The following is a 102,333-nucleotide window of genomic DNA, read 5'->3' as shown; positions in this document are numbered from 1 at the left end:
GGGCCGCCGGGCGGGTGCCCGCGCCGGAGCCGGCCGCGCGGCCCGGGCAGGCGGCGGCGGGGGCGGCGGTGCGGCACTGGGCCGGTTGGCCCACGAGTCGAACAGGACGATCAGGCCGGCGAACACCGCGCAGCCCAGCCCCAGCAGCACGTTGACCAGCGAGCCGATGATCCCGGCGACGAGCAGGATCGGCAGCACCGCCATCAGACAGTACGGGTCGATCCGGCCGAACTTCGGGCGGGAGCCTTCCTCACGGGGGCTCACCGCGCGACCTCCGCTTTCCCTCGCGCCATGTTCGCAGTATGCAACTCCCCGCCCGCCGGGGCCACCATCAGGGGGCGGGAATCCGGACAAAGGGGGCGACGGGTGTGGGAACGCGCTGGTCGGGGCGGTGGTGATTGATCGGATTGAGGGGGTCGGTGTGGGGTGGGGTCGCCGGGCGGTCGCGGCCACTCAGGACATCGCCGCCACTCGCCAAGCCGCCGCCGCGAGGCCGCTCCGGCACGACAGCTGCCGCAGGAAGCCCCAGCCCACAGCCGCCCGAGCGACCGGAGACCATCCGCCGCGCCACACAGGCCGGGCCGCTGGCGGCGCGCCCCCGCTCCACCACGACCGCAGCCCACGGCCGCTCGAGCGACCGGAGACCGCCCGCCGCGCCACACAGCTCACCACGGGCAGCGAGCAAACCAGCCAGGCCGAGCCACCAACAGCGCGACCCGCTCCACCACGACCTCACCGCAGGAAGCCCGCAGCCGCCGCGCCACCACGACCGCCCACTCACGACAGCTGCCGCGGGAAGCCCGCAGCCCACGGCCGCCGCGATACACCAGGCGCCGCCACCCACCACTCAGGACACCGCGGCGCGCAGCGCCGTCTCCACGTCCGCCCCGCTCAACCGCCTCGGCCCCACGTAATACACCACCGCGCCCGCCGTGAGCTCCGCGTCCCACGCCGGGTTCACCTCCAGCCCCGCACCCGTCCGGACCGCCAGCACCGTCGCGCCGAACGCCCGGCCGAGCGCGAGCCGGCAGCGCTCCGCCGGCAGCCGGCCCAGTGACTCCGGCAACGTCACCGAATACGTGTCCGCTCCCCCGGCCGTCATCAGCTCCGCGTACACCTCCGCGATCCCCGGTGACGTCAGCTCCTCCGTCACCATCCGCGGTGTGTGCCACTGGACGCAGCGGATGCGCGGGTCGACGTACCGCACCAGCTCGGCCCGGTCGAGGTCGCGCAGGGTCACCACCACGTGCGCCGCCGGGTTCGCGTGGTCCACCGTGACCGCCACCGCCAGTGCCTCGTTGTCGTCGGCCATGTCGACCAGGACCGCCGCCGCGCGGTCGACCGCCGCCCGCGAAAGGACTTCGGCCGCGGTCGGCTCGCCGCGGACGAAGTCCACCGGCTGCGTCGGCATCGGGTGGGCCGGGATCTCGGCGCACAGCACCAGCCCCGTCACGCCGTCGGCCAGCAGCTGGGCCACGATCCGCTCCGTCCGCCCGGCCGCGTACCCGATCAGCACCGTGTGCCCGCTCGCGCGCACCGCCTCCGTCCCCTGCATCCGCCGTCCCTTCGCCTGTTCCAGCTTCGACGCGAGCTTGGTGAAGACCGTCGTGAGCGTGGCGATCCCGCCGACGATCACGTACGCGCCCACGAAGTGCCCGGCGACCGTCTCGGGCGAATAGTCGCCGTACCCGACCGTGGTCGCGGTGACGACGAAGTACCACCAGTAGTTGCCGGGGCGGACCAGCTCGCTGCCCGCCGGCTCGGCCAGCGCCATCAGCGGCCAGCTCGTCAGGAACACCACGGCCACGACGGCGACCGGCAGGAGCCAGCCCCGGTTCAGCACCCAGCGCGCGAACAGCCGCGAGAGGAAGAACGTCACCGGTCCTCCTCACCGAGCGCGACCACGAGGTCCCGACACCTGATCACACGCTGCTACCAGGCACAACGATCTTTACCGGACCGTGACGGCGGACAGAAACGGACAGGATCACGCCGTTTCCGGGGAAACACCGGCGTTCCGTGGTGCACTGTCCGCGGTCCCTCCGCGCCGAAAGGGGTTACGCGCATGAGGAAACGGGTCAGTTCGGCACTGCTCGCCGTCGCGATCGCCGGGGGCGTCGTCACCGGCACGGCCGCCGCCGCACCCCCGACACCGGACCTCGAGTTCGCGAACCCGGCCAGTCAGGCGCTGTTCGGCAGCGCCTACGCCGCCGCGCTCGACAACCTGGTGCGCACCAACACGATCGGCTACGACGCGAAGTACGACAAGAGCGGCCTGCTCGACCCGGCCGTCGGCATCGTGCGCGCGGGCGGCGGCTACAACCAGCCGTGGACGCGCGACGCGTCGATCAACAGCTGGAACGCGACGAGCCTGCTTTCCCCGGCACTGGCGGAAAACACGCTGTGGGCGGTGGTCGACAAGGACGCCGCCGGCGCGCTGCGCGTGCAGCAGGACGACCAGCAGTGGGACCAGGTGATCTGGGTGACCGCCGCGTGGCACCACTACCTCGTCACCGGCGACGACACCTTCCTCGGCAACGCCTACGCCACCACCGCGGACACCCTGGCGATCCGCGAAGCCTCCCGCAACACCACTTACGGCCTGTTCACCGGCCCGTCGTTCTTCAACGACGGGATCGCCGGCTACCCCGCGCCGCCGGCCGACGCCACCGAGTCGGTCAGCACCGGGAGCGCGCCGTGGCCGGGCGTCGCGAGCGGGATGTACCTGAGCACCAACGAGGTCTACTACAGCGCGTACGTCAACGCCGCGAACATGGCCGAGAAGCTCCGGCGTCCGGGCCGCGAGATCGCCGGCTACCGCGCCGAGGCCGCCGCGCTCAAGGCGTCGATCAACCGGCATTTCTGGAACCCGGCGACCGGGCTCTACGACTACCAGCTCCTCGCCGACGGCAGCACCGGCGCCTACCAGGAAGGCACCGGGCTGGCGTTCGCGGTGCTGTTCGGCATCGCGAACCCCGCGCAGACGCGGTCGATCCTCGCCCGCACACGGGAAATGCCGTGGGGCATCCCCGACACCTACCCGAACTGGGACCGCTACTCCGACGCGCAGCCGGGGCGGCACAACGCGATCGTCTGGCCACTGGTCCAGGGGCTGTGGGCGAAAGCTCTGGCCGGGCAAGGACACCAGAGCGCTTTCGCCTCGGAGGTCGCGCGCCTGGCCAAGCTGGCGGGCGGCAACAGCGGGTTCTGGGAGATCTACAACGGCACCACCGGCGTCGTCGACGGCGGCTACCAGCGCCTCGGCGACACCGTGAAGTTCCACTGGGGCTCCGAACCCGACCAGACCTGGTCCGCGACCGCGTTCCTCGACATGGTCCACACCGGGCTGTTCGGGCTGACGTTCACCGACCGCGGGCTGACGTTCGCCCCCGACCTCCCCGCGGGCTGGGGTGACGTCACGCTGCGGAACCTGCGCTACCGCACCGCGAACCTGACGATCGCGCTGCACGGCGCCGGCACGAGGATCTCCTCGTTCACCGTCGACGGCAGGCCCGCGCCCGGCAACGCCGTCCCGGCCACGCTCAGCGGCGACCACACGATCGCGATCACCCTCACCGGCGCGGCCGCCGGCGACCGCGACGGCGACCGGGTGCCCGACGCGACGGACCGCTGCGCCGACACCGCCGGCCCGGTGGCCGGCTGCCCCGACCCCGCGCACCTCGAAGCGGAAGACGCCCACAACACCGGCGGCGTCAAGACGAACGTCAACCACACCGGTTACTCCGGCCGCGCGTTCCTCGACGGGCTCTGGGCGGAAGGCGCCGCGTCGGCGTTCACGCTGCACCGCACCGCCGACCAGCCGGGCACCGCCGCGATCACGCTGCGCTACGCGAACGCCAACGGCGACACCCGCACGATGACGCTGTCGGTCGACGGCCGGGCCGTCCGTCAGGTGAGCTTCCCGAAGGTCTCCGACAGCTGGGACGACTGGGGCACGGTGACCGTGGAGGGCGTGCCGCTGACCGGCCGGGACCCGGTCGTCACGCTGTCCTACGGCGCCGGCGACACCGGCCGGGTCAACCTCGACTGGCTGGCCGCCCGGACCAGTGGATGACGTCCGGCGGCTCGAAGTGCGCCCGTAGGTGCCGGTCTTCCGTGTTCCCGTGCAGCGGGAACCGGAAGACCGACCCGTCGGGCCAGGTCAGGGTGCGCCCGCGGGGGCCGAACTCCGGCGCGTCCGGCTTGCGGGCCTCCCAGACGAGCTTCGGCTCGGGCGCGTCGGCGGGGTCGAGGTAGGTCGACCCGGTGTCGACCAGCGCGACGCCGCCCGGTGCGCACACCAGCCACGGCGCCTTGGTCCGCCGGAGCTCGTCGAGCAGGCCGAGTGCCTGCGCGCCGGCGGGGCCGGTGACGCGGACTTCGCGCCCGAAGGGGTGCGCGAGCGCGCCGTGCGCCAGGGAGAAGACGACCACGGCCGCGCCGCCGATCCCGCGCAGGACGTTCCAGAAGAACCGCCGGACGAGCCGCTTTCCGGCGACAGTGCCGTCGAGGCGGCGGCCGGGCACGGCGAAGCCCACGTCGGTGTCGCCGAGCCGGAGCACGAGGACCGGCTCCTGCCAGTGGTCCCGCATCAGCGCTTCGACGCGCTCGCGGAAGCCGGGCCGGACCAGCGTCCGATCCCGCTCGGCATCGAGGCGCGCTTCGTGCGCGAACATCTTCTCGACGGCTCGCCGCCGTGTCTCGTCCCGCCCCATGAAGCCATCTTCGAGGACAGCGGCCGCGGCGGTGTCACCCGGTCCGGTGAACCCGCGGCCGGGCCGTCATTTCCGGCCCGGCGTCCCCTCTTCTCAGGTGTCGCGGTGGCCGGGCGGCACGCCCCCCGACCGGCCGGCCACCGCGAACCGACTCCCCCTCCAGCCGGCGGCGCGCGGTTAACCGTGCCCTGGCCGGGTATCTGGAGTTCATGACGGAGAACCTGAACGCCGACGTCCGGCAGTTCACCGCCGAGCTCGTCGCCGCCGCGATGGCCGGTGCCTGCGACGACGTCGCCGACGCGCTGATCATCCTCGGGCGGGCTCCGTCATCGCGGGTGCCCGCCGTGCTCGTCGGCGAGCTGGTCGGCCGGTGCGCGGCCGCGGTGCGCGCCCGCCACCCCGGCGACGCCGACGCGATCTTCACCGTCGCCGTCGAGGACGACCGGGAACAGCCGGTCGAGGTCGAATGCCTGCCGCCCGCGCTGCTGGCCGCCCTTCGCGCGCTCCTCGCCGATCTGGGCGGGGACGAGGAGAGCCGCGAGATCCAGGTCGAGCTGGCCACCCGCGGCGACGTCGAGGAGGTCGTCGGTGTGGCGACCCACCTGCTCGTCTGGCTCGTCGAGCTGTCGGCCACCACCACGGGCACCCTGCCGCCGCTGAGCTGTTTCCCGCGCTGAGGCCCATCCGGCCGCCCGTCCGCTCCGAACCCCTTCACGTCCCCGCCCCGCGAGAGGAGCCCCGATGGCCAGCACGATCGAGGTCACCGGCCCCACCGCGGGCACGGTGACGGTCCGGGCCCAGGGCGCACCCCCGGCGGAGACGCTGGCCGCGGCCCTGGCGGCGGCCGCGCGCGGGACGGCGCTGCTCCTGGTCGACCTCACCCGGGTCGACCACTTCACGACCGAAGCGGTCGAAGTGCTGCTGCCGCACGTGAACGCGCCCGGCTATCGGGTGCGGGTGTTCGCCTCGGCGGCGGTGCGGGGCAAGCTCGCCCGGCTCGGCCTGACCGACGTCGTCACGCCGAAGGCGCGGTCGCTTACCGAACCCGCCTGACCACGCCGCGCACTCACTCGCCCGGCAGCGCCGCGATCTCCTCCGCGATCAGCAGTTCAGGGTCGAACTTCATGCCCGCGAAGTGGCCGGCCAGCTCGAGCGAGAGCACACCGTGCAACCGGGTCCAGAACGACAACGCCCGATGTAGTGCTGCCCCCGGCGCCGCGTGGTCACCGGCCCAGTCGCGGTGGCTCTCGAGGTGTGTGTCGAACGCCGAGACCGTCGATGGCGTGCCGCAGGCGTCGATCAGCACCGTCATCACCTCGAACGAGATCGCCGTGGTGTCGTCCGGCGCGTGGTAGCCGGGGACCGGCGTGCCGTAGATGAGGAAGTACCGCTGCGGGTCCTCGCGGGCCCAGTCGCGGATCACGTGCGCCAGCCCCGCGAGGTCCGCGCCGCCGGCCCGCGCCGCCGCGACCACGTCGGCGATGCTGCGGTACGCGTCGCGGATCAGGGCGGTGATCAGCTCGTCGCGGCTGCCGAAGTAGCGGTACAGGGCCGGCCCGCTCATGCCCAGCCGCTTGGCGATCGCGTTGAGCGACAGCGCGGGCACGCCGGCTTCGGCGATCTGCGCCCAGGCGTGCTCCTTGATCTCGGTGCGCACCTGCGCCCGGTACCGCTCGCGTGAGCTGGCCCCGCCGGGGTCCGTCATCGGCTGCTCCTCTCGGTGGAGTTAGAGGCTATCACTTTTCTTATTGACGTTAAGCAGCCTCCTGTTATAGCTTCTAACCATCGCAAGAAGCGCTAACCGAAGGAGAACCCATGCTCCGCCACGCCGTCCTCCCGCTGGCCGCCGCCGCACTCTTCGCCGCCGCTCCGGCCCAGGCCACCGCGGCCCCGGCGCCCGCGCTGACCTGCCAGGGCCAGGGCATCGACCCCGCCGCGAAGCTGCACTACCGCACCGAGACGCTCGTCCGGGCACCGCTGAACGCCGTCTGGAAGACGCAGACGGACGTCGAGCGCTGGCCGTCCTGGCAGTCCGCCGTCTCGACCGCGAAGCGGCTCGAACCGGGCCCGCTGCGCCCGGGTTCGCGGTTCCGCTGGACGACACCGATCCCGGCGACGCCCGCCACCCCCGCCACCACGCTGGTCATCACGTCGACCGTCCGGCAGCTGCAGCGCGCGCACTGCGTCCGCTGGGAAGGCCCGGCGATCGGCGAGGGCCTGCGCATCGACCGCGGGGTGCACGTCTGGACGTTCACCCCGGTCCGGGGCGGCGTGCTCGTCCGCACCGAGGAGAGCTGGACCGGCGACCAGGTCGAGGCCGACCCGGCCACCGCCATCAAGTACCTCGCGCCCGGCCTCGACCGCTGGCTGGCCGATCTCAAGCAGACCGCCGAAGCCGACCACTGCTGACCACCCGAGGAGACAACGCCATGACTGCCACCGTTTCGCGCCCCGTCCGCACCTCTCGCGCCGTCCTCGTGGCGGCCTGGGCCTTCCCGGTCCTGATCTTCGGCCAGTTCGCCCTGCTCGCCGGCATCCCGGTCGCGGTCGTGCTGGCCGGCACCCTGCGCGACCGCCGCCTGCACCCCGCCCGCTGGTGGACCGGCCTCCTGACCGCGGCCTACGTCGTCCCGCTGGTGGCGTGGCTACTCGGGCCGGGCACCGCGCCGAGCCTGTCCAAGTCGATGAGCCCGCTGGTCACGGTGCTCGTCGGGGTGGCGGGGGTCGCGGCCGCCGTGGGACACCACGTCCTGCGCCGACGCTCGGCTTGACCCTCCAGCCGCTGGAGCCCTTACCGTCGCCGGCATGACGATCACGGTCCTCGACACCCTCCCGGCGATGCGCGAGATCCTGCGCGCGCCCGCCGCCGACCGGCCGGAGCTGCTGCGCGCGATGCTGCGGCCCGCCGCCGGGATGTACCGGTACTTCCCCGGCGAGCCGGATCTCGTGGCCCTGCACCGGATGGGCTCGGGCTTTCCCCTCGACCGCGACGGCGAGCGGTGCCTCGAAGCGCTCGACGCCTTGGCCGAAGCCGGGGCGTGGGCCCGGATCGGGCGGGCACTCGAAGACGCCGTCGCCGTGCAGGTCGCGGCGACCCCCGGCATCACGGTGCCGGACCTGACGGTGCTGCTCGTCCTCGGCGACCCCGGGGACGAGCACTTCATGGGCCCTTCACTGGGCCTGACGGCGAACGGCAGCGTGTCCGGCCACCTGTTCCTGAACCTGTGGCCGTTCCCGGAAAACCTCGCCCGGCTCGAGGCCACCGCGGTCCACGAGCTGAACCACAACCTCCGCTACAGCCCCGGCGGGGTGGTGTGGGATCCGGCGACGGTCACCGTCGGCGAGCAGGTGGTGTCCGAGGGCCTCGCGGACGCGTTCGCGAGGCAGCTCTACGGCGACGAACTCGGCTACGCGAGGATCGGCGTGGCGCACCTGGCCGACGACGCGGTGTTCGCGAAGGTCGTCACCGGACTCGGTGTCACGGGCATGCGGAACTTCACCGCCTGGGTGCACGGCGACGCGTCGGCGATCCGCTTCGGCGCGGAGCCCGTCGGGCTGCCGTCCGGCGCGGGGTACGCGGCGGGCAACCGGCTCGTCGACGCCTACCTGGCCGCCACCGGCCGGACCGCGGCCGAGGCACTGCTCGCCGACAGCCGCGAAGTCATCGACACCGCGCTCGCGCGGTGACGGCGGCTGCCCGCCCGGGCAGCCGCCGTCCACACCGGCTACTTGGTGAAGGTCAGGCAGTTCGCCGCGTGCGAGCCGTCGCCCGGTCCGATGCGGACACTCGAGGCCGTGCACTCCAGCGACGAGTTGTGCCGGCAGTCGGTGCGCGAGCAGGCGCCGACCTGGGCCACGACGCGGTCCAGGCCGCCCTTCGTGTTCAGCGGGACGAACGTGCCGCAGTCGGCCGTGCCGTTGTCGCCGTTGACGGTGATGGCGAACGCGTGGCAGCCGTCGTGGTTGTAGGAGCACCCGCTGACCGTGCACTCGTGCACGGCGGGCATCTCGGTCGTGGTCATGCGCGACTCCTGTTCCGTGGTGGGAAAACAGTCCGGTCCGCTCGACGCTCCCACCCGGGCTCCCGGCCCGCAATTCGCCGGAACGCGGCCGGGTGATTCCCGCCGCCCGGCCGGGTGAGAAACCGCGGCACCGGGTTTTGTCGGTGGCCACCGCTAATGTCTGCCGCATGACCACCACGGGGGACGCCGGATACGGCGACATCGCCAGAGCCATGGCCGAAGCACTGCGCGCGGGCGCGGGCGCCGGCTGGACCACCGCCACGCTGCAGCTGCAGCACACCGGCGGCAGCGTTTCGTGCACCGCCTGGAGCGACGTGACCCAGCACGTGCGCGTCGAGTACACGTCGATCGCGGGCGAGCTGTTCGAACGATCCCCCGCGACGCTCGAAGTCCGGCTCGACACCGCAGGCCGGTACGTCTTCACCGCACGGCCCGACATCGCGGCCATGTCACCCGGCCGGTTGATCTTCGACGGAGACTTCCGTTACCCGGGTCATCCCCGGCCCGGTCTTCCCCGGCCCGCGGCGGCCGAGCCGACCGGCGCGCCGACCGACCCGGCGGTGCTCGCCGAGGTCACCCGGCTGGCCGGCGAGTTCGCCGAGCGGTACGCCGCGATCAAGGGCGGTCCGCCGCCGTGGCCCGGCGCGTGCACGGAGGCGGACCTGGCCGCGGCCGAGGCCCGGATCGGCGCGCGGCTGCCCGAAGACCTGCGCGCGCTCTACCTGGTGGCCGACGGCGACCCGAGCGAAAGCGGCCTGCTCGGTCCCTACTCGCACGACCCGCTGGTCCGGCTCGTCGAGAACTACCTCGAGGGCGATCCCGGTTCCTACGGCTGGGAAGACGAGCTGGACGACGACGGCGTCGTGTTCGAGCCGGTGCCGTTCGGCCGGGTGAAACGCCTGTCCCGCAACGACTGGTGGGTCACCTTCGGCAGCGACCGCGCGATGAACTACCTCCTGACCGACCTCGACCCGGCCGAGGGCGGTTCGGCCGGGCAGGTCCTGGAGTACGGCCGGGACATCTACGGCCCGCTGCACTACGTGGCCACCTCGATCACCGGCATGCTCACAGAGGTCGTCGAGGCGTTGCGCGCCGGCAAGTACGAGGATCCGGGCGGGCCGTACCTGGTCGCGGAGACCGGCCTGCGCGACGACCCGGCCCGGTCCTACAACGAGGTGATCTCGCGGGCGGCCGGCCTCGACCTGGCCGGGGTGGTGGCCGGGACGCCCGAGCCGGAGCTGGTCCAGGAGCTGTACCTCAACGACGCCGCGGAGGTGGATCTCGCGGTCTTCGCGCCGCTGCCCACCCTGCGGGCGCTGGGCGTCAACCGCGCGGCCGCGGTGACCCCGTCGATCGGCGGGCTCGAGCGGCTGGAGGCCCTGCAGGTCGAAGCCCCGCGGGTCGAGCTCGCGGCGCTGGCCGGGCACCCCGGACTGTGGTCGCTCACGCTGAACCGGGTCTCCGAGCCACTCGACATCGACGTGCTGCGCACGCTGCCGAACCTGACCCGGCTGGACCTGTCGAGGTCGGCGGTGGCGGACCTGCGCCCGGTGTGCGACCTGCCGGAACTGCGGGTGCTGACGCTGGACGTGGACCAGCTGCGCGCCCTGATCGAATGCGGGCGTCCACTGCCGCGGCTGGCGGCGCTGTTCGTCACCGGGCGCACGACGTTGGCGGAGATGGCGGCGGTCCGGAGCGTCTTCGCCGCCGGCGCTCCGGAGGCCGTCGTCACCGAGATTTCGGGCGTTCTGCCGTGATGGTCGCGGTTCTTGTCGGTGCCGCCGGGTAAGTTCTCGTCCGTGGACACAGGGGAACGCATCCAGGAACTCGCCGACCGCATCACGGTGCTGCGCGATGCCTACTACCGCGGCTCGCCGGTGGTGGCCGACGCGGAGTACGACGCGGTCGAGGACGAGCTGCGGGGCCTGATCGAGGCGAACCCGGAGCTCGCCCCCGACCCGAACCCCCTGGAGCAGGTCGGCGCGCCCGCGGTGCTGCACGCGCCCGTGCGGCACTCGCGGCCGATGCTGTCGCTGGAGAAGGCGACCAAGCCCGAGCAGGTCGCGGCGTTCTTCGACCGCTTCCCCGGCCAGCCGGTGGTGGTCATGCCGAAGCTCGACGGTCTGTCGCTGGCCGTGGTCTACGAAAACGGCCGGCTGGCGCGGGCGGTCACCCGCGGCGATGGCACGACGGGCGACGACGTCACGCCGCTGGTGCGCGCGCTGACCGACGGCATCCCGGACCGGGTCGAAGCGCCGGGCCGCGTCGAGGTCCGCGGTGAGGCGGTCATGCTGCGCTCCACCTTCGCCGCGTACAACACCGCGCACCCGGACAAGCCGCTGATCAACCCGCGCAACGCGGCGGCGGGCACGCTGCGGGCCAAGGACCCGGCCGTCGTCGCCGAGCGGCGGCTGCGGTTCTTCGCCTTCGACCTGCACACCGACCCCGACAGCGCGGAGACCGACCTCGACAGCGCGTTGCGGGGGCTCGGGTTCACCGCCGCGGACATGCGCCACTGCACCGACGCGGAGTCGGCGCAGGCGGTGATCGGCGAGATCGAGCGGCAGCGCAACGACCTCGACTACGACCTCGACGGCGCGGTGCTGCGGCTGGCGGACCGGGATGCCTACGCCGCGGCCGGCACCCGGTCGAGCTCGCCCCGCGGCGCGCTCGCCTTCAAGTTCGCCGCAGAGGAGAAGACCACCGTGCTGGCCGACGTGGTCTGGGACGTCGGCAAGACCGGCAAGATCGCGCCGGTCGCCTGGCTGGAGCCGGTGTTCGTGGGCGGGACCACGGTCACCCGCGCCACGCTGGCCAACCAGGAGGTGATCCGCGCCCGCGGGATCCGCATCGGCGACACCGTGCTGGTGCGCCGCGCGGGCGACGTGATCCCGTTCGTCGCGGGCGTGCTCGACGAGTCGAAGCGCACCGGCGCCGAGCAGGAGATCGTGCCGCCGACGGTGTGCCCGTCGTGCGGGCACCCGCTGACCGAGCAGGGCAACAGCCGGGAACTGTTCTGCACCAACGTGTCCTGCCCGGCCCAGACGGTCCGGAGGCTGATCCACTGGGCGTCGCGCGCGGCGGCGGACATCGACGCGATCGGCGGGGTGTGGATCGAGCGGCTGGCCGAGACCGGGCTCCTGGAGCACCCGTCGGACTTCTACGGGCTCACCAAGGAGCGGCTGCTCGAGTTCGACCGCATCGGCGAGGTCTCGGCGACCCGGATGATCGAGTCGATCGACGCGAGCCGGGCGGTCGGCCTGCGCCGGGCGCTGATCGGGCTCGCGATCCCGATGGCTTCCGAGGGCACCGCCGCCCGGCTGTGCCGGGCCGGCTTCGGCTCCCTGGAAGACGTGGCCGCCGCGGGCGAAGAAGGGCTCGTCGCGGTCGAGGACATCGGGCCGAAGGTCGCGGCGTCGCTGATCGAGCACCTCACCCGGCTGAAGCCGGAGCTCGAGCGGCTGCGGGAGCGCGGCGTGTCCCTCGACGTGCGCGAGGAGGACCTGCCGCCGGTGGTCGCGGCGGGCGCGCCCCTGGCGGGCAAGACCGTGGTGGTCACCGGCGCGATCAACGACCCGCGCTCGGGTGAGAAGGTCCCCCGCCCGACGTTCCAGCGCCTGTGCGAAAAAGCCGGCGCGACCACGGCATCCTCGGTCTCGGCGAACACCGACATGCTGATCACGGGCGCGGAGGTCGGCGCGGCCAAGCTGACCAAGGCGGAGAAGTTCGACGTCGAGGTCGTCGACCAGGGCGAGATCTGGACGCTGCTGATCGGCGCCGGAATCGTCTAGCCACTAGTCGCTCGCGACCGCCGAGGCGGGCGTGAGATGCTGCGACCGCGCACGGCAGGTCTTAGGCGAGAGGCGGAGCGGGTGACCACCTGGACCGATGTGATCAACTTTGTCCGGACGCGGTACGAGGTGCTGGAGGAGTCCGACGGCTGGCTCCGGTTCCGGCTCAGCGGACCGCGTGAACGGACCCAGCAGGTGGCGGTGCACCACCTGCCCGAGCACGACGGCGGGGCGTGGATCGAGATCTCGTCCCCGGTCGGCCGGGCCGACGAGATCGACCTCCGGCACCTGCTGGAGCTGGCCGGGCAGTCGGCCGTCGGGGGCGCGGGGGTGGTCGACGGCGTCGCGCTGCTCAAGCACACCGTGCCGCTGGAGGACCTCAGCATCGAGCACGAGTTCGAACGCCCGCTGCGGTCGGTCGTGGCCCGTGCGGACGCGCTCGAAGAAGCGCTCACCAAGTCGGACGAGTTCTGACTCCACCGATCCGGCGAAAGCCCCGGCCCCACGGCCGGGGCTTTCTCTTTTCTCCCTTGCGCGCGGACTACACGTGCGTATAGTCGGCTACACAAGCGTGTAGCCGGAGGACTGATGAGTTCCGACGACCTGACCGCCCGGGCCCGGATCCGGGACGCGGCCCTGCGGCAGTTCGGCGAGCACGGGTTCGAGGGCGCGACGATCCGCGGCATCGCCCAGGCCGCGGGTGTCTCGTCCGGGTTGCTGCGCCACCACTTCGGGTCCAAACAGGACCTGCGAGACGTGTGCGACGCGCACCTCGTCGACCTCCTCCGCCGGCTCGACGAGCAAGCGCTCACCGGGCACGGGAACCCCGTCGCGGCCGCGCGGATCGCGGTCGGGCCGTACCGCGCCTACCTCGCGCGGGCCCTCGTCGAGGGCGGCGCCGCGGCGCTGTTCGACGAAATGGTCGAGCTCGGGGCGCGGTGGCACGCCGCCGCCGACCGTGACCGGCCCGATCCGCCGAGCGTCGCGCCCGAGGTCCGCGCCGCGGTCAGCACCGCCATGGCGCTGTCGATCACGGTGCTGCACGAGCACCTCTCCCGCGCGCTGGGTGTCGAGGTGTTCAGCCCCGAAGGCGACGGGCTGCTGGCCCGCGCCCTGATCGACCTGTACGCGCATCCGGTGCTCAGTGCCGAAGACGCCAGGAAGGCACTCGAAGAGATCGAGCGCCACGAGAACCCGTGATCCGCCGGAGGAGACTGCCATGCCGCACGCGACCAGCCCCCGCATCCCGCCGCTCCCGATCGACGAGCTCGAGCCGGACCAGCGCAAGCTCGCGAAGCTGGGCGCCGACACCGTGATCCAGGTGCTCGCGCGCAACCCCGAGCTGATGAAGGCGTCCTCGGACCTCGGCGCCTACCTGCTGAGCCAGAGCCGGCTGCTGCCACGCCTGCGTGAGCTGGCCATCCTGCGGGTCGCGCTGCGGTGCGACGCGCCGTACGAGTGGGCCAACCACGTGCCGGCCGCGCTGGGCGCGGGCGTCACCGAAGCCGAGATCAACGCGCTCACCGATCCCGAGGCGTCCTGGGCGCCCGAAGACGACGCCGTGTTGCAAGCCGTCGACGAGCTGTGTGCCGCGGCCTTCGTCTCCGACGAGACGTGGGCGCGGCTCGCCGCGACCCGCGACCACGCCGAGGTCATCGAGGTGCTCTACCTCGTCGGCTACTACCGGATGATGGCGGGCTTCCTCAACTCCGCCGGGGTGGCGGTGAAACCCGGCCAGCCGGTGCTCGGCGAGCGCGTCGAGCCTCGGCCGGCCGGGGAAGCCACGCCGGTCACCCGGCCGAGCAGCGGCCGGACCGGGGCCGACGGCCGGTGGGACATCACCTTCACCCACCCCGCGGGCAGCAAGCCCCTGGTCCTCGACCTCCAGACCGCCGGCGCCGCGGTGCGCGGGTCCATCACCGACGGCCGGCTCGGTGTCACGGTCCCGATCGTGTCCGGCACCGTCGAGGGCGGCCACCTCGAGTTCACCGCGGAGCTGACCGAACCGGCGCGCTTCGACATCGGCGTGACGGGCACGATCGACGGCGACGTGTTCACCGGGTCGGTGACCATTTCCGGCGGCGGGACGTTCCCGTTCTCGGGCACCCGGGCCGGCTGAAGCCGGCTTCCGTCAGGGTGCGCTCCGGAACCCGCCCGGCGCGACGCCGAACTGGCGTTTGAACGCGTGGGAGAACGCGAACGGTGAGCCGTAACCGACCTTCGCCGCGATCGAGGGCAGCGGGAGGTCGGTGTCCTGCAGCAGCCGCGCCGCCGTCGTCAGCCGCCACCAGGTGAGGTAGGCCATCGGCGGCTGCCCGGTCAGCGCCGTGAACCGGCGGGCGAGGGTCGCGCGGGACAGCCCGACCCGCGCGGCCAGGTCCTCGATCCGCCACGGCGCTTCGGGATTCGCGTGCAACGCTTCGAGCGCGGCGGCGACTTCGGTGTCCCGCAACGCTCGCGGCCAGCCCGCGCCGGGGTTTCCGGCCAGCCACGCGCGGATCAGGTAGACCAGGAGCAGGTCCAGCAAGCCGGTGAGGACCGTGGCCGAGCCCGGCCGCGGCTCGGTCACCTCGCCGCCGAGCAGGTCGATGGCCGCACGCAGCTCCGGGTGCCGGCCGACCTGGGCGGGCAGGTGCACGACGTCGGGCAGGCTCGCGAGCACGGGGTGGCGCCGCGCGTGGGCCAGCCGGTACTTGCCGCAGAGGAACTCGGTCCGGCCGGCCGGGTCGGCGACCGCCGTCTCGAACGGCACCGCGCCGGCCGCGTCCGGGGTCGCGGACAGCGTGTGCGCCCGGCCGTGCGGGACGAGGACGACGTCACCGGCGCCGAGCGGCACCGGCGGGCCGCCGTCCGGGATCAGCCAGCCGCTGCCGCGCAGCAGCACGTGGAAGCCGGCGCCCTCGTACGGCGCGAAGCGGTAGCACCAGTCGTCCCCGGCCCGGAGGCGGTTCGACGTCGGCCGCCCGACCCGCACCGCGGCGATCGCGTCGCTGAGGAGATCCACGCGGTCAGCGTACTGTGAGACGTTCGCGTATCAGAATGAGGATCTCAGGCATGGGAACGCTCATGGTGGCGACCTAGCGTGGAGTCATGCACATCGGTGAGGTCGAAGTCGTCAAGGTCGTCGAGTGGCAGGGTGAGATCGCGCCGGCGAGCACCATCGTCCCGGGCAGCCCGCCCGAGCTGTGGGCGGGCCTGACCTCCGACCACTGGAACCCGGCCACCGGCGGCTACCGCGGCGCGGTCCAGACGTGGGTGCTGCGCAGCGAGGGCCGGGTCGTCCTGGTCGACACCGGCGTCGGCAACGACCGGCGCCGGCCGCAGATCCCGCTGTTCGACCACCTCGCGACGCCGTTCCTCGACCGGCTCGCCGCGGCCGGCGTCCGGCCCGAGGACGTCGACGTCGTGGTCAACACGCACATCCACTACGACCACGTCGGCTGGAACACCGAGCTGCGCGACGGCGAGTGGGTGCCGGCGTTCCCGAACGCCACCTACCTGATCCCCCGCGCCGACCAGGTGTACTTCGACCCGCGCAACGCGCACCGCCGGGCCGCGCCGCGCGATGAGCGGGAGCGGCTGCGCCGCGAAGGCAGCCTGCTCGTCTACGCCGACAGCATCGCCCCGGTGCTCGGCCGCGCGCGACTGTGGGAAGGCCGCCACCGCGTCGACCGCAACCTGACGCTCGAGGCCGCGCCGGGCCACACACCCGGCTCGTCCGTGCTGCGCCTCGCGTCCGGCTCGGACCGCGCGGTGTTCGTCGGCGACCTGCTGCACAGCCCGGTGCAGATCCTGGCGCCGGAGCACAGCAGCTGCTTCTGCGAAGATCCGCGTCAGGCGGCGGCGACCCGGCGGAGCGTCCTCGAGCGCGCGGCCGACGAGCGGGAGCTGGTGGTGCCGGCGCACTTCGCGGGTCAGGCGGCGGCCGAGGTCGAGCGCGACGGCAGCCGCTTCGCGATCCGCGGCTGGGCGGGGTGAACCCTTTCGCGGGGCCGGCGCCTCTTATGGGGGTGAACACGTCGAACAGGAGGAACGCGTGACCGGCTGGGTCAGTGAGCGGCTCGTCGAAGCGGCGCAGGGTGGTGATCTCGCGTCGATCACCGCGGTGGTGCACGGGGCCCATCCCCACGTGCGGCGCTTCGCCGATCACCTCTGCGCGTCCCCGCAGGACGCGGAGGACGCCGCGCAGGAGGCGCTGATCGTCCTGTACCGCAAGATCGGCTCGCTGCGCGCGACGGCGGCGCTGGCTTCGTGGATGTTCCGGATCGTCCGCAACGAGTGCCTGCGCCGGGCGAGGCGCCGGTTCGCCGAGGACACCGACGCTCCGGCGGGCCTCGCGGAGTCGGCCGAGGACGAGGTCCTCAAGCGGCTGGAAGCGGAACGCGTCGCCGAGGCGATCGGCTCGCTGCCGGACGTCCAGCGGCGAGTGCTGATCCTGCGGGACGTGCTCGGCCACCCCGGGCGGGCGGTCGCCGAGGAGCTCGGGCTGAGCACCGCGGCGATGAAGTCCCAGCTGCACCGCGCCCGTGCGGCGCTGCGGCTCCGCCTGCCCTGACCCCCCTTCGCCGAAAGGAAACCCCATGCTCGAACCCGGCTCCCCCGCGCCCGAACTCGTTCTGGAAGACCTGCTTCTGGAAGACACCGACGGCCGGCCCGTCCACCTCGCCGGCCGCGCGGCGCTGGTCTACTTCATGCGGTCGGCGACGTGCCCGGTCTGCACCCGGCACGTCCGCGACCTCGCCGCCGACGCGGACACGTTCGCCGCCGCCGGTGTCCGCGTCTTCATCGCCGTGCCCGAGGACCGGGAGACGGCGGCCGCGTGGCGGGCGAAGCGGCGGATCCCGTTCCCGGTCCTGGTCGGCCGCCGCGGGACACCCCACGAGCTGGTCGGCCTGAGCCGGGCGGTCTTCGGGGCACTGCAGCGCTCGGGCAGCGTCCTGCTCGACGTCGACGGCATCGTGCGGCACGCCCACAGCGCGGTCATGCCCACCGGCAGCTACGACAAGAAGGGCGTCGCCGCGGCTGTCGCGGCGCTGCGCGCACCCACCTGACCGGACTCAGCGCAGCGGCTCGACCGCCTCCCGACAGAAGGGCACCCCCCGCCGCTGTCGCAGCGCCCACCTGACCGGACCCGAACCCCGGCACCCACCTGACCGGACTCAGCGCAGCGGCTCGAGCGCCTCCCGACAGAAGGGCACCCCCGCCGCTGTCGCAGCGCCCACCTGACCGGACCCGAACCCCGGCACCCACCTGACCGGACTCAGCGCAGCGGCTCGAGCGCCTTGGCCAACGGCTCCAGCACCGCCGGCGTGTGCGGCGGCGGCAGGTACACGATCGCGAGGTCGAGACCGACTTCGCCGAGTGCCTCCGCTTCCGCCGCGACCTTCGCGTAGTCGTGGTCCGGGCCGAGGCGGACGTGCGAGGACAGCGTGATCTCGGCCGGGTCGCGGCCGATGTCCGCGCAGTGCGCGTGCAGCACGTCGCGCTTGTGCGCGAACTCCTCCGGTGTGCCGCCGACGAAGTTCCAGTGCTGGGCGTACTTCGCGGTCGTGCGCAGGGTGCGCTTCTCGCCGCTGCCGCCGATGCAGATCGGCGGGTGCGGTGTCTGCACCGCCTTCGGCTCGCAGCGGGCGTCGGTCAGCCGGTAGTGCTCGCCCTGGAACGTCGTGGTCTCCTGGGTCAGCAGCCCGACGAGCACCTCGCAGGCTTCCTCGAACCGGTCGCTGCGCTCCTTGACCGAGCCGAGGCGCATGCCGTACGCGCCGGACTCCTCTTCGTTCCAGCCGGCGCCGATGCCGATCTCCAGGCGGCCGCCGGAGACGATGTCCAGCGTCGCGGCCATGTTCGCGAGCAGCGCCGGGTGGCGGTAGTGGATGCCGCTGACCAGCGTGCCCACCCGCAGCCGCTTCGTGGCCTGGGCGAGGGCGGTGAGCGTGACCCAGCCTTCCAGGCACGGCCCGCTCGAATCGGAGAAGATCGGGTAGAAGTGGTCGAAGGTCCAGCCGGATTCGAACAGCTCGATCTCGTCGGCGGCCTGCCACACGGCGAGCATGTCGCTCCAGGCGGTGTCCTGGGGCGAGGTCTTGATGGCGAATCGCATGATCTTCATCGTATCCCTGGAGTCCCTCCAGGACCGGGCTGCGGGCGTGGTGGTCACATCACCGTCCGTGTTCATCGACGCCCTTCCAGGTAATCACTCGTCCGTGGCTCTTCGCGGGGAAAACCGCCACGAATGCCGCAACGGGAGCTACTCAACGTCGAGTTCCGCGTGGAGATCCCCGGCTTGCGTGACCGCTTCGAGTTGTCCTTCCCGACGGAGATCACTTTTGGCTAGGCGCCGGAACCGTTGCCGTGCCACGGAATCCTTGCGCGCCGTAGCGCTTTTGATAGCGTGGCCGAGCTTTCCCCCGCCGCCGGGTCACGTCCCGGCTCGGCATCCCCCTGCGTTTTCCTCGTGCATTCCGGCGAAAGGAATTCTTCATGCGCACCACCATGCTCCGAACCGGGAGCCTGGCCGGCGTGACCGTCGCCGTACTCGCCGCCACCGCTGGGATAGCGGCCGCGGACGACAGCGTCACCGGGTCCGCCTTCGGCGCGTCCGCCACGGTTTCCCTGCTGCCCGGCGTGCTCACCGACAGCAAGGGCATCACCGTCGAAACCGGGCAGCTGGCGAAGTCCGCGAGTGCCGGCCCGAAGTCGGCCAGCATCGCCGACGTCCCGCTGAAGGGCCTGGTCACCGCGAAGGCGATCGCCAGCTCGGTCGTGGACGGCGCCGGTTCCGTGGCCGCCAAGGCGAGTGTCGCCGAAGCGACGTTGCCGCTGCTGGCCCCCGTGGCCGGCCGCGTGCCGTCGATCCGGCTGATCAGCGCCCGCTGCGCGTCGGCCGACGGGCACGTCACCGGCAGCAGCGACCTCGCGAACGTCAACCTCGGCAAGCTCGGCACGCTCCCCGCCGCCACCTCGCCGAACCAGAAGCTCGGCATCCCCGGCGTCGCCGAGATCACCGTCAACGAGCAGCTCCAGCGCTACGACGGCAGCCTGGAAGTCACCGCGCTGCACATCAAGCTCCTCGGCGGCAAGACCACCGGCGCGCTCGGCAGCGGCGACGTCAAGCTCGCTTCGGTGACCTGCGGCCCGTCGAAGGAACGCGCACCCGAGGCGCCGCCGAAGCCGGAGGGCCCCGGCCAGGTGGTCGTCGTCCCGGCCGGCGCCCCGCAGACCGGCGACGGCAGCCTCGCCACCGAGGGCTGAGCCCGATGCGTCGCGGTTTCCTCCTCCTCATCGCCGCCGTCGCGCTGCTCCTCACCGGGTGCGGCGCGACGGCGACCCCGCCGGCCGCCGCCCCGGCGGCGACCCCGTCCGCGGTCGGCCTGAAACGGTCCCTGCCGACCGCGCTCGACGTCCCGGCCATCGACGCGAAGTCGACGCTGGTGCCCCTCGGCCTCAACCCCGACCGCACGGTCGAGGTGCCGCCGGTCGACCAGCCGCTGCAGGCCGGCTGGTACGAATACGGCCCGACACCCGGTGAGGTCGGCCCGGCGGTGATCCTCGGCCACATCGACGGCGACCACCGGAAAGGCATCTTCTGGCGGCTGCACGAGCTGAAGCCGGGCGACCCGGTGCACGTCACCCGCGCGGACGGCGGCAACCTGACGTTCGAGGTGTCGAAGGTCGACCAGATCGCGAAGAAGGAGTTCCCGACGGAAGCCGTGTACGGCAACACTTCCGACGCGGAACTGCGGCTGATCACCTGCGGTGGCAAGTACGACGCCGCCGAGCGCAACTACCTCGACAACGTCATCGTCTACGCCAAGCTCAAGAAGTGAGGTCTCCTTCCGCTTCGTTGCGCTTCGCGTAGAACGCCACCTTTTCCTCGTCCACGGTCACGCCCAGCCCCGGTCCGGCCGGCACCTTCAGCCGGCCGCCGGTGAGCTGGAGCGGCTCGACGATGTCGTCGTCGTGCAGGTAGTACATGCTGTCGATGGCCCGGGAAAGCACCGGGGTGCTCGCGACGACGGCCAGGTGCGCGGCCGTCGCGATGCCCAGCTCGCCGCCACTGTGGAGGTTCATCCCGAGCCCGAACGTCTCGCAGTGCGCGGCGAGCGCCTTGGTCGCCGCGATGCCGCCCCACTTGTAGACGTCACCGTGGATGACGTCGACCGCGCCGAGCCGCACGGCCGGCGCGAACTCCTCGAACCGGACCACGCACATGTTGGTGCACAACGGGATCCGCACCTTCGCGCGAACCTGCGCCATGCCCTCGATGCCGACGCACGGGTCCTCCAGGTACTCGAGGTCCAGCTCTTCGAGGGCGAGCCCGGCGCGGATCGAGTCGGGCACGGACCAGGCCGCGTTCGGATCCACGCGCAGCTCGACGTCCGGCAGGGCCCGCCGCAGCTCGCGCATGATCGCGACGTCGCCGCGGACGTCCTTGGTGCCCTTGAGCTTCACCGCGGTGAAGCCCCCCTCGGCGACGACTTTCGCGGCGTACTCCCCCAGGCCCTGCGCCAGTTCCCGGCCGGCCGCGCCCGGGGCGTCGGCGCGGGTGATCAGCGCGGTGATCGGGACCTCGTCGCGGACCGGGCCGCCGAGCAGGTCGGTCACGGACTGGCCGGTGCTCTTGCCGATCAGGTCCCAGCAGGCGACGTCGAGGGCGGCGAGGGCGGCGTACCCGAGGTAGCCGTGGAAGAACGGCACCATGTGGTGGCGCCGGTGGAACGCCTCCAGTGCGAACGGGCTGGTGCCGACCAGCTCCGCGCCGAGCTTGCGCACCAGCGCGGCGACCGGGCGGCCCCACATGGTTTCGCCCCAGCCTTCGACGCCGGTGTCGGTGCGCAGGCGCACGACGGTGCGGGTCTCGCCCGTCTTCGTCTCGAACGAGCTGGTGAACGGGTTGGTCAACGGCAGGTTCACGACCCGCACGTCGACGTCGGTGATCTTCATGCCTCCCCTTCGGCGTGGGTTGCGCGGGTGGCCGCGTCGAACGCGCGAATCGCGTCCGCCAGCGCGGTCACCCGGTCTTCGAGCAGGTCCGCGCCGCCCTCGGCGGTCGCGGCGGTGGCGTCGTCGGTGCTGCCGCCCACCCGGGCCCACTCGCCGTGGCGTTCCACGGTCAGACCGGGGTAGGGCGGTTCGGCGAACAGCGGCGGCGGTGTGACCTCGGCGCGCTTCTCGCGGGCGCGGACGAGATCTTGATGAGCGGCGAGCATCAACGACGTTTCGTAGTGGCCGGCGTGGCCGGGAGTGCCACCGTCACCGAGCGAGAAGTAGGAGCAGGCGGCGAGCGCGACGTCGGCGCGCAGGGCGTACTCCTTGACCGCGAGCCGCATGATCTCGTCGTTGCCGCCGTGGCCGTTGACGACGAGGACCCGGCGGAAGCCGCTGGTGGCGAGCGAGTCGAGGACGTCGGCGAGCACGCTTTGCAGGGTCGAAGCCCGCAGCGAGACCGCGGCGGCGAACAGGTGGTGCGGGCTGTGCCCGAACGGCAGCGCGGGCAGCCGGATGGTGGCGGGGGTGCCGTGGAGCCGGTCGAGCGCCCGGTCGGTGACGGCTTCGGCGAGCATCGTGTCGGTGCCCATGGGCAGGTGGCCGGCGTGCTGCTCCTGCGAGCCGATCGGCAACACCGCGATCGCCCGCTGGGCCGCGTCGCGCACCTCGCGCCAGGTCATCCGGGTCAGTAGCGGCATGTGGTCTCCCCTCCGAAGGCGGCCCATGGCATCGTGGCCGCATGAGTACCGGCGAACGTCCGGCCTTGCGGCTGGTGCCGGCGCCGGTCGCGGCCGACGCGGGGCCGGTGCCGGGCGCCGTCGAGTTGCTGCCCGGGCGTGTCCGGGCCGCGCTGCTCGATCTCTCCGGTGCCGTTCTCTGGAGAGCCGAGGCCACCTACCCGTCCGGCACCACCGACCAGGCGGCGATCGACGCCGCGCTGGAACAGGTCACCCGTTTCCCCACCCCGCCCACCGCTGTCGGTGTGGCCGCGGCGGGCCTGGTCGACGCGGAAGCCGGGGTGATCATCGAAGTCAACGAGGTGCCCGCGCTGCACGGCTACCCCGTCGCCGATGTGCTGGCCAAGCTGGTGCACGCCCCGGTGCACGTCGAACACCGGGCGCGGCTGCAGGTGCTCGGCGACCGGTGGTTCGGCGAAGGCCGCGGCCGCACGACGTTCGCCTCGGTCTCGACCGGGGAGGTCCTCGGCGTCGGCCTCCTGTACGACGGCGAGGTGCTCGCCCCACCGGGTGGGCGCAGCGGCGCGCACATGACCGTCGCCGCCAGCGGGCTGCCGTGCACCTGTGGGGCCCGCGGCTGCTGGAAGACCGTCGCGACCACGCCGTGGCTGCGCGCCGAAGCCGAGCGACGCGGCCTCGAAGCACGCGCGGTGCGGGACCTCGCGGGCGACCCGCTGCTCGACGAGTACGCCGCCAACATCGCCCTCGGCCTGGTCAACATCCAGCAGCTGTTCGCCCCCGGCCTGTTCGTGCTGCACGGCGAAGCCGCCGAGGGCGGCGAGCGGTTCCGAGCGCGGATCGAGCAGCGGCTGCGCGAGGATTCGTCGTGGGCGCGCAGCGCCGAGCCGCCGCGGGTCGTGGTCCACCCCGGCCCGGCCGACGACGTCGCCCTGCTCGGCGGCGCCGGTCTCGTGCTGTCGCGCCGCTGACCCGCTCACGTCGTCACCGCGTGCCGCCGGGCCAGCCGCGGGTCCGGGTTCGGCACCGCGTCGAGCAGGCTCCGCGTGTACTCGTGCGCCGGCGCCGAAAACAGCTGCCGCGACGACGCCAGCTCGACGATCTTCCCGGCCCGCAGCACCGCGACGCGGTCCGAAATCCGTTGCACCACAGCCAGGTTGTGCGACACGAAGACGTAGGTCAGCGCCAGCCGGTCCTGCAGGTCGGCCAGCAGGTCCAGCACCTGCGCCTGCACCGAGACGTCGAGGGCGCTCGTCGGCTCGTCCAGCACCACCAGCCGCGGTTCCAGGGCCAGTGCCCGCGCGATGGAGATGCGCTGGCGCTGCCCGCCGGAGAACTCGTGCGGGTAGCGGTCCTGCGCCTGCGACGGCAGGCCGACCGCGTGCAGCAAGCCCGCGACGCGGTCGCGCACCTTCGCCCGGCCGCGCCGGCCCCGCAACGCCGGATCGTGGGTCACCAGCGGTTCGGCGACGATCTCGGTCACCCGCAGCCGCGGGTTCATGCTCGAGTACGGGTCCTGCAGCACCACCTGCATCTCGCGCCGGACCTTGCGCAGCCGCGCCGCCCCCAGCGAGAACAGGTCGTCGCCGTCGAAGCGGACCGTGCCCGCCGTGGGGTCCTCCAGCCGCAGCAGCAGCCGGGTCAGGGTGGTCTTGCCGCTGCCGGACTCGCCGACCACGGCCAGGGTCTCCCCCGCCACGACGTCGAGGTCGACCCCGTCCACCGCGGCGAGCGCGCCGTAGTCCTTGCGCAGCCCGCGGATCTCGGCCAGGTTCGTCATGCCCGCTCCAGCTTCGGTGTCGCACGCAGCAGTTCGCGCGTGTAGTCCTCCCGCGGTTCTTCGAACAGCGGCACGACGTCGCCGGTCTCGACCACCCGGCCCGACTTGAGCACCACGACCCGGTCGGCCACTTCCGCGACGACGCCGAGGTCGTGCGTGATGAGCAGGATCGCCATCCCGTGCCGGCGCTGCAGGTCCACCAGCAGCTCGAGGATCCGGGCCTGCACGGTGACGTCGAGTGCCGTCGTCGGCTCGTCCGCGATCAGCACCCGCGGCCGGCCGACCAGGGCCATCGCGATCATCACGCGCTGGCGCAGCCCGCCCGAAAGCTGGTGCGGGTACTGCGAAGCCCGTCGTTCCGGGTCGGGGATCCCGGCTTCCCGCAGCGCTTCCACGGCGGCTTTCGCCGCGGCGGCCCGGGACGCCCCCTGGTGCTTCCGGACGACCTCGGCCACCTGCACGCCGACCCGGCGCACCGGGTTGAGGCTGGTCATCGGGTCCTGGAAGACCATGGCGACGTCGTTTCCGCGGATGCGCCGCAGGTCCTTTTCGGACAGTTTCAGCACGTCCCGGCCGTCGAGCAGGATCTCCCCGCCCGCGTACACGCACGGTGGTTCGGGGTTGAGCCGCAGCACCGAGAGCGCGGTGGCGGTCTTGCCGCTGCCCGACTCCCCCACCAGCGCCAGGGTTTCCCCCTCGGCCACGGACAGGCTCACCCCGTCGGCCGCGGTCACCGTGCCGGTGTCCACGCGGAACTCGACGTGCAGGTCGTTGATCTCCAGCAGGCTCATGAGCGGTACGCCTTCGGGTCCGCGACGTCGCGTAGGACGTCACCGGTGATGTTGACGGCGAGCGCGGTGAGCATCAGCGCGACGCCGGGGAACACGGCCACCCACCAGGACGTGCCGAGGTAGAGCTGGCCGTCGGCGAGCATCCCGCCCCAGGTGACCGTCCGCTTGGGCACGCCGAGGCCGAGGTAGCTCAGCGACGACTCGGCCACGATCGCCGCGGCGACGTGCAGCGTGCCGATGGTCGCCAGCGGCGCCAGGACGTTCGGCAGCAAGTGGCGGCGCATGATGGTCAGGTCCGTGACGCCGATGGCGCGGGCCTCGGTGACGAACTCCCTGGTGCGCAGGGACAACACCTCGGCCCGGATCACTCGCGCGTAGGACACCCAGCCGGTGAAGCCGAGCACCAGCACGACGTACCACAGGCCGGAGCCGAGGAAGCCGACGATGGCCAGCGCCAGCAGGATCGACGGGAACGCCAGCTGGATGTCGGCGATCCGCATCAGGATCCGGTCGAACCAGCCGCCGAGGAACCCGGCGACCAGGCCGACCGCGGCGCCGACGACCCCCGCCAGCAGCGCGGCGCACGCGCCGACGAGCAGCGACACCCGGGCGCCGTAGCAGAGCCGGGACAGGATGTCGCGGCCGAGCTGGTCGGTGCCGAGCAGGTGCGAGGCGTCACCGCCGGTGGTCCACGCGGGTGGGTGCAGCCGCACGAGGAGGTCCTGCGCACCCGGGTCGTACGGCGCGATCAGCGGCGCGAAGAGGGCGACGAGCACCATCAGCGCGAGCACGGTCACGGCGATCAGGCCGAGCTTGGTCCGCAGCACGGCGCGGACGACGTTGGGGCGCGCCACCCGGGCGGCCGGAACAGCGATGGCGGTCACGCGGTCACCCGCACCCTCGGGTCGAGAATCGTGTAGGACAGGTCCACCAGCAGGTTCACCACGACGAACGTGGCCGCGAAGAACAACACCGCGGCCTGCACGAGCGGGAAGTCGCGGTTCTGGATCGCCTCGACGGTCAGCCGGCCGAGACCGGGCCACGAGAACACCTGCTCGGTGAGGATCGCGCCGCCGAGCAGGCTGCCGACCTCGAGGCCGACGACGGTGACCACGGGCAGCGCGGCGTTGCGCAGGCCGTGGCCCAGCACGACCCCGGCCGTGCCGAGGCCCTTCGCCCGCGCGGTGCGGATGTAGTCGGAGCCGAGGACGTCGACCAGCGAAGTCCGCAGCAGCCGGGCGATCACCGCGACCGAGTACACCGCCAGCGTCACCGCGGGCAGCACGAGGTGGGCGAAGCCGCCGTACCCGGACGCGGGCAGCACCTGCAGCTGCACCCCGAAGATCAGGATCAGCAGGATGCCCACCCAGAACGCCGGCGTGGACTGTCCGATGAGGACGCCCGTCATCACGCCGGTGTCGCCCGCCCGGCCGCGGCGCAGCGCGGCGAAGGTGCCGGCCGGAACCGCGAGCACGAGCGCGATGAGCAGGGCCGCGCCGGCCAGCTCCAGCGTCGCCGGGATGCGGGAGAACAGGACGTCGGCGACCGGCTGGTCGTAGACGAGGGACGTGCCCAGGTGCAGCCGCGGCAGGCCGCCGAGGTAGTCGAGGTACTGGGTGAGCAGCGGCCGGTCCAGCCCGAGACTCGCGCGCAGCGTGGCTTCCTGCTGGGCGGTGGCGTCGGGCGGCAGGATGAGCTTGACCGGGTCGCCGGAGAGGCGGACGAGGAAGAACGCGGCCGTGGCGACGAAGAACAGCACCACGACGGCGGTCAGCACCTTCGTCCCGGCCACGCGCAGCGCCCCGGACCGCGCGGCGGCCGGCCGGGTCACGGCGACGGTGGGCGCGGTCACGGGGTCACCGTCGCCTTCGCCATGCCGAGCACGCCGACGACGCCGGGTGTCCACTGTGGACGCGTGTTGACCGCGTAGACGTTGTCGATCTGGTAGAGGAACACGAACGGCGCCTCCTGTTTCAGGAGCTGCTGGAGCCCGGTGAACGCACGCTGCCGGTCGGCGGGGGCGAGGGACTGCTCTTCGGCGTCCACCAGCCGGTCGGCGTCGGCGTTGTGCCAGCGGCTTTGGCGCCGGTCGTGGCGGACGTTGGACTGCACGAGGCTTTCCGCGTCGAGCGTCCAGCCGGTGCTGGCCGCGAGGTAGATCGGGCCGAGCGCGCTGCGGTTGCTGGAGGTGAGCCGGCTGGTGTAGGTGCCCGGGTCGACCAGGTTCACGCGGGCGCGGACCCCGGCGCGGGCGAGCAGGCCTGACACGGCTTCGGCGAGGTTCGAGTCGTCGGTCCGCGCGGTGAGCGAGGTGTCGAACCCGTCCGGGAAGCCGGCTTCGGCGAGCAGCCGCTTCGCCAGCCCGACGTCGCGGGCGAACGGCGTGATCGACGGGTCGAACCCGAAGGACTCGCGCGGGAACATCGTCGGGACTTCGCGGGCCTTGCCGTCGAGCACGGCCTTGATCAGCAGCGGGACGTCGACGGCGTGGTTGAGGGCCCGGCGCACCCGCACGTCACGCAGCGGCCCGTCGGTGGTGTCGAGGGAAAGGTAGGAGGTGCGGATGCCCGGGTAGTTGCGGATCGAGACGCCCGGATAGCCCTTCAGCTGGAGCGCGGCGTCGGGGGTGAGCCCGGCGACGATGTCGACCTCGTCGCTCTGCAGGGAGGCCAGCGCCGAGGACGGGTCGGCCATCGGGAGGAACACCAGCTCGTCGTAGGCCGGTTTGCCGCCCCAGTACGCGGGGTTCGCGCGCAGCCGCAGCTGGTGGTCGCGCTGGAACTCGCCGAAGGTGAACGGTCCGGTGCCGACGGGGTGCTTCGCGAACCCGGCCGAGCCGACTTCCTTGAGGTACTTCGGCGGCACGGCGACGCCGCCGAAGAGCGACACCTTGGCCGGGATGATCGGGTCGGGGGCGCTGCAGCGCAGGTCCACGGTGGCCGCGTCGACCACGACGGCCTGCTTGACATAGCGCAGCTCGACGATCGGCGACTTGGTCGCGGGGTCCAGGAGCCGGTTGATGCTGAACGCGACCGCGTTGGCGTCGCACGGCTCGCCGTTGTGGAACTTGACGCCGGGGCGCAGCTTGAACCGCCAGGTCAGCGGGTCGGGCGAGGTCCACGACAGGGCGAGGCCCGGCGCGAGCCGGTTGTCCGGACCGCGCGTGGTGAGCGTGTCGAACACGTTGGTCAGCACGTTCATCGAGGTCAGGTCGCCCTGCTTCTGCGGGTCGAGCGTCTTGGGGTCCGACGCCTGCGCGACGCGGAGCACGGTGCCGGTGGCGCCGGCGGCGCTGCCGCACGCGGACAGCAGACCGGGCAGGGCCAGCGCGGGGAGCGCGAGCCCACCGAGCCGTAGGGCGTCGCGGCGCGACAGTGGGGACACGGCGCCTCCTTTCCGTCTTGCGGAAGAACGTTCCGTCACACGGAACGTGATTGCGCTAAGCTAGGCGTCGTGAACAAGGCTGTCAACGCTTCACCCGCCACCCGGGGCGCGGTCGAGAAGACGCTCGAAGTCCTCGCGACGCTCGCCGGCCCCGGCGGCCCGCACCGGCTGGCCGACCTCGCCCAGGCCTGTGACCTGCCGAAACCGTCCGTGCACCGGATGCTGCAGTCGTTCACCGACGCCGGGTACGCGCTCGGCGCCGGCAACGGCCGCTACACCGCCGGGCCGCGGTTGCTCGGGCTCTCCGCGGCGGCGCTGGCGGGCTTGAAGCCGGCGCGGCCGGTGCTGGCGGATCTGCAGCGGCGGAGCGGGCACACGGTCCACTACGCGGTGCGCCACGGCGACCGGGCGGTGTACGTCGAGAAGCTGGAGCCCGAGCAGGCCTACCGGCTCAACACCCGGCCCGGCGGCGAGGTGCCGCTGTACTGCACCGCCGTCGGCCGCGCGATCCTGTCCCGGCTCCCGGAGTCCGAAGTGGACGCGGTGCTGGCCGCGCCGCTGGCCGCGCGCACGGCCAAGGCGCTGACCGACCCCGCGGCGATCCGGCGTGAGCTGGCCACTGTGGACAGTGCGGGGTACGTCGTGGACGACGAGCAGTTCGAGGCACACGTCCGCTGCCTTGGCGCCCCGGTGCTCGACGCCGCCGGCGCGGTGGTGGGCGCGGTGAGCGTGTCGGGGCTGACGTTCACGCTCCAGCCGTCGAGCTTCGAGACACTGGGGCCGCTCGTCGCCGAGGCGGCGAACCGGCTCTCGGCGGTGCTGGCCGAGACCACGCTGCGAGCCGTCGATGCTCGCTGAACTCCTCGCCCGGGCTCGCGACGCCCGGGTGTTCTCCGCGGCCGCGTGGTCGGTGGGCACCGCTGACGGCGTTCTCGACCGCGGCATGCTCGGCACCCGCTGGTGGGACGGCCCGGCCGCGGTCGAGACCAGCCGCTGGGACCTGGCGTCGGTGACCAAGCCGATCGTCGCCCTGGTGATCGCGGCACTGGCCGAGCGCGGCGCGCTGTCGCTGGACGACCCGCTCGCCCGCCACCTGCCGTCCTATGCGGACACCGACAAGGCGTCGATCACCGTGCGGCAACTGCTGACCCACACTTCAGGCCTGCCGGGCGGCACGCCGTTGTGGCGCACGCACGGCACGCGCGAGTCGCTGCTCGAAGCGATCCGGACGACGCCGCTGCCGCCCGGCCGCCGGGTGGAGTACTCGTCGCAGGGGTTCATCCTGCTGGGGCTCATCGCCTCGACGCACGCCCCGCTGGACGAGCTGGTCGCGGAGTACGTGACCACGCCGGCGGGCATGACCGCGACCGCGTTCGGACCGGTGCCGGACGCGGTGGCGACCGAGGACTGCGGGTGGCGCGGCCGGGTCGTGACCGGGCAGGTGCACGACGAGAACGCCGTGGTGCTGGGCGGCGTTTGCGGCCACGCCGGGTTGTTCGCGCCGCTGGCCGACCTGGAACGGCTGGGCCAGGTGCTCGCGGGCGGCGCCGCTCCGCTGCTGAAGCCGGCCACGCATGCCGAGATGATCGCCGGCCACACTGTCGGCTTGCGGCGGGGACTGGGGTGGCAGGGCCTGGACGTGCCGGGGTCGCCGGTGGGCGTCTCGCTCGCACCGGATGCCTACGGGCACACGGGGTTCACCGGGACGAGCCTGTGGGTGGAACCTTCGCGCGGGCGCTACTACGTGCTGCTGACCAACCGCGTGCACCCGTCCCGGGCGTCGGACGCGATCGCTTCGGTGCGCCGCGAGTTCCACGACGCCGCGGTCCGGATCTAGATCGAAACGACCGTGCGGGAGGTCAACCGGCCCTTCTCCGGGTCCCGCGTGACCTCGCCCGCCGCCACCGCCGCGGTCAACGCGCCCACGGTGTCCTCCGCGCGGTAGATCGTCTCCAGCAAGGTGAACCGCTGCAGTTCGGCCACGGTGGACCGGCCGCGCCGCGCCACCTCCGTCAACAGCGCCCGCCGCAGCGGAAGCAGTTGCGGGGTCAGCGAAATGTCGACCAGCGTGCCCTCCGGGTCGCGGGGGTCGCGGTAGCGGATGCCCGCGAACTCGTCCACCGCCCACAGCTCGTTCTTGAACGTCGCGAGGTGGCGGCTGTCCGCCGTCGCGAACGCCAGGACGTGGGTGCCACCGTCCTCGGCCACCAGGTCCACCGCCACCACGCAGCCCAGACCGGCCGCCCGCAGCCGCTCCCGGTGCTCGCCCGGCTCGGGACTGGTCAGCACGACCTCGTGCGCCTTGCCCCGCGCCAACGACGCCGGCCACGAGCCGACCCCCGACAGGTGGGCCAGCATCGGCCCGCTCACCTCGACGTCCTCGAGCGCGTCGACCGTCCGCACGCCCAGACCGGCCGGAACCGGCCGCGGCGCGGCGCGGCCGACGACCACGACGTCGAGGTGGTGGTCTTCGAGCCGGTCGGCGAACTCGCCGAACACCCGGAAGGCGTCGGCGGCGAAGTCACCGCATTCGACGTACGTGCCGCCGCGCTGGGACCGCAGCACCGTCGCGGTCCACGCGTCGAGGTACCGGACCAGCACGTCCCGTTCGACCGAACCGTGCGGGTCTCGGCGCGGGGCGCGCTCGGCCACCTTCCGGTTCTACCGCACGGGGCCGTGCCACACCAGACGGTGCGTCAGGCCGACGCCACCCGGACGTGCGCGCGTTCCCCTTGACGGCCGATCAAGCTCAGGAACTCGACCGGACCCGCGCCGGTCGCGCCGAACCAGTGCGGCGTGCGGGTGTCGAACTCGGCGACTTCACCGGCCTTCAGCAGGAGGTCGTGCTCGCCGAGGACGAGGCGGAGCGTGCCGTTGAGCACGTAGACCCAGTCGTGCCCCTCGTGCGTGCGCGGGTTCGGCTGGTCGTCCCCGGCGGGCAGCACGAACTTGTACGCCTGGATCCCACCCGGGCGCCGGGTCAGCGGCAGGACCGTCGCCCCGTTTTCGCCGGCGATCGGGCGCAGGTGGACGCGCGGGTCGCCGGTGGCGGGCGCGTCGACGAGCTCGTCGAGCGTGACCCCGTACGCCCGCGCGAGCGGCAGCAGCTGCTCGAGCGTCGGCCGGCGCAGGCCCGCCTCCAGCCGCGACAGGGTGCTCGCCGAGATGCCCGTCTGCTCGGCCAGCGCGGTGAGCGTGGTCTCCCGCTGCTGGCGAAGGCGCTTCAGCCGCGGCCCGACGGCGTCGAGCGCGCGATCGATCGTCTCGTCCATGCCCCTACTTTGCCATTCGGCAAATTTCTTTGCCAATCTGCCTGGTCGCGGCGCACGGTGGTGCCCATGACGCACGATTTCGACCAGCCCTACTGGGAACAGCACTGGCGGCAGGCCCCGCGGCACGCCGCCGGCGCGCCCAACCCCCACCTCGTCCGCGAGACCGCCGACCTGCCGCCCGGCACGGCACTGGACGCCGGCTGCGGCCGCGGCGCCGAGGCCCGCTGGCTCGCCACCCGCGGCTGGGCCGTCACCGCGGTGGACATCGCGGCCGAGGCCCTCGACGACGCGCCGGGCGTGCGGTGGGTCCGGGCGGACCTGACCACCTGGACGCCCGGGACCGCGTTCGAGCTCGTCACCACGCACTACGCGCACCCTTCGATGCCGCAGCTGGCGTTCTACGACCGCGTCGCGGGCTGGGTCGCCCCCGGCGGCACGCTGCTGATCGTCGGGCACGGCGGGCAGCACGCCCACGCGCCGGTGACGCCGGAGGCCGTCACCGCGCGGCTCGACCCGTCGGCTTGGACGGTCGTCACGGCCGCCGAGCACGTCCGCGAGGTGCCCGGCCGGAGCGTCCCCCTGCACGACGTCGTCGTGCGGGCCCGGCGGCGCGGCGGGATTGATCGACCGGAGCGCTGAATCCCAGCGAAAAAGCGCGTTGGACCGTGGCCCGGCCGCGGCCGATACTCGTTTCATGCAAAGCGAAACGCCGGACCTGGTCCGGTTGCTGCGGCACTTCGCGGCCCGCGTCCTGGCGCTGGCCGGGTTCTCGGCGCTGGTCGGGTTCACGACCGTCGCGCTGGCGCTCGCCGTGGCCGGGTTCGCGATGCTGTTCTTCCGGGTGCGGGAGTCCTCAGGCGAGTAAGTGCGCCAGCAGCTCCCGCGCGGCCGGGTTCGCCGGCACCGCTCCGCGGCCGACGAGGTGAATCGCCCGGTTCAACCCCGGCCGCTCGACCCGCGCCCACGGCAACCCCGCGTGCTCCGCCACCGGCCGCGGGACGATCGAAATCCCCAGCCCCGCCGCCACCAGCTCCACCAGCAGCGGCATGTGCGTCGCCTCGCAGACGCGGTTCTGCCGCACCCCCGCCTCCGCGAAACGAGCGGCGACCATCGCCTGGATCCCGCTGCCGCTGAACTCGACGAACGGCTCGTCGTCGAGCTCGGCCAGGCGGATCCGGCGGCGGTGGGCCAGCCGGTGCCCCGGGTGGCCCAGCAGGACCAGGTCCTGGCCCCACTTCGCGAAGCTGACCAGCTCGCCGGGCAGCGGGTCCGCGCCCGCGACGAACGACAAGTCCAGTGCGCCGTCGCCGACTCCGGCCAGCAGGTCGGGCACCGTGCTCTCGCGCACGTGGATCCGGACGCCCGGGTACCGCACGCGAAACTCCCGGAGCTTGGCCGGCAGGTCCACGACGGTCAGCGTCTGGATGGTCCCGATCGACACGCGCCCGCGCGTCAACCCGGCCACGGCGGCGACCTCGCCGCGCGCCGCCACGACGTCGGCGACGATCCGGTGGGCCAGCGGCAGGAGTGCCCGGCCCGCTTCGGTGAGCGCGACGCGCCGGGTGGTCCGGTCGAACAGCGGCGTGCCGAGCTCGCGTTCGAGCTTGCGGACCGACGCGCTCAGCGCCGACTGCACGACGTGCACGTCGTGGGCGGCCGCGGTGAAACTCCCGGTCCGCACCACCGCGAGGAAGTGCTCGACCTGCCTCAGCTCCATCGGCCGACCTTAGCGACCTCCACAGTGATCGACCGGTCAACCAGCGCCCACCAGATCCAACGGTCGGCTCGCGTACCCGGACAGTCGGCTCGCGTACCCGGAGGGTCGGCTCGGCAACCGACCCTCCAGGTACGCGAACCGACCCTTCCAGTACGCGAGCCGACTCTTCCAGTACGCGAGCCGACCTGTCTTGTCCCCCGTGCGAGCTACTCGTGATGTCCACTCCGTGGTGACGACTGCCCACCGCCCGGCTCCCTAACCTTCGGGCCAGCCGCGGCGACCGGAGCCGCGGAACTCTTCCGGAGGATTGGTCATGCGCCTGGTCTTGCAGCTCGCGGTCGTCGCGGTGGTCGCCCTCCTCGGCAGCCTCCTCGTCGGCGCCGTGCAGTGGAACGCGCCGCTCACCCTCGTGCTGGGCGGTGCGACGGCGGTGCTGGCGGTACTCGCGTACCGCTGGATCGTGCGGCGGACCGAGCAGCGGGCACCGGCCGAGCTGGCCCGGAGCGGCGCGGTTCCCGCCGTCGGGCGGGGGTTGCTGATCGGGCTCGGGATGTTCGCCGGCGTGATCGCGGTCATCGCGCTCTCCGGCGGGTACCGGGTGGCCGGCTGGGGCTCGTTCCCGGGCGCGGTGGCGCTGTTCGGCTTCACGGCCGCCGCCGCGGTGACCGAGGAGCTGCTCTTCCGCGGGATCCTGTTCCGGTTCGTCGAACGGTGGATCGGCACGTGGGCGGCACTGGCCCTGACCGGTGTGCTGTTCGGGCTTTCGCACCTGTTCAACGCGCACGCCACGCTGTGGGGCGCGATCGCCATCGCGGTCGAGGCCGGCGGCATGCTCGCGGCCGCGTACGCCGCCACCCGCACGCTCTGGCTGCCGATCGGCCTGCACTTCGCCTGGAACTTCGCCGAGGGCGGGATCTTCGGCACCGACGTCTCCGGCACGACCGCCCCGGACGGGCTGCTGCGCGGCGAGCTGTCCGGCTCGAGCGCGCTCACCGGCGGGGAGTTCGGGCCGGAGGGAAGCGTGTGGTCGGTGCTGGCCGGGGTGGTGCTCACCGGCGTGTTCCTGGGGCTGGCCCACCGCCGTGGGAACCTGGTCCCGCGCCGGCGGCGCGCCGAGACCGCTACTGTCGCCCCGTGATCGAACGCGCGCGGCCGCGCCGCGGGAACCGGGCATGACGACCCGCGTCCTCGTCTGCGACGACCAGGCGCTCATCCGCACCGGCTTCGCCACGATCATCGACGCGCAGCCCGACCTCGAGGTCGTCGGCGAGTGCGGGGACGGCCGGACCGCTGTCGACCTCGCCGGGGACCTCCGGCCGGACGTCGTCGTGATGGACGTCCGGATGCCGGTCCTCGACGGCATCGCCGCGACCCGGCAGCTCGCCGGCGCCGGGGTCGCCCGGCCGGTCAAGGTGCTCGTCGTGACGACGTTCAACCTCGACGAGTACGTCTACGAAGCACTGCGGGCGGGCGCCAGCGGGTTCCTGCTCAAGGACGCGCCCGCCGCCCAGCTGCTGCACGGCATCCGGACCGTCGCCGCCGGCGCCGCGCTGCTGGCTCCCGAGGTGACGCGGCAGCTCGTCGGGCGGTACGCCGCGCGGATCCGGCCCGCCGAAGACACCCCGCCGGGCGCGCCGCTGACCCCGCGCGAGCTGGACGTCCTGCGCCTCGTCGCCGACGGCCGGTCCAACCGCGAGATCGCCGCCGCGCTGGTGATCAGCCAGGAAACCGTGAAGACCCACGTCTCCCGCATCCTCACCAAGCTCGACCTGCGCGACCGCGTGCAGGCGGTCGTCTACGCTTACCGCCGCGGTCTGGTCACCTGAGGGGGGTAGCGCTGGCGCTACCCCGGATCGGGTGGCCAGCACTGCTGATCTTCGTGCCCGTTTCGGCCAGCATTTCCGGTGTCGGAACGGAAGAAGGAGAGTGCGATGACATCCACGATGCGCAAGGGTGCGGTGGTCCTGACCGTGGCCGGGCTGCTGGGTGCGGCCGGCGCCACCGCCGCGGTCGCGGGCCAGGACCGGCGGTCGCCCACTCAGGACAGCCTGAACTCCCTGGTGCGCAAGGAGAAGTTCCCAGCCGCGCTCGCGTCGGTGACCAAGAACGGCCGGACGACGTCGCTGGTCGCCGGCTCGGCGCGGCTGGGGCGGCCGGTCCCGGTGCCGGTCGACGGCCGGGTGCGGGCGGGCAGCAACACCAAGACGTTCACCGCGGTCGTCGTCCTGCAGCTGGTGGCCGAGGGCAAGGTGGAGCTGGACGCGCCGATCGAGAAGTACCTGCCCGGCCTGGTCCGCGGCGAGGGCATCGACGGCCGGAACATCACCGTCCGGCAGCTGCTGCAGCACACCAGCGGGCTGCCGAACTACACCGCCTACCTCGGCGTCGAGGACTTCACCAAGGTGCAGCACAAGTTCTTCCAGGCGCACGACCTGCTCGCCGCGGCGCTCGCGCACCCGGCGGACTTCGCGCCCGGGACGAAGTGGGAGTACAGCAACACCAACTACCTCCTGGCCGGCCTGCTGATCGAGCGGGTCACCGAACGCCCGGTGCAGGAGCAGATCACCGAACGCGTCATCCGGAAGGCCGGCCTGCGCGACACCTACTGGCCGCAGGTGGGTGACCAGACCATCCAGGGCCCGCACCCGCACGGGTACGCCCAAGCCCACTCCACCGGCGGGGAAGTCGTCGACGCGACGGAGATGGATCCCTCGTGGGGCGGCGCGGCCGGCCAGCTGATCTCGACGCCGAGCGACCTCGCCGCGGTCGACCGCGCGCTGCTCGACGGCAAGCTCGTGCCGCCCGCGCAGCTGGCCGAAATGCGCAAGACCGTCGAGGCCCCGCTGTTCCCGGGCTGGCAGTACGGCCTCGGCCTGTTCCGCGTGCCGCTCAGCTGCGGTGGTGTCTACTGGGGACACGGCGGCGACATCGACGGCTACGAAACGCGGGGTGGCGCCACCGAAGACGGCCGCTCGGTCGGGCTGGCCGTGACCGCGCTGCCGGGGACCTTCGGTGACGCCGAGCCGGCCGCCGTCGCCGTGCTGTCCGCTGTGGACACCGCGTTCTGCAAGTAGTCCTCAGCGGCCGGTCGCACCGTCGATCAGCTCGCGCAGGATGTCCGCGTGCCCGGCGTGCCGGCCGGTCTCCTCGATCATGTGCACCAGTGCCCAGCGCATCGACGGCGGCGTGCGGCCGGGCCGGGCCACCGGCTCGGTCAGGTCGGCGCACGCCTCGATGACCACGTTCGCCTCCTCGACGGCGGCCCGGTAGCCGGCGAGCAGCGACGCGGCAGTCTCGTCCGGACGCGGGCGGAACGTGGCGGGCCAGCCGGCCGGCTGCTCGCCGAGGAAGGTGAACCGCTCGACGTGGATCAGGTGCCGGACCAGGCCCAGCAGCGAGGTGCCCGACGGCACCCCCGCGGTCCGCACCTGCGGTTCGGGGACACCCTCGGCCTTGGCGGCGACGGCCGCGCGCAGCTGGTCGAGGAACGCCAAGAGGGTCTCCTTCTCCCCCGGCCCGGTCCGCGGCGGCGGGGTGTCTCGCCGGCGGGGGCTCATCGGACGCGGCCGATCAGCAGCAGGTGGTCGACGACCTCGGCGGTCTGCCCACCGGGCCCGGTGGCTTGGCGGGTAAGCGCTTCCGCTCGCTCGATCGTCCATTCCGGACCGAGTTCGAGGGAATCGGCCACCTCCGAGGGCGCCGGGAAGCGGGCGTCCTGGTCCCACGACCACGGCGCGACGGACCCGTGGTCGACGACCAGGAGCCGGCCGCCGGGCGACAGCGCTTCCGCGGCTCGCCGCAGGACGCGCTCGCGGGGCAGCTCGAAGGAAGTGTGCAGGTAGTGGGCCGAAACGAGGTCGAAGCGGCCCGCGGGGAACGTGGCGCCCAGGTCGTGCCGCTCGGCGGTGACGGGCAGGCCGAGCGCGTCGGCACGCGCCTGGAGGCGGGTGATCGCGACGCCGGAGATGTCGGCCGCGGTCACCCGCCAGCCGCGGCGGGCCAGCCACAGGGTGTCGCCGCCGGGCCCGCAGCCCAGGTCGAGTGCCACGCCGGGCGCCCAGCCCGCGGCCACTTCGGTGAGCCGGAGGTTGGCGCGGGGTTCGCCGCGCGGGGCCTGGTAGTGGGAGTCCCAGAACCGCGTGGCGGCGTCGGTGATCGTCATGGGCCCACCCTGCCCAGTGCCGGGCCGAACTGGCACGCGTTCTTGCGGTTTCGGCAAGATGGGCGGGTGAGCGAAGACTTCGAAGACGTCCTGCACGCCGTCGGCCCCCGGCTGCGGGCGCTGCGCCGGCACCGCGGGCTGACCCTCGCCGAGCTGGCCGGCACCACCGGGGTCTCGGAGAGCACGCTCTCGCGGCTGGAGAGCGGGCAGCGGCGGGCCAGCCTGGAGCTGCTGCTCCCGCTGGCCCGCGCCTACGACGTCCCGCTCGACGACCTCGTCGGCGCACCCCGCACCGGCGATCCCCGCATCCACCTCAGCCCGATCCACCGGCACGGCATGACGTTCGTGCCGCTGTCCCGGCGGACCGGGAGCATGCAGGCGTACAAGATGCTCATCCCGAGCACCGACCGGCCGCTCGAGCCGGACCACCAGACCCACGACGGCCACGAATGGCTCTACGTCCTCACCGGACGGCTGCGGCTGGTCCTCGGTGACCACGACCTGGTGCTGCCGGCCGGCGAGGCCGCGGAGTTCGACACCGCCCTCCCGCACTGGCTCGGCAGCGCCGACGGGAAGGCGGTCGAGCTCCTCATCCTCTTCGGCCGGCACGGCGAGCGCGCCCACCTGCGCGCCCGCGCCCGGTCGAGCCGACTCAGGTGACGGTGAAGCTCGCGGTCAGGGTGGCGGCCGAGCTGGTGCCGACGTAGACCTCGATCTTCCCCGGCTCGACGCGGAACTTGGCGCCGTTGTCGTAGAAGCCGACGTCGTCCGGGGTGAGGGTGAACGTCACCGGCTTCGACTCGCCCGCGGCCAGGCCGACGCGCTGGAAGCCGCGCAGCCGCCGGACCGGCTGCACGATGCTCGCGACCGGGTCGCGCAGGTACAGCTGGACGACCTCGTCGCCGGCGCGGCCGCCGGTGTTGCTCACCTGCACGCTCACCTGGATCCGGCCGCCACGCGCGGACATCCGCGTGCCGGACAGGCGCAGGCCGTCGACGCGGAAGCTCGTGTAGGACAGGCCGTGACCGAACTCGTACAGCGGACCGGTCTCCAGGTCGAGGTACTTCGACGTGTACTTGTTGTCCGGATCGGCCGGGCGGCCGGTGTTCTCGTGGTTGTAGTAGATCGGGATCTGGCCCACCGCGCGCGGGAAGCTGACCGGCAGCTTGCCGCCCGGGTTGACCACGCCGAACAGGACGTCGGCGACCGCGTGCCCGCCCTGCACGCCGGGGGCCCACGCCTCGAGGATCGCCGGGGCGTTGTCGTGCAGGTACGGGATGGTCAGCGGCCGGCCGTTGACGAGGACGACCACGAACGGCTTGCCGGTGTCCTTGATCGCGGCGACGAGCTGCTGCTGCACGCCGGGCAGGTCGATGTTCGACCGCGCGGCCGCTTCCCCGCTCATCGCGGCGGTTTCGCCGACCACGACGACGGTGACGTCGGCCGCCCGGGCGGCCTGCTGCGCGGCGGCGAACCCGCTGGTGTCGGTCCCGTCGACGGAGCAGCCCGCGGTGTAGGTGACCTGGGCGCCAGGGGCGGCGGCCTTGATGCCGTCGACCACGGTCACCGGCGGCGTCGTGCCCGCGCCGGCGCCCAGGCCCGCCCAGGTGCCGTTGAGGTCGTAGGTCGCGTTGCCGAGCGGTCCGACGACGGCGACCGAGCCGACCGCCTTGGCCAGCGGCAGCACCGGCCCTTCGTTCTTGAGCAGCACCATGCACCGCCCGGCGGCCTGGCGCGACGCGGCGAGCGCGGCCGGAGAAGGCGCTTTCACCTCACCGGCCTCGTCGACGTACGGGTGCTCGAACAGGCCGAGCTTGACCTTGACCAGCAGGATCCGGCGGACGGCGTCGTCGATCTGGTCGCGGGTGATCCGGCGCTGGTTCAGCAGCTGCTCGCCGTACTCGACGTAGTTGGTGCTGACCATTTCCATGTCGACGCCGGCCGGCAACGCGGCCGCGGCGGCGTCCGCGCCGTCGCCGGCGAGACCGTGGTTGATCAGCTCTTCGACGCCGGTGTAGTCGCTGACGACGAACCCGCGGAAGCCGTACGCGCCTTTGAGGACGTCGTGCAGGACGTAGCCGTTGCCGTGCGCGGGCACACCGCTGATGGTGTTGAAGCTGGCCATCACGGTCGCGACGCCGGCTTCGACGCTCGCCTTGAACGGCGGCAGGTAGTGGTTGTGCAGGCGCTGCAACGAAACGTCGACGGTGTTGTAGTCACGGCCGCCTTCCGCGCCGCCGTAGGCCACGAAGTGCTTGGCGCAGGCGGCGAGCCGGTCCGGCGAGGCGATGTTGTCCCCTTGGTAACCGCGGACCTTCGCAACGGCCATCCGGGACGTCAGGTACGGGTCTTCGCCGTTGCCCTCGGCGATGCGGCCCCAGCGTGGTTCGTGGGTGACGTCCATCATCGGGGCGTAGGTCCAGTGGATGCCGCTGCGGCGGGCTTCCTTCGCGGACACGGTCGCGTCGGCGGCCGGCACGCCCGGGTCGAAGCTGGCGCCCTGGGCCAACGGGATCGGGAAGTTCGTGGTGTAGCCGTGGATGACGTCCAGGCCGAAGACCAGCGGGATGCGCAGCCGGGTCTTCTCGACGGCGATCTTCTGCAGAGCGTTGAGTTTCGCCGCACCGACCACGGAGAACACGCCGCCGAGCTGACCGGTCGCGAGGGCGGTCCGCGCGAGGTCCTCGGTGCCGACCAGCTGCAGCTGACCGAGCTTTTCGGCGAGGGTCATCTTCCTGAGGAGGTCTTCGACCCGCGGGTTGCGTTCGACCTGGGCGGCGGGGTCGGCCGCGGCGGGTGAGGCGAGCAGGGTGGCCGCTCCCCCGGCGGCGAGGAAGCCGCCGACGCCGGTGAGCAGGCTGCGGCGGTTCACCCCGTCGGCGGTGGCTTGTCCGGTTTCTTGACCTTCGGGCTGTTCCATGACGGCGACCCTTTCGCGAGAAAACTCGACCAGCCAGGATAAGCACGGACCGATCTCCCGCGTCGGTACTTTTACCCACGCCCGGGCAGGACGGCTGAAGACCCCTCGACTCGGCTTCAGCCGTCCCCGCCCGGGATTTCGTCAGCCGATGTGCGAGCTGATGGTCGAGTAGTCGTTGCCGACGTTGGTGTAGACACCGGGGAAGTCCTTGCGGGCGCAGCCCTGACCCCACGAGACGATGCCGGCGAGCTTGCCGTCGACGTAGGCCGGGCCACCGGAGTCGCCCTGGCAGGAGTCCTTGCCGCCTTCGGGCACGCCGGCGCAGAACATCGAGGCCTTGTCGTAGTTCGAGCCGGCCGCGGTGTACTTCTCCGCGCAGGAGGCGTTGTCCACCACCGGCACCGAGACCTTGAGCAGCGTGTCGGAGACGTCGCCGCCTTCGGACGTCGCGCCCCACCCGACCACGGTGACGTCCGCGCCGGTCTTGTACGCCGCGTCGTCGGCCGACTGCACCAGCGTCGCCGGGGTGTAGGACAGGTCCTTGTCCAGCGTCAGGACGGAGTTGTCGTGCTGCATCCCGTCCATGGTGAACTCGGGGTTCTGCCACACGTCGCTGACGCCGGCCTTCTCGCCGGAGGTGTCGCTGAACTTGGTCTGGCCTCCGATGATCTCCATCTGCGAGGCTTCGACGCCGTCGGTGCAGTGCGCGGCGGTCAGCACCTTGTTCTTCGCGACCAGGGTGCCCGCGCAGTGCTGAGCGCCGTTGACGTTGAAGATGACGGTGGCCGGGAAGTCGTCGATGGTGGTCGGGGTGCCGCCGACGATCCGCGGATCACCGGCCGACGCACCGGGTGCGGCGGTGACGGCGAGAGCGCCGGCCGCGGCGACCGCGGCGAGGACCGCGGCTGCCCGCCGGACCGTGGAACGTCCGTCTACCTGCATGAACATCTCCCTTCGGGGACCTGGAAGGTGGTGATCACGAGCAGACCAGACGGGCTCGGGTGCTGGTTAGCTACGAAAGTCGCTTTCTGACGACTTGTGGTCGATAGTTGGTTTTTGTCCGACGGATCGATCCTTGACAACTCACCAACGCCGTCTTAACGTTCCCTCACGCCGCCGGGTTGTCCAGACCATTTATTCACCGCCATGAACGAATGGTTCAGCGTTCCATCGTGAGAGGACACCTCGATGCGCGTGCGAGCCCTGCTCGTCCTCCTGGCGGTTCCGGCCCTGGCGGCCGCGGTCGCCGCCCCCGCCCAAGCCGCCGATCCGGGCGTCGCCCCGGGCGGAAACTTCGACCTGGGGATCTGGCAGCTGCAGGAGCCGGTCGGCTCCCCCGGCTCCCCGACCACGATCTCGTCGTCCCGCTTGAAGGGCGCGAACGGCTTCCAGGACAGCTACTTCTACACCGACAAGCGCGACGGCGCGATGACGTTCTGGGCGCCGGAAAAGGGGGTCACCACCCCGAACTCGAACTACGCCCGTTCGGAACTGCGCGAGATGAACCGCGACGGCTCCGCGGCGAACTGGTCCCTGAGCGGTTCGCACAAGCTGAACGCGACACTGCGGGTGGTGTCGGTGACGAAGAACGTGTGCGTCGGCCAGGTCCACCTGGGCAGCGGCGGATCGTCGACGAAACCGTTGCTGGAGCTGTACTACCACTCCAACGGCGACATCGTCCTGGGCACCGAGAACTCCCCCGACGGCGGCCAGACTCCGCACACGGTGGGCCACGTCTCGATCGGCAAGACGTGGACGTACACGATCGGCATTTCTGGTGGGAACACGATCGATCTGACGGTCAACGGGAGCACCACGCACTACGGGATTCCGTCGTCGTTCAAGCAGTACAAGCAGTACTTCAAGGCCGGGTCGTACAACCAGTCGTCGTCGAGCAGCACGACGAACGGGGCGCGGGTGGCGTTCTACGGGTTGACGGTTTCGCACGGCTGAGGTTCGGGGTGCCTGGCCGCGGTTCGGTACCGCGGCCAGGCCGCTGAAACATGCGCGGGCGGCGGAACGACTCTTCTGCGGTGGACCATCGACCACCGAGGAGCGAGCCGTGACCGATCAGGAGAAACCCGAGCCCGATCCCGATGAAGACGACCAAGCGGCCGGCGACGGGTTTCCCATGCTCACCTTCGCACTCACGGCGCCGTCGCGCCCGGAGGCCGCGGAGGTGCCGAGCGAGTGGCTCGCGGAATGGGCGGCGGAGACCGAAGCCGCCACGCTCCGGATCGACGACCATCCCGGCGGTGTGATCTGGGAACGCATCGATCTGCCCGCGACCCTGGCCAAGCACGGCATGCTCGGCGACGAGCCGCTGATCAAGATCGTCATCACGAACTGTCGCGCTGTCCAGGTGGGCGACCACAACGAGCAGCACATTCACCTCAGACTCGACATCCGCAAGGTCAAGCTGGTCCTCGACCAAGGTCTGCTGAAACTGCTGTCAGGATCAGGGCGCGAGCCGAGCCGGAGCCCCGGATTCACCGGCGGGAAACTCGCCGATCGCAGTCCTCGAACCGCCACGGAGTCCTACGAACGGCCAACCGCCGATGGTCGCGCCTACGTGGTGGTCAGGAGATCGCAGGGCGTGCAGATCGGTGATCATTCCACGCAACGCGCGCAGTTCGACTACACGCTGATGGGCCCCAAGCTCTACTTGGGTGGAGACATCGCGCGAACACTGCTCGAGTTGCATCGCGAAGGAACTGCTGCCGATGTGCGGCGATTTCTCGCCGACCAGGTCAGACTGGCGTCGTTCAGCTTCGAACGCGGGCCGACGATGGTGGCCTTGGACCGCACCCAGAGAATCCACCGTCGACACGGCGTATCGGCAGGACGACACAACAAGCAGATCCACACCACCAGCCTCGATGTGAACTCACCCAGCACCGGACAAGTCATTTCCCAGCTGAATTCACAGGAACGGCCACGCGGTATCGCCGGCCCCGGCCTCTAGCGCGGCCGCAGCGCGTCCATGACCAGATCCAGCAGCCGGCCGATCCGCTCAGGGTCGCTGCCGGACGGCGTCGCCAGGGAAACTCCCAGCAGCATCGTCGTCACGTCGTCCGGGTCAGCGTCGCCGCGCAACGTTCCCGACCGGGCCCCCGCCGCCAAGATCGCGCCGATCGCCCCCGTGATGCGCTCGCGCGTGACCGGCGTCGCGATCCGCCCGGATGCCAGGCTCGCCCGCAACGCATCCGCCATCCCGCGCTTCGTCGCCACGAAAGCCGCATAGCGATCCATCCACGCGCGCAGCGCCGCCTCCGGTGGCAGCTCCGCCAGCAACGCCGGCGCGCTCGCCGTGACGTCGTCCAGCTCCGCCGCGTACACCGCCTCCACCAGGGACTCGCGCGTCGGGAAGTGGCGGTACAGCGTGCCGATGCCGACACCGGCCTCGCGGGCGATCGCCTCCAGAGCCACCGGGGCGTCGGCAGCGTTGGCGAAGGCCGCGCGGGCCACCGTCACCAGCTTCTCGCGGTTGCGGCGCGCGTCGGAGCGCACGGGACGAGCAGGCAAAGCGGAGGCTCCTCCGGTTATGCTACGGTCGATCGTAGCGGAGGGACCTCCGCTACGACCCATCATGACATGGAAGCGGGTTCACCATGACCACCGCCGGAAAGCTCGCCGGCCGCACCGTCTCCCGCGTCGGGTACGGGGCGATGCAGCTCGAACGCCTCCGCGACGACCGCGACGCCGCCGTCGCCCTGCTGCGCCGGGCCTTCGACCTCGGGGTCGACCACGTCGACACCGCGCAGTTCTACGGCAACGGCTTCGTCAACGGCGTCATCCGCGACGCCCTCCGCCCCGGCGACGACGTCCTGGTCGTCAGCAAGGTCGGCGCCGACCCCGACCCCGAAGGCCCGATCCCCCTCCGCCTGGCGCAGCGACCCGAGGAACTCCGGGCGAGCGTCGAAGACAACCTGCGGGAGCTCGGGCTCGACCGGATCCCGCTGGTGAACCTGCGCCGTGCCGACCGGCGGCCGGGTGTGCTGGCCGAGGGTGACCAGCTGGTCGGCCTCGACGACCAGCTCGCCGTCATGACCGCCCTGCGTGACGAGGGCAAGATCGGCGCCATCGGGCTCAGCAGCGTCACCCTCGACACCCTGCGGAAAGCGCTTCCCGCCGGGATCGCCTGCGTGCAGAACGCCTACAGCCTCGTCGGCCGCGACGACGAGGACATGCTCGCGCTCTGCGTTGCCGAGGACATCGCCTGGGTGCCGTTCTTCCCGCTCGGCGGCGCCTTCCCCGGCCTGCCGAAGGTGACCGACGAGCCGGCCGTGCACGCCGCCGCGGAGGCCCTCGGCCGCACGCCGTCGCAGGTCGGCCTGGCCTGGCTGCTGCACCACGCGCCGAACGTCCACCTCATCCCCGGCACCGCGAACCTCGACCACCTCGAGGCGAACATCGCCGCGGGCGCCATCGCCTTCGACGAACCCACGCTCGCCACCCTCGACGCGGTCCCGTCGCGACCGATGGACACCTCTCTCGGGGGCTGAGGATCAGAGCACCGCGAGCCGGTCGAGCAGCCGCTCGGCCTGCCGGATCTCCGCGCTGAGCGGGTGGTCCTCCGGAATGTGCGGAAGCCCGCCGTCGGCCAGGCGGAACGCCTCCCGCAGCGGCGTGTCCGGCAGCGGCGCGCCGGACAGCTCGCACGCCAGCACGGTCCGATACGCCGCGGTGCCGGCCACCGTGCAGCGGACGGCGTGCGTGGAGAAACCGATGGACACCTCCCTCGGGGGCTGAGAATCAGAGCACCGCGAGCCGGTCGAGCAGCCGCTCGGCCTGCCGGATCTCCGCGCTGAGCGGGTGATCCTCCGGAATGTGCGGAAGCCCGCCGTCGGCCAGGCGGAACGCCTCCCGCAGCGGCGTGTCCGGCAGCGGCGCGCCGGACAGCCGCAGCGCGCGGACCGCGCCGAGCAGCTCACACGCCAGCACGGTCCGATACGCCGCAGTGCCGACGACCGTGCTGCGGACGGCGTGCGTGGAGAAGCTCGCGTGGTCCTCCAGCCCGCGTGAGATCACCGCCGTGCCGAGGGTGACCGGTGAGGCCGCGTGGCGCAGCGTGCCCAGCGCGTCGTGCGCGACGTACTCGAGGATCATGATCCCCGAGCTGCCCGCCGGCCCCTCGGCGAGGAACGGCGGCAGCCCGCTCAGGTCCGGCTCCACGAGGTCGCCGAGGCGCGCGGTGGACAGCTCCGCGACGTGGTGCAGCGCCGCGCGGAGCTGGTCGAACGCCAGCGCGACGTGGGCGGTCGAGAACTGGCCGTGGTGGTAGGCCTGCTCGGTCTCGACGTCGATCAGCGGGTTCTCGGCCGCCGCGTTGATGTCGATCGCGAGCACGCGCTCGACGGCCGCCGCGGCGTCCAGCGCCGGGCCCTGCACCTGCGGGAACGCCCGCAGCCCGAACGGATCTTGCAGCCGGCGACCCTCGGGCAGGTCGTCGGCCATGGTCAGCAGGCGGCGCAGTTCGGCCGCGCACCGGACGGCGCCGGGGTGCGGGCGCGCCGCGTGCACCCGCTCGGAATACGCCTCGGCCGAGCCGCCGAGCGCGCAGAACGTCAACGCCGTGACGACGTGGCTCGCGGCCAGCAGGCGGCTCAGGTCGTGCCAGGCCAGCACCGCTTCGCCGAGCGTCGCAGCGTTGCTGGAGATGAACGCGAGCGCGTCACCCGGGCTGATCGCCACCGGGTCGAGGTCGCCCGCCGCCCACGGCAGCTCCCCCGCCAGCGTCAGCGCGATCTCCGCGAGCTGGGCGAGGTCGCCGGTGCCGATCGCGCCGCGTGAGTGGACGTGCGGCAGCGCGCCGACGCGCAACGCCGTCTGCAGCACTTCGAGCAGCCGCGGGTGGACGCCGCTGCCGCCGGCCGCGAGCTGGTTGAGCCGGATCGCCATCACCGCGCGCACCGCGTCGTCGGGCAGCGGGTCGCCGGTGCCGCCCGCGTGGCTGCGCAGCAGGCGCAGGCCGTGGTGGTCGGCCGACTCCGGGTCGACGACCGTGTGCCGGTTGGCCCCGACCCCCGTGGTGCGCCCGTAGACCGCGCGCTTGGCGCCCAGCTCCACGGCCAGCTGGTAACCCGCCTCCGCCCGCTTCACCGCGTCGGCGGCGAGCTCGGTCGACGCGCTGCGCCGGGCCACGCGCACCACGTCGGCGCACCGGAGCCCGGCCCCGCTGATCTCGATGCGGTTGGTGTCGGTCATCGCCACCTCTCTTGACAAGTTTTCATTCATTCTTAAGGTGACATGAAACTACTCATTCACACAAGGACGGAGACAGGGTTGTCCCGGTCGCTGCACGAGCTGCTCACCGCCCACCGGCTGACCCCGGCGCAGCGGCGCATCGCCAGCTACCTCGCCGACCACGCGGCCGAGGCGGTGGCGCTCACCAGCGCCGAGCTGGCCGAGTACGCGCAGGTCAGTCAGCCGTCGGTAACCCGGTTCGTCGCCCTGCTCGGGTTCGACGGGTACGCCGGGTTCCGCCGCTACCTGCGTGAAGCGGCGGCCGAACCGGAGCCGGAGTGCGGCGGCAACAAGTTCCAGGACGCGATCGACGCCGACCTGCGCAACCTCGCCGCGTTGCGGACCCAGCTGGCCGACGACACACGGCTGCGCGCGATCGCCGCCGGGCTGATGGCGTCCGCTCCGCTCGTCGTGACCGGCTACCGCGTCTCCTCGGCCCAGGCGGCGGCGTTCGCCTACCTGGCCACGAAGATCCACCCGGACGTCCGGCTGCTGACCGACTCCGGCAGCGTCTTCGGCGACTCCCTGCGCCACGCCCACCGGTGCGGCGCGCGGACGCTGGTCCTGGTCGCGCTCCCCCGCTACCCGCGGGAAAGCCTGGCCGCGCTCGAAGACGCCCGCGCGCTGGGCCTGCGCACGCTCCTGATCACGGACCGGCCCGTCTCGGCGTTGACCCCCCACGCCGACGACGTGCTGAGCGCGGGCGTCGCGTCGGAGTTCGTGTTCGACTCCCACGCCGCGGTCGTCTCGCTGACCGTGGCGCTGGTCGAGGCGATGGCCGACGCGGCCGGCGCCACGGCCCGGCAACGACTGGAAGGCTTCGAAGACTATGCCGCAGAGCAAGACCTCTTCCTCCCCGAGTGAGGGCGCGGAGGTCACGGCTTTTGACGACGTCCCCCTCAACCGGTTCCACGTCCGCATCACGGCGCTGACGTTCTGCGCCAACTACTCCGACGGCTACGAGCTGGGCATCATCAGCATCGCCCTGCCGGTGATCGCCTCGTCGCTCGGCTTCGGCGCGGTGTGGGAGGGGCTGCTCGGCGCGTCCGCGCTGATCGGGATCTTCCTCGGCAGCGTGCTCGTCGGCTGGGCGGCGGACAAGATCGGCCGCCAGCGGCTGTACACTTTGGACTTCCTGCTGATCGCCGTGGCGTCGGCCGCGGAGTTCTTCGTGCAGGACCCGGTGCAGTTGTTCGTCCTGCGCTTGCTGATCGGGATCGGCATCGGCGCGGATTACGCACTGGGCCCGACACTGGTCGCGGAGTTCGTTCCCCGCAAGTACCGCGGCGGGCTGCTCGCGTCCCTCACTGTCTTGTGGACGGTCGGTTACGTCGCCGCGTTCTTCCTCGGGAACTACCTGGTGTCCCTCGGCGAGGATTCGTGGCGCTGGCTGCTCGCGACGAGCTGCGTCCCGGCGATCGCCGTGGTGCTGCTGCGGATCGGCGTGCCGGAGTCGCCGCGGTGGCTGCTCACCCAGGGCCGGCTCGACCAGGCCCGCGCGGTCGTGCGGCGGCTGCGCGGGGACGAAGCGGCGTTCGACCAGCTGGTCGCCACCCACCGCCCGGAGCGGCGGGCGAAGTACCGCGAGCTGTTCGGCAAGAAGTACCGCCGGGCCACCGCGTTCGGCGCGATCTTCTACAACGCGCAGGTCATCCCGTACTTCGCGATCTACACGTTCCTGCCGCTGGTGCTGCTCAAGATCGGCATCGGCGAGGAGGACACGACCAGCGACGGCCTGCTCAACCTGTTCCTGCTGCTGGGCAGCCTCGGCGGCCTGTGGCTGGTGGCGAAGATGACCCGCCGCGGCCTGACGATCTGGTCGTTCGTGGTGCTGATCGTGTCGATGGCGCCGATGGCGGTCTGGCCGGACGCCCCGACCGCGTTGCTGTTCCCGCTGTTCCTGGTCTTCACGTTCACGATGTCGGCGGCGGTGAACCTCGACCAGGTGTACCCGCCGGAGCTGTTCCCGACGGACCTGCGCAGCTCCGGCGTGGGCCTGCTGAACGGCCTGAGCCGGGTCGGCTCGGCCATCGGCACGTTCCTGCTTCCCTTGGCGCTGGACGGAATCGGCTTCTCCCCGACGATGCTGATCCTGACGCTGGTGCTGGTCGTCGGGCTCGTGGTGTCGGTGCTGTGGGCGCCGGAGACGAAGAACGCGATGCTGGACTGAACCCTCGGTGCAAGTTGTCGTGAGTGTTTAGGGCGGTTAGAACCGCCCTAAACACTCACGACAAGCCGCGGTAGACCGGTCAGCCGCCGAGGATGGCGATGATCTGGTTGAGCAGGTTCACCAGCGCCTGCAGGTCCGTCAGCGGGCCCGGGTCGAGCAGGCCGGCGATGGCGCACAGGAGGTTGCCCAGCAGGTTGCCGGGGCCCGCGTCGGCGGTGATGTTCAGGTGCACCCGGTCCAGGTGCACGACCAGGCCGAGCAGGTCCAGGTCGAGCGGCCCGAGCACCAGGTCGAGGATCTGGCACGACGCCGCCGCGACGCCGACCGGCACGCTGACCGCACGCGACTGGGTGCCGACCTGCTGACCGGCGGAGTCCGTCAGCGTCACGTCAGCGACGCCGTTCGCCACGAGGTTCTGGCCGTCGGCGACGAAGCCGGTCGGAGTGAAGGTGCCGGCCGCGGTGCCGGTGCCGCCCGAGGCGTCGGTGAAGGTGCCGGTGATCGGCGCGGTGAGCGCCGGGACGGCGGGTGCGGGCGCTGCGGACGCGGTGCCCGTGCCGGTGAACATCGCCACCAGCGCGGCGACGACGACGGCGATCACCGCGGTTTTCGCGAATCTCATGATGTGCTCCTCCCGATGGGGAATTCGACATCCCAGGGATCCACCAAAAGGGCTCGGAGAAACATCTGATTCGCGAAAACCGCGGTGAGCAATCTCAACTGATCGACATCGCCGATCGCCGTAACCGATCACGTGGTGTCTCGTTTGCACAGTCCGGCCGAACGCGTCGATTTCCCTTACTGTAGCACGTTTGCCGAGCTTGACGAGGTCCACATCGGACTATTGTGACAGGACGGCCGGAATCTTCCCAACGATTCGGTTGAACCGAACGCACGATTCCAGTGATCCGAATGTCGGCACCCGGTGATCACCAGCCGACGGCGACCAGCAGCCACTGCGGATCACCGTGCGAGACGAACGAGGACTGGCCGGCGACGTCGTCGTACGGGAAGCCGTACGCCAGGTGGTTGATCCCGTGGTCGTGCCAGAACTTCGCGTAGTAGTTCGCGGGCGCCGCCTGGTAGTACCGGGCCGGATCCTGCCACTGCGACTGCGGCAGGTGCGCGGTGTGCCGGTTCAGCGCCGCGCACATGTCCGGGTTGCCGGCCAGCGAGCCGGCGCACCCGGTGATGTTCGACGTCGGCTCGTTGACACCCACCGACTGCGCGTACGCGGTGAAGTAGTTCGCGTACTTGCCGCCGGTGCGGAAGTCCGGCGCGCTGCCCGGCGCCGGGATGCGGTACGGCGCGTTCACCGTCGCCAGGCCCTTGAACTCCGTCGGCACCTCGGCCTGGAACTTCGCGAACGTCGCCGCGCGATCTTCTTGGAAGGTCCCGTAGTCGTCGCCGACCTGGACGTCGTAGCCGTCGTGGGCGTGCAGCCGCATGGCCAGCTTCAGCGCGAACGCGTCCACCCGGGTGGTGTTGCCGTTGAACACGTCCGGCCCGACGGTGAACTCGATGAAGTCGGCGTACTGGCCGTTCGGCGTGCCGAGGTAGAAGTACATCCGCCCGGCGGAGTTGGCGGGCATGTCGATGTAGGGCTGCTCGGCGATCGAGTGGGTCTGGCCGCCGAAGTTCCAGAACACCTGACTGTCCGGGTACTTGCCGTTGGTGCGGTTGAGCACCTTCACCGTGAGCACGTTCCGCGCGGCCGGGATGCCGCCGGTGTCACCCCAGAACGACTCGGGTGGCACGCCGGAGCCGGGCTGCGTCGTGCCGCCGCCGGTGCCGTAGACCTGGAACTCCCACAGCGAGACGCCGTAGGGCGTGGCGCGGGCCGTCGTGTACAGCCGCACGTACCGCCCGGCGCCGGTGACGGCCAGCGTTTGCGTGCCGCCGGTTCCGGTGGTCGTCTGGTACACAGTGGACCAGCTGGATCCGTTGTCGGACATCTGGATCTGGAAGGCGGTGGCGTAGGCGGCCTCCCAGTTCAGCACGACCCGGCTGACGGTCGCGGCGCCGCCGAGATCTACGCGGATCCACTGTGGATCGCTGAACTGCGACGACCAGCGGGTGCCGGCGCTGCCGTCCACCGCGGCGGAAGCGGGGGTGCCGGCGTTCTCCACCGAGGACGCGGTCGCGGCTTTCCCTTGGGAGATCAGGGTGTCCGCCGCTTGCGCGGCCGGCACGGCGAAGCCGAGCGTGGCGACCACGAGGGCGGCGGTCAGGGTGAGCAGTCGGGGGACACGGCGTTTCGAGGGCATGGTTCCTCCCTGGCCGGGGAAGTGGGGCGGACCCGCCGCCGGTCAGGGGACGGCGTCGTCCGGCTCGTCCCGAAGACCGCCGGGCAGGAGCTTCCGGGCCGGCCGGGACGATCGGTGAAAAGGTTCATACCACCGGGCCCGGCCTGTCAAGCCTTGACAGATCCGCGGCCGGGGGCGATATTCGGAACCGGTTTCACCCGCACCTCTGCGTGGCGCCGCCACCCGCCCAGGGGCTCACTCGCCAGGAGTCAGCCATGCCCAGCGGCGCCGCCTATTCTGTCCACAAAGGACTCAGGCTCGGACGGTCAGGCCGTGCACCGACGAGCCCGGGTGCGTCGCCATGTCCTGCCGCAGCACCGAGATGCCGTTCGGCCAGGCCACCGTCAGCGGGATGGTCTGCCCCGGCGGCGTCGTGACCAGCTGCGTCGGCACCCACTTCCCGGATCCGGCACTGCCCTCCGACCCCTCGGTCCAGGGCAGGACGACCAGGTGCGCGGTCGACGACGCGCCCGGCGCGGCCAGCGTGTCCTTGTCCCCGTCGTCGACCCGCGGCAGCGAGTACACCGGGCCGTTGGGGTCGGCGGGGCCGTGCAGGTCCACCCCGGGGACGCCGACGAGCCGGCACGCCCTGGCGCCGGTGTTGGTGAACACCAGCGGGATCTCGAACTGGCCGTAGGAGTTCTCGGCCGCCGCGCCGAGCTTGACGGCGAGCTCGTTCGCCGTGCAGCGGCGTGGCGCACCGTTGTCCGGCTCCGCGGTCGTCGGCGCCGGGACCGTCGTGGCCTGCGGGACCTTCGACGACGGTGGCATGCTCGTCGCGGTCGGCGCCGCGGAGGTCACGACGCCGTTGATCTCCGGCGGCCGGCTCTGCCGCGCTTGCGGCTGCTCGTTCTCGCACGCCGTCACGGCCAGCACGGCCGCGCCGGTCAGCACGCCCGCCAGCGCGGTCCGCGCCTTCGCTCCGCCCACGATTGCCCCTCCCCTGGTTGATCACCCTCACCCAGTGGATGCCTCTCGGCAGGCTGACGTTGAACGCGTGTGACCCATGTCACGCTGCCGCGTAGCCCGCGTCCAGCTCCGCGTGCAGGCGTTCGCGGTCGATCGCCTTCTCCCACTTGCCCACGACCAGCGTCGCGACGCAGTTGCCGGCGATGTTGGTGAACACGAACGCCGCCGAGAGCACGCTGTGCACCCCCAGCACCAGCGCGATGCTGCTGACCGGGATCGTGTGGGTCGCGCTCAGGGTGAGCGCCAGCACCGCGATGGCCGAGCCGGACACCCCGGCGCCGCCCTTCGAGGTCAGCAGCAGCACCAGCAGCAGGCCCAGCTGCGCCTGCCAGCTCAGGTCGGTGCCGGTGGCCTGCGCCAGGAACACGCTGACCGCGGCGAAGTACAGGCAGGTGCCGTCGTGGTTGAAGCTGTAGGCGGTCGGCAGCACCAGCCCGACGACGGGCTCGTCCACGCCGAGCTTCTTCAGCTTCGCGGTCAGCTGCGGGAAGACGCTTTCCGACGAGCTGGTGCCCAGCACGAGGACCAGTTCGGCGCGGAAGTACCGCAACACCTTCAGCAGGCTGAAGCCGCCGTAGCGCGAGACCGGCCACAGCACCAGCACGAAGAACAGCACGCAGATCAGGTAGAACACGCCGATCAGCCGGCCGAGCGGCAGCAACGTGCCGAGGCCGTACTTCGACACGGTGTAGGCGATCGCGCCGAACGCGGCGATCGGCGCGATCCGCATGACCTTGCGGATGATCCAGAACAGCGCCTGCTGGACGTTGCCGACGAAGTCCAGCACCGGCTGCGCCTTCTCGCCGATCGACGCCAGGCCGCACGCGAACAGCACGGAGAACACCAGGACCTGCAGGATCTGCCCCTGGGCGAAGGCCTGCACCGCCGACGTCGGGACCAGGCTGACGAGGAAGTCGTCGAACCCCTCCGACTTCGCGGGCGCGGTGGCCGAGGCGCTCGCGTGCAGTGACGACGGGTCGATGTGCATGCCGGCGCCGGGCTTGAGCACGTTGACCACGACCAGGCCGATCACCAGGGCGATGGTGGTGATCACCTCGAAGTACACCAGCGCCCGCACCGCGATCCGGCCGACCTTGCCGAGGTCGCGCACGCTGGTGATGCCGTGGGTGACGGTGCAGAAGATGATCAGGCCGACCACCATCTGGATGAGGTGGATGAAGATGTCGCCGAGGAAGTCGACGTGGTGGCCGATCGAGGGCGCGAAGGCGCCGACGAGCACGCCCGCGGCGACGCCGACGAGGACCTGGAACGCGAGGTCGCGGTAGAAGGGCTTGCGGACGCGGGCGGGCGTGGTCGCGGTTTCAGTCATCGTCGCGCCCCAGCACTTCCCGGGCGGGCGCGAACACTTCGTCGACGTCGAGTGCGCGCGGCAGCAGACCTTGCGCCAGGCAGGTGGCGATGATGACCTCCAGGGGGCGACGCAGGCGCTCGAAGCCGAACATCGTCGGGCTCGGCGTGCCGGCGGGCCGGACGACCGCGGCGTCCGCCCGGCGCAGCAGCGCGTACGCCTCGCGAACGGCGGCGGGGTCGCGCCGCACGGCCGAGCGCCCGGCGACGACCATGTGGTTGACCGGCATGAACCCGGTGGTGCGCCACCATTCCGCGTCGCGGGCGGCGGCGTCGGGGATGACCGGGACGAACTCGTCGCCCTCGGGCAGGTCGTTGCCGAAGATCGCGGCGTCGATCCGGCCGTCGCGCAGGAGGTCCGGCAGGCTCGCCTCGCCGATGCCGTGCTCGACGAACGCCGGGTCCTCGTACTCGCGCACGTGCGCGCCGTCGCGGATGATCCAGCGGACGTCGCCCGGCGCCAGGCCGTAGTCCTCGGCGAGGTGGGCACGGACCCACATGCCGGTCGTCTGGGTGAAAGCCCGCACGCCGACCCGCCGGCCGGCCAGCTCGTCCGGCTTGACGGGCCGCGAAGCGGGGGCGATCAGGCAGCCGCGCTGGAACCGCGACGCGACGACGACCGGGAGAAGCACGACGGGCCGGTCGTGGGCGATCGCCTGCAGGGCGGTGACGACGGCCAGCTCGGAAAGGTCGTAGGCCTCGTCGCGCACCATCGGCGCGAACGCCTTGTGCACCGGTTCGACGGCCTCGAAGTCGAGCCGCACCGACGGGCTGACGACGTCGCCGTTCTTCAGCGGGGTCGTGTGCGGGTAGTCGGCGAGGACGGTGCGCAGCTCAGCCACGGCGCCCACCCGCGATCGCGACGGCCGGGTAGAACTTCGCCGCCGTGCCACCGAAGAGCAACTCCTGGTCCACTTCGGACAGACTGGCCACCTGCGCGCGGGCTTCGGCGAGGATGCTCGCCGGCGTCCCGTCCGCGGCGGGGAAGTTGGAGCCCCAGGCGAGCCGGTCGGCACCGTACGCGCGCACCAACGCGGCCAGGAACGCGGCGGGCGTCGACGCCCCCTTCGCCGAGGCGGCCAGCGCGCGGTGCGTCAGCTTGAGGTGCACGCCGGGGAACTCGGCGAGGTCGAACAGTTCTTTCGCTTGGCGGTAGGGCGGTCCGTCGGCCAGGTCGGGGCGGGCGCAGTGGTCGAGCAGCACGCGCACGCCCGGGAAGTGCCGCAGCAGGTTCCGCAGCGCGGGCAGCCCCTGGATCGTCATCTGCAGGCACACCGGGATGTCGTGCTCCTCGGCGTAGGCCCAGGCAGGATGGGAGTCCTCGTGGCCGAGCCAGCTCGCCTGGCCGGGCATGGTGGTGCCGGTGGTGAACAGGCGGAAGCCGGACAGCCCCTGGTCCAGCCAGTACCGGATCCGCTCGACGGCGTCGGGTGCGAGCGCATCGACCGAGAAGACACCGGCGAACCGGCCGGGGTGCGCGCGGACGGCTTCGACGACGTACCGGTTGTCGTGTCCGTACACAGTGGACGCCTGCACGACGACGGCCTTGGCGATGCCGGCGTCGTCGAGGGCCCGCACCAGACCGTCGATGTCGACCGGGTGCGCGCGCGACCAGTCGGACTGTCGCCCGCCGATCGGATCGACCGGGTAGCGAGTGGTGTCCGGGGAGATGACGTGGGTGTGCGTGTCGATGAGGTCCATGCACTCTCCTGTGCTCTGCGCAGCGGCGGGACGCGCCGCCGTCCGGACCCTACACATTGTTGACAATTTTGTTCAAGATAGTCGACACAATTTGCGCGCAGAGATATCGGACAGATCGGGAAAAGGGTCCGAAGTCAGGCCGGCGAGCTGACCCGGAGGACGTTGCCGTCCGGGTCCAGAAGGCGCATTTCGTACATTCCCCACGCCCGCACGAACGGCGGCTCGGCGATGTCGGCGCCGTTCGCGGTCCACGCCCGGAAGAGCTCGTCGACCTGACCGGCGGTGCGGACGTCGAAGTGCAGGCGTGTGGTGTGGGCGCCGGGGACCTGGGTCAGCATGAGCTGGACGGGACCGTGGGCGACCAGCGCCGTGCCCGGCTCGGTGGGCTCGGCTTCGGAAAGGAAGCGGGCTCGCGGGTCGGACCAGCGCCAGCCGATCCGGAAGCCGAGCGAGCCGGCGTAGAAGGCCAGGGCGGCGGCGAGATCGTCGACCAGGAGGTTGGGGCGGCAGGCGAAGATCGCCGTCGGCTCGGGGTGGCGCCGTTCGTCGGCGAGGAGGCCGAAGAGGGCGTCGTCGGTCCACTCGCCCTTGAGCCAGGTGTGGCGGCGGCGGTGGCCTTCCCAGCGGAAGCCGAGCCGTTCCAGGAGGTGGGCGGAAGCGGCGTTTCGGGTGTCGCACTCGGCCGAGACGCGCTGGAGGCCGGTGGCGAACAGCCGGTCGAGCACGGCTTGGACGGCTTCGGTCGCGTAGCCCTGGCCCTGGTGTTCCCGGGCAAGGGTGAAGCCGACGTCCGCTTGCATCCGGTTGTCGTCGAGGCGGACGCCGACGTCGCCGATCAGGATGTGGTCGGCTCGTAGTTCCACGGCGTACTGGAACCAGCCGGGTTCGCTTTCGTGCGCGGCGGCGAAGTCTGCGACGAGCTGTTCGGCGTTCTCGACCGGCGTGTCCCAGGACTGGTAGCGCGCGACCTCGGGATCCGAGCGGTAGGCGGCGAAGGCGGGCACGTCGGCGGCGGTGAACCGGCGCACCAGCAACCGCTCGGTCGACAGCGGCAGATCGCCCATGCGGACAGGTTACGACCTGCGGATCCTGATCGGTCCTCGCCACTCGCCGTCCGGATCCAGGACGTTGCCGCGCTGGGTCAGCTGGACCCGGCCGTCGCGAGCCAGCTCCCGCGCCGCCTCTCGCGCCTCGGCCATCAGCGGCCGCCAATCGTCGGCCACCGCGCGGGCCGCGTCCGAGGGGCAGGTGCTGCTCCGCGCTCCCCGCGCGTAGGCCAGCGCGAGGATCGCGGCCCGCAGCCGTTCGGCAGTGGACCCGGCGGCAAGAGCCCTCCGGGCGTCGGCGGCGCCCGGACCGTCGCCGTCGCGGATCCGCTCCAGTTCGGTCATCCCGTGAGCACCCGCTCGATCCGCGCCACCGACGGCGTCTCCTCCTCGAACAGGCACTGCAGCTGGTAGCCGTCGGCCACCGCGGCCAGGTGGGCGGCCTGCGCCGGCGGGAGGATCTCGGCGAGCCAGTCGCGCAGCTGGGCGTTCGACGCGCGGCTGACCTCGCGGAACTTCGGGTCCCGCATGCCCAGCATGTACAGCTCGTAGGCGACGATGCTCGTCGTCCGCTGGTCGGTCAGCTGGTGGTGGATCAGCTCCGCCAGCCGGCGCACGACGTTGTCCGGGCGGGTGCCGGCGAGCCGCTCGCCGAGGGTCCCCGTCCGCAGGTGCAGCACGCGGGCGCTGGCTTCCAGCAACAGCCCCGGCACGGACTCGAAGTAGTACGCGACCGACCCGACCGGCACCCCGGCCTCGGCCGCCACGGAACGGGCCGTGACGCTCGCGATCCCGCTCCGCTGCACCAGCTCGATCGCGGCCCGCAGGATGCGCTCCCGCCGCTCGGGGTCATTCGGCGTGTTCTTCGGCCGCACCGGGTTCCTCCCGCTTCCTCGCGTTGATCAGCATGACACCGACCACCACGAGCGCGACGCCGACCCACGCCGCCGGGGACAGCCGGTCGGCGAAGAGCACCGCCGCCAGCAACGCGACCCCGGCGGTTCCGGCACCGGTCCAGATCACGTAGGCCACGCTCACCGGCACCACCTTCAGCGCGAAGGCCAGCGCGACGGTCGTCGCGGCGTAACCGGCGACCGAAACCACCGACGGCGCCAGGACCGTGAACCCGTGCGACGCCTTCAACGCCAGCGTCGCCACCATTTCGAGGACCACCGTGGCGGCCAGGCACAGCCATCCGCGCAGCGGGCTCATCCCGCGATCCCCAGGATCGTCACGCCGGCCAGGGTCACGGCCATGCCGGCGAGCTGCACCGGCGTGGTGCGCACCGCGAAGAAGATCCGGTCGACGATCACCAGCACCACCGCCGCGGTGCCGGTCCACACCGCGTAGACGAGCCCGACCGGCAGCCGCTGGACCAGCCAGGACAGCAACAGGGTGGCCATCGCGAATGACACGACGGCGGCCAGCGCGCTCGCCCACCGCGTGAACCCGTGCGACGCGCGGGTGAAGAGCGTTCCCGACAGCCCCGAGGCGATGGCCAGGGCGAGCACCACGATCGTCATACCGGCCAGAGTATGTACGCACGTTCATACTTGGCAAGCGAGTTGCGGTTTCCGGGGAACCCGGGCAGGTGAGCGGGTTCCTACCTCGACCGCCACGGGCCGGCCGCAGTGGTCCGACGCCGGCCGGTACCCGCGGACCGTTCGGGCAGCGAGCGCGGCAGCCCGAACGCGGGCAGCACGCTGTTCTCGAACCTCGTCATCGCACGGATCCCGTCGTGGGCCAGGGTGAGCACGTACAACCCGGTCCCGTGCCGGACCCCCGACGGCGCACGCAGGTAGGCGCCGAACGCCGGTTCGAGGACACCGCGGTGCACCACCCGCGGACCGGCCGGGCGCCGCTCGCCGAAACCGTCACGTTCGTCGACGGCTGACCTCGGGCAGCGAGCGCGGCAGCCCGAACGCGGGCAGCACGCTGTTCTCGAACCTCGTCATCGCACGGATCCCGTCGTGGGCCAGGGTGAGCACGTACAACCCGGTCCCGTGCCGGACCCCCGACGGCGCACGCAGGTAGGCGCCGAACGCCGGTTCGAGGACACCGCGGTGCACCACCCGCGGACCGGCCGGGCGCCGCTCGCCGAAACCGTCACGTTCGTCGACGGCTGACCTCGGGCAGCGAGCGCGGCAGCCCGAACGCGGGCAGCACGCTGTTCTCGAACCGCGTCATCGCGCGGATCCCGTCGCGGGCCAGGGTGAGCACGTACAACCCGGTCCCGTGCCGGGCCCCGGACGGCGCGCGCAGGTAGGCGCCGAACGCGGGCTGGCCGTTCGCGCGGGTCGGCACGAGGTCGAAGCGGCGGCCCGCGCCGAACAGGCGGGCGCAGAAGCCGGCGACGACGTCCCGGCCCTCGTACTCGAGGGGCAGCGGCGGCATGGACATGAAGACGTCGTCGGTCAGCAGGGCCACCAAGGCAGCGATGTCGGCGTCCTCCCAGGCGCGTACGAAGTCGGCGACGATCGCGGCCCCGGCCGGCGGGTTGCCCGGCTCCCGGTGCCGCAGGCCGGCGCGGGCTCGTTTGAGGGCGCTCTTCACCGAGTCGACCGTGGTGTCCAGCATCGCCGCGACGTCGCTCGCCGGGAAACCGAGGACGTCCCGCAGCACCAGCACCGCCACCTGCCGGGGCGGCAGCAGCTGGAGCGCGGTGACGAACGCGAGCGAGATGGCTTCGCTTTGCTCGTACCGGGCTTCCGGGCCGAGCGGCACGGCGAACGCGCCTTCGAGGAGAGTGTCGGGATACGGCTCGAGCCAGACGACCTCGCCGAGCCGGGTCGGCTCGGGCGGCTCGACGCCGGGGATGTCCCACGCCTTGGCCGGGCGGCGCGCGGCCGTGCGCAGGGCGCTGAGGCAGCGGTTGGTGGCGATCCGGTAGAGCCAGGTGCGGATCGAGGCGCGGCCGTCGAACCCGCCGAGGCCGCGCCAGGCGTCCAGCAGGGTGTCCTGCAGCGCGTCCTCGGCGTCCTGGAACGAGCCGAGCATCCGGTAGCAGTGCACCTGCAGCTCCCGGCGGTGCGGCTCGGTCAGCGCCCGGAACGCCTCACCGTCGCCCGCCCGCGCCCGGTCGATCAGCTCGGTTCCCGCCATCGGTCCGCCTCTCCTCGCGTTCATCCTGTACGGACGCCGCCGCGAACGCGAAAGGGGCGCGCCCCCTTTCGCGGCCGGCCGGCGTCGGTAGGGGCATGGGAAAAATCATCGTCAGTGCGAACGTCACGCTCGACGGAGTCGTCCAGGACCCGACCGGGGACGAGGGCACCGGCCGCGGCAGCTGGTTCACCCGGATCGCGGACACCGACCGGGAGGCGTGGGCGAAGGCCGAGTTCGAAGAGGCGCTGGGCGCCGAAGTCCTGCTGATGGGAAGGCGCACCTACGGGTACTTCCGCTCCCGCGGCTGGCCGTCCCGGCCCGGCGAGTGGGCGGACCGGCTGCGCGCCCTGCCGAAGTACGTCGTGTCGTCGTCGGCCGTCGAGGGCTGGGGTGAGACGACCGTCCTGGGCGGCGACGTCGTCACCGCGGTCAAGGAGCTGAAGGAGGGCGTGGCCGGGGAGATCGTCGTCTACGGCAGTGGCCGGCTCGTGCACACCCTGCTCGAGCACGACCTGGCCGACGAGCTGCGCCTGATGACCTACCCGTTCGTGGCCGGCGCGGGCGCGCGGCTCTTCCCGGCCACCGACGTCGTCAAGCCCGCACGGCTGGTGGCCAACCGCACGGTCGGCGCCGGTCTCGCGTTGCTGACCTACCGGTGCTGAGCCCGCCTCCGCCACCGAAGACCACCGACGAGCCCGGCACCCACGACGATCACCAGACCGGTGACGAGCAGCACCGACCCGAAAGACGTGGGCCGCTCAGGCGCGGCTTGGACCGCTCCCCCGCCGCTCACGGGGTTCACCGGAGGCCGGATCGCGCCCCACGGCAACGGTTCGCCCGCCGGCATCGGGGCCGGCGGCGGGGTGATCTCCAGGCGGCCGGGCAGGGTGAGCGTGCCGATGTCGTAGCCGGCGAAGATGCCCTGCCGGGCCGAGACCCGCCAGACGCCGTCGGTGGGCACGGCGATCGCCGCCGCGTAGTGCGCGGGCTCGCGCAGAGCGACTCCGGGGAAGACGACGGGGTCGCCCTGCGCGGGGGTCAGCACGAGGGCCGTCGGGCCCAGCTCTCCGTAGCTGGGGTGGGAACCGTGCTGCAGCACCCAGTAGCCGACGGTGTAGGGCTGCCCGGCCCGCAGGGTCTCGGGCAGCGGGTCGAGGTAGGTCGTGGCCCAGTTGCCCGCCACCGCGGCGGGCGTCGACACCAGCAGGGTCACCAGGGCGGCGCCGAGCGCCAGGACGAGTCGCAGCTTCATGTCCGCCCTACACCGCGGCGGCTTGACCGGTTCCCGGAACCTTCCGGGCGCCGGCGGTGTAGAAGGGGTGGGCAAAGGGGGGCGGGCCGACGGACGACGACGAAGTGGTGGCGCGGATTCTCGGCGGCGACCCGGCGGCCTACGGGACGCTGGTCGACCGCTACACCGCGCTCGCCCACCGGACGGCCTACCTGCTGGGCGCCGGGCACGAGGCCGAGGACGTCGTCCAGGAGGCGTTCGTGAAGGCGTTCCGGGCGCTTTCGTCGTTCCGCGGCGGTGCCTCGTTCCGGGCGTGGCTGCTGCGGATCGTCGCGAACGAGACGCACAACCTGGTCCGCTCCCGGCGGCGGCGCGCCGCGACGGAACTGCGCGCCGCGCGCCAAGAGCCGACCCACGCCGACGGTCCCGAGAGCCGGGCGTTCCCGGACACCGCGCTGCTCGACGCGGTGCGGACGCTGCCGGAGAAGAACCGGGCCGTGGTGATCTGCCGGTACTTCCTCGACCTCACCGAAGGGGAGACGGCGGAGGTGCTCGGCTGCCCGCGGGGTTCGGTGAAGTCCCGCGGGCACCGTGCGTTCGCCCGGCTGCGGGAGCTGCTGGCCGAGCCGGACAAGGAGGTCGTCGGTGACTGAGCCCCGGGACGACCGGCTCGCCGCCGCCCTGCGCGACCTCGGCGACCGGCTCGACGTGCCGCCGGCGCCCGACGTGCGCGAGGCCGTCCTGGCCCGGCTGGCCACGCCGCCGCGACGACGGCCGGTGCTCCCCCGCTGGGCGACCGTCGCCGCGGCGCTCGTGCTGGCCTTCGCCATCGCGGTCACGGTGTCGCCCGCGGTGCGCGCGACCGTGACGGACCTGCTGCGGTTCGCCGGCATCGAGCTGCGTGAGGAGCCCGGGCCCGCGATCCGCGAGCAAGGTCTGCTCCCCGGCGAGCGCTCGGTCGACCTCGGCGAAGCCCGCCACCTGGCCGCGTTCCCGATCAGCGTGCCGGCCGCCCTCGGCTACCCGGACGACGTGCGGGTCGCCGACGAGCCGACGCGCGTGGTGTCGCTGCTCTACCAGGCCGGACCGGGCCGGCCCCCGGCCACCGCCGGGCCGGTCGCCCTCCGGCTCGACGAGTTCGACGGGCAGCTCGGGCCGGCGTTCGAGAAGTTCCTGTCGATGGCCGGCGGGCAGGCGGTCGACGTCGACGGCGTGCCGGCCATCTGGGTCGACCGGCCCCACGAGCTGCTCTACATCGACCGCACCGGCGAGTGGCACCACGAAACGGCTCGCCTCAGCGCGCAGACGCTGGTGTGGCAACGCGGCGCCGTCACCTTCCGGCTCGAAGGCGCGTTCACCCTCTCCGACGCCCTGCGGATCGCGGCCACGGTCGGCTGAGCCCTACAGCCAGTCGTGCTCACGGGCGTAGCGGGCGGCTTCGTGGCGCGTGCGGGTCTGCGTCTTCTGCATCGCGTTCGACAGGTAGTTGCGCACCGTGCCCTCCGCGAGGTGCAGCTGCCCGGCGATGTCGGCGACCGAAAAGCCTTCCCGCGTCGCCCGCAGGACGTCGATCTCGCGGTCCGTCAGCGGGCAGTCGTCGACGACGGCCAGCGCCGAGACGTCGGGGTCGATCCAGCGCTTGCCCGCGTGCAGCGTCTTGATCACCGACGTGATGTGCGCCGGCTCCGCCGACTTGCTGACGAACCCCTGGACGCCGAGCTTCAGCGCCTTGCGCAGGACGCCGGGCCGGGCGTGGCGGGTCAGCATGAGGATCACCTGCCGCGGCCGGGCGCGCCGGATCTGCGCGACCGCGCCGAGCCCGTCGACGTTCGGCATCTCGAGGTCGATGACGAGCACGTCCGGCTCGTGCCGCAGGGTGGCGGCCACCGCCTGTTCGCCGTCTTCGGCCTCGGCGAGCACGGTGATCTCGCCCTCGAGCGGCAGCAGTGCCGCCAGCGCCTTGCGGAGCAGGGCTTCGTCGTCGGCGAGCACCACGGTGGTCATCGGGCGTCCTCCTTCGACGCGGGGAACGCCGCCGCCGTCCGGAAGCGACCGTCCGCGCGCGACACTTCCAGCTCGCCACCGCGCTCGGCCAGCCGCTGCCGCAGCGCCGAAAGCCCGGACAGCTCCGGCGGCCCGGTCTCGGCGACGCCGTCGTTGACGATGACGATCCCGCGGCGCGCCAACGTGATCCGCACCTGCCGCGCCTCGGCGTGCCGCAGGATGTTGGTCGTCGTCTCACGCAGGACCTGGCCGAGCAGCTGCCCGGCCTGATCGTCCACTTCGGACTCCCGCTCGACGCGCACGTGGATGCCGGCGGCTTCGAACAGGTTCTTCGCGTTCTCCAGCTCGGCCGGCAGGTTGAGCCGCCGGTGGGCGTACACGAGCTCCTTGGTCTGGACGATCGTGTCGCCGACCAGCGTGCGCACCTCCCCCAGCTCCTCGCGCGCCCGGTCGACGTCGCTGTCCAGCAGTTTCTCGGCCAGCGCCACCTTCAGCTTCACCACGTGCAGGGTGTGGCCCTGGATGTCGTGCAGGTCGCTCGCGAAGCGGACCCGCTCCCGCACCACGGCCAGCTCCGCCTCCTTCTCGCGCGACTGCTCGAGCTCCGCGATCAGGTCGAAGAACCGCTGGCTGGCGAACATGAACGCGGTCGTGATCAGCACGGCCACCGCGGGGACGGCGACGAACTGCACCAGCCGGGGCACGAGGTGGTCCTCGTGCGCCAGCAGGTTCGCCGAGCCGAGGACGGCGACCAGGCCACCGAGCCCGAAGAGGGCCGCGAGCCGGTGGCGCCGCAGTGGCGGGATGAGGAACGAGCCCACCAGGGACAGCCCGTAGAACGCGGCGCTGTCGTCGGTCAGCGCCCCGGCCAGCCAGACCACCGCGGTGACGACCAGGCTCGGCCGGGCGACGCGGAGGTAGTCGCCCGCGGTCCAGCGTTCGGCCGTCGCCAAGGCCGCGACCAGCCCGACGAGCTGGATCACGACGTGCCACCACGAGCGGGCCGTCAGCGCCAGCAGCAGCACGCCGACCAACGCGAGCGGCGGGATCGTGACGATCAGGTTGAGCCGGCGCAGCCGCTCCTGGACCGCCCCGCCGGTCCAGGTGCTCCTGCGCGCGATCGTGGGCACCTCCATGAACCCGAGCGTATCGGGCTTCGCGGACACCACCAGTGACACTGCGTCATGTGTCGGGGTGACGTGGTGGCACTGCCCGGCGGCGGCGCGAGCCGGTGGAATCGGAGCATGTCCACGACACCGGTCATCGACGTCGATCGCCTCACCCTCACCTACGACGGCTTCCCCGCCGTCAAGGACCTTTCGTTCCAAGTGGAACCCGGAGAGCTGTACGCGCTGCTCGGCACGAACGGCGCGGGCAAGACCTCGACCCTGGAGACGGTCGAAGGCCACCGCACGCCGACCTCGGGCGCGGTGCGCGTGTTCGGGAAGGACCCCCGCGACCGCGCCGCGGTCCGGCCGCGGATGGGGATCATGCTGCAGGAGAGCGGGTTCTCCCCGGACCTGACCGTGCGGGAGACCGTCCGGATGGTCGGGCGGCTCACCGAGCGGACCGACGACGTCGGGCGCGTGCTCGGCGTCGTCGACCTGACCCGCAAGGCCGGCACCAAGGTCGGCCAGCTCTCCGGCGGCGAGAAGCGGCGGCTGGACTTCGCCACCGCCGTCTACGGCACCCCCGAGCTGGTCTTCCTCGACGAGCCCACCACCGGCCTCGACATCCAGTCCCGGGACGCGCTCTGGGACGCGGTGGACCGGCTGCGCGAGGACGGCTCGACCGTCGTCCTGACCACCCACTACCTCGAGGAAGCCCAGCAGCGCGCCGACCGCATCGGCCTCATGCACCAGGGCGTCTTCCACCGCGAGGGCACCGTCGCCGAGCTGACGCGGACCCTGCCGGCGACCATCCACTTCGGTCTCCCGGCGCACGCTCCGGCACCGCCTCTGCTCGCCTCGCGGGGCACGGACGGCCAGTACCTCGTCGAGACCTTCGGCCTGCAGAAGGACCTGCACACGCTGCTCGGCTGGGCCCAGGACCACGCCGTGGAGCTGCGGGACCTCCAGGCCGGGCCGACGCGGCTCGACGACGTCTTCCGCGCCATCGAACACTCCTGAGAAAGGGACCCCATGCTCACGATCGCTCGTGGCGAGCTGATCCAGATCTTCCGCAACCGCCTGGTCCTGGTCACCGCCCTGGTGCTGCCGGCCGCGCTCAGCGCGTTCTTCATCGCCAAGCACGACCTGTTCACCCAGGTCGGCAGCCTCGGCTACATCGCCACGCTGGCGTTGTTCTTCGTGGCGGGCATCGGGCTGTACACCACGACGGTGACCACGCTGGCTTCCCGCCGCCAGAACCTGTTCCTCAAGCGCCTGCGCTCCACCGCGGCGGGTGACGCCGGCATCCTCGGCGGGCTGCTGCTGCCGATCACCGTGCTCTCGGTGCTCCAGATCGCGGTCATCCTGAGCGCGCTCGCCCTGGTCGCCGGGACGCCGTCGGACCCGCTGCTGCTGGTCGCCGCCGTGGTGTCCGTCGTGGTCATGATGCTCGCGCTGGGGCTGGCGACGGCCGGGCTGACGAACTCGCCGGAACACGCGCAGGTGACCACGCTGCCGGTCAGCCTCGGCGTGATCGCCGTGTCCGGCTGGGTCGGCGTCACCGGGACCGGTGACCTCACGCTGCTCAAGCGCCTGCTGCCCGGCGGCTCGGCGACCGAGCTGGTGCTGAACGCCTGGAACGGCGGCGTCCCGCTCTCCGACTCACTCGTCCTGTTCGGCCCCACCTTGGCCTGGGTCGTCGTCGCCGTCGCGCTGGCCACGCGGCTCTTCCGCTGGGAACCGCGCCGCTGAGGCGCGGCCGAGATCGAAACGAGGGGAAACTCGATGCGCAAGACTCTTCTGGCCGCGGCTTTGGCCGTGTTGGGCACGACCGTCGTGGCGCCGTCGGCGTCCGCCGCGCCGCTGCAGTGGGGCCCGTGCCCGGTCGGCGCCTTCCCGACGCCGGACCTGCAGTGCACCACGCTGAAAGTGCCGCTGGACTACCGGAACCCGGACGGCGCGAAGATCGACGTCGCGGTGTCGCGGCTGGCCAGCAAGAACCCGGCGAAACGGCGGGGTGTGCTGCTGACCAACCCGGGCGGTCCCGGCGGCGAAGGCCTGACCTACCCGCAGGTGCTGAAGCTCGTGAAGCTGCCGCAGAGCGTGCTCGACCAGTACGACGTCATCGGCTTCGACCCCCGCGGCGTCGGCCACAGCACGCCGGTGACCTGCGACCTGACCACCGAGCAGATGATGATCGGCAACCTGCCCTACGCGCAGGGGCCGGCCGACGTCGTCAAGCAGGCGGGGGTCGCGAAGACAGAGGCGAAGCAGTGCGCCGACGCCAAGACCGGGCCGATGCTGCCGTACGTCACGACGGCGAACACCGCGCGGGACATGGACCGCATCCGCACGGCGCTCGGTGAGTCCACTGTGTCCTATCTCGGCGCTTCCTACGGGACGTACCTGGGTGCGGTGTACACCAGCATGTTCCCGGAGCGCAGCGACCGGTTCGTGCTCGACAGCAACCTCGGGCCGGGCGGGTACGACATCGACGCGATGCGCAACTTCGGCCGGGGCATGGAAGACCGCTTCCCCGACTTCGCCGCGTTCGCCGCCGCCCACCCGGAGTACGGGCTCGGCACCACGCCGGCCCAGGTGACGGCCAAGTTCCACGAGCTGGCCGTCCGGCTGGACAAGGCGCCGGTCGAGGGCATCACCGGGTCGCTGTTCCGCGGCCTGACGTTCGAACGGATGTACGCGAGCAACCTGAAGCAGCTCGCCGAGAACTGGCAGGCGCTGGACCAGGGCCGCCCGCCCCACGCGCCGGAGACGACGATCCCGCCGACGGACAACCTCTTCGCGGCCCGCTTCGCCGTGCTCTGCGGCGACTCGGCGTGGCCCCGGTCGGTGGCGAGCTACCAGCTCGACGTCGCCGTGGACCGGATCCGCTACCCGCTGCTCGGGGCGGCGTCGGCGAACATCGCGGCGTGCGCGTTCTGGCCGAACCCGCCGATCGAGCCGAAGGTGCGGATCACCGGCCACGGCCCGGCGAACGTGCTGATGGTGCAGAACGAGCGTGACCCGGGCACGCCGCTGGCCGGCGCCCGCAAGCTGCGGTCGGCGTTCGGTGACCGGGCTCGGATGATCACCATCGACCAGGGTGGGCACGGGGCATACCTGTTCGGGTCCAACCAGTGCGGCAACACGGCGGTGACGGAGTTCCTCGCGACCGGCAAGCGCCCGGCGCGGGACGTGTTCTGCGCCGCGGAAAGCCACTGAGCGGGTTCACCCGTCGGTCGTCTTGGCGCACCGCACCGGCTCCCCGGGGCCGGCGGCGGTCGCCTTGGCGAGCTCTCGGACCCCGTCGAGCAGGATGCGGCAGGTGAGCGTGAGGTCCCCGGTGGGGCTCGCGCTCACCTGCGCGGCCTGCCCGGCGGTGACGACGACGTCCCGCTTCCAGGGCACGCCGACCGGGCCGTCGACGGTCTGCTGCTTGACCTCGTCGTCGTACCGGTTGGGTGAGTCGGAGTAGCCGACCTGCGAGAGGGTCCCGTCCCGCTGGCCGGTGATTTCGTAGGTGATGGCCCACGACTTGCCGGTGGGGTTGGAACAGGCCACCAACCCGGCCCCGAGTGCGACGACTGCCAGTGCTCCCCTGATCTTCATGCTTCGCACGGTAGGGAAAGTCGGGCGGCGGGGCATCGCCGGAAAGATCGATCAGCCGATAGTGCGAACGGCTTAGGTTGTCAACGCACGCCCAGCCGGCTGTCGCGTGTGGAGCCACGCCGGGACTGCCGTCAGCACCCCGACCGCCGCCATGATCACGGCTCCCGCGACCGGCAACCACCATCCCGCCGGCACCGCCGCCCGCCCGCTGAGCATCCCGTACAGCCCGAGCCCCGCCGGCATCCCCAGCAGCAACGCCGGGACCGCCGGCACCAGCTGGGCCGTGCACAGCGCCAGCACCACCTGGCCCGGCGTCGCGCCGAGCGTTCGCGTCACCGCCAGCGCCCGCCGGGCTTGGATCGCCGTGCTCCAGCCGAGAAACACCGTGTTCAGCGCCGACAACGCCGCCAGCGCCAGGGTGATGCCAAGCAGCACCTGGTCCGTCCGGGCGTTCACCGCCGCCATCGCCGGGGCCGTCAGCCCGGTTCCCTTGTCCGTGGCGAGCGCCGTGCGGTAGGCCAGCAGCGCCGCGATCGTGACGCTGATGGTGGCAATGCCGAGCACCGTCAGCGCGGCACGGCCCGGCCGCCGGGCGAGCAGCCGGACACCGATCAGGAACGACGTCGGCAGGTACGCCGTCAGCGCGGTCAGCCGCGGCTGGTGCGTGAACAGCCGGGCCGGGTCGGCCAGGGTGTGGACCGTGCTCGTGCGGGCCGCCCGCAGGACCGGGCCGAGCGTGCCGGCCAAGGTGACCAGGACGGCGAGGAGCACCACGGCGACGACGGTGAAGGGGGCAGGCGGGCCGGCCGTGGTCAGCAGCCCGGCGCTGGGGTCGGCCAGCGCCGGGGCGGCCACGGTCCCCACGGTCAGGCCGAGCGCCGCGGCCAGTGCGGTCGGCGCCAGGTACTGCGCCAGCAGGACCGCCGCGACGGTCCGGGGACCGGCGCCGACGGCCTTGAGCAGCCCGGCCCGCCGGTTGTCACGGCCGGCGCGGACGGCGGCGAGCGCGGCGAGAGTGACGAACGCGGCTGCGGCCAGCAGCCAGCCACCGATCACCAGATCGGGCTGGGTGTTCCGGATCATGTTCCGGTCCGTCTGCAGGACGGTCTGCCAGGTGTGCGTGTTGACCCAGTCGTCGCCCCGGCGGTCATCGGTGAACACCGTCTCGCGCCAGTGCACCGGCAGGTCGGGGTCGGTCAGCTTCAGGTGGATGAGGTAGACGACTTCGGCGTCCCCCGCCGCGGCCCGGGCATCGGCCGTGGTGAGCCAGATCCGGCCGCCCCGGTCGGTCGGCCCCGCCCCCTGGGCCCAGTCGCTCCACGGGTACACCGGGGTGGCCGCGCTGATCGCGATCCCGACCACCGGATAGCCGCGCCCGCCCAGCGAAACCACGTCACCGACGCCCACGCCGAACATCCGCGCGAAACCGCGTTCGACCACCGCGCCACCGGGCCGCACCCAGGCGCCGTCGGTGACGAGTGGACGGTCCACTGTGGATGGTCTGGTGTCCCGCCCCTCAATCGACGTGTGCGCGGCCCTGCCGTTCAGCCCGACGGTGGCGTCGAACGCGAAGACCGGCGGGGCCAGCTCGGCCACGCCGGGCGCGGCGGCGAGCCGGGCGGCCAGGCCCGCCGGGTCCGCGGCCGTCGTGATGGCGGTGAGATCGGGACCGGCGGTGGCCTCGCGGGTCTTCTGGTACCCGGCGGTCACGGCGGTGCCGGCCGCCAGCCCGAGGGCCAGCGCGGCGGTGGTGGCGGTGACGGCGACCAGGAAGATCGCGGCCTCCCCGGGACGGCGGCGCAGGTCCCGCACGGCGAGGCGCCACACCAGCAGCAGGCGGCCCACGGCTCAGCCTTCCCAGCTCAGCAGCGCGCCGAGCCGGACGGTGTCGGCGCCCATCCAGGTGTCGTCGACCAGCGCCCCGTCGCGCAGGGAGACGACGCGGTCGGCCGTGGCGGCGACGCGCTCGTCGTGCGTCACCACCACCAGCGTCTGACCGGCGGCGCGCAGCTCGGCGAAGAGCCGGAGGATGTCGTGGGTCGCGGCGCTGTCGAGGTTCCCGGTGGGCTCGTCGGCGAGGAGCACCAAGGGCTCGTTGACCAGCGCCCGGGCGATGGCGACCCGCTGCCGCTGCCCGCCGGACAGCGCCGCGGGCAGGTGCCGGGCCCGATCCGCGAGCCCGACACGGTGCAGCAGCGCGGCGGCCCGGTCGCGAGCGGCGCACGGAGAGGCGCCGGCGACCAGCGCGGGCAGCTCGACGTTCTCCGCCGCGGTCAGCTCGTCCATCAGGTGGAAGTCTTGGAAGACGAACCCGATGGCGTGGCGGCGCAGCCGGGCGAGCGCCCGCTCGCCGAGGTGGTCGACGCGCCGGCCGCCGAGCCACACCTTGCCGTGGGTCGGCCGGTCGAGGCCGCCGAGCAGGTGCAGCAGCGTCGACTTGCCACAGCCGCTCGGCCCGGTCACCGCGAGCGTCTGCCCGGCGGGCACGTCGAGGTCGACGTCGTCGACGGCGCGCACCAGGTTTTCGCCCTGCCCGTACGTCCGCGACAGGCCGGCGGCCCGCAGAACGGCTTTGGTCATCGGTCTTCTCCCGTTTTCCCACGCGCGCGGGCCACCCAGGTCCGCTCGCACGCTTCCAGCCAGCGCAGGTCGGCCTGCATCCGCAGGGCGACGCCCTCGAGCAGCAGGCCGGCTTCGGAGTTCGGCTCATGGGCGAGCGTGGCGTGCTGGACCTCGGCGAGGGTGCGCAGCAGCTCACGGCGCCGTGCGTCGACGAGCGCGAGCGGGTCCGCCAGCCCCGACTCGGCGGCGGCGACCAGCTTCAGGTGGAAGTCGGTCACGTCCACGCGCGGCCCGGCGCTCTCGGCGAGCCACGCGCCGACCCGCTCCTGCCCGGCGGCGGTCAACGCGTAGACCTTGCGCCGCGGCCCCCGCACCGGCGTGTCCTCCCGCTCCTGAACGACCAAGCCGGTCTTCTCGAGCCGGGTGAGCGTGACGTAGACCTGCCCGACGTTGAGCGTCTCCCCGAGCGGCCCGAGCGCGGCGACCAGCCGCCGTCGCAGGTCATAGCCGTGCGAAGGCTCCTTGGCCAGCAAGGCCAGCACCACGTCCTGCACGGACCACCCTTCGTCGGCGACCCGTCAATAGATAGCGGTTAGCCAAAAGGGTGTCAACCGAGCTCGCCGACGACGAAGAGGCCGCGGCCGCCCCAGGGGCGCCGCGGCCTCTTCGCTCGATCCGGTGCCGCTACAACCGCTTCTTCACGTCCGGCTTGGCGCCCGCGGTGGCCGGCGGGCCGCCGACACCGGACTCGATCGCCGCCGTCACGATGCGGTTCCGGTCGCCCGATGACAACACCCCGTTGCCCACCAGCTCCTGCGTCACCGCCTTCACATGCTTCACGAACCGGTCGTGCGACGCGTACTCCGCGTTCTCGTCGACGACGTCGTTCAGCGTGCAGCCGTTGCCGATGTCGATGTTCTCGACCTGGCTGTCGACGCCGCCGATCACCACCGTGTCGCGGGTGTCCGAGTTCGGGCACGCGTCCGGCGGTGGTGGGGCCGCCACCACCGTGAACGCCCCGGTCGTCTCCGGCGAGACGTTGCCGGCCACGTCGGTCGCCCGGGCGCGCACCGTGTGGGCGCCCAGTGCCGACACCACCACCGGCGTCGCGTGCCGCGTCCACGCCCCGCTGTCCACCTTGTACTCCACCGCGGCGACGCCGGACTCGGTGTCCGAAGCCGTGACCGTCACGGTCGCCTGCGAGACGTAGTTCCAGCTGCCGTCCTGCTTGCCGGTCACCGCCAGGGACACCGCCGGCGCGGTCGTGTCGCCGCCGGCGACCACCGTGAACGACACCGATCCTTCGGGAGACGCGTTCCCGGCGACGTCGCGAGCGCGGTAGCCGACCGTGTGCGCGCCGGGCGCCGAGACGACGACCGGTGCCGAGTACGCGGCCCACGCCCCGCTGTCCACTTTGTACTCCACCGCCGCGACGCCGGACCCGGTGTCCGAAGCCGTGACCGTCACGGTCGCCTTGCCGACGTAGGCGCCGTCCTCGTCCTGGGTGCCGGCCACCGTCGCGGACACCGTCGGCGCGGTCGTGTCGCGCTTGACCACCGTGAAGTGCGACATGCCTTCCGGGGACGTGTTCCCGGCCGCGTCGGTCGCCCGGAAGTGGAACATGTGCTCGCCCGCGCCGGTGACCGCCACCGGCGTCGAGTACGCGGTCCACGCGCCGCCGTCCAGCTGGTACTCCACGGAGGCGACCGCGGAGTCCGTGTCGGTCGCGGTCACCGAAACCGTGGCGACGTCGAGGTAGTTGCCCGCCGAGTCCTTGTCACCCGCGATCGAGGCGGTCACCGTGGGCGGTGTCGTGTCGCCCTGGCCTTCGACGATCGTGAAGTGCGCCATCCCCTCTTCGGAGGTGTTCCCGGCGACGTCGGTCGCGCGGTAGTGCAGCATGTGCATGCCGACGGCGTTGACCACGACCGGGGCGCTGTAGGCGCTCCAGGCGCCGCCGTCGAGCTGGTACTCGACCGACGCCACCCCGGAGCCCGCGTCGGTCGCGGTCAACGACACCGTGGCCGACTCGATGTAGTTGCCCGACTCGTCGCGATCACCCGCCACCGCGGCGGTCACCGTCGGCGCGGTCGTGTCGCCGGTGCCGTCGGACACGACGAACTCCCCCACCATCGAGGTGTGGCCGGGGATCGTGCAGAAGTACCGGTACTTGCCCGGGGTGAGCGTCACGGTCGCCTCGTGGCGGCCGTTGTCGGTGTCGAAGGGGTTGGCCAGGATGTTCAGGGAGACGTCGTGGTTGTAGCCCGGCGTCGACGTGTCGAACGTCAGGGTGTGCGACATCCCCGTCGTGTTGCCGGTGGCTTCGCTGTTCTCGAAGACGATCGTGGTCTCGCCCGGCAGCGCCCCGGTGGGCGCGGACGCGTATTCGGTGGTGCTGTTGCTGCCGGTCCAGGTCAAGGTCTGGACCGGCGCCGCCACGGCCGGGGTGGCCAGCCCGAGCAGCGCGAGAAAAGCCGTCAGCAGCACGGCGATCAGTCGTGGGGACATCGCGGGAGAACCTTCCTGGGATGGGAGGGATGGGGGCCGGGCGAACCCGGCCCCCATCGCGCTACAGCTGCCGCACCCGGATGTTGCGGAACTCGGTCAGGTCGTTGTCACTGTGGTTCTGCAGCCCGATGAACCCGCTGACGAACTGCCTGAGGTCGGTCGGCGGATCGCCGGCCCGGGAGGACTGCTGGCCCGGCGTGTTGTCGAACTCGTTGATCACCACGCCGTTGCGGATCATCGTGTAGTGCTGCCCGACGACCTTGATCTCGTACTCGTTCCAGGTCCCCTTCGGCCGCGCGCCCGCCTGGTCCAGCGTGCGCGGGTCGAAGTTGTAGACCGACCCGGTCTTCTGCGGCTCGCCGGTGTCGCCGTCGTAGATCTGGATCTCGTGGCCGCAGTAGATCGCCACCCAGGCCTGCGACGTCCGCGCCGAGCCGACCGTGCCGCAGCTGCCCGGTGGCCGCTGGGCCAGTGGCGTCCGCGGATCCGGGAACCGGACGAAGACGCCGCTGTTGGCCCGGTTCGGGTCCGGCGCGATGTCCTTGAACTGGAGTTTCACCGAGAAGTCGCCGAACTGGCGCTGGGCGTACCAGAGCATGCCCAGCCCGCCGGCCGAGCGGATCGACCCGTCCGGTTGGAGGGTGAACTGCCCGGACGGCGCTTGCTCCCAGCCCCGCAACGACTCCGCGGTGCCGTCGAAGATCGCGTCGTAGCCGGTGGTGCCCGGTTTCCCGATCGGCGAGGCTTCGGCGGCCGCGTTGAGCTCGGCCACTTCGTCGTCGTTCAGCACCCCGAGGTCCGACAGCGTCTCGGTGGCCTGGTCGACGTGGTTGACGAACGCCGCGTGCGTGCTCCACGTGCCTTCGTCGTCGATGAAGTCGTCGACCGTGCAGCCGCCGCCGGCGTTGCGGTTGACCACCTTCGTGACGGTGTCGCCCAACGTCACCACCGGGCTCGGGTCGGCCACCGCGCAGCCGATGTTCACCGCGGTCCGCGTGGTCACCTGCTCGCCGTTGGCGTAGGTCACGGTCAGCTTGGCGGTGAAGATGCCGGTGCGCGGGTAGGTGTGCCGCGGGTCGGCCTGGGTGGACACCGAGCCGTCGCCGAACTCCCAGCGGTAGGAGACACCGCCGGACTTCGAGCCGGTGAACGCCGCCGTCAGCGCCTTGTTCTGCACCAGCGTCGACGACGCGGCCGGCGCCGGGGTCGCCGGCCCGCCGGTGTAGCTGATCTTCAGCAGCTTCTGGTTGGCGTCCAGGGAGAAGAAGCCGTTGCCGTAGTCCAGGACGTACAGCGCGCCGTCCGGCCCGAACTTGGCGTCCATCCAGCTCTGCACCCGGGTGTCACCGGAGCCGCCCGGGATGATCTGCCGGAACGTCTCGGCGAACACCGGCGGCTGGTGCGTCGGGACACCCGCCGGGTCGACGGTCACCGCGACGCGGTTCTGGGCGTTGGACTCGTCGCCGATGAACCACTTGTTGTCCCAGTACGCCGGCCACGCGACACCGCTGTTCGTGTTGACCAGCGAACGGTGGTACGTCGGCCCGGACATGACCGCCTGGCCGCCGCCCCGCAGGTACGGCTGGGTGTAGGTGGCGTCCGCCGCGACGTAGGTCGGGATGGACGAGCCCGGCCGCTTCGGGAAGACCGGGCCGCCGCCGTCGGGCGAGTACCAGATCATGTTGTCCTTGATCGGCGGCAGGTTCACCAGGCCGGTGTTGCGCGGCGAGGTGTTCACCGGGTTGTCGCAGTCGTACCAGCCGGTCAGTTCGGCCGCGTTGGTGCTGCTGCGGTCGCGGTAGGGCTGCCGGTTGCCCATGCAGTACGGCCAGCCGTGGTTGCCCGCCTCGGTGATGATGGTCGCCGTCTCGTACTTCGCCGGGCCGAGCTCCGGGCTCGGCGAGGACGCGTCGGGGCCGACCCAGCCCGCGGTCATCCAGTTGTGCACCGGGTCGATCTGCAGGCGCGAGATGTTGCGGACGCCCATCACGTAGATCTCCGGGCGCGTCTTGTCCGCCGGCCCGTTCGGGAACAGGTTGCCCTGCGGGATCGTGTACGTCCCGTTCGCCTCCGGGTGGATGCGCAGGATCTTGCCGTCCAGGTCGTTCGTGTTGCCCGCCGTGCGGCGCGCGTCCTGGAAGGAGATGCCCTTGTAGTCCAGCGTCCAGTTGTTGCCGGAGTAGCCGTTCGAGCCGCCCGAGGAGTTGTTGTCCCCGGACCCGACGTAGAGGTTGCCGTCCTTGTCGAACGCCATGCCGCCACCGGCGTGGCAGCAGCTGTGGATCTGCACGTCCCAGGACAGCAGGTCCTTGCGCGTGGCCTGGTCGAGCGTCTGCGCGGTGGCGTTGTAGGTGAAGCGCGACACCGTGCGCTTGCCGATCCGCTTGTCGCGGTCGATCGACGCGTGCGGCATCCAATACGCGTACATGTAGCCGTTTTCGGCGAACTTCGGGTCCAGCGTCAGCCCGAGCAGGCCCTCTTCGTTCTTGACCAGCTCGTCACCGCTGCCGCGGTTGCCCATCACCGGCAGGGTGGTGAGCAGCTTGACCTTCTTCGTGGCCGGGTCCCACTGGTGGACCGTGCCGCAGCCGAGGCCGACGTTCGGGTCGTCCCAGCTGACGATCGGGCCGGTCGGGCAGGCCGCCTTGCCGATGTAGAACACCTTGCCGTCGGGGGCGATGGTCAGCCCGTGCGGCTCGCCGATCTGGTCGAGCTGCCCGGCGGCGTTCTTGCCGGTCAGCCGCTCGATCTTGTAGTTCGCGGCGATGCCGGCCTGGCAGTCGCCCCGCACCATGCCGGTCGTCCAGCGCAACGCGCCGAGCAGGTGGCTGCGGAACTGGTCCTCGCCGTAGGACGCTTCGGTGCGGCCCATCCCGGTGTAGAAGGACCGGCCGCCTTCGTAGTCGCGGCACCAGGAGATCGGGTGGAACGCGCCGTTCGCGCCGACACCCGGGTTGTAGCCCTTCTCCTCGACCTGCGCGACCGTGTGGACGGTGCCGACCGGGTTGGTCTCCCAGTTGAGCCACCGGTCGGTGCGCGTCCAGTTCTGCGGCAGCCCGGCGGTGGCCGGGTGCTGCGCGTCGAGGACGTCGACGACGGCCTGCTGCGGCGCGGGCTCCGGCGGCGGCGGGGTCGTCGAGGTGTCCTTGAACAGCTTGAGGTCCGCCAGCTGGATGAGCGGCTCACCCGAGTTCGCGGTGATGTTCAGCCGGTAGTTCGGGTACACCGTCGTGTTGGCGAAGGTGAAGGTCCGGGTCTGGAACCGGTCGGTGAACACCTCGTTCGTGCGGGTGTCCAGGTCGGTCCAGGTGTTCCCGTCCGCCGAACCCTGCAGGGTCCAGTTCTTCGGGTCCCGGCCGGGGAAGTCGTTCGCCGACACCAGGGAGTAGCTGCTGACCGCGACCGGCGTCGCCATCTTGTAGGCCGCCCAGCCGGTCGTGGCGAACGTCAGCCACTTGGTGTTCTCGTTGTTGTCAGCCAGCTTTTCCTTGGTCTCGTTGGGCGGGTTCTCCGCGCTCGCGGTCACCGTGGCCACCGCTTCGGGCGTGGGCCGCGCACCGACCGGGCGGGCGCCGATCAGGCCGGTGAACCACTGCGACGAGTCCTGCGCGCGGGCCGCGTCGGAAATGCCGAGGAACCCGCCGCCGGCCTTCATGTAGGCCTGCAGCGCGGCTTCCTGCTCCCGCGCGAGCGTCACGCCCTGCGCCGACAGGAACACGACGCCGCGGTACTTGGCGAGGTTCGCGGTGCTGAACACCGTGGGATCCTGCGACGCCGTGACCGTGATGCCGTTGTCCGACCCGAGCCGCGCGATCGCGTCCGCCGCGCGCAGCACCGGGTCCTTCTGGTCGGCTGCCGCGCCGTGGAAGACCAGCACGTTCACCGGGACGTTCACCGCCGCCGGCGCGGCCTGCGCCACCGGCATCGCCATCAGCGGCGCGCCGGCCGCCAGCACCGAACCGATCGCGAGCACGACCGCGCCGCGCCTCCCGAACCACCGTCTCTTCATGACTCCCCTCCTAAGCGTGCGTGCGGGCTTCGGGCATCTCGTGCCCGGAATGGTCGTGCTGCTTGAAGCGGTCGATCGCGTCCTGGGCGCCGTCGGGCAGGCTGCCGTCGGGGTTGCGGACCAGGAACAGGCCCACCATGCCGCCGTCGGAGTGGGTCTGGACGTGGCAGTGGTACATCCACACCCCCGGCCCGACGCCGTCGCCGGCGAGGATCTGGAAGCCGAACGAGCTGCCCGGGTCCAGGTTCTTGTTGTCGACGGTCTGCGCGTTGTCGGTGGCACTGCTCAACATCCCGGTGCGGGTGTCGGCCCAGCGGTGCCCGTGCAGGTGGAAGGTGTGCGGCAGGCTGCCGTACCCGATGCAGACCCACTCGACGCGCTCGCCGAGCCGCGCCTCGAGGATCGGCGTGTTCGGGGCCATCTCGTGGTTGATCATCATCTCGTTGAACACGACGGTGTACTGCTTGCTGGGCAGCAGGTCACCGCGCTTGCGCACGATCAGCCCGCCGTAGAGCCCGCGCGCGAGGCCCGCGGTCCCGTGGTCGGTGCCCATCGCGTGGTCGTGGTAGTGCCAGTACCCGGCGCTGCCCGGCATCCAGAACCCGCCACTGGCCTCGGCTCTGGCCCGGGTGCGCCAGGTGTAGGTCCGCGTTTCGCGCGGGTTGTTGAACGACGCGTTGAGCGGCGCGCCGTCGGACGCGGTGTCGTAGTTGACGCCGTGCGGGTGGATCGACAGGCGCTGGTCGGTCGTGTTGACCAGTTCGATCTCGAGCGTGTCGCCCTCGTAGATCTCCAGCAGCGGCCCGGGGACCGTGGCCTTGCCCGGCTCGAGCCCGTAGCCGTAGCGGCCGTTGGGCAGTGCTTCGGCGTAGATCGTGATCCGGCGGGTCAGGCCCGCCGCCTCCGCCGGGCCGGCCAGCCCGACGGCGGGCGCGAGGACGCCCGCGGCGGTTCCGGCCAGCATCGACCGACGTGACACTCGCATGTGGATTCCCCCGGGGCTCAGAAGCGCACGGTGCGCAGGTACTCGAAGCCGACCTTGGCGGTGTTCAACGGGTCGGCCGGCTGGTCGTGCTCGACGATGTACTCGCCGATGTTGTGGCAGGACGCGGCGAAGATGCGCGGGAAGTTGATGACGCCGGCGCCGGGGTCGACCATCTGCCCGTCCGCGGTCCGGTCCTTGACGTGGTACTGCGTCACGCGCGGGTAGTTGCGCCGGAACAGCTCGACCGGGTCCGCACCGCCGTTCACCGCCCAGAAGAGATCGATTTCCAGGTGGACGTCACGCTTGTTCGTCTTCTTCGTGAGCACGTCGTACGGGACCACGCCGTCGATCGGGGCGAACTCGTGGTCGTGATTGTGGTACCCGAGGGCGAGCCCGGCCTTCTTGAAGGCGACCGCGGCGGTGTTCATGCGGCCCGCGAAGGCCTCCCACTCGGCGATCGTGCCGAAGTTCGCGTACGGCACGACGACCGAGCGGTTGCCGAGGACCTTGGCGTCGGCGATGGTCTGGTTCAGGTCACCGTCGATGCCCACGTGGGTCGAGGACGCCTTGATGTGGTTGCGGTCGAGGATGGCGCGGAACTCGGTGGCGCTGCGGCCGTAGGTGCCGGCCAGCTCGACCTTCCGGTAGCCGATGTCGGCCAGCGCCGACAGCGTGCCTTCGGGGTCGTTCTGCAGGAGGGAACGCAGGGAGTAGAGCTGGATGCTGATCTTGTCGACCGGGACCCGCTGCCGGGCCGCCGACGCGCTCGCGGTGCCGGGCAGGGCCACCGCCGCCGCCCCCACCGTGAGGGCCGCTGTCGCCACGTTCAGGAATGTCCGTCGGGAGTGCTGCTCTGGCCGGTCACCGCACATGGAACTCCCTCATCTCTGGTTGCTGAAAGCCGCGTCGAAAGCCGCCGACGGCTGGTCGAACAGGTGCTCGCGCAGGTACTTCACCGCCTCCGCCGCGCCACGGAGCCGGTCCATCCCGGCGTCTTCCCACTCCACCGAGATCGGGCCGGTGTAGCCGATCGAGTTCAGCGCCCGGAAGCAGTCCTCCCACGGGACGTCGCCGTGGCCGACGGACACGAAGTCCCAGCCGCGGCGCGGATCGGCCCAGGCCAGGTGCGAGCCGAGCCGGCCGTTGCGGCCGTCGAAGCGCTTGCGGGTGTCCTTGCAGTCGACGTGGTAGATCCGGTCGGCGAAGTCGAGGATGAACCCGACCGGGTCGAGGTCCTGCCAGACGAAGTGCGACGGGTCCCAGTTCAGCCCGAACGCCGGCCGGTGGTCCACGGCCTCGAGGGCGCGCTTGGTCGTCCAGTAGTCGTAGGCGATCTCCGACGGGTGCACCTCGTGCGCGAACCGGACGCCGGCCTCGTCGAAGACGTCGAGGATCGGGTGCCAGCGACGCGCGAAGTCCGCGTAACCGTCATCGATGTCATCGCGCGAGACCGGGGGGAACATCGCGACGTACTTCCAGATCTTCGACCCGGTGAAGCCGATGACGGTGTCGACGCCGAGCTTCGCCGCCGCCCGCGCGGTGTCGGCCATTTCGGCCGCCGCCCGCTGCCGGACGCCCTCGGGTTCACCGTCACCCCACACGCGGGCCGGGAGAATGGCTTTGTGCCGGGCGTCGATCGGGTCGTCGCAGACGGCCTGGCCGACCAGGTGGTTCGAGATCGCCCACACCTTGAGCCCGTGCTCGGCCAGCAGCGCCAGCCGGGCCGGCACGTAGTCCTCTTCGGACAGTGCGCGGTCCACTTCGAAGTGGTCACCCGAGCAGGCGATTTCCAGGCCGTCGTAACCCCAGTCGGCGGCGAGCTTGCAGACTTCGGTGAACGGCAGGTCGGCCCACTGGCCGGTGAACAGCGTGACGGGACGGCTCATTTCGGCTCCTCCACCGCGGTCCAGGTCGCCTGCGCGGCCGCGCTCTTCTCGACGGCGTCCAGCACGCGCTGGACACGCAGGCCGTCGTCGAAGCTCGGCTCCGGGTCGGTGCCCGCGCCGATGGCGGCCAGGAGGTCGGCGACCTCGTTGGTGAACGTGTGCTCGTAACCCAGCAGGTGCCCCGGCGGCCACCACACCCCGACGTACGGGTGTTCGGGCTCGGTGACGAGGATCCGCCGGAACCCCGCTTCGGTGCCGGCGCCCTCGTACCACTGGAGCTCGTTCATCGACTCGAAGTCGAACGCGAGGCTCGCCTTCGAACCGTTGATCTCCAGGCGCATCGCGTTCTTGCGGCCGAGCGCGAACCGGGTGGCTTCGAAGCTCGCCACCGCTCCCCCGGACAGCCGCGCCAGGAACAACGCGGTGTCGTCGACGGTCACGTCGTCCAGCCCGCCGCTCTCGGCCGGCCGCTGCTTGACGAAGGTGTTCGTCAGCGCCGAGACCCCGGTGATCACCTCGCCGGTGACGAACTGGGCGGCGTCGACGATGTGCGCGCCGAGGTCGCCCAGCGCCCCCGAACCGGCGGTCTCCTTGCGCATCCGCCAGGTCATGGGCGCCTGTGGGTCCGACAGCCAGTCCTGCAGGTACACCGACCGCACGTGCCGGATCTCGCCGAGCGCCCCGCTCGCCACGAGCTTGCGGGCGTGGGCGAGCGCGGGCACCCGGCGGTAGTTGAACGCGACCATGGCCCGTACCCCGCGTTCACGGGCCCGTCGCGCCGCTTCGGCCATCGCTTCGGCCTCCGCGACCGAATTGGCGAGGGGCTTCTCGCACAGCACGTGCTTCCCGGCGTCCAGCGCGGCGATCGCGATCTCCGCGTGGCTGTCGCCCGGCGTGCAGACGTCGACCAGGCCGACGTCGTCCCGGGCGATCAGCTTCCGCCAGTCGGTCTCGACGGCCTCCCAGCCGTACCGGGCGGCCGCGGCGCCGGCCCGGGCCTCGTCCCGGCCGGCCAGGACGGCGAGTCGCGGCACCAGCGGCGGATCGAAGAACCGGTGGACGTTGCGCCAGGCGTGCGAATGCACCGCACCCATGAACGCGTGGCCCACCATCCCGATCCCGATGGTTTCCCGTGCCGGGCTCATACCCCTCCTTCTGTTACGTGCGGTGCAAGTCCTCGTGAGTGTTTAGGGCGGTTAGAACCGCCCTAAACACTCACGACAAGCCGCGGAAGACTTCGGTCAGGAGTCGAAGCCGACGTCGAGGTACTGGTCGACGTTCTCCTTCGTCACGACCGCCGAGTACGTCGTGATCTCGGCCGGGATGTCGTGCTCGGCCAGGTCGCCGATCCCCTTGCCCTGCCCCAGCAGCCGGGCCAGCGCGACCGCCGTCGACGCCATCGACGGGCTGTAGAGCACGGTCGCCTTGATCGGCGAGCTGTCGGCCTTGATGAGGTTCATCATGTTCTTCGAGCCGGCGCCGCCGACCATGATGAACTCCTTGCGGCCCGCGGTGTCGATCGCGGCGTTGACGCCGATGCCCTGGTCGTCGTCGTGGTTCCACAGCGCGTCCAGCTTGGGCGCGCTCTGGAGCAGGTTCGCCGTCTGCTGCTCCCCCGACTCCGACGTGAACTGCGCCGAGACGCGCGGGCCGACCTTGAACCCGGCGCGCCCCAACGCGTCGGAGAAGCCCTTGCTGCGTTCCTGGGTCAGCGGCAGCGAGTCGATCCCGGCGACCTCGCCGATGATCGGGTTCGCGACGTTCTTCTTCTTGAGCTCCGCGGCGATGTAGCTGCCCGCGTTGACGCCCATCCGGTAGTTGTCGCCACCGATCCACGTTCTATACGCGAGCGGCGTGTCGAAGACGCGGTCGAGGTTGATCACCGGGATGCCGGCGTCCATCGCCTGCTGCCCGGCCGAGGTGAGCGCCTTGCCGTCGAAGGGCAGGATGACGAGCACGTCGACCTTGGCGTTGATCAGCGTCTCCACCTGGGAGATCTGCTGGTTGACGTCGTTGGTGCCCTCGGTGGCGTTGAACTTCACCTCGCTGAACTTCTGCGCCTGGGCCTTGGCGTTCTTCGTGATCGCCGCGATCCAGCCGTGGTCGGCGGCCGGCGCGGAGAAGCCGATCGTGACCGGCTTGCCCGGCTGGGCGTTGTCGCCCGCGTTGGCGACCGGCGCGTTGGACGCCGAGTTCGCAGGCGTGTTCGACGTGCAGCCGGCCAGCAGCGCGCCGGCGCCGACGGCGGCCCCGCCCAGCAGGAATCCCCGGCGGCCGAGGAAGGGTTGTTCGGCCATGATGACCTCCATCGGTGGTGACTAAGGACTTGTCCTGGCCTTCCTGGCCCGGAACTGCAAGAGCACGGCGAGGACGATGATCACGCCCTTGGCGATGTTCTGGATGTCGGTGTCCAGGTTGTTGAGCGTGAAGAGGTTGGACAGCACCGTGAAGATCAGCACGCCGATCAGGGTGCCGATCAGCGAGCCGCGGCCGCCGGTGAGCAGCGTGCCGCCGATGACCACGGCCGCGATCGCGTCGAGCTCGTAGAACATGCCGTTGGTCGACGCGCCCGCGGTCGTGCGCGCGACGACCATGAGCGCGGCGATCCCGCAGCACACCCCGGCCACGCCGTAGACGAGCGCGAGGTGCCGCTTGACGTTGATCCCGGCCAGCCGGGACGCCTCGATGTTGCCGCCGACCGCGTAGGTGCGGCGGCCGAAGGTGGTGCGGTTGAGCACGACCCAGCCGACCGCGAACACCAGCGCGAAGATCCAGATCAGCGCCGGGATGCCGAGGAAGGCGCCGCGGAAGAAGGCGAGGAAGTCCAGGTCGGCGACGACCTGGGTGTTGCGGCCGCTGATCCGCTCGGCGAGCCCGCGTGCCGAGACGTACATCGCGAGCGTCGCGATGAACGGCACGACCTTGCCGTAGGCGACCAGCACGCCGTTGACCAGGCCGCAGCCGAGGCCGACCGCGAGTCCACAGAGGACCATGATCCACGGCCCGTAGGACTGGGTGGCCAGCGTCGTCAGCCAGACGCTGGAGAGCGCGACGATCGAGCCGACGGACAGGTCGATGCCGCCGCTGATGATCACGAACGTCATGCCCACGCTGACCACGCCGATCGCCGCGGCCAGCCGCAGGATCGTGGAGATGTTGCTTTCGGTGAAGAACAGCTCCGGCCGGGTGAACTGGCCGACCAGGCAGAGCACGACGAGCACGGCGGTCAGGCCGAGCAGCCGCGGGTCGGCGCGGAAGGCGAACCGCTTCCGCGGCACGGGAAGCGCTTCCTGTGGTGGTGCTTGGGTGTCGGTCATGCCGCGCTCCCCTCCAGGATCACGTCGAGCACTTGGGCCTCGGTGAGGCCGGCGGAGGGCCGGTCGGCGAGGACGTGCCCCTCGCGCAGCACCAGGACCCGGTCGGAGAGCCCGAGCACCTCGGGGATCTCACTGGACACCAGCACGATCGCGACGCCGGACGCGGCCAGCTCGTCGATCAGCCGGTACAGCTCGGCGCGGGCGCCGACGTCGACGCCGCGGGTGGGTTCGTCGAGCAGCAGCACCTTGCAGCCGCGGACCAGCCACCGCGCGAGCACGGCCTTCTGCTGGTTGCCACCCGAGAGCGTCCGGACGATCCGCCGTGGGTCGGCGGGCCGCAGGTCGAGGCGGCGCAGGCTGGCGCCGGCGTCGGCGAGTTCGCGGCCGCGCTCGGAGAAGCCGAACTTCGCGTAGCGGCCGAGGCTGGCCAGGGTCACGTTGTGCACCACCGGCAGGTCGAGCAGCAGGCCCTGGCTCTTGCGTTCCTCCGGGGCGAGGCCGATGCCGGCCTTGACGGCGGCGAGGACGTTGCCGGCGCTCAGCGTCTTGCCCTCGACCGCGACGGTGCCGCGGTCGGCTTTGCGTGCGCCGAAGATCGTCTCCAGCAGTTCGCTGCGGCCGGAGCCGACCAGCCCGGCGATGCCGACGACCTCCCCGGCGTGGACGGTGAACCCGACGTCCTCGAACTCGCCTGCCCTGGTCAGTCCCTCGACCGTGAGGGCTTCCTTGGTGCGGTCGGCGTGCCCGTCGTGGCGGGGGCCGAAGACCGTCTCGACCTTGCGCCCGGCCATCAGCGCGACGAGGTCGGCGGTCGGCGTGGTGCGGGCGTCGAGCGCGGTGCCGACGGTGCGGCCGTCCTTGAGCACGGTGACCCGGTGCCCGATCCGGCGCAGCTCTTCCAGCCGGTGGGAGATGTAGACGACCGCGACGCCGTCCGCGGTCAGCTCGCCGACGATGCGGAAGAGGTTGTCGACCTCCTCGCCGGCCAGCGCGGCGGTGGGCTCGTCCATCACGAGCAGCTTGGCGTCGTGGGCGAGCGCGCGGGCCATCGAGACCAGCTGCTGGCCGGCCGCCGAGAGCTTGCCCACCTCGTGCCACGGCCGGATGCCGGGGTGGCCGAGGCGGGCCATCAGCCGGGCGGCCTCGTCGCGGGCCTGGCCCAGGCGGGTGAAGCCGAAGCGGGCGCGCTCGTGGCCGAGGAAGATGTTGTCCGCCACCGAAAGCCCGGGCACCAGGTCGAGCTCCTGGTACATGGTGGCGATGCCGAGCCGGAGCGCGTCGACCGGGGAGCCGAGGCTCGCCGGCTCGCCCTGCCAGGTGATTTCGCCTTCGTCGGGCCGGTGCGCGCCGGCGAGGACCTTGATCAGCGTCGACTTGCCGGCGCCGTTCTGCCCGAGCAGGCAGTGCACCTCGCCGGGTTCGACGTCGAGGTCGACGCCGTCGAGCGCGCGGACACCGGGGAAGGTCTTCACGATCCCGCGGACGGACAGCAGGCTCATACCGAGGCCTCCTCGAACAGCGCCGGGTTCGCGAACAGGCGTTCGGCGGCCAGGTGCGCGGCGCCCCGCAGCGGGGCTCGCAGGCCGAGCTCCGACGGCACCACGCGGGCGTGGCCCAGTGGCCGGGCGGCCAGCTCGACGCGGACCGGCTCGACCAGCCAGTCGCCGAGTTCGGCGAAGTACCCGCCGAGCACGACGACCTCGGGGTCGAGCACGTCGACCACAGTGGACAGGGCGACCCCGAGCGCGACACCGAGTTCGTGCACGGCGGTGACCGCCCGCTGGTCGCCGCGGCGGATGCGGTCCTTCAGCAGCGCGACGCGGCCTTCGACGCCGAGGGCGGGATCGTGCAGCGGGTCACCGGGCGCGGCGGCCGCGCGCAGCACCGCGGCGAGGTTCGCCTTGGTCTCCAGGCATCCGGTCCGGCCGCAGGAGCAGCGTTCGCCGATCGGGTCGACGGCGATGTGCCCGACCTCGCCCGCGAAACCGCGGGCACCACGCAGGATCGTGCCGCCCGAGACGAGCCCGCCGCCGACGGCCGTCCCGCCGGAGAGGTAGAACAGCTCGCTCCCGGCGCCTTCGATCGACTCGGCGAGTGCGCCGAGGTTGGCTTCGTTGTCCACGGCGATGGCCTCGACCGGCAGGTTCAGCCGGGCCGCCATCAGGCCGGCGATCTCCGCGTCCCGCCAGCGCAGGGCCGGGGCGAACCGCAGCACGGCGGCGGCCGAGTCGACCAGCCCGGGCACCGAGATCGCGACGCCGACCGGCGGGCCGGGCAGCACCCGGTGCGCGAGGTGGGCGAGCTCGTCCAGGCATCTCTGCAGGCCGAGCGCGGCGACGTCGACGGTTTCCGCGTGCTCGGCCAGGAGGTGGCCGGCGAGGTCGGTGACCACGGCCGAGAGTCGGTCGGCCTCGATGCTCAGGGCGAGTGCGTACGCGCCTTCGCCGTCGAGTTCGACCAGGCGGCTGGGCCGGCCGTTGCCGGGCAGCACCCCGGCGGCCCGGACCAGGCCCCGCTCGGCGAGTTCGGCGAGCAGCCCGGACACGGCGGACTTCCCGACGCCGCAGCGGGCGGCCAGCTGGGTGCGCGAGAGCGGGCCCGCGCGCAGGGCACGCAGGATAGCGGCCAGGTTCGCCGTACGCGGGCTCGCCGGGTCGGCTCGCCTGGTACCGGTCACGGCCACGGTGCCCCCACATCTGCTGGCTACTGAACACACTTTGTTGCTCAGGCAGCGAAAGTAGGGTGACAGCCGTCACCCGTCAAGGTGACAAGGATGGGTTAAGTCCGGTTTTCACCCGGATAGACGCGTCAAACCGCACATACTTTCGCTCTATGAGTGCAAAAGTCTGTACGGTTCGAGCACTACGGTGGAGACTTGTTCAGCTGCTGAGCGTGAACGCGCGGTCGGTCGCGGACCACGCCGCGCCGATCACGCCCGCCGTGTCGCCGAGCTCGGACAGCACGATCGGCAGGTTGCCCGTCGCCAGCGGGAGCGAACGCCGGTACACCGCGCTGCGGACCTCCGCGAGCAGCTGGTGGCCGAGCTGGGCGACACCGCCGCCGATCACGACCATGCCCGGGTTGAGGAAGCTGACCAGCGACGCGACGACGTGGCCGAGCCGGCGCCCGCCGTCGCGGATCAGGTTCACCGCGCCGAAGTCGCCCGCCGCCGCGGCGAGACCGACGTCGCGCGCGGTGACCGAACCACGCTCGGCGGCGGCCTCGGCCAGGTGCGTCGAGCGGCCGCTGCGGGCCAGCGCCAGGCCGTCGCGGGCCAGCGCGGCGCCGCCGAAGTAGGCCTCCAGGCAGCCGACCTCGCCGCAGGCGCAGGTCGGGCCGTAGTCGTCGAGCCGGATGTGCCCGATGTCGCCGGCCGTGCCCGCGACCCCGCGGTACACCTTGCCGCCGAGCACGATCCCGCAGCCGATCCCGGTGCCGATCTTGACGAACATCAGGTCTTCGGTCGAGCGGGCGACCCCGGCGTGCCGCTCGCCGAGCGCCATCGCGTTGACGTCGTTGTCGACCGCCACCGGGCAACCCCAGAGCCCGCCGAGGTGGTCACGCACGTTGAAGCGGTCCCAGCCGGGCATGATCGGCGGCGCGACGGCCATCCCTTCGGCGAAGCTGACCGGCCCCGGCAGCCCGATCCCCGCCGCGACGAGCTTCCCGGGCGCCTCGTCGCGGATCTTCGCCGCGAGCTCGGCGACCCGCCGCAGCACCGGGTGCGGCCCCTGCCGGACGTCGCAGTCCTCGACGGTGTGCGCGAGCACCTCGCAGGACGCGTCGGTCACCGCCACGCCGACCGACGTCGCGCCGACGTCCACGGCGAGCACCCGCAGGTCACCGGCCAGTCGGACGAGCGTCGAGCGCCGCCCACCGCGGCTCGCGGACGGCCCGGCGGTCTCGACCAGCCCGACCTCGTCGAGCCGGGCGACCTCCGCGCCCACCCGGGCGCGCGGCAGCTCGAGCCGCTCGCCCAGTTCGACCCGCGACATCGGGCCCTCGTCCCGCAGCAGCGTCAGCAACCGGGTCTGGTGCCGGGTTTCGACCATCGAGTGCTCCGACGATGCTGTGGGTACCCCGCTCATTCGTTCCAGCCTACTGCCGCCCGCCGGGAGGCCACTTGCTGTCCGGTCTTTGACCTGTGCGGGTGCCGCGCGCCGAACTAGCATGCTCCTGTGTGACAGACGGGCCACGCGGGGAGATCGAAGAGCTCGAAGCCATCGTTCGAGCGGCGGAGCGGTCGCTGGCGGAACTCCAGCCGAACGACGCGCGAGTGTTCATGGAAGAGCTCGCCCACCGCAGCGGTCAGGGTGTGCTCGACGTCGCTTCGGCCCCACCCCGGCTCCGTGCCCTCAGCGGACACCTCACCGACAACGGCGTCTTCGTGGTCGAGAACGGGCAAGTGCGGTTCGCGCGTCCCGAGGTCCGGGACTACCTGGCCGCCTGCCACGTGGTCCGCCGCCATCCGCGTGGCCCACGGGGTCTTACGCCGACGGCCATCAAGTCCTTCTTCCCGAGGAAGAAGTGGCCGTGGCCCGACGACGGCGTGCAGGCTTTCCTGGCCGCGCTCTGGTGGCGGCCCGCGAGACCCGCGGTCGAACGGCGGCTGCGGATCCTCCTGCACAAGCGGCACCGCGATCCCAACACCCGGTTCCTCGTCGACCTGCTCCGCCGGGACCTGATCCCGGGCAACGAGCTTCGGCAGCCGACCATCGAAGTGCTGCGCACGGCGCTCCACGACGACGCGCTGGACGACGAGCGCTGGTCGGTCTGGGTCACGGAACTCCAGTCGCTCGACCCGGCCGTGGCCGCGGACGAACTCGACGCGGTGGTTTCCTCGGCCGGATCGACCACCGGTTCCGGCCGCCGGTTCCAGGCTGTGGTCGCGCTGCTCGACGACGACCGGCTGCGGGGCATGAAGGCACTGAAGTTCCTGGCCCGCAACCCGACCGGCACGGATGAGGAGCGGCTGCGCACGGCGCACCACATCCGTGAGCTGGACGAGGCCGAGGGCGTCATCGCCCTGCAGCAGCTGGTCGGCATCGAGGACATGGGCGACCGGCGCATCGACGCGGCGATCGCCCTCGGCCGCCCCGACCTCCTGAGCGACCTCATCACGGCCCGGCGCGGCCCCTCCGATGAAGCCCGGTTCCAAGGGCTCGGCAACCTCCTGGCGATGGACCGGGAGGCGGCGCTCGGCGCCGCCGAACAGTTCGCGGCGACCGCGGCGGCTCAGGAGACACCGCTGCGGATCGCCGAGCTGGTCCGGCCGTTCGACCACCAGGCGGCACTGCGGATCGCGACCCGGACCGCCGAGCGGGACGACGCACGCGCGGACAGCGAGGTGCGGTACCGGGCGGTTCTCCTGATCGGCGAGATCGAGCCGGCGCAGGCTGTTCCCGCGTTGCACCGCCTCTCCGAAAGCAAGCACGCGACCTTCGAAGTCGCGCTCCGGGCGGCCCTGCGGATCGTGGCCACCCATCACGGGCCGATCGATGCGATCGTCGCCCTGGCGACCGCCTCGCACGTCGCATGGGCGAACCAGGCCGACGCGGCCGAGGCGATCAAGGAAACCCACCCCGAGACCAGTGCGGGATTGCTGGTGAAGATCGCGCGGTCCGGCCCGCCCACCGACGCCGGCCGGTTCGGCGTCTTGCAGCGAGCGCACAAGATCGACCCGCGGCAGGCCGTCGGCGAGATCGTCGAGCTGGTGAAGGGCAAGCTCGTCGCCGGGCCGCTCCGGCTGCGCGCCGCGGACTACCTCAGCTCGTCGGTGGACACGGCCACCACCGTCGCGCTCTACGCCGAAATCGTCGACACCGCCGACACCGAGTGCGCGAGGAAGGCCGCGGACAGAGTCATCGCCATGAACCACCCCGATGGCCGGCGGCTGATGGGGCGGGTGGCCGACCGGCCGAAGGAGAAGGACGAGTTCCGCCTCGCCGCCGCCTGCGAAGCCGGGCCCTACGGCAAGAACACCTTGCTGCACCTGGCGTTCAAAGGACGTCCCGACATGCTCCGGCTGCGAGCGGCCCAGGCGTTGATCGAATTCGACCGGTCGAGCGGGCGAACCGCGTTGGAAAAGCTGGTCGAGCGGGCGACGCCGGACCAGGTCCGGATCCAGGCGGCGCGCAGCCTCCCCGGCACGGCGGTGCTCGGCGCGCTGACCCGCATCGCGTGTGACAGCGGCGCCGGGGAAGGTGCCAGGGTGGACGCCACGTACCGGGTCTGGGACATCGATCCGAAACGCGGCCGGCAGCTGGCGGAAGCGCTGGCGAACCAGCCGGGGATCTCCCCGAAGTCCCGCCAGCGGATCCAGTACGACCTTCAGCGGTGACGGCGCTCAGCCGATGAAGCCCGCCGACTTGAGCCAGTCGTGGGCGACCGTCGCCGGCTTCTGGCCGTCGACGCTCACCTTCTTGTTCAGCTCCGTCAACGTCGCCGTGTCGAGCTTCGCCGCGATCGGCGTGAACACCTGCTCCAGCTGCGGGTACTTCTTCGCCACCGCCGCCGCGATCGAGATGGCCGGGTTGTAGGTCGGGAAGAAGTGCTTGTCGTCCTCGAGGACGGTCAGCTTCTGGCCCGCCACGCGCCCGTCGGTCGAGGCCACCGAGCCGAAGCCGCACGTCTCGCCCTTGCCGATGCTCGGGTAGACGACGGCGTCGTTGAGCAGGTGGACCTGCGGGTCGGGCAGGGTGAACCCGTACGTCTTGGCCAGGCCGGGGAACCCGTCGTCGCGGCTCTTGAACTCCGGGCCCATGCACGTCGACGCCGCGGCCGGGTCGCGCTTCACCAGGGCCGCGTAGTCCGACAGCGTCTTCACCCCCGTGCGAGCCAGCACCGCCTGGTTGCCCGCGATGGCGTAGGTGTCGTTGGCCGGCGAGCGGGCCCACCAGGTGACGCCGTTGGCCGCGTCGGCCTGCTTGACCGCGTCGTACTGCGCCTGCGGGTCGGCGATCGGCTTGGTCTGCTTGAGGTAGCTGATCCAGGCGGTGCCGGTGTACTCCCAGTACAGGTCGACCGCGCCGCTGGTGAGCGCCTGCCGCACGTTGCTCGAGCCGGTGATGTTGGTCTTGTCCTGCGGGCTCGCCCCGGCCGCCTGCACCGCGAGGAGCGCGATCTGGCCGAGCAGCAGCTGCTCGTCGAACTCCTTGGAGCTGACGCGGATCTGCGCGCCGGCGAGCGCGTCGATCTTCTTGATGGATCCCTCGCCCACCTGGGCCCCGCCCTCGTCCTTCCCGATCGTGCACCCGGCGGCAAGCACCGCGACGAGCGCGAGAACAGCGGCAGTCGTGCGTCGCATCGGACGTCCTCCTTGAGTCGGTTACAGGCCCCGGGGGTGCAGGAACTCCTCCGCGAGCAAGCCCAGCCAGTCGGCGAACAGCGCCAGCGCGGCGACGACGATGCCGAAGGTCAGGCTCAGGATCGGGCGGTACAGCCCGATCCCGGCGACGAGCCCGCCGCCGAGACCGCCGCCGTCGATGAACGTCGCCAGCGTCGCGCTGGCGACGGTGAGCACCAGCGCCGTGCGGATCCCGGCGAGGATCACCGGGACGGCCAGCGGCAGCTCGATCCGCCACAGGATCGCCGGTCCGGTCATGCCCATCCCGCGCGCGGCGTCCACCAGAGTCGGGTCGACGCCGTCGAGCCCGACGATCGTGTTGCGCAGCACCGGCAACGTCGCGTAGACGACCAGCGCCGTCACCGCGGTCGCGGTGCCCGTGCCGACCCACAGCGCCAGCAGCACCACCAGGCCGATCGACGGGATCGCCTGGCCGAGGTTGCCCAGGCCCAGTCCGATCGGCCGGACCCAGCGGGCGCGTGGGCGGGTGAGCAGGACGCCGAGCGGCAGGGCGATGGCAATCGTGCAGACCGTCGAGATCAGCGTGAGCCGCAGGTGCGCGCCGAGCTCGGCGAAGATCTCGCCGCCGTTGAGGTAGCGCTGTTCGATCGAGTCGAGTGGCTGCGCGCGCACGACCAGGAACAGCGCCAGCAGGCCGAGGGCGAGCAGCGCCGGCCGGACGAGGAGCCCGAGCCGGCGCCGCCGCGGCGCTTCGGTGCGTTCCGTCGCCGGGGCGGGCCGTTCCGCGGCACGGGGCGGGGTTCCGTCGGTGGGCCGCAGGGCCGCGACCAGCCGCGGGACGTCGCAGACACCCAGCGCGCGGCCGTCCTCGGTCACCTCCACCGCGGTGCTGCCGGTGCGCACCATCGTGTCGAGCGCGTCGCGCAGGGAGGCGTCACGAGGGACCGCCGGCAGTCCGTCGGCCGCCGGCCCGAGGTCCACATCGGACAGCCGGATCAGCGCGAGCCGCTTCAGGTTCCGCTTCGAGCCGACGAACTGGGCGACGTAGTCGTCGGCCGGCGCGGCGAGGATCGCCTGGGGCGTGTCGTACTGCGCGATCTCCGAGCGCGGGCGCAGCACCGCGATCCGGTCGCCCATCTTGAGCGCCTCGTCGAAGTCGTGCGTGACGAACACGATCGTCTTGCGCACTTCCCGTTGCAGGCGCAGGAACTCGTCCTGCAGCCGGGCGCGGGTGATGGGGTCGGTGGAGCCGAACGGCTCGTCCATCAGCAGCACCGGCGGGTCCGCGGCCATCGCCCGCGCGACGCCGACGCGTTGCTGCTGGCCGCCGGAAAGCTCACGCGGGTACCGGCTGCCGTGCTCGCGGGTCAGGCCGACGACGTCGAGCAGCGCGCGCACGCGGCCGGCGACACGGCGCCGCGTCCAGCCGAGCACCCGCGGCACCACGCCGATGTTGGCGTCGACGCGCAGGTGCGGGAAGAGCCCGACCTGCTGGATGACGTAGCCGGTGTGCCGCCGGTGCTCGTCGAGGTCGAGTGCCGCGACGTCGGCGCCGCCGATGGTGACGACTCCCGAGGTGGGTTCGACGAGCCGGTTGATCATCCGCATGGTCGTGGTCTTGCCGCAGCCCGACGGGCCGGTCAGCACGACGATCTCGCCGGCCGGGATCCGCATCGTGAGGCGGTCGACGGCCGGCGCCGCCTGGCCCGGGTACTGCTTGCTGACCTCGCGCAGCTCGATCTCCCGGCCGCCGTGCCCGGCCGGTTCGGCCGGGGCGGCCTCGCCCGGGGGCCGCGGGCGCCGCCACGTGGTCAGCTTGCCGAGCAGCACGAACGCGAGGTCGAACAGCAGCGCCAGCACGACGATCCCGAGCGTGCCGGTCAGCACCTGGTTGAGCGAGTTGACCGAGCCGAACCGGCCGAGCCCGTCGAAGATCTCGTTGCCGAGCCCGGGGCCCTTGACGTACGCGCCGATGGCGGCGATGCCGATCGTGATCTGCGTCGAGACGCGGATGCCGGAGAGGATGACCGGCCAGGCCAGCGGCAGCCGCACCCGCCACAGCACCCGCGCGCGGCCGAGCCCCATCCCGCGCGCGGCGTCGACGACGGCCGGGTCGACCCCGCGCAGGCCGACGATCGTGTTGCGCGTGATCGGCAGGAGCGCGTAGAGCACCAGCGCGAACAGGACGTTCGTGAGCCCGAGCCCGAACGGGCCGATCAGGATGCCCAGCAGCGCGATCGACGGGATGGTCAGGAACGCCGCGGTGGTCGTGGTGGCGAGCTCGCCGAGCCACCGCCGCCGGTAGGTGAGCAGGCCGAGCGTCATCCCGATCAGCACGGCCAGCGCCACCGCCGCGAGGGTGAGGTCCACGTGCAGGATCGCGTCGTTCACGACGTCGATCCAGTTCTCGCGGAGGTACTCTGACAGGCTCAGGGCGGCACTCCTCGGCGGTCACGGGTCGGGAATTCACCCGACCGTCCCGGAACCGGCCGGACCCCAACCCCAACACGCCGCGGCGCTCCTGTCCACCGTCAGCGCCGGTGGTAAGCGGCCAGGACGTCCTCCAGCGGGCCGTGGTCGCGGATCCGGCCCTCGTCCAGCCACAGCGCCGACGTGCACAGCTCGCGCAACAGCTCGTCGGAGTGCGAAGCGAAGACCAACGCACCCGCACGACGGGCCAGATCCACCAGCCGCCCACGCGCCTTCGCCAGGAAAGCCGCGTCGATGGCGCCGAGTCCCTCGTCGAGGATGAGGATCTCCGGGTCGATCGTCGTCACCACGCCGAGGGCGAGGCGGACCCGCATGCCGGCCGAGTAGGTGCGCAGCGGCAGGCTCAGGTAGTCGCCGAGCTCGGTGAACTCCGCGATGTCGTCGACGCGGCGGGCCATCTGCTTGCGCGTCATGCCGAGGAACAACCCGCGGATCATGATGTTCTCGACGCCGGACACCTCCGGGTCCAGCCCGACTCCGAGGTCGAACACCGGCGCGATGCGGCCGGTCACCCGGGCGCTGCCGCGGGTCGGCTCGTAGATGCCCGACAGCAGGCGCAACAGCGTCGACTTGCCGGCGCCGTTGTGGCCGACGAGCCCGACGCGGTCCCCCTCGCTCAGCGACAGCGTGATGTCTCGCAGCGCTTCGATGACGGGGGTCTTCGCGTCGGCGTCGATCTGGCCGCCCACCTTGCCGAGGACGCGCTTCTTGAGCGACCTCGTCTTGGCGTCGAACACCGGGAAGTCGACGGAGGCGTCCCGCACCTCGATGCTCACCATGCTCGTGGTCCTCCCCGTTCGGTAAAATGCGAACGGAGATTATCATTCGCATTCAAGCGCCGGGAGGAGGTAACGTGCCGCCGGTGAGTGAGACGGGCTTTCGCCCACCCCAGCAGGCACGCAGCCGCGAATCCCTGCAGAAGGTGCTGGCCGCGGCCGAGCGCGTGCTGGCCGAGCGCGGCCTCGACGAGTTCACGGTCGGGGCGGTGGCCGAGCGGGCCGGCCTGTCGGTGGGGGCGATCTACCGCCGGTTCGACGGCAAGGACCAGCTGCTCTACGCGGTCAAGGACCAGGTGCTCGGCCAGCTCGAAGCGAGCGTCGGCGAAGCCCTGCGCGCCCCGGCGCCCGGCCTCGCCGGCGTGGTCGGCGCGTTCACCGGCGCGCTGGCCGGCACCTTCGGCCGCCACGACCGGATCTTCCCCGAGCTGCTGGACGGCCAGCGCGCCGACGGCCGCGACCGGGGCCTGCGCGCGCTGGCCGCGATCCAGGAGGCGTTCGTCGACGCGGCCGGCCCCCAGGTCGAAGCCGAGCGGCTGCGGATGGTGTCGCGGACGATCATCGGCTCGTGCGTCCACCGCGCGGCGTCGAGCCGCTTCTGGCCCGACGACCTGACCTGGGCTGCGTGGGCCACCGAGACGACCGCGATGGCCCTCGCCTACTTGACGGGCTGACCGGCGGCCGGCGCGCGGGGAACGACCTCAGGCCGTGGTCCAGAGGCGGAGCTTCTCGGGGTTGCGCACCGCCCAGATGTGCTTGATCTTCTCGTCGGCGATCTCGAACGCGAACACCGTCACGATGACGCCGTCCTGCCGGGCCACCAGGCCGGGCTGGCCGTTGACGGTCCGCTCCAGGACCGTCGTGGTGCCGCGGAGCCGGCCGGAGAGCTCGACCCAGGCGCGGGCGATCGCTTCGGCGCCTTCGATGGGTCGCACGAAGGTCACGGCATTGCCGCCGCCGTCGGCGATCGCCGTCGCGCCGGGGTCGAGCAGGCCCAGCAACGCCTCGATGTCCTGGGCTTCCCACGCCTGCTTGAAGTCCCGGACGATGCCGGCCTGCCGGGCCGTCGGGCTCACCGGCGCCCGCGCCGCACGCACCCGGCGTCGAGCCGAAGAAGCCAGCTGGCGGCACGCGGCGGGCGTCCGCCCGACGATCTCGGCCACCTCGGCGAAGGAGTGGCAGAAGACGTCGTGCAGGACGAACGCGACGCGCTCGGCCGGGGTCATCGCCTCGAGCACCACCAGGAAAGCCATGCTGACCGACTCGTCCAAGGTGATCCGGTCGGCGGGATCCGCCGGCCGCCACCCGGCCTGCTCGGGCAGCGGCTCGGGAATCCACTCGCCGACGTAGGTTTCCCGCCGCATCCGGGCCGAGCCGAGCAGGTTGAGGCAGATGCGCCCGGCGACGGTCGTCAGCCACGCGCCGGGTGCGTTGACGGCCTCCCGCCGCGCCGGGGACATGGCGTACCAGCGCGCGTAGGTCTCCTGCACGACGTCTTCGGCCTCGGCCAAGGAACCCAGCAGCCGGTACGCCAGGTTCGTCAGCTGACGCCGCTCCCCCAGCAGCGCGTCGGGCGTCGTCATGGTGCTCCCTCGGTCGGCGGTCCTCACCTTCCCGACAAGACAGGGCTCCGGAATGTGAGGCCTGACGTTTCGGCGGCCCGCGTTGTCGGAGTCACCATGACCACTTCGACATCGACTGTCTACACCGAACCGGCGCCCGCGCCCCGGCTGGAGCGGGCGGCCGCCGCCTTGACCGCGAACGGCTTCACCGTGGAAGTCCTCGACGACGTCGCCGCCGCCCGCACCCGGGTCCGCGACCTGATCCCGGCCGGCGCCGGGGTGTTCACCAGCGCGAGCGAGACGCTCCGCCTCTCCGGCATCGAGGCGGACATCAACACCGGCGAGCGCTACGCGGCGATCAAGCCCCGGGTACTGGCCTTGGACCGCGCCACCGAGTCCGGCACCATCCGCCGGTTGCTCGCGAGCCCGGACGTGGTGGTGGGCAGCGTCGCGGCGGTCACCGAAACCGGTGCGCTGGTGGCGGCTTCGGGCAGCGGCAGCCAGATCCCGAGTTACGCCGGCGGCGCGGGCCACGCGATCTGGGTCGTCGGGGCGCAGAAGGTGGTCCCGGACCTGGCGACGGCGTTGCGCCGGGTGGACGAGCACTGCCTCGCCCTCGAGAGCGTCCGCACCATGGCGGCATACGGGTCGCCGAGCGCGGTGAACCGGCTGCTCGTCCTGCAGGGCGAGCCGTACCCGGGCCGGAACACCGTGTTGCTGCTGCGCGAAGCAATCGGCTTCTGACGAGTCAGCCTTGCCGGGTCGGCCGGATGGTCAGGTCGCCGATCTCGACGTCGGCGGGCTGGTCGACGGCGAAGGCGATCGCGCGGGCCACCGCCACCGGGTCGATGCCGAGGTCGGCCATGTTCTGCCGGGCCTGCTCGCGCACCGCCGGGTCGTCGACCGCGTGGTCGATCAGCTCCGTGCGGACGTACCCCGGCGAGATCGACGTCGTCCGCAGCACGCCGTCCGTGCTCTCCTGCCGCAGGGCTTCCAGGAGCGTGCGGACGGCGTTCTTCGTCCCCGCGTAGACCGCCTGGGTGGGCACGATCTTCAGGCCGGACGTCGAGACCACGGTGACGAGGTGACCGCTCCCCTGCTCGCGGAACACCGGCAGGGCCGCGGCGATCCCGTGCAGGATCCCCTTGACGTTGACGTCGACCATCGCCGACCAGCCCTCGACGTCGAGGTCGGCGACGGTGCTGATCTTCGTGATCCCGGCGTTGCCCACCAGGACGTCGAGCCGCCCGAACCGCTCGACCGCCGTGGTCACCAGCGCTTGGAGGTCACCGGGTTCGGTGACGTCCACGCGGGTGGCGACGGCTTGACCGCCGTCGGCTTCGATCTCGGCGACCAGGCTTTCCAGCCGGTCGGTGCGGCGCGCGCCGAGCACGACGGGCGCGCCGAGCGAGGCGAGGTGGCGGGCCGTGGCCGCGCCGATCCCGCTGCTGGCGCCGGTGATGGCGACGACCTTGCCTGCGATGGTCATGAAGCTCCCCTGACATAAATGGACAGGTGTCCGGTTGCGGTTCCGAGCGTACCGGACACCTGTCCACTTCCGTCAAGGGACGCGGCTCAAGGCCCCTTCCAGCGCGCTCGTCGCGGCTCGCAGGCGAAGCACCGCTTCGTCGATCCGGGTGATCAGGCGGGACGTCGGCCCGGAGGTGTTGACCACCGCGATCAGCTCGCCGGCCGGGTCGCGGACCGGCATCGCGACCGAAGTCAGGCCGATCTCGACCTCTTCGCTGGCGACGGCGTAACCCCGGCGGCGTTCGGTGTCGAGCCGTTCGAGCAGCTCACCGAGGTCACGCGGCGCGGCCAGGCCGTGCGTCGGCGCCAGGAGGTCGTCGGCGGTGAGGGCCTCGACCAGGTCGTCGTCGGAGTCGAACAGCAGGCCGCGACCCGAAGCGGTGCAGTGCATCGGCGAGCTGCGGCCCACCCAGCCGCCGGCGCGCAGGGACTGCGACGATTCCTCCCGCAGCACCGTCAGCGACCGGTTGCCCCGCTGGACCGAGAGCAGCGCGACCTCGCCGGTGCGGGCGACGAGCTTGCGCAGCACCGGGCGGGCCGCACGCAGCAGGGCCGCGTCACCGGCGCCCGCGGCCAGCACGAGCAGCGACCAGCCGAGCCGGTAGCGCCGGGTCCGCGGGTCCTGCTCGACCAGTCCCCCGCGTTCGAGCGCGTGCAGCATGCGCGAGACCTGGCTGCGTTCCCGGCCGGTGGCACGGGCGAGGTCGCTCACCCCCAGGTCTTCGCCGTCGCGCTGCCCGAAGGCGAGCAGCAAAGCGGCAACGCGTTCAGCGGTGGACTGTTGCTGCATGGACAACATGGTGAACGAGTTTAGTCGCGAAGCCCAGGAAAAGCTGACTTCTAAGTTGCCCGTACAGCAACACCTCTGGTCGGAGCGCACTCGCGGCCACACACTTCCCGGCACCACGACAACGCCGTTGAAGGAGACCGATGACCACCCCCCACGGGCCCCAGACCGCACTCGGTGTCCGGAACTTCCCGCTGCGCGGCCGGACGTTCGGCGACCTGCCCGCCTTCGTCCGCAACTTCGCGCGGGTCAAGCTCGCCGCCGCCCGCGTCAACCACGAGAGCGGCGTCCTCGACGAGGTCCGCCGGGACGCGATCGTCGCCGCCTGCGAGGAAATCCTCGACGGCGCACACGCCGACCGGTTCCCGACACCGCTCGTGCAGGGTGGTGGCGGGACCACGGCGAACATGAACGTCAACGAGGTCGTCGCGGCCCGGGCGTCGGTGCTCGCCGGCGTGCCGGTGCACCCGAACGACCACGTCAACGCCGCGCAGTCGACCAACGACACCTACCCGACCGCGATGGCGCTCACCGCGCTCGAACTGGTCGCCGGCCCGGTCACCGCGCTGCGTGAGCTGGCCGAAGCGTTCGACCGCAAGGCCGTCGAGTTCGCCGGCACCCCGCACCTGGGCCGCACCTGCCTGCAGGACGCCGTCAGCCTGACCGCCGGCGACACCCACCGCGCGCACGCCGCCGCGATCCGCCGGGTGGCCGACGGGCTCGACACGGCCACCGCTGCCCTGCGCGAGGTGCCGATCGGCGCCACCGCGGTCGGCACCGGCGTCGGCGCCCCGGCCGGCTTCGGCGACCGCGTCACCGCCGAGCTGGCGGCGCTGACCGGGCTTCCGTTGCGCGCAGCGGAAAACCGGTTCGACGCACTGTCCCATTTGGACCCCTACGCCGCGGTCGCCGCGGCCGGCTCGCGCGCCGCGATCACCATGGCGAAGATCGCCGCGGACATCCGGCTGCTCTCGTCCGGGCCGCGCGGAGGGTTCGGCGACCTCACCGTCCCCGCGGTCCAGGCGGGCTCGTCGATCATGCCCGCCAAGGTCAACCCGGTGATCTGCGAGTACGTCATGCAGCTGAGCCACCGGATCCGCGGCAGCGCGCTGACCGTCGACTGCGCGGTCGCCGACGGCGAGCTGGAGCTGAACGTGATGGAGCCGGTCATCGTGGACGCGCTCACCACGATCTTCGCCGACCTGACCGCGGCGGCGGAGACGTTCGCCCGCCGGTGCGTCGACGGCCTGCGCTGGGACGGCCCGCACCGCGAACGCAACCTCGCCGGCGCCCTCGACCGGTGGGTCGAGCTGTCCGCGGCCGAGGGCTACGAAGCCGCGACCCACGCCGTGACGAACGGAGCGGCCCGCGCATGAACACCCGCCACCCGACGGCCGTCGTCGCCTACGAAGACGCGCCCCTCACCCGCTTCCACCTGCGCGTCGGGATCGCCGGCACCGGCGGCCAGTTCTCCGACGGCTTCATCCTCGGCATCATCGGCATCGCGCTCGCTTCGGCGAGCAACGCCCTGGGCCTGACGCCGCTGTGGGTCGGCCTGCTCGGCGCGGCCACGCTGGCCGGCCTGTTCGCCGGCGCGGTCGTGATGGGCCCGATCGCCGACCGGATCGGCCGCCGGCACGTCTTCGCCTGGGACATGCTGGTCTTCGCGGGCCTGTCGGCCCTGCAGTTCTTCGTCCAGAACCCGGCCCAGCTGCTCATTCTGCGGCTGCTGCTCGGCCTGGTCCTCGGCGCCGACTACGTCGTGAGCAAGTCACTGGTCACCGAGCACGCGCCCCGCCGCTACCGGGGCCGGCTGATGAGCGTGCTCGCCGTCGCCTGGGCGGCCGGGTACGTCTTCGCCTACCTGGCCGGATTCCTGCTCTCCGGCACCGGCAGCGACGCGTGGCGGTACATGCTCGCCCTCAGCGCGCTGCCCGCGTTGCTGATCCTCGGGCTGCGGATCGGCGTGCCCGAAGCACCACTCTGGCTGGCCCAGCACGGCCGGGACGCCGAAGCCGCCGCGGTCGTGCGCCGGCACCTCGGCGATGACGTCCGTCCGCCGGCCCCCGTTCCCGCAGCGCCCAAGCAGGGCATGCGGGCCTTGTTCGGCCCGGCGCACCGCCGCCGGACCGCGGTCGGCGCGTTGTTCTACGTCTGCCAGGTCATCCCGTTCTTCGCCCTGGGCACTTTCACTCCCCAGGTGATGGGCGCGCTCGGGGTGACGGGCAAGCTCGCCGCCGGCGCGCTCTACAACGCGTTCCTGCTGGCCGGCGCGGTGGTCGGGCTGCTGCTCATCGACCGCGTCTCGCGGCGCTTCTTCCTGATCGGCACGTTCCTGCTCGGCGGCGGGCTGCTGGCCGGGCTCACCGTCTTCGCCGACGTCTCCCCGGTGCTCGCGGTGGCGCTGTTCACCGCGTTCGCGTTCGTCCTCGCCGCCGCGGTCAACCTGGAGTTCGTCTACCCGCCGGAGCTGTTCCCCACGGCGTTGCGCGCCTCCGGGGTCGGCGTCGCGGTGGCCGCCAGCCGGCTCGGCTCCGCGGCGAGCACGTTCCTGCTCCCCGTCGTCGCCGACGGCTACGGCATGACCACCGCGCTGGCCGGTTGCGTGGTCGTCCTCCTGGCCGGCGCCCTCATCTGCTGGGCGTGGGCGCCGGAAACCAGCGCCGACACCCTCACCGGCATCGACCACGCAACCGGCCGGACCTGAGGTCAGGCGCAGCTGCCGGCGTCGACGTTCATGACCGGGTCCGTAGCGGGCACGCCCTTGAACGGGATCTCCTGCTCGACGCTCAGCGCGCCGTCCCGCAGCGTGTGGACCGTCCGGGTACCCGAGTAGGTGAACTGGTCGGTCGGGCGGCTCATGTCGTCGTTCTCACTGGCGACGGTCACGAACGCCCGGCCGCCCTCGAACGGCGTGCACTCGTACCCGAGGTGCGCGGCCACACCGCCGCCTTCGGCGACCGAGAAGGGCTTGTCGTCCGGACCGACGACCTGGCTGAGGTTGCGGCCGTCGAAGTGCAGCGCGGTGAAGAACGTCGTGTTGGCGCCCACCGACTGGGTGACGATCAGCTCGGCGCGGCCGTCACCATTGAGGTCGGCCACGCGCGGGGCCTGGACCCCGGCGTAGCTGTCGGCGGGCAGGTGGATCGAGGTGTAGGTCCCGTTCACCGTGGCCGAGATCAGCTGGTCGTCGCCGGTCTGCTGGACGGTCACGGTCTCGATCTCCCCGTCGCCGTTGAGGTCGGCGACGGTGGTGACCGGGTCGGTGGCGGCCATCGCCGGTGCAGCGACAGCAAGACCCAGGGCCGCGGTGAAGCCGGCAAGTGTTGCGGTGCGGACGATTCCGGTGCGGTTCATGAGATCTCCCTCCGTCTTCCGGTGATCTTTTCACCGAAAGTGCTCTCACGAAGAAAGACGGCCACACGACCGCCGCGTGCACCGCGAGTGTGATGTGCCACACGCACGCAACCCGGCTAAAAGTTCTTCAGAAGGCTCGCGGCGATGATCACCGCGCACACGATCCCGTTGAGGATCCGGTGGTCGTCGAGGATCGCGGCGAACTCGCGCAGGGTGGCGCTCGGCCAGAAGTACCAGGCCGTCCGCGAGCCGATGACCTGGCCGTTCACCTTGACCTTGCGGGCGGTCAGCGCGGCGCGCAGGACGTGGAAGTTGTTCGTGACGACCACGCACCGGTAGCCCGGCTTCCGCGAGCACATGAGACCGGCGCTGAAGGCCAGGTTCTCCCGCGTCGTGCGGGACCGGTCTTCGAGCACGATCCGCTCGCGCGGGACACCGCGGTCCACGAGGTAGTCCGCCATCGCGTGCGACTCGGGGACGTCCTCCCCCGGCCCCTGCCCGCCCGAGGTGACCAGCAGCGGCGAGCGGCCCTTGCGGTCCTCGGCGTCGAGCACCCGCCGCCCGCGGTCGAGCCGGCTCGCCAGCAGCGGCGGCACGTTCTTCCCGCCGAGCAGCCCGGAGCCGAGCACCACCACGAAGTCGAGCGGGCGGCGGCTGCGGACCCGGCCGTAGACGAGCGAGTACAGCAGGAAGCAGACGAACAGGAACGACAGGTAGGCGACGATCCCGTCGACGCCGTCGCGCAGCGCTTCCAGCGGCGCCCAGCGAATCTGCCCGACCACGAACCCGAAGACGATCAACGCCACGATGCCGACCCCGGCCGCCAGCGACAGCAGGTTCGCCGGGCGGCGGCCTTCGCGGCGCAGCATGATCACGCCGTTGCCGATCAGGAACACCGCGAGCACCACGATGGTGAGCGGGATGAGCGCGAACAGCCCGAACGCGACGATCGCCGCGGCCTCCGGCGAGAGCGACGCCAGCAGCGAGATCAACGTCAGCCCGAGGAACGCCAAGGCGAAGAACAGGTAGAAGCCGTTGCGCAGCCGCCGGCGTTCGAGCAGGAAGCTGACCAGGAAGACGGCGAAGCAGAAGACGGTCGCGGCGAGCGGGATCAGGGCCGGGTGCACACGACCTCCCGCCGTCGCCAGGTCGCCAGGAACACCAGCGCCGCCGCGATCGACCCGAAGGAGGCGAACGAGTTCGCGGCCAGGTAGACGACCCATTCGTTGGTCCGCACGGTGTCCTCGTAACCGCCGCCGGTCAGCGCCGCGCCGATCAGGATCCCGCCCAGCGCCAGGAAAACGACCCCGCCGAGCACGGCGACGGTCACGACGAGCACCCGCGGGATCCGGCGCGGCCCGTCGTGCCGGCGCACGACCCCGCGGCGTGCGAGCCACCACGACGCCAGGCAGGCGAGCCCGAGCGCGATCGCGTCCGCGGCGAGGGTGTCGGAGAGCCGGTGCCACTTGGCCGTGACCGTGTACGCGCCGATGCCGACCGCCCAGGAGAGCAGGAAGAACAGCGTCACGCCACGCCAGCGGTAGGGCACCACGAGCAGGGCGGCGAACAGCACGGTCATCGCGATCGCCGTGTGCCCGCTGGGCAGGCTGTTGGCGGCGTAGTGCCCGGTCAGCGGCACGAGCGGCGGCCGGGGCAGCAGGAACCGCTTGAGCACCTGAGTCACGAGCTGGCCGCCGACGATCACGCCGACCGCCGCGAACGCCAGGTCCCACCGCCGCCGCAGCAGGCCGGCGAGCCCGACCAGCACCACCGCGGCGGCGAGCGAGTACACGGTGATCCGGCCCAGGCTCTCGTCGGCGGCGACCTGGTCCCGCGCGGCGGCTTCGTCGGCTCCGCGCAGCGCGGCGTTCTCCAGCTCCTGCCCGGGCACGGTCCAGACGGCGAGGAGGTAGACGGCCACCGCGAAGACCGCGCACACCGCGGCGACCACCAGCCAGCGACGAGCGGGAACCACGTGGACCTCCTCCGGTTACCCCGAACAGCCTAGTGACCGAACGCGTCCGCGCGCACACCGAGGGTCGCGGTAAGATCGACCACAGCACACCGTGACGGACTTCGAACATCGGGGCAGCCGACTCGTGAATTCCGAAAACCCCTGGCGGCGACTGGGCAGCAGAACCGTCTATTCGAATGCCTGGA

General features: G+C 72.0%; 107 protein-coding genes (1 of these 107 cut by a window edge). 43 read left to right on the top strand and 64 right to left on the bottom strand.

Going from position 1 to position 102,333, the window contains the following annotated elements; all coding sequences use genetic code 11:
- Window positions 1-264: hypothetical protein (locus M8542_RS32485; protein WP_257924110.1), on the bottom strand; the 264-nt coding region annotated here is incomplete at its 3' end.
- Between the two features lie 583 nt (window positions 265-847).
- On the bottom strand, window positions 848-1,879 hold the full coding sequence (locus M8542_RS32480) for a potassium channel family protein (protein WP_257924109.1): 1,032 nt from the start codon (window positions 1,877-1,879) through the stop codon (window positions 848-850).
- 186 nt (window positions 1,880-2,065) lie between these two features.
- Here M8542_RS32480 and M8542_RS32475 point away from each other — a divergent pair, with 186 nt between their 5' ends.
- A complete protein-coding gene (locus M8542_RS32475; protein WP_257924108.1) occupies window positions 2,066-4,075 on the top strand; it encodes a glycosyl hydrolase family 65 domain-containing protein in 2,010 nt (669 codons plus the stop codon).
- Here M8542_RS32475 and M8542_RS32470 read toward each other — a convergent pair.
- Window positions 4,038-4,592 (bottom strand): hypothetical protein, encoded by a 555-nt coding sequence (locus tag M8542_RS32470; RefSeq protein WP_257924117.1) that lies wholly within the window; start codon window positions 4,590-4,592, stop codon window positions 4,038-4,040. The genes M8542_RS32475 and M8542_RS32470 overlap by 38 nt on opposite strands.
- Before the next feature lie 332 nt (window positions 4,593-4,924).
- Here M8542_RS32470 and M8542_RS32465 point away from each other — a divergent pair, with 332 nt between their 5' ends.
- Together M8542_RS32465 and M8542_RS32460 are read left to right on the top strand one after the other, a co-directional pair.
- The gene (locus M8542_RS32465; protein WP_257924107.1) at window positions 4,925-5,392 is read left to right on the top strand and encodes a hypothetical protein; all 468 of its coding nucleotides are present in this window, start codon (window positions 4,925-4,927) and stop codon (window positions 5,390-5,392) included.
- 64 nt (window positions 5,393-5,456) lie between these two features.
- Complete coding sequence (locus tag M8542_RS32460) at window positions 5,457-5,768, top strand: hypothetical protein (RefSeq protein ID WP_257924106.1); 312 nt, start codon at window positions 5,457-5,459, stop codon at window positions 5,766-5,768.
- A 13-nt stretch (window positions 5,769-5,781) separates the two neighbouring features.
- Here the strand turns inward: M8542_RS32460 and M8542_RS32455 are convergent, their stop codons facing one another.
- Entirely contained in the window at window positions 5,782-6,420 is a 639-nt protein-coding gene (locus tag M8542_RS32455; RefSeq protein WP_257924105.1) for a TetR/AcrR family transcriptional regulator, read from the bottom strand.
- Between the two features lie 110 nt (window positions 6,421-6,530).
- On the opposite strand from M8542_RS32455, the gene M8542_RS32450 reads away from it, so the two are divergent.
- Genes M8542_RS32450 through M8542_RS32440 form a run of 3 tightly spaced genes read left to right on the top strand, consistent with a single transcriptional unit; the run spans window position 6,531 to window position 8,402 of the window.
- Window positions 6,531-7,124, top strand: a complete 594-nt coding sequence (locus M8542_RS32450) for an SRPBCC family protein (protein WP_257924104.1) — start codon at window positions 6,531-6,533, stop codon at window positions 7,122-7,124.
- Between the two features lie 20 nt (window positions 7,125-7,144).
- On the top strand, window positions 7,145-7,486 hold the full coding sequence (locus M8542_RS32445; RefSeq protein WP_257924103.1) for a hypothetical protein: 342 nt from the start codon (window positions 7,145-7,147) through the stop codon (window positions 7,484-7,486).
- Between the two features lie 34 nt (window positions 7,487-7,520).
- Window positions 7,521-8,402, top strand: a complete 882-nt coding sequence (locus M8542_RS32440) for a DUF2268 domain-containing putative Zn-dependent protease (RefSeq protein ID WP_257924102.1) — start codon at window positions 7,521-7,523, stop codon at window positions 8,400-8,402.
- Window positions 8,403-8,440: 38 nt separating this feature from the next.
- Here the strand turns inward: M8542_RS32440 and M8542_RS32435 are convergent, their stop codons facing one another.
- Window positions 8,441-8,737: a DUF1540 domain-containing protein gene (locus tag M8542_RS32435; RefSeq protein WP_257924101.1), complete on the bottom strand. Its 297-nt coding sequence runs from the start codon at window positions 8,735-8,737 to the stop codon at window positions 8,441-8,443.
- 167 nt (window positions 8,738-8,904) lie between these two features.
- Here M8542_RS32435 and M8542_RS32430 point away from each other — a divergent pair, with 167 nt between their 5' ends.
- From M8542_RS32430 to M8542_RS32410, 5 genes are all read left to right on the top strand, one after another.
- The gene (locus tag M8542_RS32430) at window positions 8,905-10,494 is read left to right on the top strand and encodes an SMI1/KNR4 family protein (RefSeq protein WP_257924100.1); all 1,590 of its coding nucleotides are present in this window, start codon (window positions 8,905-8,907) and stop codon (window positions 10,492-10,494) included.
- A gap of 42 nt (window positions 10,495-10,536) precedes the next feature.
- Complete coding sequence (gene ligA, locus M8542_RS32425) at window positions 10,537-12,528, top strand: NAD-dependent DNA ligase LigA (RefSeq protein ID WP_257924099.1); 1,992 nt, start codon at window positions 10,537-10,539, stop codon at window positions 12,526-12,528.
- A gap of 81 nt (window positions 12,529-12,609) precedes the next feature.
- The gene (locus M8542_RS32420; RefSeq protein WP_257924098.1) at window positions 12,610-13,002 is read left to right on the top strand and encodes a hypothetical protein; all 393 of its coding nucleotides are present in this window, start codon (window positions 12,610-12,612) and stop codon (window positions 13,000-13,002) included.
- Between the two features lie 114 nt (window positions 13,003-13,116).
- Window positions 13,117-13,728, top strand: coding sequence for a TetR/AcrR family transcriptional regulator (locus M8542_RS32415; RefSeq protein WP_257924097.1), 612 nt, complete (start codon window positions 13,117-13,119; stop codon window positions 13,726-13,728).
- Window positions 13,729-13,747: 19 nt separating this feature from the next.
- Window positions 13,748-14,647, top strand: a complete 900-nt coding sequence (locus tag M8542_RS32410) for a carboxymuconolactone decarboxylase family protein (protein ID WP_257924096.1) — start codon at window positions 13,748-13,750, stop codon at window positions 14,645-14,647.
- Window positions 14,648-14,659: 12 nt separating this feature from the next.
- Here M8542_RS32410 and M8542_RS50415 read toward each other — a convergent pair whose 3' ends face one another.
- Window positions 14,660-15,532 (bottom strand): AraC family transcriptional regulator, encoded by an 873-nt coding sequence (locus M8542_RS50415; RefSeq protein ID WP_257924095.1) that lies wholly within the window; start codon window positions 15,530-15,532, stop codon window positions 14,660-14,662.
- A gap of 86 nt (window positions 15,533-15,618) precedes the next feature.
- On the opposite strand from M8542_RS50415, the gene M8542_RS32400 reads away from it, so the two are divergent.
- The 3 genes from M8542_RS32400 to M8542_RS32390 are packed head-to-tail and all read left to right on the top strand — an operon-like array spanning window position 15,619 to window position 17,579.
- Window positions 15,619-16,506, top strand: coding sequence for an MBL fold metallo-hydrolase (locus M8542_RS32400; protein ID WP_257924094.1), 888 nt, complete (start codon window positions 15,619-15,621; stop codon window positions 16,504-16,506).
- 58 nt (window positions 16,507-16,564) lie between these two features.
- On the top strand, window positions 16,565-17,083 hold the full coding sequence (locus M8542_RS32395; protein ID WP_257924093.1) for an RNA polymerase sigma factor: 519 nt from the start codon (window positions 16,565-16,567) through the stop codon (window positions 17,081-17,083).
- Window positions 17,084-17,108: 25 nt separating this feature from the next.
- A complete protein-coding gene (locus tag M8542_RS32390; protein WP_257924092.1) occupies window positions 17,109-17,579 on the top strand; it encodes a peroxiredoxin family protein in 471 nt (156 codons plus the stop codon).
- A gap of 209 nt (window positions 17,580-17,788) precedes the next feature.
- Here the strand turns inward: M8542_RS32390 and M8542_RS32385 are convergent, their stop codons facing one another.
- Window positions 17,789-18,628, bottom strand: a complete 840-nt coding sequence (locus tag M8542_RS32385) for an LLM class F420-dependent oxidoreductase (protein WP_257924091.1) — start codon at window positions 18,626-18,628, stop codon at window positions 17,789-17,791.
- A 380-nt stretch (window positions 18,629-19,008) separates the two neighbouring features.
- Here M8542_RS32385 and M8542_RS32380 point away from each other — a divergent pair, with 380 nt between their 5' ends.
- Together M8542_RS32380 and M8542_RS32375 are read left to right on the top strand one after the other, a co-directional pair.
- Window positions 19,009-19,779, top strand: a complete 771-nt coding sequence (locus M8542_RS32380; protein WP_257924090.1) for a choice-of-anchor P family protein — start codon at window positions 19,009-19,011, stop codon at window positions 19,777-19,779.
- A 5-nt stretch (window positions 19,780-19,784) separates the two neighbouring features.
- Window positions 19,785-20,354: a class F sortase gene (locus M8542_RS32375; protein WP_257924089.1), complete on the top strand. Its 570-nt coding sequence runs from the start codon at window positions 19,785-19,787 to the stop codon at window positions 20,352-20,354.
- Here the strand turns inward: M8542_RS32375 and M8542_RS32370 are convergent.
- Complete coding sequence (locus M8542_RS32370; RefSeq protein WP_257924088.1) at window positions 20,344-21,471, bottom strand: mandelate racemase/muconate lactonizing enzyme family protein; 1,128 nt, start codon at window positions 21,469-21,471, stop codon at window positions 20,344-20,346. The two genes, M8542_RS32375 and M8542_RS32370, sit on opposite strands and share 11 nt — an antisense overlap.
- Window positions 21,468-22,214 carry a creatininase family protein gene (locus M8542_RS32365; RefSeq protein ID WP_257924087.1) on the bottom strand — a complete coding sequence of 249 codons (747 nt, stop codon included), beginning with the start codon at window positions 22,212-22,214 and terminating at the stop codon, window positions 21,468-21,470. Before M8542_RS32365 ends, M8542_RS32370 begins: the two co-directional genes overlap by 4 nt.
- 41 nt (window positions 22,215-22,255) lie before the next feature.
- Between M8542_RS32365 and M8542_RS32360 the strand changes: the two genes are divergently transcribed.
- Entirely contained in the window at window positions 22,256-23,182 is a 927-nt protein-coding gene (locus tag M8542_RS32360; RefSeq protein WP_257924086.1) for an ROK family protein, read from the top strand.
- A 5-nt stretch (window positions 23,183-23,187) separates the two neighbouring features.
- On the opposite strand, the gene M8542_RS32355 is transcribed toward M8542_RS32360, so the two are convergent.
- From M8542_RS32355 to M8542_RS32335, 5 genes are read right to left on the bottom strand one after another with little or no spacing between them, the layout of a single operon-like run.
- Window positions 23,188-23,991 (bottom strand): ATP-binding cassette domain-containing protein, encoded by an 804-nt coding sequence (locus M8542_RS32355; RefSeq protein ID WP_257924085.1) that lies wholly within the window; start codon window positions 23,989-23,991, stop codon window positions 23,188-23,190.
- Complete coding sequence (locus M8542_RS32350; protein WP_257924084.1) at window positions 23,988-24,782, bottom strand: ATP-binding cassette domain-containing protein; 795 nt, start codon at window positions 24,780-24,782, stop codon at window positions 23,988-23,990. The genes M8542_RS32355 and M8542_RS32350 overlap by 4 nt, the downstream gene beginning before the upstream one ends.
- Window positions 24,779-25,666, bottom strand: a complete 888-nt coding sequence (locus tag M8542_RS32345; RefSeq protein WP_257924083.1) for an ABC transporter permease — start codon at window positions 25,664-25,666, stop codon at window positions 24,779-24,781. The genes M8542_RS32350 and M8542_RS32345 overlap by 4 nt, the downstream gene beginning before the upstream one ends.
- Entirely contained in the window at window positions 25,663-26,634 is a 972-nt protein-coding gene (locus M8542_RS32340; protein ID WP_257924082.1) for an ABC transporter permease, read from the bottom strand. Before M8542_RS32340 ends, M8542_RS32345 begins: the two co-directional genes overlap by 4 nt.
- Window positions 26,631-28,166 (bottom strand): ABC transporter substrate-binding protein, encoded by a 1,536-nt coding sequence (locus tag M8542_RS32335; protein WP_257924081.1) that lies wholly within the window; start codon window positions 28,164-28,166, stop codon window positions 26,631-26,633. The genes M8542_RS32340 and M8542_RS32335 overlap by 4 nt, the downstream gene beginning before the upstream one ends.
- Window positions 28,167-28,235: 69 nt before the next feature.
- Here M8542_RS32335 and M8542_RS32330 point away from each other — a divergent pair, with 69 nt between their 5' ends.
- Both M8542_RS32330 and M8542_RS32325 read left to right on the top strand, forming a co-directional pair.
- Window positions 28,236-29,024, top strand: coding sequence for an IclR family transcriptional regulator (locus tag M8542_RS32330; protein WP_257924080.1), 789 nt, complete (start codon window positions 28,236-28,238; stop codon window positions 29,022-29,024).
- The gene (locus M8542_RS32325) at window positions 29,014-30,003 is read left to right on the top strand and encodes a serine hydrolase domain-containing protein (RefSeq protein WP_257924079.1); all 990 of its coding nucleotides are present in this window, start codon (window positions 29,014-29,016) and stop codon (window positions 30,001-30,003) included. The genes M8542_RS32330 and M8542_RS32325 overlap by 11 nt, the downstream gene beginning before the upstream one ends.
- Here M8542_RS32325 and M8542_RS32320 read toward each other — a convergent pair.
- Window positions 30,000-30,818, bottom strand: a complete 819-nt coding sequence (locus M8542_RS32320) for a hypothetical protein (protein WP_257924078.1) — start codon at window positions 30,816-30,818, stop codon at window positions 30,000-30,002. The genes M8542_RS32325 and M8542_RS32320 overlap by 4 nt on opposite strands.
- Window positions 30,819-30,862: 44 nt before the next feature.
- The gene (locus M8542_RS32315; RefSeq protein WP_257924077.1) at window positions 30,863-31,438 is read right to left on the bottom strand and encodes a helix-turn-helix domain-containing protein; all 576 of its coding nucleotides are present in this window, start codon (window positions 31,436-31,438) and stop codon (window positions 30,863-30,865) included.
- Window positions 31,439-31,504: 66 nt separating this feature from the next.
- Between M8542_RS32315 and M8542_RS32310 the strand changes: the two genes are divergently transcribed.
- Both M8542_RS32310 and M8542_RS32305 read left to right on the top strand, forming a co-directional pair.
- A complete protein-coding gene (locus M8542_RS32310) occupies window positions 31,505-32,077 on the top strand; it encodes a class I SAM-dependent methyltransferase (protein WP_257924076.1) in 573 nt (190 codons plus the stop codon).
- A 55-nt stretch (window positions 32,078-32,132) separates the two neighbouring features.
- Window positions 32,133-32,303 (top strand): hypothetical protein, encoded by a 171-nt coding sequence (locus M8542_RS32305; RefSeq protein ID WP_257924075.1) that lies wholly within the window; start codon window positions 32,133-32,135, stop codon window positions 32,301-32,303.
- On the opposite strand, the gene M8542_RS32300 is transcribed toward M8542_RS32305, so the two are convergent.
- On the bottom strand, window positions 32,292-33,155 hold the full coding sequence (locus M8542_RS32300) for a LysR family transcriptional regulator (RefSeq protein WP_257924074.1): 864 nt from the start codon (window positions 33,153-33,155) through the stop codon (window positions 32,292-32,294). The genes M8542_RS32305 and M8542_RS32300 overlap by 12 nt on opposite strands.
- Before the next feature lie 313 nt (window positions 33,156-33,468).
- On the opposite strand from M8542_RS32300, the gene M8542_RS32295 reads away from it, so the two are divergent.
- From M8542_RS32295 to M8542_RS32285, 3 genes are all read left to right on the top strand, one after another.
- On the top strand, window positions 33,469-34,293 hold the full coding sequence (locus tag M8542_RS32295; RefSeq protein WP_257924073.1) for a CPBP family intramembrane glutamic endopeptidase: 825 nt from the start codon (window positions 33,469-33,471) through the stop codon (window positions 34,291-34,293).
- Window positions 34,294-34,327: 34 nt separating this feature from the next.
- Entirely contained in the window at window positions 34,328-34,981 is a 654-nt protein-coding gene (locus M8542_RS32290; RefSeq protein ID WP_257924072.1) for a response regulator, read from the top strand.
- A gap of 105 nt (window positions 34,982-35,086) precedes the next feature.
- Window positions 35,087-36,229 carry a serine hydrolase domain-containing protein gene (locus tag M8542_RS32285; RefSeq protein ID WP_257924071.1) on the top strand — a complete coding sequence of 381 codons (1,143 nt, stop codon included), beginning with the start codon at window positions 35,087-35,089 and terminating at the stop codon, window positions 36,227-36,229.
- Between the two features lie 3 nt (window positions 36,230-36,232).
- Here M8542_RS32285 and M8542_RS32280 read toward each other — a convergent pair whose 3' ends face one another.
- Both M8542_RS32280 and M8542_RS32275 read right to left on the bottom strand, forming a co-directional pair.
- Window positions 36,233-36,712: a DinB family protein gene (locus M8542_RS32280; RefSeq protein WP_257924070.1), complete on the bottom strand. Its 480-nt coding sequence runs from the start codon at window positions 36,710-36,712 to the stop codon at window positions 36,233-36,235.
- Window positions 36,709-37,317 carry a class I SAM-dependent methyltransferase gene (locus M8542_RS32275; RefSeq protein WP_257924069.1) on the bottom strand — a complete coding sequence of 203 codons (609 nt, stop codon included), beginning with the start codon at window positions 37,315-37,317 and terminating at the stop codon, window positions 36,709-36,711. The genes M8542_RS32280 and M8542_RS32275 overlap by 4 nt, the downstream gene beginning before the upstream one ends.
- Before the next feature lie 66 nt (window positions 37,318-37,383).
- On the opposite strand from M8542_RS32275, the gene M8542_RS32270 reads away from it, so the two are divergent.
- On the top strand, window positions 37,384-37,977 hold the full coding sequence (locus M8542_RS32270) for a helix-turn-helix domain-containing protein (protein WP_257924068.1): 594 nt from the start codon (window positions 37,384-37,386) through the stop codon (window positions 37,975-37,977).
- Here M8542_RS32270 and M8542_RS32265 read toward each other — a convergent pair.
- Window positions 37,970-40,237: a glycoside hydrolase family 3 N-terminal domain-containing protein gene (locus tag M8542_RS32265; RefSeq protein ID WP_257924067.1), complete on the bottom strand. Its 2,268-nt coding sequence runs from the start codon at window positions 40,235-40,237 to the stop codon at window positions 37,970-37,972. The two genes, M8542_RS32270 and M8542_RS32265, sit on opposite strands and share 8 nt — an antisense overlap.
- A gap of 141 nt (window positions 40,238-40,378) precedes the next feature.
- Window positions 40,379-41,179, bottom strand: a complete 801-nt coding sequence (locus M8542_RS32260; protein WP_257924066.1) for a S1 family peptidase — start codon at window positions 41,177-41,179, stop codon at window positions 40,379-40,381.
- Window positions 41,180-41,425: 246 nt separating this feature from the next.
- Between M8542_RS32260 and M8542_RS32255 the strand changes: the two genes are divergently transcribed.
- The gene (locus M8542_RS32255) at window positions 41,426-42,190 is read left to right on the top strand and encodes a polysaccharide lyase family 7 protein (protein ID WP_257924065.1); all 765 of its coding nucleotides are present in this window, start codon (window positions 41,426-41,428) and stop codon (window positions 42,188-42,190) included.
- Window positions 42,191-42,299: 109 nt separating this feature from the next.
- Complete coding sequence (locus M8542_RS32250; RefSeq protein WP_257924064.1) at window positions 42,300-43,202, top strand: RIP homotypic interaction motif-containing protein; 903 nt, start codon at window positions 42,300-42,302, stop codon at window positions 43,200-43,202.
- Here the strand turns inward: M8542_RS32250 and M8542_RS32245 are convergent.
- Window positions 43,199-43,825, bottom strand: coding sequence for a TetR/AcrR family transcriptional regulator (locus M8542_RS32245; protein ID WP_372508665.1), 627 nt, complete (start codon window positions 43,823-43,825; stop codon window positions 43,199-43,201). The two genes, M8542_RS32250 and M8542_RS32245, sit on opposite strands and share 4 nt — an antisense overlap.
- A gap of 23 nt (window positions 43,826-43,848) precedes the next feature.
- Between M8542_RS32245 and M8542_RS32240 the strand changes: the two genes are divergently transcribed.
- Entirely contained in the window at window positions 43,849-44,742 is an 894-nt protein-coding gene (locus tag M8542_RS32240) for an aldo/keto reductase (RefSeq protein WP_257924062.1), read from the top strand.
- A gap of 3 nt (window positions 44,743-44,745) precedes the next feature.
- Here the strand turns inward: M8542_RS32240 and M8542_RS32235 are convergent, their stop codons facing one another.
- Both M8542_RS32235 and M8542_RS32230 read right to left on the bottom strand, forming a co-directional pair.
- Complete coding sequence (locus M8542_RS32235; RefSeq protein ID WP_257924061.1) at window positions 44,746-44,973, bottom strand: hypothetical protein; 228 nt, start codon at window positions 44,971-44,973, stop codon at window positions 44,746-44,748.
- A 19-nt stretch (window positions 44,974-44,992) separates the two neighbouring features.
- A complete protein-coding gene (locus M8542_RS32230) occupies window positions 44,993-46,444 on the bottom strand; it encodes an aromatic amino acid ammonia-lyase (protein WP_257924060.1) in 1,452 nt (483 codons plus the stop codon).
- Between the two features lie 78 nt (window positions 46,445-46,522).
- Between M8542_RS32230 and M8542_RS32225 the strand changes: the two genes are divergently transcribed.
- Both M8542_RS32225 and M8542_RS32220 read left to right on the top strand, forming a co-directional pair.
- On the top strand, window positions 46,523-47,347 hold the full coding sequence (locus M8542_RS32225) for a MurR/RpiR family transcriptional regulator (RefSeq protein WP_257924059.1): 825 nt from the start codon (window positions 46,523-46,525) through the stop codon (window positions 47,345-47,347).
- Window positions 47,313-48,653, top strand: a complete 1,341-nt coding sequence (locus tag M8542_RS32220) for an MFS transporter (protein ID WP_257924058.1) — start codon at window positions 47,313-47,315, stop codon at window positions 48,651-48,653. Before M8542_RS32225 ends, M8542_RS32220 begins: the two co-directional genes overlap by 35 nt.
- Window positions 48,654-48,732: 79 nt before the next feature.
- On the opposite strand, the gene M8542_RS32215 is transcribed toward M8542_RS32220, so the two are convergent.
- The 11 genes from M8542_RS32215 to M8542_RS32160 all read right to left on the bottom strand — a co-directional run bounded on the left by M8542_RS32215 (window position 48,733) and on the right by M8542_RS32160 (window position 57,566).
- The gene (locus tag M8542_RS32215) at window positions 48,733-49,275 is read right to left on the bottom strand and encodes a hypothetical protein (protein ID WP_257924057.1); all 543 of its coding nucleotides are present in this window, start codon (window positions 49,273-49,275) and stop codon (window positions 48,733-48,735) included.
- Window positions 49,276-49,582: 307 nt separating this feature from the next.
- Window positions 49,583-50,920 (bottom strand): beta-1,3-glucanase family protein, encoded by a 1,338-nt coding sequence (locus tag M8542_RS50670; protein WP_372508664.1) that lies wholly within the window; start codon window positions 50,918-50,920, stop codon window positions 49,583-49,585.
- A gap of 291 nt (window positions 50,921-51,211) precedes the next feature.
- A complete protein-coding gene (locus tag M8542_RS32200; RefSeq protein WP_257924056.1) occupies window positions 51,212-51,889 on the bottom strand; it encodes a DUF4232 domain-containing protein in 678 nt (225 codons plus the stop codon).
- Window positions 51,890-51,968: 79 nt separating this feature from the next.
- Window positions 51,969-53,258 carry a C4-dicarboxylate transporter DctA gene (gene dctA / locus M8542_RS32195; RefSeq protein WP_257924055.1) on the bottom strand — a complete coding sequence of 430 codons (1,290 nt, stop codon included), beginning with the start codon at window positions 53,256-53,258 and terminating at the stop codon, window positions 51,969-51,971.
- Window positions 53,251-54,138, bottom strand: a complete 888-nt coding sequence (locus M8542_RS32190; RefSeq protein ID WP_257924054.1) for a substrate-binding domain-containing protein — start codon at window positions 54,136-54,138, stop codon at window positions 53,251-53,253. Before M8542_RS32190 ends, dctA begins: the two co-directional genes overlap by 8 nt.
- Window positions 54,131-54,997, bottom strand: a complete 867-nt coding sequence (locus M8542_RS32185) for an amidohydrolase family protein (protein WP_257924053.1) — start codon at window positions 54,995-54,997, stop codon at window positions 54,131-54,133. The genes M8542_RS32190 and M8542_RS32185 overlap by 8 nt, the downstream gene beginning before the upstream one ends.
- Before the next feature lie 134 nt (window positions 54,998-55,131).
- On the bottom strand, window positions 55,132-56,061 hold the full coding sequence (locus M8542_RS32180) for a GNAT family N-acetyltransferase (protein ID WP_257924052.1): 930 nt from the start codon (window positions 56,059-56,061) through the stop codon (window positions 55,132-55,134).
- A gap of 9 nt (window positions 56,062-56,070) precedes the next feature.
- On the bottom strand, window positions 56,071-56,388 hold the full coding sequence (locus M8542_RS32175; RefSeq protein WP_257924051.1) for a DUF3253 domain-containing protein: 318 nt from the start codon (window positions 56,386-56,388) through the stop codon (window positions 56,071-56,073).
- Window positions 56,385-56,918, bottom strand: coding sequence for a TetR/AcrR family transcriptional regulator (locus tag M8542_RS32170; RefSeq protein WP_257924050.1), 534 nt, complete (start codon window positions 56,916-56,918; stop codon window positions 56,385-56,387). The genes M8542_RS32175 and M8542_RS32170 overlap by 4 nt, the downstream gene beginning before the upstream one ends.
- On the bottom strand, window positions 56,893-57,255 hold the full coding sequence (locus M8542_RS32165) for a DMT family transporter (protein ID WP_257924049.1): 363 nt from the start codon (window positions 57,253-57,255) through the stop codon (window positions 56,893-56,895). Before M8542_RS32165 ends, M8542_RS32170 begins: the two co-directional genes overlap by 26 nt.
- Window positions 57,252-57,566 (bottom strand): DMT family transporter, encoded by a 315-nt coding sequence (locus M8542_RS32160; RefSeq protein ID WP_257924048.1) that lies wholly within the window; start codon window positions 57,564-57,566, stop codon window positions 57,252-57,254. Before M8542_RS32160 ends, M8542_RS32165 begins: the two co-directional genes overlap by 4 nt.
- A 248-nt stretch (window positions 57,567-57,814) precedes the next feature.
- Between M8542_RS32160 and M8542_RS32155 the strand changes: the two genes are divergently transcribed.
- A complete protein-coding gene (locus M8542_RS32155; RefSeq protein WP_257924047.1) occupies window positions 57,815-57,937 on the top strand; it encodes a hypothetical protein in 123 nt (40 codons plus the stop codon).
- Here M8542_RS32155 and M8542_RS32150 read toward each other — a convergent pair.
- Together M8542_RS32150 and M8542_RS32145 are read right to left on the bottom strand one after the other, a co-directional pair.
- Window positions 57,918-58,115 (bottom strand): hypothetical protein, encoded by a 198-nt coding sequence (locus tag M8542_RS32150; RefSeq protein WP_257924046.1) that lies wholly within the window; start codon window positions 58,113-58,115, stop codon window positions 57,918-57,920. The genes M8542_RS32155 and M8542_RS32150 overlap by 20 nt on opposite strands.
- 34 nt (window positions 58,116-58,149) lie before the next feature.
- The gene (locus M8542_RS32145; RefSeq protein WP_257924045.1) at window positions 58,150-59,145 is read right to left on the bottom strand and encodes a sigma-70 family RNA polymerase sigma factor; all 996 of its coding nucleotides are present in this window, start codon (window positions 59,143-59,145) and stop codon (window positions 58,150-58,152) included.
- A gap of 95 nt (window positions 59,146-59,240) precedes the next feature.
- Between M8542_RS32145 and M8542_RS32140 the strand changes: the two genes are divergently transcribed.
- Window positions 59,241-59,807: a dihydrofolate reductase family protein gene (locus M8542_RS32140; RefSeq protein ID WP_257924044.1), complete on the top strand. Its 567-nt coding sequence runs from the start codon at window positions 59,241-59,243 to the stop codon at window positions 59,805-59,807.
- Here M8542_RS32140 and M8542_RS32135 read toward each other — a convergent pair.
- Window positions 59,795-60,397, bottom strand: a complete 603-nt coding sequence (locus M8542_RS32135; RefSeq protein WP_257924043.1) for a hypothetical protein — start codon at window positions 60,395-60,397, stop codon at window positions 59,795-59,797. The two genes, M8542_RS32140 and M8542_RS32135, sit on opposite strands and share 13 nt — an antisense overlap.
- A gap of 107 nt (window positions 60,398-60,504) precedes the next feature.
- Between M8542_RS32135 and M8542_RS32130 the strand changes: the two genes are divergently transcribed.
- Both M8542_RS32130 and M8542_RS32125 read left to right on the top strand, forming a co-directional pair.
- A complete protein-coding gene (locus tag M8542_RS32130) occupies window positions 60,505-61,029 on the top strand; it encodes an RNA polymerase sigma factor (RefSeq protein ID WP_257924042.1) in 525 nt (174 codons plus the stop codon).
- A complete protein-coding gene (locus M8542_RS32125) occupies window positions 61,022-61,774 on the top strand; it encodes a hypothetical protein (protein WP_257924041.1) in 753 nt (250 codons plus the stop codon). Before M8542_RS32130 ends, M8542_RS32125 begins: the two co-directional genes overlap by 8 nt.
- Window positions 61,775-61,777: 3 nt before the next feature.
- Here M8542_RS32125 and M8542_RS32120 read toward each other — a convergent pair whose 3' ends face one another.
- A complete protein-coding gene (locus M8542_RS32120; protein WP_257924040.1) occupies window positions 61,778-62,380 on the bottom strand; it encodes a response regulator transcription factor in 603 nt (200 codons plus the stop codon).
- Complete coding sequence (locus M8542_RS32115; RefSeq protein WP_257924039.1) at window positions 62,377-63,516, bottom strand: sensor histidine kinase; 1,140 nt, start codon at window positions 63,514-63,516, stop codon at window positions 62,377-62,379. The genes M8542_RS32120 and M8542_RS32115 overlap by 4 nt, the downstream gene beginning before the upstream one ends.
- 108 nt (window positions 63,517-63,624) lie before the next feature.
- On the opposite strand from M8542_RS32115, the gene M8542_RS32110 reads away from it, so the two are divergent.
- From M8542_RS32110 to M8542_RS32100, 3 genes are read left to right on the top strand one after another with little or no spacing between them, the layout of a single operon-like run.
- A complete protein-coding gene (locus M8542_RS32110) occupies window positions 63,625-64,509 on the top strand; it encodes an ABC transporter ATP-binding protein (RefSeq protein ID WP_257924038.1) in 885 nt (294 codons plus the stop codon).
- Between the two features lie 12 nt (window positions 64,510-64,521).
- The gene (locus tag M8542_RS32105; RefSeq protein ID WP_257924037.1) at window positions 64,522-65,241 is read left to right on the top strand and encodes an ABC transporter permease; all 720 of its coding nucleotides are present in this window, start codon (window positions 64,522-64,524) and stop codon (window positions 65,239-65,241) included.
- Window positions 65,242-65,274: 33 nt separating this feature from the next.
- Window positions 65,275-66,711, top strand: coding sequence for an alpha/beta hydrolase (locus tag M8542_RS32100; RefSeq protein ID WP_257924036.1), 1,437 nt, complete (start codon window positions 65,275-65,277; stop codon window positions 66,709-66,711).
- Window positions 66,712-66,717: 6 nt separating this feature from the next.
- On the opposite strand, the gene M8542_RS32095 is transcribed toward M8542_RS32100, so the two are convergent.
- From M8542_RS32095 to M8542_RS32025, 15 genes are all read right to left on the bottom strand, one after another.
- Window positions 66,718-67,098, bottom strand: coding sequence for an MmpS family transport accessory protein (locus M8542_RS32095; protein ID WP_257924035.1), 381 nt, complete (start codon window positions 67,096-67,098; stop codon window positions 66,718-66,720).
- 72 nt (window positions 67,099-67,170) lie between these two features.
- The gene (locus M8542_RS32090) at window positions 67,171-68,943 is read right to left on the bottom strand and encodes an FtsX-like permease family protein (RefSeq protein ID WP_257924034.1); all 1,773 of its coding nucleotides are present in this window, start codon (window positions 68,941-68,943) and stop codon (window positions 67,171-67,173) included.
- Window positions 68,944-68,946: 3 nt separating this feature from the next.
- Window positions 68,947-69,678 carry an ABC transporter ATP-binding protein gene (locus M8542_RS32085; protein ID WP_257924033.1) on the bottom strand — a complete coding sequence of 244 codons (732 nt, stop codon included), beginning with the start codon at window positions 69,676-69,678 and terminating at the stop codon, window positions 68,947-68,949.
- Window positions 69,675-70,214 (bottom strand): PadR family transcriptional regulator, encoded by a 540-nt coding sequence (locus tag M8542_RS32080; protein WP_257924032.1) that lies wholly within the window; start codon window positions 70,212-70,214, stop codon window positions 69,675-69,677. Before M8542_RS32080 ends, M8542_RS32085 begins: the two co-directional genes overlap by 4 nt.
- 130 nt (window positions 70,215-70,344) lie before the next feature.
- Window positions 70,345-72,168, bottom strand: a complete 1,824-nt coding sequence (locus M8542_RS32075) for a cupredoxin domain-containing protein (protein ID WP_257924031.1) — start codon at window positions 72,166-72,168, stop codon at window positions 70,345-70,347.
- Window positions 72,169-72,229: 61 nt separating this feature from the next.
- Window positions 72,230-76,177, bottom strand: coding sequence for a ThuA domain-containing protein (locus M8542_RS32070; RefSeq protein WP_257924030.1), 3,948 nt, complete (start codon window positions 76,175-76,177; stop codon window positions 72,230-72,232).
- A gap of 10 nt (window positions 76,178-76,187) precedes the next feature.
- Window positions 76,188-77,162 carry a multicopper oxidase domain-containing protein gene (locus tag M8542_RS32065; RefSeq protein WP_257924029.1) on the bottom strand — a complete coding sequence of 325 codons (975 nt, stop codon included), beginning with the start codon at window positions 77,160-77,162 and terminating at the stop codon, window positions 76,188-76,190.
- A gap of 17 nt (window positions 77,163-77,179) precedes the next feature.
- Window positions 77,180-78,034 carry a TIM barrel protein gene (locus tag M8542_RS32060; protein ID WP_257924028.1) on the bottom strand — a complete coding sequence of 285 codons (855 nt, stop codon included), beginning with the start codon at window positions 78,032-78,034 and terminating at the stop codon, window positions 77,180-77,182.
- 9 nt (window positions 78,035-78,043) lie between these two features.
- A complete protein-coding gene (locus M8542_RS32055; protein ID WP_257924027.1) occupies window positions 78,044-79,048 on the bottom strand; it encodes a sugar phosphate isomerase/epimerase family protein in 1,005 nt (334 codons plus the stop codon).
- On the bottom strand, window positions 79,045-80,193 hold the full coding sequence (locus tag M8542_RS32050; protein ID WP_257924026.1) for a Gfo/Idh/MocA family protein: 1,149 nt from the start codon (window positions 80,191-80,193) through the stop codon (window positions 79,045-79,047). The genes M8542_RS32055 and M8542_RS32050 overlap by 4 nt, the downstream gene beginning before the upstream one ends.
- Before the next feature lie 96 nt (window positions 80,194-80,289).
- Window positions 80,290-81,345: a substrate-binding domain-containing protein gene (locus tag M8542_RS32045; RefSeq protein ID WP_257924025.1), complete on the bottom strand. Its 1,056-nt coding sequence runs from the start codon at window positions 81,343-81,345 to the stop codon at window positions 80,290-80,292.
- 21 nt (window positions 81,346-81,366) lie between these two features.
- Complete coding sequence (locus M8542_RS32040) at window positions 81,367-82,365, bottom strand: ABC transporter permease (RefSeq protein WP_257924024.1); 999 nt, start codon at window positions 82,363-82,365, stop codon at window positions 81,367-81,369.
- A complete protein-coding gene (locus tag M8542_RS32035; RefSeq protein WP_257924023.1) occupies window positions 82,362-83,864 on the bottom strand; it encodes a sugar ABC transporter ATP-binding protein in 1,503 nt (500 codons plus the stop codon). Before M8542_RS32035 ends, M8542_RS32040 begins: the two co-directional genes overlap by 4 nt.
- Window positions 83,861-85,042 (bottom strand): ROK family transcriptional regulator, encoded by a 1,182-nt coding sequence (locus M8542_RS32030; RefSeq protein WP_257924022.1) that lies wholly within the window; start codon window positions 85,040-85,042, stop codon window positions 83,861-83,863. Before M8542_RS32030 ends, M8542_RS32035 begins: the two co-directional genes overlap by 4 nt.
- Before the next feature lie 202 nt (window positions 85,043-85,244).
- Window positions 85,245-86,453 carry an ROK family transcriptional regulator gene (locus M8542_RS32025; protein WP_257924021.1) on the bottom strand — a complete coding sequence of 403 codons (1,209 nt, stop codon included), beginning with the start codon at window positions 86,451-86,453 and terminating at the stop codon, window positions 85,245-85,247.
- A 92-nt stretch (window positions 86,454-86,545) separates the two neighbouring features.
- Here M8542_RS32025 and M8542_RS32020 point away from each other — a divergent pair, with 92 nt between their 5' ends.
- Window positions 86,546-88,705: a hypothetical protein gene (locus M8542_RS32020; RefSeq protein ID WP_257924020.1), complete on the top strand. Its 2,160-nt coding sequence runs from the start codon at window positions 86,546-86,548 to the stop codon at window positions 88,703-88,705.
- 6 nt (window positions 88,706-88,711) lie between these two features.
- On the opposite strand, the gene M8542_RS32015 is transcribed toward M8542_RS32020, so the two are convergent.
- The 3 genes from M8542_RS32015 to wzt form a co-directional block, all read right to left on the bottom strand.
- Entirely contained in the window at window positions 88,712-89,671 is a 960-nt protein-coding gene (locus tag M8542_RS32015; RefSeq protein WP_257924019.1) for a glycine betaine ABC transporter substrate-binding protein, read from the bottom strand.
- 21 nt (window positions 89,672-89,692) lie between these two features.
- Window positions 89,693-92,062, bottom strand: a complete 2,370-nt coding sequence (locus M8542_RS50665; RefSeq protein ID WP_372508661.1) for an ABC transporter permease subunit — start codon at window positions 92,060-92,062, stop codon at window positions 89,693-89,695.
- A 140-nt stretch (window positions 92,063-92,202) separates the two neighbouring features.
- Window positions 92,203-92,940 carry a galactan export ABC transporter ATP-binding subunit Wzt/RfbE gene (gene wzt, locus M8542_RS31995; protein WP_257924018.1) on the bottom strand — a complete coding sequence of 246 codons (738 nt, stop codon included), beginning with the start codon at window positions 92,938-92,940 and terminating at the stop codon, window positions 92,203-92,205.
- Window positions 92,941-93,023: 83 nt separating this feature from the next.
- On the opposite strand from wzt, the gene M8542_RS31990 reads away from it, so the two are divergent.
- The gene (locus M8542_RS31990; RefSeq protein ID WP_443642528.1) at window positions 93,024-93,611 is read left to right on the top strand and encodes a TetR/AcrR family transcriptional regulator; all 588 of its coding nucleotides are present in this window, start codon (window positions 93,024-93,026) and stop codon (window positions 93,609-93,611) included.
- Between the two features lie 27 nt (window positions 93,612-93,638).
- Here M8542_RS31990 and sigJ read toward each other — a convergent pair whose 3' ends face one another.
- On the bottom strand, window positions 93,639-94,520 hold the full coding sequence (gene sigJ / locus M8542_RS31985; RefSeq protein WP_257924016.1) for an RNA polymerase sigma factor SigJ: 882 nt from the start codon (window positions 94,518-94,520) through the stop codon (window positions 93,639-93,641).
- 96 nt (window positions 94,521-94,616) lie between these two features.
- Here sigJ and M8542_RS31980 point away from each other — a divergent pair, with 96 nt between their 5' ends.
- The gene (locus M8542_RS31980; protein ID WP_257924015.1) at window positions 94,617-95,243 is read left to right on the top strand and encodes an LUD domain-containing protein; all 627 of its coding nucleotides are present in this window, start codon (window positions 94,617-94,619) and stop codon (window positions 95,241-95,243) included.
- 4 nt (window positions 95,244-95,247) lie between these two features.
- Here M8542_RS31980 and M8542_RS31975 read toward each other — a convergent pair whose 3' ends face one another.
- Together M8542_RS31975 and M8542_RS31970 are read right to left on the bottom strand one after the other, a co-directional pair.
- A complete protein-coding gene (locus M8542_RS31975; protein WP_257924014.1) occupies window positions 95,248-95,988 on the bottom strand; it encodes an SDR family oxidoreductase in 741 nt (246 codons plus the stop codon).
- A 72-nt stretch (window positions 95,989-96,060) separates the two neighbouring features.
- A complete protein-coding gene (locus M8542_RS31970; protein WP_257924013.1) occupies window positions 96,061-96,819 on the bottom strand; it encodes an IclR family transcriptional regulator in 759 nt (252 codons plus the stop codon).
- A gap of 140 nt (window positions 96,820-96,959) precedes the next feature.
- On the opposite strand from M8542_RS31970, the gene M8542_RS31965 reads away from it, so the two are divergent.
- Together M8542_RS31965 and M8542_RS31960 are read left to right on the top strand one after the other, a co-directional pair.
- Window positions 96,960-98,192 (top strand): lyase family protein, encoded by a 1,233-nt coding sequence (locus tag M8542_RS31965; protein ID WP_257924012.1) that lies wholly within the window; start codon window positions 96,960-96,962, stop codon window positions 98,190-98,192.
- The gene (locus tag M8542_RS31960) at window positions 98,189-99,523 is read left to right on the top strand and encodes an MFS transporter (protein ID WP_257924011.1); all 1,335 of its coding nucleotides are present in this window, start codon (window positions 98,189-98,191) and stop codon (window positions 99,521-99,523) included. Before M8542_RS31965 ends, M8542_RS31960 begins: the two co-directional genes overlap by 4 nt.
- A gap of 2 nt (window positions 99,524-99,525) precedes the next feature.
- On the opposite strand, the gene M8542_RS31955 is transcribed toward M8542_RS31960, so the two are convergent.
- The 3 genes from M8542_RS31955 to M8542_RS31945 form a co-directional block, all read right to left on the bottom strand.
- Window positions 99,526-100,173, bottom strand: coding sequence for an FG-GAP repeat domain-containing protein (locus M8542_RS31955; RefSeq protein WP_257924010.1), 648 nt, complete (start codon window positions 100,171-100,173; stop codon window positions 99,526-99,528).
- Between the two features lie 116 nt (window positions 100,174-100,289).
- Window positions 100,290-101,300: a YdcF family protein gene (locus M8542_RS31950; RefSeq protein WP_257924009.1), complete on the bottom strand. Its 1,011-nt coding sequence runs from the start codon at window positions 101,298-101,300 to the stop codon at window positions 100,290-100,292.
- The gene (locus M8542_RS31945; RefSeq protein ID WP_257924008.1) at window positions 101,285-102,148 is read right to left on the bottom strand and encodes a phosphatase PAP2 family protein; all 864 of its coding nucleotides are present in this window, start codon (window positions 102,146-102,148) and stop codon (window positions 101,285-101,287) included. The genes M8542_RS31950 and M8542_RS31945 overlap by 16 nt, the downstream gene beginning before the upstream one ends.
- A gap of 91 nt (window positions 102,149-102,239) precedes the next feature.
- On the opposite strand from M8542_RS31945, the gene M8542_RS31940 reads away from it, so the two are divergent.
- Window positions 102,240-102,333 carry the 5' portion of an NUDIX domain-containing protein gene (locus M8542_RS31940; protein WP_257924007.1) on the top strand. It continues 497 nt past the right edge of the window, so the window shows 94 of its 591 coding nt (coding positions 1-94); it begins with the start codon at window positions 102,240-102,242; its stop codon lies off the right edge, out of view.

The sequence above is a fragment of the Amycolatopsis iheyensis genome (assembly GCF_024703995.1).
Classification (GTDB): domain Bacteria; phylum Actinomycetota; class Actinomycetes; order Mycobacteriales; family Pseudonocardiaceae; genus Amycolatopsis; species Amycolatopsis iheyensis.
This window is presented reverse-complemented; position numbering and strand designations above follow the sequence as displayed.

What these genes read in the sequence shown, in the direction of transcription:
- M8542_RS32475 (WP_257924108.1), top strand. Translation starts at nt 2,066, where the DNA reads ATGAGGAAACGGGTCAGTTCGGCACTGCTCGCCGTCGCGATCGCCGGG.
- M8542_RS32470 (WP_257924117.1), bottom strand. Translation starts at nt 4,592, where the DNA reads ATGCGGGACCACTGGCAGGAGCCGGTCCTCGTGCTCCGGCTCGGCGAC.
- M8542_RS32465 (WP_257924107.1), top strand. Translation starts at nt 4,925, where the DNA reads ATGACGGAGAACCTGAACGCCGACGTCCGGCAGTTCACCGCCGAGCTC.
- M8542_RS32460 (WP_257924106.1), top strand. Translation starts at nt 5,457, where the DNA reads ATGGCCAGCACGATCGAGGTCACCGGCCCCACCGCGGGCACGGTGACG.
- M8542_RS32455 (WP_257924105.1), bottom strand. Translation starts at nt 6,420, where the DNA reads ATGACGGACCCCGGCGGGGCCAGCTCACGCGAGCGGTACCGGGCGCAG.
- M8542_RS32450 (WP_257924104.1), top strand. Translation starts at nt 6,531, where the DNA reads ATGCTCCGCCACGCCGTCCTCCCGCTGGCCGCCGCCGCACTCTTCGCC.
- M8542_RS32445 (WP_257924103.1), top strand. Translation starts at nt 7,145, where the DNA reads ATGACTGCCACCGTTTCGCGCCCCGTCCGCACCTCTCGCGCCGTCCTC.
- M8542_RS32440 (WP_257924102.1), top strand. Translation starts at nt 7,521, where the DNA reads ATGACGATCACGGTCCTCGACACCCTCCCGGCGATGCGCGAGATCCTG.
- M8542_RS32435 (WP_257924101.1), bottom strand. Translation starts at nt 8,737, where the DNA reads ATGACCACGACCGAGATGCCCGCCGTGCACGAGTGCACGGTCAGCGGG.
- M8542_RS32430 (WP_257924100.1), top strand. Translation starts at nt 8,905, where the DNA reads ATGACCACCACGGGGGACGCCGGATACGGCGACATCGCCAGAGCCATG.
- M8542_RS32415 (WP_257924097.1), top strand. Translation starts at nt 13,117, where the DNA reads ATGAGTTCCGACGACCTGACCGCCCGGGCCCGGATCCGGGACGCGGCC.
- M8542_RS32410 (WP_257924096.1), top strand. Translation starts at nt 13,748, where the DNA reads ATGCCGCACGCGACCAGCCCCCGCATCCCGCCGCTCCCGATCGACGAG.
- M8542_RS32400 (WP_257924094.1), top strand. Translation starts at nt 15,619, where the DNA reads ATGCACATCGGTGAGGTCGAAGTCGTCAAGGTCGTCGAGTGGCAGGGT.
- M8542_RS32390 (WP_257924092.1), top strand. Translation starts at nt 17,109, where the DNA reads ATGCTCGAACCCGGCTCCCCCGCGCCCGAACTCGTTCTGGAAGACCTG.
- M8542_RS32385 (WP_257924091.1), bottom strand. Translation starts at nt 18,628, where the DNA reads ATGCGATTCGCCATCAAGACCTCGCCCCAGGACACCGCCTGGAGCGAC.
- M8542_RS32380 (WP_257924090.1), top strand. Translation starts at nt 19,009, where the DNA reads ATGCGCACCACCATGCTCCGAACCGGGAGCCTGGCCGGCGTGACCGTC.
- M8542_RS32375 (WP_257924089.1), top strand. Translation starts at nt 19,785, where the DNA reads ATGCGTCGCGGTTTCCTCCTCCTCATCGCCGCCGTCGCGCTGCTCCTC.
- M8542_RS32370 (WP_257924088.1), bottom strand. Translation starts at nt 21,471, where the DNA reads ATGAAGATCACCGACGTCGACGTGCGGGTCGTGAACCTGCCGTTGACC.
- M8542_RS32365 (WP_257924087.1), bottom strand. Translation starts at nt 22,214, where the DNA reads ATGCCGCTACTGACCCGGATGACCTGGCGCGAGGTGCGCGACGCGGCC.
- M8542_RS32360 (WP_257924086.1), top strand. Translation starts at nt 22,256, where the DNA reads ATGAGTACCGGCGAACGTCCGGCCTTGCGGCTGGTGCCGGCGCCGGTC.
- M8542_RS32355 (WP_257924085.1), bottom strand. Translation starts at nt 23,991, where the DNA reads ATGACGAACCTGGCCGAGATCCGCGGGCTGCGCAAGGACTACGGCGCG.
- M8542_RS32350 (WP_257924084.1), bottom strand. Translation starts at nt 24,782, where the DNA reads ATGAGCCTGCTGGAGATCAACGACCTGCACGTCGAGTTCCGCGTGGAC.
- M8542_RS32325 (WP_257924079.1), top strand. Translation starts at nt 29,014, where the DNA reads ATGCTCGCTGAACTCCTCGCCCGGGCTCGCGACGCCCGGGTGTTCTCC.
- M8542_RS32315 (WP_257924077.1), bottom strand. Translation starts at nt 31,438, where the DNA reads ATGGACGAGACGATCGATCGCGCGCTCGACGCCGTCGGGCCGCGGCTG.
- M8542_RS32310 (WP_257924076.1), top strand. Translation starts at nt 31,505, where the DNA reads ATGACGCACGATTTCGACCAGCCCTACTGGGAACAGCACTGGCGGCAG.
- M8542_RS32305 (WP_257924075.1), top strand. Translation starts at nt 32,133, where the DNA reads ATGCAAAGCGAAACGCCGGACCTGGTCCGGTTGCTGCGGCACTTCGCG.
- M8542_RS32300 (WP_257924074.1), bottom strand. Translation starts at nt 33,155, where the DNA reads ATGGAGCTGAGGCAGGTCGAGCACTTCCTCGCGGTGGTGCGGACCGGG.
- M8542_RS32295 (WP_257924073.1), top strand. Translation starts at nt 33,469, where the DNA reads ATGCGCCTGGTCTTGCAGCTCGCGGTCGTCGCGGTGGTCGCCCTCCTC.
- M8542_RS32290 (WP_257924072.1), top strand. Translation starts at nt 34,328, where the DNA reads ATGACGACCCGCGTCCTCGTCTGCGACGACCAGGCGCTCATCCGCACC.
- M8542_RS32285 (WP_257924071.1), top strand. Translation starts at nt 35,087, where the DNA reads ATGACATCCACGATGCGCAAGGGTGCGGTGGTCCTGACCGTGGCCGGG.
- M8542_RS32280 (WP_257924070.1), bottom strand. Translation starts at nt 36,712, where the DNA reads ATGAGCCCCCGCCGGCGAGACACCCCGCCGCCGCGGACCGGGCCGGGG.
- M8542_RS32275 (WP_257924069.1), bottom strand. Translation starts at nt 37,317, where the DNA reads ATGACGATCACCGACGCCGCCACGCGGTTCTGGGACTCCCACTACCAG.
- M8542_RS32265 (WP_257924067.1), bottom strand. Translation starts at nt 40,237, where the DNA reads ATGGAACAGCCCGAAGGTCAAGAAACCGGACAAGCCACCGCCGACGGG.
- M8542_RS32260 (WP_257924066.1), bottom strand. Translation starts at nt 41,179, where the DNA reads ATGCAGGTAGACGGACGTTCCACGGTCCGGCGGGCAGCCGCGGTCCTC.
- M8542_RS32255 (WP_257924065.1), top strand. Translation starts at nt 41,426, where the DNA reads ATGCGCGTGCGAGCCCTGCTCGTCCTCCTGGCGGTTCCGGCCCTGGCG.
- M8542_RS32245 (WP_372508665.1), bottom strand. Translation starts at nt 43,825, where the DNA reads ATGGGTCGTAGCGGAGGTCCCTCCGCTACGATCGACCGTAGCATAACC.
- M8542_RS32240 (WP_257924062.1), top strand. Translation starts at nt 43,849, where the DNA reads ATGACCACCGCCGGAAAGCTCGCCGGCCGCACCGTCTCCCGCGTCGGG.
- M8542_RS32230 (WP_257924060.1), bottom strand. Translation starts at nt 46,444, where the DNA reads ATGACCGACACCAACCGCATCGAGATCAGCGGGGCCGGGCTCCGGTGC.
- M8542_RS32220 (WP_257924058.1), top strand. Translation starts at nt 47,313, where the DNA reads ATGCCGCAGAGCAAGACCTCTTCCTCCCCGAGTGAGGGCGCGGAGGTC.
- M8542_RS32215 (WP_257924057.1), bottom strand. Translation starts at nt 49,275, where the DNA reads ATGAGATTCGCGAAAACCGCGGTGATCGCCGTCGTCGTCGCCGCGCTG.
- M8542_RS50670 (WP_372508664.1), bottom strand. Translation starts at nt 50,920, where the DNA reads ATGCCCTCGAAACGCCGTGTCCCCCGACTGCTCACCCTGACCGCCGCC.
- dctA (WP_257924055.1), bottom strand. Translation starts at nt 53,258, where the DNA reads ATGACTGAAACCGCGACCACGCCCGCCCGCGTCCGCAAGCCCTTCTAC.
- M8542_RS32185 (WP_257924053.1), bottom strand. Translation starts at nt 54,997, where the DNA reads ATGGACCTCATCGACACGCACACCCACGTCATCTCCCCGGACACCACT.
- M8542_RS32180 (WP_257924052.1), bottom strand. Translation starts at nt 56,061, where the DNA reads ATGGGCGATCTGCCGCTGTCGACCGAGCGGTTGCTGGTGCGCCGGTTC.
- M8542_RS32175 (WP_257924051.1), bottom strand. Translation starts at nt 56,388, where the DNA reads ATGACCGAACTGGAGCGGATCCGCGACGGCGACGGTCCGGGCGCCGCC.
- M8542_RS32165 (WP_257924049.1), bottom strand. Translation starts at nt 57,255, where the DNA reads ATGAGCCCGCTGCGCGGATGGCTGTGCCTGGCCGCCACGGTGGTCCTC.
- M8542_RS32160 (WP_257924048.1), bottom strand. Translation starts at nt 57,566, where the DNA reads ATGACGATCGTGGTGCTCGCCCTGGCCATCGCCTCGGGGCTGTCGGGA.
- M8542_RS32145 (WP_257924045.1), bottom strand. Translation starts at nt 59,145, where the DNA reads ATGGCGGGAACCGAGCTGATCGACCGGGCGCGGGCGGGCGACGGTGAG.
- M8542_RS32140 (WP_257924044.1), top strand. Translation starts at nt 59,241, where the DNA reads ATGGGAAAAATCATCGTCAGTGCGAACGTCACGCTCGACGGAGTCGTC.
- M8542_RS32135 (WP_257924043.1), bottom strand. Translation starts at nt 60,397, where the DNA reads ATGAAGCTGCGACTCGTCCTGGCGCTCGGCGCCGCCCTGGTGACCCTG.
- M8542_RS32120 (WP_257924040.1), bottom strand. Translation starts at nt 62,380, where the DNA reads ATGACCACCGTGGTGCTCGCCGACGACGAAGCCCTGCTCCGCAAGGCG.
- M8542_RS32115 (WP_257924039.1), bottom strand. Translation starts at nt 63,516, where the DNA reads ATGGAGGTGCCCACGATCGCGCGCAGGAGCACCTGGACCGGCGGGGCG.
- M8542_RS32110 (WP_257924038.1), top strand. Translation starts at nt 63,625, where the DNA reads ATGTCCACGACACCGGTCATCGACGTCGATCGCCTCACCCTCACCTAC.
- M8542_RS32105 (WP_257924037.1), top strand. Translation starts at nt 64,522, where the DNA reads ATGCTCACGATCGCTCGTGGCGAGCTGATCCAGATCTTCCGCAACCGC.
- M8542_RS32100 (WP_257924036.1), top strand. Translation starts at nt 65,275, where the DNA reads ATGCGCAAGACTCTTCTGGCCGCGGCTTTGGCCGTGTTGGGCACGACC.
- M8542_RS32095 (WP_257924035.1), bottom strand. Translation starts at nt 67,098, where the DNA reads ATGAAGATCAGGGGAGCACTGGCAGTCGTCGCACTCGGGGCCGGGTTG.
- M8542_RS32085 (WP_257924033.1), bottom strand. Translation starts at nt 69,678, where the DNA reads ATGACCAAAGCCGTTCTGCGGGCCGCCGGCCTGTCGCGGACGTACGGG.
- M8542_RS32075 (WP_257924031.1), bottom strand. Translation starts at nt 72,168, where the DNA reads ATGTCCCCACGACTGATCGCCGTGCTGCTGACGGCTTTTCTCGCGCTG.
- M8542_RS32070 (WP_257924030.1), bottom strand. Translation starts at nt 76,177, where the DNA reads ATGAAGAGACGGTGGTTCGGGAGGCGCGGCGCGGTCGTGCTCGCGATC.
- M8542_RS32065 (WP_257924029.1), bottom strand. Translation starts at nt 77,162, where the DNA reads ATGCGAGTGTCACGTCGGTCGATGCTGGCCGGAACCGCCGCGGGCGTC.
- M8542_RS32060 (WP_257924028.1), bottom strand. Translation starts at nt 78,034, where the DNA reads ATGTGCGGTGACCGGCCAGAGCAGCACTCCCGACGGACATTCCTGAAC.
- M8542_RS32055 (WP_257924027.1), bottom strand. Translation starts at nt 79,048, where the DNA reads ATGAGCCGTCCCGTCACGCTGTTCACCGGCCAGTGGGCCGACCTGCCG.
- M8542_RS32050 (WP_257924026.1), bottom strand. Translation starts at nt 80,193, where the DNA reads ATGAGCCCGGCACGGGAAACCATCGGGATCGGGATGGTGGGCCACGCG.
- M8542_RS32045 (WP_257924025.1), bottom strand. Translation starts at nt 81,345, where the DNA reads ATGGCCGAACAACCCTTCCTCGGCCGCCGGGGATTCCTGCTGGGCGGG.
- M8542_RS32040 (WP_257924024.1), bottom strand. Translation starts at nt 82,365, where the DNA reads ATGACCGACACCCAAGCACCACCACAGGAAGCGCTTCCCGTGCCGCGG.
- M8542_RS32035 (WP_257924023.1), bottom strand. Translation starts at nt 83,864, where the DNA reads ATGAGCCTGCTGTCCGTCCGCGGGATCGTGAAGACCTTCCCCGGTGTC.
- M8542_RS32025 (WP_257924021.1), bottom strand. Translation starts at nt 86,453, where the DNA reads ATGAGCGGGGTACCCACAGCATCGTCGGAGCACTCGATGGTCGAAACC.
- M8542_RS32015 (WP_257924019.1), bottom strand. Translation starts at nt 89,671, where the DNA reads ATGCGACGCACGACTGCCGCTGTTCTCGCGCTCGTCGCGGTGCTTGCC.
- wzt (WP_257924018.1), bottom strand. Translation starts at nt 92,940, where the DNA reads ATGGTGAGCATCGAGGTGCGGGACGCCTCCGTCGACTTCCCGGTGTTC.
- sigJ (WP_257924016.1), bottom strand. Translation starts at nt 94,520, where the DNA reads ATGACGACGCCCGACGCGCTGCTGGGGGAGCGGCGTCAGCTGACGAAC.
- M8542_RS31980 (WP_257924015.1), top strand. Translation starts at nt 94,617, where the DNA reads ATGACCACTTCGACATCGACTGTCTACACCGAACCGGCGCCCGCGCCC.
- M8542_RS31975 (WP_257924014.1), bottom strand. Translation starts at nt 95,988, where the DNA reads ATGACCATCGCAGGCAAGGTCGTCGCCATCACCGGCGCCAGCAGCGGG.
- M8542_RS31970 (WP_257924013.1), bottom strand. Translation starts at nt 96,819, where the DNA reads ATGCAGCAACAGTCCACCGCTGAACGCGTTGCCGCTTTGCTGCTCGCC.
- M8542_RS31965 (WP_257924012.1), top strand. Translation starts at nt 96,960, where the DNA reads ATGACCACCCCCCACGGGCCCCAGACCGCACTCGGTGTCCGGAACTTC.
- M8542_RS31960 (WP_257924011.1), top strand. Translation starts at nt 98,189, where the DNA reads ATGAACACCCGCCACCCGACGGCCGTCGTCGCCTACGAAGACGCGCCC.
- M8542_RS31955 (WP_257924010.1), bottom strand. Translation starts at nt 100,173, where the DNA reads ATGAACCGCACCGGAATCGTCCGCACCGCAACACTTGCCGGCTTCACC.